The following is a 115,343-nucleotide window of genomic DNA, read 5'->3' on the forward strand; positions in this document are numbered from 1 at the left end:
AAATATCGAAACGAACAACAAGGAGCTGCGGCTAACAAGCAGCTGATTCAGTCGCAAAAGCTGGAGGCTAGAACGGACAACAATCTGCCCGATCCTACGCTTTCCTATGCACACCTCTGGGGCTCGAAAGATAAAAGTGAAACAATCGGTGAGCTGGTGGTTTCGCAGAGCTTCGACTTCCCCAGCTTATACGCCACGCGCAACAAGCTGAACCGTCTGAAAATCGGAGCTTACGACAGCCAGGCGGATGTCTTCCGGCAGGAGAAGTTATTGCAGGCAAAGGAACTTTGCCTGGACATCATTATGCTTCGCCAGCAGAAGCAGATTTTAGAAGAACGCCTGCGCAATGCGGAAGAACTTGCTAAAATGTACGCCAAACGCCTGCAGACAGGAGATGCCAATGCGCTCGAAACGAACAAGATCAATCTGGAGTTGCTGAATGTCAAGACGGAAGTGTCTCTGAACGAAACGGCGCTGCGCAATAAATTGCAGGAATTGAGTACGTTGAACGGAAATCTTCCAGTTGTTTTCGAGGAGAGCCAATACCCGGCCGTGCCTTTCCCGACTGATTATCAGATACTGAAATCGGAGGTGTTATCGACGGACCGCACGTTGATGGCGCTTGGCAACGAGAGCCTCGTCGCCCGCAAACAAATTGCTGTCAACAAGTCGCAATGGTTGCCGAAACTGGAACTGGGCTACCGCCGGAACACGGAATCGGGTACTCCTTTCAACGGCCTAGTGGTGGGATTCTCTTTCCCTCTTTTTGAAAACCGGAACAAGGTGAAGATTGCCAAAGCACAGGCTCTGAACATCGATCTGCAAAGGGATAATGCCGCCTTGCAGGTAGAATCCGAACTGGCACAGCTTTACCGGGAAGCCAAAACGCTTCATGCTTCTATGGAGGAGTACACGAGGACTTTCCGGTCGCAACAAGATCTTGCCTTGCTCAAACAGGCCTTGACCGGAGGACAAATCAGCATGATTGAGTACTTTGTGGAGGTGTCCGTGCTCTATCAGAGCCACCAGAATTATCTGCAACTGGAAAATCAATACCAGAAGGCAATGGCGCGGATCTACAAGAGCAAATTATAAATATAAAAGGTATTTATCTACTTATGAAAGTAAACAGGATAAGATTTATCGAGCTGATCTTATCCTGTTTTTTTTAATTGTGCCGAGAAATTTACAGTATCCGAAGTTCCTCCGGCAGATAGCCGCTACGAATGCGCCATTCCTGCGGATAAAGATTGTTAGCCCGGTTGCCGATATTTTTCACGAAGCCCAACGGGACGCCTCTATAAGTAAGCAACACGAACCCGCGAGCCACCGCAGCAGGAAGTACAATAGCTTCTTTGCGCAAATAAGCTATCGCCTGCTCATAGCTAATGTCCTCAACGGCAAAAGCGCCGTCACGCAACAGCACAGGGCACAGTGCCAGCGCATGAGCGGGAACCAAATCTCGCCCTTTCACTTCACCCACCGACACACCGGACTGGATCACTTTCAAATTCTGTCGAAGTGCTTCCAACTCTTCCAGACGAGCATTGGGAAAGGCGTAAACGGTTTCCGCATCGGTCAGAAGAGAATAGTTGCCGATGTCCCTCACCCAACTCCGGGCTACGTCCATCAATTCTTTAGCGACAGGCGGGACTCCTTTCCCAGCGTGTTTCCCTTTTTTCTTTGCAGCTCGCGCTATCGTAGATTTTGAGATTGCAGACTTCTGTGAATTGATGGTTTCCCATGCCTTCTTCGTTTCGTTGTCATCTGTTTCTATGCACGGTTTCCGAAGAACAGCCAGAAAGAATCCCTCTCCTTTCGTTTTATGGGGGAAGAAGTGATAGACGGGAATGCCCTCCAAATGAACGGTCCCGGTCGATTCATCTTTCAACAGATTTCCTGTTATATTCCATTCTTCCCGAACTTCCAACGGCAGCAGTTCCGCCCCGAACTCTTGCTGAATCCAGCGTACGTTTTCTTCATCTTCTTTTGTATTAAAGGTACAGGTACTATATATAAGAATGCCTCCGGGCTTCAGACAAGGCCAAATATCAGCAATAATCCTCCGCTGTCTCTGCCAGCAAATCTCTACATTCTCCGGGGTCCATTCTTCTATCGCCACAGGGTCTTTGCGGAACATTCCTTCACCGGAACAAGGAACGTCGGTGAGAATTACATCAAAAAAAGACGGTAAAGCCGAGAAATCCGCCGGATCATTATTAGTAACCACCACATCCGGATGTCCCCACTTCGCAAGATTTTCCGCCAAAACCTGTGAACGGTTTCGTATGACTTCATTAGCCACCAGCAGGCTTCCTTCGGGCAGCACGCTACGGGCATGGGTAGACTTTCCACCGGGAGCGGCGCAAAGATCCAACATTATTGCCGGTTCTTTGATGTATTGGCGTAATGCCTGCTCTACAAACATCGAGGAGGCCTCCTGAACATAGAAACAACCGGCATGAAACAACGGATCGAATGTAAAAGTCAGGCGTTCGTCCAGATAAACCCCTTCGGACGACCAAGGAACTCGGTCGAAAGGAGAATGGACAGCAGATAACCCTTCATCCTGCACTTTCCATTTTTCATTGTTAAAGCGGATACTGACAGGTGGTTCTTGCTGCAGGGCAACGGCCAGTTTTTCATATTCTTCTTCACCTAATAAAGAGCGGGTATAGTCTACAAAAGAAGCGGGTAATTCCATTTTTCATTTATTAATTTCCGCAAATATCAAAAATATTTCGTCTCTTTGCAACTTTCTAAGTCATTAACTACGTCTAACAAACAAAGAAACAAATTAAAAAACGATCTATATGAAAAATTTTCTACTTGCTTTGATGGTTGTATTGACCACTTGCACACTGGCTGTCGCTCAAAATCAGAATCCTGTTGCCCACGACTCCATCAGTCAGGCGGAACCGACTCTGGTAGTTGACACAGACACAACCGACTCTATCGCCAAAGAGAATGTTACTGCTACGGACACAAGTAATCATAGCGTTCTGTACAGCCTATCCAATGCGATGGAGGATGTTCTGATTCCTATCATCGCAATCATTGCAGTCTTCGGTTTTCCGGTGTTTATCCTATTCATCATTTTCTTCTTCCGCTACAAGAACCGGAAAGCCCGCTATCGCCTTGTCGAACAGGCTCTTGCTGCCGGACAACCGCTTCCGGAAGATTTCCTCAAGGAGGACAAGCCGAATGATCCGCGTACGCAAGGCATCAAAAACATCTTTACGGGAATCGGACTTTTCATCTTCCTCTGGGCTATTACCGGTGAATTTTCAATCGGCACTATCGGTCTGCTAATCACTTTCATGGGAATCGGAAAGTGGATCATCGGTAGAAAGAAAGATGAAAATCAAGAGAATGACAGTCAAAGATGAATCAACTCAATGATATATCGCTAGTCGCGCAGGTCGTGGTGTTCAGAAACACTAAGGCCTTCGACCAGTTGGTGAAGAAGTACCAATCACCGGTCCGGCGGTTCTTCCTGAATCTGACTTGCGGAGACAGCGAATTGAGTGACGACCTGGCACAAGACACGTTTATCAAAGCGTATACAAATATTGCTTCTTTCAGAAATTTGTCCAGCTTCTCCACGTGGCTGTATCGAATTGCTTACAATATATTTTATGATTATATTCGCAGCCGCAAAGAAACAGCAGACCTTGACGCCAGAGAAATAGACGCCGCCAACAGTGCCGAACAGGAAAACATCGGTCAAAAGATGGATATCTACCGATCGCTCAAGACGCTTAAAGAAATAGAAAGAACCTGCATCACACTTTTTTATATGGAAGATTTAAGTATCGAAAAGATTGCGGGAATTACAGGAATACCGACAGGAACGGTGAAAAGCCATCTGTCGCGTGGAAAAGAAAAGTTAGCAACGTATTTAAAACAAAACGGTTATGACAAAAATTGAAAATGACGAGAAGCTTTTGAAGGATTTCTTCACGGCTAACAAACAGGAAATAGCTGATAATGGCTTCAGCCGCCGTGTCATGCATCGCTTGCCCGATCGTAGCAATTGGTTGGCACGCATCTGGAACGCTGCCGTGGTGGTTGCGGGCGCTGTGCTTTTCATTTGGATGGGCGGCTTGGAAGCTGCTTGGGGAACAATCAGAGAAGTGTTCATAAGCATGATTAATCAAGGCACTGCGGAGCTGGATCCGAAATCGATTATTATCGCCTCTGTCGTCCTGGTATTTATGGCAACACGAAAAGTTGCATCGATGGCATAAAAGTTATCAATAGCATAAGAGTTATAAAAGCACTTCGTCTGTTAAACAATAATAAATATACCCTTTCTCTCAAACAAGCCCAAACATAGATGTCGTATCTTTGTTGAACTGTAAAACTAAAATAGAGAGAAAAGTTTTGAAATTACGTATATTTATTTTATTCCTGTTCCTGTCTTTATTACACGCTCAGGCAGACATCATAGACAGTCTAAAAACACAACCCAGAGACTCGATCGGACTTGCAAGTGACTCACTTGTATTACGTTTTCTGGAAGAGTCCGGCATACCCATTTCCGACAACAATAAAGTAAAGTTACTGAAAAGCGGACGGGAAAAGTTTATCGATTTATTCGAAGCTATCCGAGAAGCCAAACATCATATTCATCTGGAATACTTTAACTTCCGCAACGATTCCATCGCCAATGCCCTATTCGACTTGCTGGCTCAGAAAGTGAAAGAGGGGGTTGAGGTACGTGCTATGTTCGATGCTTTTGGCAACTGGTCTAACAACAAACCTCTGAAAAAGAAACATCTCAAGAAAATACGTGAGCAGGGCATTGAAATTGTAAAGTTCGATCCGTTCACATTCCCTTATATCAACCACGCTGCCCACCGCGACCATCGGAAAATAGCTGTCATTGATGGGAAAATAGCTTATACGGGAGGCATGAATATAGCAGATTACTATATCAACGGTCTGCCTAAAATAGGGACCTGGCGTGATATGCATATGCGCATAGAGGGAGACGCGGTCAATGACTTACAGGAAATCTTCCTGACAATCTGGAACAAAGAGACCAAACAAAATGTAGGAGGAGCTGCCTACTTTCCACTCCACGAGAGCAAGACGGATAGTACCGACATCATTGTCGCAATCGTTGACCGTACTCCGAAAAAGAACAGCCGAATGCTGAGCCACGCGTATGCGATGAGTATTTATTCGGCACAAAAAAACGTTCACATCGTAAATCCTTACTTCGTGCCGACCTCTTCAATCAAAAAGGCGCTTTACCGAACCATTGATCGGGGGGTGGATGTGACAATCATGGTTTCCTCCGCTTCCGATATTCCATTTACCCCAGACGCTGCACTCTACAAACTTCACAAACTGATGAAAAGAGGGGCAACGGTCTATATGTATAACGGCGGGTTCCATCACTCTAAAATCATGATGGTCGATGATCTGTTTTGCACAGTGGGGACTGCCAATCTGAATAGCCGCAGCCTGCGGTATGACTACGAAACCAATGCTTTTATTTTTGATAAACGGATAACGGGCGAACTGAACACGATGTTTCACGAAGACATCCGGGATTGCACCCAACTGACTCCCGAATTCTGGAAAAAGCGTTCGCCCTGGAAGAAGTTCGTAGGATGGTTTGCTAATTTATTCACTCCATTTTTGTAATTTTGCATAAGCGTATATAGTCTTGAGCGAACGTATATATCATTTTGCGCAAGCGTACGTATAGTATTTGAAATTTATTCATTATGAAACAATATTTGGATTTATTAAATCGTGTATTAACCGAAGGCACAGAGAAAAGTGACCGTACCGGAACCGGAACCATCAGCGTCTTCGGTCATCAAATGCGTTTTAACCTTGAGGACGGTTTCCCTTGCCTGACGACCAAGAAATTGCATTTAAAATCAATTATATATGAATTACTCTGGTTCTTGCAAGGAGATACCAATGTGAAGTATCTGCAAGAGCATGGAGTACGCATCTGGAACGAATGGGCGGATGCAAACGGTGATTTAGGGCATATTTATGGGTATCAGTGGCGTTCGTGGCCTGACTACAACGGGGGATTCATCGACCAAATCAGTGAAACGGTGGAAACGATCAAACACAATCCGGACTCACGCCGTATCATTGTTAGCGCCTGGAATGTAGCGGACTTAGACAACATGAACTTGCCGCCTTGCCATGCCTTTTTCCAATTTTATGTGGCGAATGGCCGATTGAGCCTGCAACTTTATCAACGCAGCGCCGATATTTTTCTAGGTGTTCCTTTCAATATCGCGTCGTATGCATTATTGTTGCAGATGATGGCGCAAGTGACGGGACTGAAAGCAGGAGATTTCATCCATACTTTAGGGGACGCTCATATATACCTGAATCATCTGGAACAAGTGAAACTACAACTTACACGCGAGCCTCGTCCGTTACCGCAAATGAACATCAATCCGGATGTAAAAAGCATTTTCGATTTCAAATTCGAGGACTTTGAGTTAGTAAATTATGACCCGCATCCTCACATAGCGGGTGCAGTAGCTGTATGACAATATGAGTAAAATATCAATAATTGCCGCCCTAGACCGCCGTAGAGCAATAGGTTTCCAAAATAAACTCTTGTTCTGGCTGCCCAACGACTTGAAACGTTTTAAGGCATTGACTACCGGAAATACCATAGTTATGGGACGGAAAACCTTTGAGTCACTTCCGAAAGGTGCATTACCGAATCGCAGAAATGTAGTTATCTCTTCCAATCCGGCATTGCAATGTCCCGGTGCGGAAGTGTTCCCTTCGCTCACCGCCGCTTTGCAGAGTTGCAAAGAAGATGAACACGTATATATCATAGGAGGAGCAAGTATCTATCAACAAGCGTTGCCATTCGCCGACGAACTTTGTCTGACGGAAATAGACAGTACAGCTCCCGAAGCGGATGTGTACTTTCCGGAGGTCTCTCCGGCTGTGTGGCAAGAAAAAAGCAGAGAGACTCACCCTGCGGACGAGAAACATCTCTGCTCGTATGCTTTTGTCGATTACACAAGGAAATAACTGACTTCCGCTTAGCGCAATCTTATCATCTCATCTGTCACTATCGGTTGATGAGATGATTTGACTAATCTTCATCATCATCAAAGTCTATATCTATCGGCATCTGTCGCTTGATGGCTTCATGGAAAGATATTAATGTTTCAGTACGAGCCAGACCAAGCGGCTGTAATTTATCATGAATAATGCTCAACAGGTGATGATTGTTTTTAGCGTAAATCTTGATAAACATATCATATTTTCCGGTAGTGAAATGACACTCGACTACTTCGGGTATAGCTTCCAAAGCCTTCGTCACCGAATCAAAAGATTCAGGATCTTTCAGATATATACCGATGTAGGCACAAGTCTCATACCCTACTTTCTCAGGATCAATAATATATTCTGAACCTTTCAGGATTCCAAGATTTGTCAACTTCTGAATACGTTGATGAATGGCAGCACCGGAAACACTACACGCTCTTGCTACTTCAAGAAAAGGAATACGCGCATTTCCTGCAATCAGTTTCAGGATTTGCTCATCCAAAATATCTATTTGATGATGTCCCATTTTCAAATCAAATTGTTTAAAACGATGAATCTTTTGTGCAAAGTTAGCGATTTTTCGGCAACAAATACTATAAACTATTACTTTTATTTATAGGAGGCGGATAAGTCGCCAATAGTTTGTACCTTTGTAAAAACATAAATATACTATTTATATGAAACAAATTTGCTGTACCATCCTACTATTCTTCGCTTTTGCAGGAAGCCATGCGCAAGATTTTGCGGATTACTTTCAGAACAAAACTTTACGAGTAGATTATATCTTTACCGGAAATGCGGAAAGACAAAATATTTACCTGGATGAATTATCGCAACTACCGTCTTGGGCAGGACGGCAACACCACCTTTCGGAACTTCCATTGGAGGGCAACGGACAAATCATCGTTAAAGATCTCGCTACTCAACAAACTATTTATAAGACTTCTTTCTCTTCACTGTTCCATGAATGGCTGAGCACAGACGAAGCAAAAGAGACTGCTAAGGGCTTCGAAAATACATTTCTCCTGCCATTTCCCAAACAGCCTGCTGAAGTGGAGATTTCTTTGTATTCTCCCCGCAAAGAGGTTATGGCACGCTACAAACACCTTGTCCGTCCGGATGATATACTGATTCATCAACGAGGCGTGTCCCACGTCACTCCGCACCGGTATCTGCTCCGGAACGGAAACGAGAAAGACTGCATTGACGTTGCCATACTTGCTGAAGGCTATACGGATAAAGAGATGGATCTGTTTTACCAAGATGCGGAAAATGCCTGCGAAAGCCTGTTTTCGCATGAGCCGTTCCGCTCAATGAAGGACAAATTCAATATTGTTGCCGTAGCCAGCCCGTCCACCGATAGCGGTGTTAGTGTTCCTCGCGAGAATCAATGGAAACAGACGGCTGTCCACTCACACTTCGACACTTTCTATTCAGACCGCTATCTGACTACCAGCCGAATAAAGTCTATCCATAACGCTTTGGCGGGTATCCCCTACGAGCACATTATTATCCTTGCCAACACGGACGTCTACGGCGGAGGAGGAATCTATAACTCCTACACACTGACCACCGCCCATCATCCCATGTTTAAACCAGTGGTAGTCCATGAGTTCGGCCACAGTTTTGCCGGGTTGGCTGATGAATATTTTTACGAAAACGATACCATGACGGATACTTATCCATTGGATGTCGAACCGTGGGAGCAAAATATATCAACACGGGTGGATTTTTCCTCCAAATGGGAAGATTTGCTTCCGGCAGACACTCCGATACCTACTCCTGCCAACAAATGGGAGAAGTTCCCTATCGGGGTATACGAAGGTGGAGGTTACTCTGCCAAAGGTATTTATCGCCCTGCCCATAATTGCCGCATGAAAACAAACGAATACAAGGAATTTTGTCCGGTTTGCCAACGTGCCATCCGGCGTATAATCGAATTCTACGTTCCTTGATGTAAGGATAAGAATGAAATTGTAAAACAGAAATATTATCTAATTTTAAAACCCCGAACCTCATGATCAGACTTCAACCAATCAGTACATCTGACCTGCAACATTACAAATTTATGGAAGAACTGCTGGTAGATTCTTTTCCACCGGAAGAGTACCGGCAATTAGAACAGTTACGTGAATTCACCGACCGGACAGGCAATTTCCATAATAACATTATTTTTGATGACGACTTGCCGATAGGCTTCATCACCTATTGGGACTTCGGTAACTTCTATTACGTAGAGCACTTTGCAACCAATCCTGCTTTGCGCAACGGAGGGTACGGCAAACGTACGCTGGAATATCTATGCGACTACTTAAAACTCCCCATTGTACTCGAAGTGGAGCGTCCGGTAGAAGAAATGGCAAAGAGACGTATCGGCTTCTACCAACGTCAAGGATTTGTCTTATGGAAGAAAGACTACCGCCAGCCTCCTTACAAGCCCGGTGATCACTTCCTCCCAATGTATCTAATGGTACACGGCAACCTTGATCCGGAAAAAGACTACGAAGATATAAAACATAAACTGCACACGGTCGTCTACGGAGCAAAAGAGTGAAGTAGAAATAAAACAGAACAAAGAAAGGGCTTCCAAAATGATTTGGAAGCCTTTTCTTTATATAATAGAATTAACTAATTATTTCTCACCACGTTTAGTAGCAGAATAGTTAATCTTCAAAGCATAAGATTTTCTGAGAGCATTTTTTACGTCAGTAACAATACCCATCTTTGTCTTTTGGTCTACTTTCAGAGACACAGTCATCTTAGCGGCGTCCCCTTCACTCATACTAGCGCGTTCCTGGAAAATGAAGTCCTGCACCTCGCCCACTTCAGCATAGCTGTCGTTGAGCTGAATACGACTTTCAGTACCCATTTTCGCACGGTATTCTTGTGTAGGTTCACCTACATAAATGAATGTCACCAATGATTTCTTCTCCAGTTTTTCGAGCTCAGTACCTTGCGGAAGCGTAAACTGCACCTTTAATGTTACCTCACGCATTGTTGTTACAATCATAAAGAAGAACAACAAGGTAAAGATAAGGTCAGGCAACGAAGAAGTATTCAATGCCGGCATTTCACGTTTACCAGTCTTATTAAATTTTCCCATTACTTACCTCTTTTTTTCTCCGTATTTTTTAGGTTCTGCCTCAGAAATACGTTGCGGATAAATCTCACGGACTGCTTTCTGTTGTAGATCGTTCAGTTCCGAATAAGTAACCCCAAATTTTTCTTTAGCCAACTCATCTCTCAATTCATTGTATGCAGCAACCAATTCATTCTGCACACTGATATATGCCTGATAAGAAGATCCACGGTCATTCTGCAAAGAAATTACGTGCTTGTCGTTAACCATGCATGTGCCGAAGAACTCTACATTCTTCTGTGTTTTTTCAGGCATATTTTCTGCGTTAGCAACGTTAGCGATAAATTCTTTGGCCTTTTGTCTCAACTGATCAACACCGATATAATCATTTCCGCACATCAAAGCATCATCCTTATTCAGATACACCTGCAAGATGTTACGTTCTTTGATTTTATCCGTATTCTCGTTCTTTTCATCTTCGGGAGGTGGAGGCAAAAGTCTTGCCAAACCACGGTCCGTATCCATTGATGTTGTAATCAAGAAGAAGATCAGCAACAAGAAAGCGATATCCGCCGTAGAACTTGAGTTAATATCAGGAACTTTTCTTTTTCCTTTTGCCATTGTAATTACTTTTTAATTGAGTACTCTCAATTGATTATGATAATTTTTTCTTTATACCACTTGCAATGATTGCAACAATTGTTACAAACAACAGGATGTAAATAGAATAAAGGAACATATCAGTCAGCTTCAACCAGAAAGGAACGTTGTCAGTACCATCATAACCCGGAATCTGCATAGGTGTACCGTCACCCATAGCCCAAGCTACAACTAAAACAACAACCAAAAGAACCAGACCAAGCAAAGACTTAATAGCGGCTGCCGGGCTGTCTTTCAAAGCTGCACCAAATTGGAATACTGCGGCAACTAAAGTAGCGGCAATAGCAATACCAAACAAAGCATACATCAAATAGAGTAAGGCATCTGTCTGGGCCGGTTGCCACATTTCGGGATCTACTCCCGGGATCACTGCCGCTCCAGTAGCGTCTCCTCCGAAGAAGAAGAGCCCCATCACGATCAGGATAATAGCAAACATCGCATACAATGCGTAATACGATATTCTATATGTTAACTTACTCATTTCGAATTATTTTTTATATTTCAGGTTATATTTGATCACCATGTCAAGCAAAGAGATAGAAGAATCTTCCATTTCACTTGTAAGAGCTTCAATCTTAGAAAGTACGTAGTTGTAGAATACCTGAAGGATCAATGCTACGATCAAACCGAAGATTGTTGTAATCAAGGCCACTTTCATACCACCTGCAACAACTGTCGGAGAGATATCACCTACCTGCTGGATTTTATCAAATGCCTGCACCATACCGATTACAGTACCCAAGAATCCGAGTGACGGAGCCATTGCGATAAACAGTGTGATCCAAGAACATCCTTTTTCAAGGTAACCAGCCTGTACACCACCGTAAGATACAACTGACTTCTCAACTACGTCAATACCTTGATCGATTCTCATCAAACCTTGGTAGTAGATAGAAGCAACAGGACCTCTAGTGTTACGAGCAATGTCTTTTGCAGCTTCAACGTCACCTTTTTCCAAAGCAGCTTCGATAGATGCCATGAATTTTTTTGTGTTGATTTCAGCCAAGCTCAAATAGATGATACGTTCGATACAGAAAGCCAAACCAATCACCAAAGCGATAGCTACCAAACTCATGAAAGATGCAGTACCTTCAATGAATTTAACTTTGATTTCCTTGTGAATACCACCTTCTTCTGCAGCAGGAGCAGCAGCAGTTGTAGCTTCAGCAGCAGGAGCAACAGCTTGTTGTTCAGTTTGTTCTGCTGCAGGAGCGTCTTGAGCCTGAGCAAGTTGAGTTGAGCCAAATGTCAAGGCCCCAATCACAGCAACAATTGCGAATAACTTTTTCATTGTGTGTCTAATTTTTAAGATTAATTAATTGATTATTATTATTGTTTTCACTTCTCGTTTCACATTCAATTTCTGCGGAGAGACGGGGATTCGAACCCCGGATACACTTTTGGCGTATACACGCTTTCCAGGCGTGCCTCTTCAACCACTCGAGCACCTCTCCCTATGGGTTTTCTGTATTTTCAGCTACAAATGTATCCTTTTTTTTCTTTTCTTGAAGCATTATCCCTTTTTTATCTCGAATAAATACTGTAAATTAATATAATTTAAAACCTTTCGTGCCTTATTTGCGGAATCCGAACACTTTTAGCGCATTTTCAGAAGTGACCTGAGCCACGTATTCAAGGCTCTTCTGATAAATTTCCGCTACTTTGGCAAGGGTATCTTTCACGTTGGCGCTTTCATTTCTCTTCCCGCGATTCGGAACGGGGGGCAAATAAGGAGAGTCGGTTTCGAGCACAATACGCTCCAAAGGAACGGTCAACAGGGTTTCCGGCAACGTCGACTTTTTGAAAGTGACCACTCCGTTAATGCCCAGCATGAAACCATCGAACTCCAGCAGTCTAGCCGCTTCTTCCGGCGTTCCGGTAAAGCTATGGAAAATCCCTCTTAATGCGGTTTTCTTATAGGGTTCCATTACCTTATATATATAATCAAATGCTTCTCTCGTATGAATAACAACCGGCAATTCATATTCAAGCGCCCATTCGATCTGTCTTTCAAAGACCAAAAGCTGTTCTTTCAGAAAAGTCCGGTCCCAATAGAGATCCAGACCGATCTCACCGATAGCCACAAAATAATTGGGAGCCGACAAACGTTCACGTACAATTGCCAATTCCTGCTCATATGTTTCATTCACCGAAGTAGGGTGCAATCCAATCATCGGATAACAAAGATCCGGATATTTCGCACAAACGGATAATAAAGCGTCAATCGTCGTACTGTCAATATTGGGCATAAAAATAGACGAGACACCGGCATTGCGCGCACGCTCCATAACTTGCGGCAAGTCTTCGGCAAATTCTTCTAAGAAAAGGTGTGAATGGGTGTCTATCAACATGATAACTAATTTTCTTCTTTTACTTTCTCGCTGGAACGGTAATAATATATCAGTCCATAATCACGGCACTTATCCAAACGATCCTCGTTTGGAGTAACGTCTTGATATTTCGCTTCTACCTGATTCCAGATATCCAGAATCAGTTCATCGGCACGCTCACGCATAGAGGACAGCTCATCAAGACTACGGTTGGTCAATGCCTGATAATTCTTTTGCCGTTCATAACTGTCCAGAAAAATATCGTAATGCACTTTTACACGTGCAATGGTCGGGTTATAAATAGGTATACCGCCCTGTCCTGTCCGGCGTTGCTCGCCTTCGATGATTTTCTTCCCCCACTCCACCAACGAAGCCTCACTCAACAGATCGGGCACGACATTGGCATCGGGCAAATCGTACAGTTTTTTGTGTACCGCTTTTATCTCGTCACGAAGCACAGCCAAATTGAGCACTTGGATAAAATGAGAAATATACAACCGGGCGGTTTTCACATTTGCCTGGTGCTTGCGACTAGCCCGAGACTGATTTTCGTAACATTGCGTATAGTAAATTTGCGCAGCCTCGAACCTCTGCAGGAAGTTACGTGCCTCGAACAGCGTCTTTAATGAAATAGCCAAATCGCGTACATTATATACATCCCCTTTTTCGACCGCCGCTTTCAGCGCCCGAACTCTCGCTTGATCTGTATTTGGTAATCGTCTATAAGGCATGCTTCAAGAACTTAGCTACATTTCACGGTACATTAACAACTTCACCAGGTTCTTCAGTTCTTTTTTTCTTTCCTCAGCCACTCCCACTGCGGCAAGGCTTTCCATGGCAAGCGTGTAATAGCCGCGCATTTTGTTTTCGCAGACACTGCGAATGTCCAGTTGGTTATACAGTTCAGTCACCGCTTTTATTTTCTCGGCCGGCTGACAAGTTTCCGCATCCAGCCAACGGTTCAGTTCCTCCCTCTGTTTCGCATCCGCACGATCCAATGCCTTGATGAGCATATATGTTTTTTTGTTGCACAGGATGTCTCCGCCTATTTTCTTTCCGAACACTTCCGGATCTCCATAAACGTCCAACAGGTCATCTTGCAACTGGAATGCAACGCCTATCTGCATTCCGAATTTATATAGATTTTCCGCATCTTCGGCAGTCGCCCCCGCCAAGATAGCGCCAATCTTAAGACTGCCCGCAAGCAGCACTGCTGTTTTCAGGCGGATCATTTCAATATACTCATCTTCCGTCACATCACCGCGGGATTCAAATTCCATGTCCAGCTGCTGTCCCTCGCAAATCTCAAGCATAGTCAGGCTGAACAGGTCCATCACCTCTTTCAAGTGTTCCGCCGGGCAAGCCGTCATATAGCGGAATGCCAGAATCAGCATAGCGTCTCCCGACAGCACAGCCGTGTTATCATTCCAGACTTTGTGCACGGTCGGTTTTCCCCTACGCATATCCGAACGGTCCATCAAATCATCATGCAACAACGTGTGGTTGTGGTACACTTCGATAGCAGCAGCCGGTTCATAGATAGAAGCAACATCCTCCCGATACAAATTGTACGCCATCAACATTAATACGGGGCGTATCCGCTTCCCACCCAGAGAAAGAGTATATTCGACCGGTTCATAAAGTCCTTTCGGTGTCCGGGTAAATTGGATATCTGCAATATATTTATTTATTTTATCAAGTAGTTGAGAAGCTGTATACATGAGGATGGAGAAAATATTTAATGAATGAAAAGAGGCTGCCGAAAGCAGCCTCCCCAATTATTGTGTTACAAATTACTGCAATCTGAACATTACAGGAACTGTAAATTTAACACGTACCGGTTTTCCGCGCTGCATACCTGGTTTCCACTTCGGCATGGTGTTAATCACACGGAGGGCTTCCTTGTCCAAGTACGGGTCAACGCTACGTACTACTTTTGCGTCTACAATACTACCGTCCTTGTTGACAACGAACTGTACGATAACACGTCCTTGAGTTCCGTTTTCCTGAGCGATAGTCGGATATTTGATGTTTTTAGCCAAATATTGCATCAAAGCTGCCTGACCGCCGGGGAAATCCGGCATGTTTTCTACAACTTCAAAGATAGTCTGTTCTTCCGGCTCTTCTTCAACAACTTGCACCGGTACGTATTTTACTTCTACCGGAGCCACATTATCTTCGTTGATAATGGTAGTTGATTCATCAATTTCGGCTTTATCGTCAACAATTTCCAACAATTCAGCCACTTTCGGAGCTTCTGGTGGCGGTGGAGTCGCTTGTTCAGGGGTTTCAGTGATAGGAATGATTTCCTCTTCAAACACAACGTCAGCTACTGCCTGGCTTGTATCAATTTTCACGTCACGCTGGGTCCATTCGAACGCCACGAACATGAAAGCCAACACTACCACGTAACCAACGAGCAGCCATGTAGACTTCTTGCCTTCCAAGTCTGCTTTGGGTGATTTTTTAACTTCCATAAAATAATTAATATAATGATTAATAAAAAAAGTGTCTTCCTATGTGTCTCCGGGCAAATATAGTACATTTTCAGATAACCGTCCACCTCTTCCTGTCTTTTTATCCGGCTTTTTAACTTTTTTAATCCTTTCTGACTTATCCGGCTCCTTTTAACGGCAAATGCATGGTTGATTTTCAAAATAAATGTATCTTTGGCGGACAAATCAGAAGAACTGAATATGAAAAAGATAACAATAGCAATCGACGGTTTCTCTTCTTGCGGAAAAAGTACAATGGCCAAAGACCTTGCCCGCGAAGTAGGATACATTTACATTGACAGCGGAGCTATGTATCGCGCGGTCACCTTATATAGTATAGAAAACGGCATTTTCGACGGGAACGACATCGACACGGAAAAGCTGAGAAAAGAAATCAGAAACATCCGTATTTCATTCCGCCTGAATCCGGCGACCGGACGGCCGGACACGTACCTCAACGATGTAAATGTGGAGAACAGAATCCGGACGATGGAGGTGTCGTCTAAAGTCAGTCCCATCAGCGCACTCGATTTCGTACGCACAGAAATGGTAGCGCAGCAACAGGCAATGGGAAAGGAAAAAGGCATTGTGATGGACGGACGTGACATCGGAACGACCGTTTTCCCGGAAGCCGAGTTGAAAATTTTCGTAACCGCCACACCCGAGATCCGTGCCCAACGCCGTTACGACGAGTTGAAGGCGAAAGGCCAGGAAGCCAGCTTCGACGAGATTCTGGAGAACGTGAAACAACGGGATTATATCGACCAGCATCGGGAGGTCAGCCCATTGCGGAAAGCAGAGGACGCTCTGCTGCTGGATAATACGAACCTGACAATCGAGCAGCAGAAAGAATGGCTGTTTGAACAGTTCAACAAAGTAAGTGGCATTCAATAACCGCAGACAACGACCGCAAATTATGATTAAGGTAGAGATTGACGAAGGTTCCGGCTTCTGCTTCGGTGTGGTGACGGCCATCAACAAGGCAGAGGAGGAATTGGCAAAAGGAGAAACACTTTATTGTCTCGGAGACATCGTTCACAACAGCCGAGAGGTGGAAAGACTTAAAACGATGGGATTAATCACCATCAATAGGGAGGAATTCAAGCAGTTGCGGAATGCAAAAGTACTGCTCCGCGCGCACGGAGAACCGCCTGAAACTTATATGATCGCCCGCGAGAATAATATAGAAATCATCGACGCGACTTGCCCGGTGGTGTTACGCTTGCAAAAACGTATCAAACAGGAGTTTCTGCAAGACGCCGCCAACGATGAAAAACAGATTGTGATTTATGGCAAAAACGGTCATGCGGAGGTGCTGGGACTAGTGGGACAGACCGACGGGAAAGCGATTGTCATCGAGAAGGCAGAGGAAGTAAAGAAGCTGGACTTGAATAAAAGTGTCCGTCTCTTCTCGCAGACCACCAAGTCGCTGGATGAGTTTCAGGAAATTGTAGCGTATATCAAACAGAATATTTCACCGGAAGCGACATTCGAATACTACGATACGATTTGTCGCCAAGTGGCAAACCGTATGCCCAAGTTAAGGGAGTTTGCGGCTACACACGATCTGATATTTTTCGTCAGCGGGAAGAAAAGTTCAAACGGAAAGATGTTGTTTGAAGAGTGTCTGAAAGTGAACGCCAATTCACATTTAATTGACAATGAGAAGGAAATAGACCCTTCCCTACTCCAGAATGTACAGTCAATCGGGGTTTGCGGAGCTACCTCCACTCCCAAATGGCTGATGGAAAAAATATATAGCCACATTCAGTCGCTTATAGAAGAAAGCAAATAGCTGCAATTTGAACATTTTTAATGTTTTCTTCATACGAAAAGAAACTTCATAACCATTGCTTTCAACTTTTTATTGTACATTTGCCACGTCAAACTAATTAATGAAAAGATTGTGTTATGGGAACAGTTAAGTGTATCGGAATCTTGACTTCCGGAGGTGACGCCCCCGGAATGAACGCAGCTATACGTGCGGTGACACGTGCGGCTATCTACAACGGATTGCAAGTTAAAGGTATATACAGAGGGTACAAGGGCCTTGTGACAGGCGAAATCAAAGAGTTCAAAAGTCAGAACGTAAGTAATATCATCCAACTGGGCGGTACTATCCTGAAAACAGCGCGCTGCAAGGAGTTTACCACTCCGGAAGGACGTCAACTAGCCTACGATAACATGAAAAAAGAAGGTATTGACGCTTTGGTAGTCATCGGTGGAGACGGCTCGTTGACGGGGGCCCGCATTTTTGCACAGGAGTTTGATATTCCTTGTATCGGACTTCCGGGAACAATCGACAACGACCTTTATGGCACGGATACCACTATCGGATATGACACGGCATTGAATACGATTCTGGACGCTGTGGATAAAATTCGCGACACGGCAACCTCGCACGAACGTTTGTTCTTCGTCGAAGTAATGGGACGAGACGCAGGTTTCCTTGCGCTGAACGGAGCAATCGCTTCGGGAGCCGAAGCCGCCATCATTCCGGAGTTCAGTACGGAAGTCGACCAATTGGAAGAGTTTATCAAGAACGGATTCCGCAAATCGAAGAATAGTAGTATCGTACTAGTGGCGGAAAGCGAACTGACCGGAGGAGCGATGCACTATGCCGAACGTGTAAAGAACGAATACCCGCAATACGACGTACGTGTAACGATTTTGGGACACTTGCAACGCGGAGGTAGCCCGACTGCCCACGACCGTATTTTGGCAAGCCGACTTGGGGCTGCCGCTATCGACGCTATCATGGAAGACCAACGTAACGTAATGATCGGTATCGAACATGACGAAATAGTTTACGTACCGTTCAGCAAAGCGATTAAAAATGACAAGCCGATAAAAAAAGATCTTGTGAATGTATTGAAAGAGCTTTCTATCTAAGGCTCGGAATAATAAATAAAACGCGGATTAACGCGGATAACGCAAATAGAATTTGATCTTTCTTTGCGCAAATCCGCGTTAATCCGCGTTTCCTTTTTTCCTTTTAGGAAGAAATCCATCGTGCCAACGAACGTTCCGTGACTTCCCACAGTAGCTCCCTCTGCACGTGATGAACGTATTTATCCGATAATTCTTTCCGACGATTACTAGCATACAGTTGCCCCGTCACTCCGGCTTCTTTTTCATCCAACAACAAACCGATAGCGGTGGAAGCCCCTTGTGCGGGCTTGCGAATAAAAGGCCGGAAAAAAATGTCCGTCAGCGGGTCAAACCACTTATGCATAGTAATAATATTAGTAGAGACAATGCCCGGATCGGCAGCATTGACGGTAATTCCTTTATCACGGAGTAGCTTGGACAGTTCAATGGTAAACAACAATAAAGCCAGTTTCGTATTGCTGTAAACGGGAATTCTCCAAAATTCTCCGACCTTGCCTCTGTGAAAGAAATCGGGAAGTTCAATACGCCCGATCGCATAAGTGCAAGACACCATGTTTACAATTCGCGCACCGCGCACCATCGCAGGAATCAGTTTCCGGGTAAGCAGATAAGGTCCTACATAATTCACGCTAACCGTTCGCTCAAACCCATCTACGGTAATATGAAGTCCCGTTTCCATCGTTCCCGCATTATTCATCAGCAGAGAAACAGGAAGGTTACGTTCTAATATCCGGTCGGCAAAAGAAGCTACGGATTGCATGGAAGCCAAATCAAGAGCCATAACTTCCAGATTCGGGTTTCCGGTTTCTTCAATCAAACAAGCGCGGACAGTCTCCGCCTTTTGGGGGTTGTAACAAGCCATTATTACCTGATAACCAGCTTTGGCAACGGCACGTGTGATTTCCGTTCCCATCCCTCCGTCCGCACCGGTAATGATAGCCCATTTTATATCATTCATTTCTTTTCCAATTTTTCAATCTCCTTTTGCAGACAAGGAGGTAACGTTTCTTTTAAATGTTGATGGCAGGCCATTTCTATCGAATACATACGGCCTATGCAGTAATTACTGTGTCCACAGTTGCAACGGGCCTGCTCCTCCTGCTTCATCCGGTTCACAAATCCAGGTTCGTTGAGTAAGGCACGTCCCATCTGTACAGCTTCAAAGCCCGCATCGAGCACTTCATCTATCTTCTGACGGGCAACGAGTCCGCCAACATAAATCAAGGGAGCTTCCGGAAGAGCTTCCCGGAACTTTAAGGCGTCTTTCAGGAAATAAGCCTCCTCAAAAGGCACGGACGGAATCATCCATTTTCCGAACATCCGGACACCGTATTTCAGCCACCAACAGTCCATATAGTGCGCCATCGAGCGAATCGGCATCGCTCCCCGCATCACATACATCGGGGCTTTGCTGACAAAGCCTCCACTCAGCACCAGTCCGTGAGCACCCAGCTCCAGAAGCCGTTTCGCCACCTGAATGGATTCGTCTATTTCCATTCCGCCTTTGAAACCGTCGCGCATATTCATTTTGACAATCACCGCCATGTCATTGCCCGCCGCTTTCATCACCTCTTCCATCACCAGATCCATAAAACGCATCCGGTTCTCCAGCGAGCCTCCGAACTCGTCTTTGCGATGGTTGGTGTAAGGTGAAAGGAATTGGCTGATTAAATAACCGTGTCCAGCGTGCACTTCCACCGCATCAAATCCCGCTTCCCGTGCCAAGTTGACAGCGTTTCCGTAAGCCTGTGCCATTTCCGGAAGTTCTTCCCGTTCCATTCCACGCACAAACGTAGGCGAATAGAGGTTAAAACCTGAAGAAGCGGATATGGGCGTGACACCGCAAATCTTTTTGTGGGACATATTTCCGCAATGCCCTATCTGGATACCTACCGCAGCACCCTCGTCGTGCACGGCTTTTGTCAATTCATTCAAACGGGAAATTATGGACGGACGCATCCATAGCTGACGATCGAAAGAGAGCCCGCTTTGCGTCACGGCGGCATAAGCTACAGTCGTCATCCCCACTCCTCCCGCAGCAACCGAGCGGTGGTAATCCAATAGCATCTGCGAGGGAGTATTGCCCGGACACATACTTTCAAACGCTGCCGAACGTATCGTCCTGTTCCGCAACGTCAAAGGGCCGAAAGTGACCGGAGTGAAAAGTTTAGATTTCATAGTAGTTTATATTTATTCAAGTCTTAATTCTAGTCTTAATTCAATTCGTGATAAAAAAATCTCCTAGTAGAGAAAAGGAAACACCCGCTTCCGTGTGCCTACCGCGTCGCCGAATTCCTCGCGATAACGTTTCCAGATGGCGTCGGCTCGCGGAACGAGGTTTGCAATCGTCCACCAAAGGAAAACAAGTCCGGAAAGCGAACAGGTAAGAATTGCCCAGCCTGCCCATTCTACGATTTCACCGAAATAATTGGCGGAAGTCACATAGCGGTACATACCTTTCTGTGGCAGATAATGCCGTGTGTCTCCCGGTTTACGCAAATGGCGGATGATATAATCGGACGACCAGTTCACCAGCATACCCGTAAAAAACAGCAAAGTACCTATTATAAAGTACGGGGAGGTGAACCAATCGGACTGGTACATCGTTGCGGGGGCAAGGTAGAAAATCCATTCTCCTTGCATATATCCATTCAACAGATTGAAAAGGATTCCCATTGACATGATGGCCAACGGCATTTTACTTTTTCCTTTCAATAACAAAGGGAAAATGAAAGCCCGTTGAAAATAATGCAGTTGGAAGAATAAAAAGAAGGTCAATATCACCGGCTCAAAGCGGCGTTCCGAATACATCCACATCACGCACATCACGAGGAAGACCGGAGCTTCCATCAGTATCCAAGCCAGCTTGTTTGAAATAGCCGCTCCCCACGAAGACGTGCGGAAGATTCCGTATCCTGCTTTCACGAAGTAGAGAGCGACAAAAACAATCAGGGCAATCAAGCTCATTACACCCAAAAACAGATTAAAAGCTGCTAAATTCATATTGAAGTTCTTTTGTAATGCACAAAAATAGCAAAAATGAAAGTAATAGCCACACAAAATGTCTTTTAAATATAAAACTTACCCAAATAACAACTACACTTTGGATTCAAGAATTTACCATAGAAGGACTCGCGGGCAACGATTGCACATAATTCACTGATTTACACCAGCATACAAAGGGAAAGTCATCAAATAGAGAAAAGGCGTTTTAACACGATGTTAAAACGCCTTTCTTGGTAGGCAGAAACCGCCTTTCCTTGACACCAAGAACGCTCTTTTCTCCATAAGAGGAGACGAGGGAGCTATTCGAAATGTTAATTATGTTATTATTTCCAGTTCTATAAGACTTTCCCCGAACAGAATCGAGACTCAATATCTATTCGGGGAACATTTTACATTATATAGAAAAAGGATTGATGCGGATCAGCGTTTCTTGATCGGAACATAGGCCAGTTCCTCAAGAACGTTCTTATAAGCAGGACGAATAATACGTTTTCCGTCAAAGGTCAGCTCCTCATTACGGTGTGCACACCAGCCGACAATACGAGCCATTGCGAACAAAGGAGTGAAAATTTCCTGCGGCAGTCCGATCATTTCGTACACAAAACCGGAATAGAAATCAATATTGCTGGATACTGTCTTTCCATTGTTCTTCACACGTCCGAAAGTAGCGATAGCACGTTCTTCCAGCAGTTCGAGGAAAGCAAACTCACTCTCTCTGCCCTTCTCACGGGCAAGGTCACGGGCAAGTTCCTTCAGCAAAAGTGCACGTGGATCGGAAATGGTGTAGACAGCATGACCGATACCATAGATAAGTCCGGTTTTATTGTACACTTCCTTGTTCAACATACGAGTGAAATAAGTATCTATTTCATCCACATTCGTCCAGTCTTTGATATTTTCTTTCAAGTGATGGAACATATCCGCCACCTGGATATTCGCTCCTCCATGAAGCGGACCTTTCAACGAACCGATACCGGCAGCGATGGCCGAGTAGGTATCCGTTCCGGTAGAGGAAGTGACACGGACCGTAAAGGTAGAGTTGTTACCTCCACCGTGCTCTGCCTGAAGAATCAATAACAAGTCGAGTGTGCGAGCATCCAATTCGGTATAGTCCTTCTTCAGCATATATAAGAAATTTTCGGCAATAGAAAGCTTTTCCTGCGGATGGCGGATATGCAGAGAACGCCCGAAAGTAGCATGACGAAGCATATTATAAGCGTATGCAATGATAGTGGGAAACTTCGAAATCAGCTCAATACTTTGGCGCATCAGGTTGTCTCTGGAGGTATCGTCCGCATTCGCATCAAAACGATACATCTCGAGCACGCTGCGCGACAAAATATTCATAATATTGCTTCCCTCCAACTCAATAATATTCATTTTCGTCTTCTGCTCCAACGGCATGTTGTCGTTAATCAGTTCACGGAAAGAAAGCAGTTCTTCCTTGTCCGGCAAGCGTCCCGAAAGCAGCAAGTAGGCCACTTCCTCAAAGCCGAAACGTTTCTCCTTGATAATGGCATGAGAAATATCTTCCACGTCATAACCGCGATAGAACAATTTTCCCGGTATAGGCTTCAATCCGCCTCCCGGAACACGTTCGTAACCAACCACGTTACCGATTTTAGTCAGGCCTACCAGCACTCCTGTGCCGTCTTCGTTACGCAGTCCGCGCTTCACGTCAAATTTGGGGAACAATTCATTGTCAATCCGGGTAGCTTCCTTCATCTCTTCGGAAAGCTTGTAAATCAAGTACTCTTTCTTCATTTTCTTTGTCTTTATTCGTTACTTCTATTTTTCTATTCTTTCCACGATTTCACGGGTGAAAGCGGAAGTGGAGAGGGAGGTTCCATTCGGCATGAAACGAGCGAGGTCATGGGTGGCACGCGCATCCAAGAAACTCTGTTCCAAAGCTTTCTCGATAAGAGTTGCCGCTTCTTTCCAACCCAAATACTCAAGCATCATGACTGCCGAAAGTATGATAGAGCAAGGATTCACCACATCTTTGCCCGCAATGGTAGGCGCTGTTCCATGCGTGGCTTCAAAGATGGCATGCCCCGTTTTATAATTGATGTTGGCTCCGGGAGCAATCCCGATACCACCCACCATTGCCGCCAATTGGTCGGAAACGTAGTCTCCATTAAGGTTCAGAGTGGCTATGACCGAGTAATCTTCAGGGCTCAGAAGCGTATTTTGCAGGAAAGCGTCGGCAATGCAATCCTTAATCACCAATCGTCCGTCTGCCAACGCGTCGGCAAATTCACGCTGCGCCAATTCGTAGCCCCATTTCTTGAAGCCGCCTTCTGTGAACTTCATTATATTTCCCTTGTGAACCAACGTGACGGAGGGCAGATGATGGTCTAACGCGTATTGGCAAGCAGCACGCACGAGACGCTCCGTACCTTCCCGCGAAACCGGTTTCACACCGAAAGAGGAGCTCTCCGGGAAACGTACCTTTGTCACACCCATCTCGTCTTTCAGGAATTTATAGAACTTTTCCGCTTCCGGAGTGCCTGCTTCCCATTCAATACCTGCATAAATGTCTTCTGTATTTTCACGGAACACGCACATATTTACTTTTTCGGGTGCTTTCACCGGCGACTGTACTCCCGGATACCAACGGACGGGACGAAGACAGACGTATAAATCAAGCGTCTGGCGCAACGCCACATTCAACGAACGGATACCGCCTCCGACAGGCGTCGTCAACGGACCTTTAATACCAATCAGATACTCCTGAAATGCCTTCATCGTCTCCTCCGGTAGCCAAGAACCTGTCGCATTAAAGGCACGTTCTCCCGCCAACACTTCTTTCCACTCGATACGGCGTTTGCCACCGTACGCTTTCTGAACAGCCGCATTGACTACGGCTTGCATGGAGGGAGTAACTTCCGCTCCCACTCCATCACCGGTAATATAAGGTACGGTAGGCACATCGGGCACTGACAGCGTACCATCTGCTTGCATAATTATTTTGCTCATGATTTTTATTTTTCTTGTCTTTTTTAAATTATCTGGCATTCAAGGCAGAACCGGCACGAAACCAAGCTATCTGCTGTTCATTATAAGTGTGTTGCACTTCAAAGCTCTCTTTCGTCCCGTCTTCGTGATGGAGAACGACAGTCAGGTTGCGTCCCGGAGCGAAGTCCACCAAACCAAGCACGGACAGAAGGTCGTGTTCACGAATTTTATCATAATCGGCTTTGTCTACAAAAGTGAGGGCAAGCATGCCCTGTTTCTTCAGATTCGTTTCATGAATACGGGCAAAACTCTTGGCGAGAATGACACGTACATTCAGAAAACGCGGTTCCATAGCCGCATGTTCACGACTGGAGCCTTCACCGTAATTTTCTTCGGCCACGACAATAGACGGCACTCCTTCGGACTTATACATTTTTGCCGTACCGGAAACAGTTCCGTAAGTGTTGGTAGAACGGTTCCAAACCTTGTTCGTCTCACCGTTGAAGGCATTGACAGCTCCCATTAACATGTTATCCGAAATATTTTCCAGATGTCCCCGGAAACGGAGCCACGGACCTGCCATCGAAATATGATCAGTAGTACATTTGCCTTGCGCTTTGATCAATAAAGGCATATTCAATAAATCTTGACCATCCCAGGCTGGGAAAGGAGCCAACAGTTGCAAGCGTTGTGAATCCGGCTTCACCCTGATTTCCGTCTCTCCTCCATGAGGAGCAACGTAACCCTCGTTTCCTTGCGCAAAGCCGTTCAAAGGAAGTTCATCTCCCACCGGTTCGGACAGCTTCACTTTCTCGCCCTCATGATTCACCAGTCTGTCTTTCAAAGGATTGAAACAGAGGTCACCCGCAATTGTCAGTGCCATCGTCAGTTCCGGAGAAGCAACAAAAGCGTATGTATTCGGATTGCCGTCGGCACGTTTGGCAAAGTTACGGTTGAAGGAAGTGACAATTGAATTTTTCCGCGTCGGATCATCCGTCTCACGTTTCCACTGCCCAATACAAGGACCACAGGCGTTTGCCATAATTGTAGCTCCTATCTGTTCAAAAGCTTCTATCATTCCATGCCTCTCGGCAGTGGCACGAATCTGCTCGGAACCCGGATTCACAATCAACGGAGCGGCTACACTCAGGTTCTTTTCGGCAACCTGCTTCGCCAGAGAAGCGGCACGGCTCAAATCCTGATAGGACGAATTGGTACACGAACCGATCAATCCCACTTCCATCTTACGCGGGTAACCGTTCAACAACACCTTCTCCGCAAACTTGGAAATAGGAGTGGCAGCGTCCGGTGTAAAAGGACCGTTTATATAAGGCTCGAGTTCAGACAGGTCTATTTCAATGACGCGGTCATAATACTTAGTCGGTTCCTCAGCCACTTCATCGTCAGCACGAAGGTCGGCGCCAACGGTCTCTGCCAGTTCAACCACCCGCTCTCTTCCGGTAGCTTTCAAATAGGTGGCCATACGCTCGTCAAACGGGAACAATGAGGTGGTAGCCCCCACTTCGGCCCCCATGTTACAAATGGTCGCCTTCCCGGTAGCCGAGAGCGATTCGGTTCCTGGACCAAAGTATTCGATAATGGCGTTCGTTCCCCCTTTTACGGTAAGAATTCCGGCAAGTTTCAAAATCACATCTTTCGGAGAAGCCCAGCCGTTCAGTTTTCCGGTCAGGCGGACACCGATGATTTTCGGCATTTTGAGTTCCCACTCCATGCCGGTCATGACATCCACCGCATCCGCACCGCCAACCCCGATAGCAACCATACCCAGTCCACCCGCATTTGGCGTGTGCGAGTCGGTTCCTACCATCATTCCGCCAGGAAAAGCATAGTTCTCAAGAACAACCTGATGGATAATTCCGGCTCCCGGTTTCCAGAAACCGATTCCGTAGCGGGAAGATACGTCACGAAGGAAATCGTACACTTCTTCATTGGTCAGCCTTGCAGTGGCAATATCTTCTTTTGCACCTTTATACGCTTGTATCAAATGGTCACAATGCACCGTAGAAGGCACAGCAACTTGATCTTTGCCCGCATTCATAAATTGAAGCAGAGCCATCTGGGCTGTCGCATCCTGCATCGCAACACGGTCGGGACGAAAATTTACATAATCTTCCCCTCTTTGGTAATCTTTCACATCAGCCACATCATACAAATGGGCATACAGAATCTTCTCGGCCAACGTCAAAGGACGTTTCAATATAGCCCGTACGTGTTCTACCTTTCCTTTATAAGCAGGGTAGAAAGCTTCTAACATAGTTGCATCGTATACCATATCACTTTTTGTTTTTTTAGTCTATCTATTAAAATAACGAATGACGTTCGAGTAATGTTTAACAAAATGAAATAAATTTTCGTCTCGGGAAGAAGAATTGTTACCTTTGCGCCTATTATGAATAATAATCCGAAAAATCCGATAGCCGACCTTCAGCAACAACAACTCCTCTTACGGATGGAGTACGAATATGAGAAAGAGGAATTCAAACGGCAGACTGAAACGATGGGTATTGCCCGAAAAGTGAAACGCGGTCTTTGCTGGTATCCTGCCTCTCTCGGCCGAAGTTACTATAACTCTCTGAATCAATTTGTTGTAGATATTACAAGAAGCGAAAATAAAGAGATAGAACACTCTTTTGAATTCGGCCGTCCCGTTTCCTTTTTCCACCAGTCATTCGACGGAAAAGTGAAATATTTGAATTTCACCGCAACCGTCAGTTATGCAGACGAAGAACGAATGGTAGTCGTGCTCCCCGGAGCAGGGGCATTGATGGAACTGCAAACTGACGGTGTGCTGGGCGTACAGCTTTACTTTGATGAGACTTCTTATCGCGCTATGTTTGAAGCGCTGGAGGACGTGATCCGTGCCAAAGGCAATCGCCTTGCCGAACTGCGCGACACGTTGCTGGGAACGCTAAAGCCCGGATTTCGCGAATTATACCCCGTACGTTTTCCTTGGTTGAACAGTACGCAGGAGACGGCTGTCAATAAAGTGCTTTGCGCACGTGATGTCTCTATTGTGCACGGTCCTCCGGGAACGGGAAAGACAACAACACTTGTCGAAGCGATTTATGAGACACTGCACCGCGAACCACAAGTGATGGTGTGCGCTCAAAGTAATACTGCCGTCGACTGGATTTGCGAGAAACTTGTAGATCGGGGTGTTCCGGTGCTCCGCATTGGAAATCCTACCCGTGTAAATGACAAAATGTTATCCTTTACCTACGAACGCCGGTTTGAGAGCCATCCGGCGTATCCGGAACTTTGGGGAATCCGCAAGTCCATCCGCGAAATGGGAGGACGAATGCGGCGGGGAAGTTACGAGGAACGGGAAGGGATGCGCAGTCGTATGAGCCGTCTACGCGACCGTGCTACCGAACTTGAGATTCAAATTAACGCCGACCTCTTCGACAGTGCCCGCGTGATTGCCTCAACCTTAGTCAGTAGCAACCATCGCCTGCTCAATGGCCGCCGTTTCCCGACTTTATTTATCGACGAAGCTGCGCAAGCACTCGAAGCAGCCTGCTGGATAGCTATCCGAAAAGCAGACCGGGTGGTTCTCGCCGGAGATCATTGCCAGCTTCCGCCTACCATAAAATGTATAGAAGCTGCTCGTGGAGGATTGGAATATACATTAATGGAGAAGGTGGTTCGGCAAAAACCATCCTCTGTCTCGTTGCTGAAAGTGCAATATAGAATGAACGAAGCTATCATGCAGTTCCCTTCCGACTGGTTTTATCAGGGAGAACTGGAGGCTGCTCCGGAGGTACGTTATCGGGGAATCCTTGATTTCGACAGCCCCATGAGTTGGATTGACACTTCTGAAATGGAATTTCACGAGGAATTTGTAGGCGAAAGTTTCGGACGCATCAACAAGCAGGAGGCTAATCTGCTCCTGGAGGAGTTGGAAGCCTATATCAACCGGATCGGAAAGGAACGAATTTTAGAGGAAAGGATTGATTTCGGGCTGATTTCACCCTACAAAGCACAAGTGCAATATTTGAGAAGCAAAATTAAAGGAAGCAGTTTCTTGCGCCCTCTCCGAAGCCTCATCACAGTTAATACAGTGGACGGTTTTCAAGGACAGGAACGGGATGTCGTTTTTATCAGTCTCGTCCGCGCCAACGAGGAAGGGCAAATCGGATTTCTGAATGATTTAAGACGAATGAATGTAGCGATCACACGAGCACGCATGAAACTGGTGATTCTGGGAGAAGCCGCCACACTTACCAAACATCCTTTTTACAAAAGACTTATGGCATTCATAAAAAAGGAGGATTAAAATAATCCTCCTTTTATGGAGTCCCCTTTCTCACGAAACCGAACTCCGTTTTTTTAACACAAACAAAACAAACAATATTTTTATTACTACTTTCACCAAGTAGTAAACTGTGTACCTTAAGACCGGAACGCCAGCTTCAGAAGAATAAATATATATTTCATCCTTTCCATTGATAATTTTTAGAAGATCTGATTAAAACTGCCCCTTAGCACTAATTTAGGAAAGACTTTTCAGCAAAATAAAAGGGGAAAGCTAACCTCTCCCCTTTTTTATCAAACTTGTATAATCCTATCAAATCAATTGTTCTCCGGACGAAGTTTGCGTACAGTAACAGCAGTTTGCCACATTTCGCTTTCACGCAACTGGCGGAGTTCTTCATTCAGTTTCTCACGATAATTCGGCTGTGAGTTACTGTCAATAGAAATTTGCGCTTCGTTACCGGTCTTCACACTGTGATACAGTTTTTCAACTACCGGTTTGATAGCGTCGTGGAACGGGCCCATCCAGTCAAGAGCACCGCGTTGAGCAGTAGTAGAACAGTTTGCATACATCCAGTCCATACCGTTCTTTGCAAACAACGGCATTAACGACTGAGTCAGTTCCTCTACTGTTTCATTGAAAGCTTCGGAAGGTGAATGACCGTTTTCACGCAACACCTCATACTGTGCCAACAACAGACCTTGAATAGCACCCATCAACGAACCGCGTTCACCTGTCAGGTCGGAAGTTGCTTCACGTTGGAAAGTTGTTTCAAACAGATACCCTGAACCGATACCGATACCCAAAGCAATTGTTCTATCGTAAGCTTTACCCGTAGCGTCCTGATAGATAGCGTAAGAAGAGTTCAAACCACGACCTTCGAGGAACATGGTACGCAATGAAGTACCCGAACCCTTAGGAGCAACCATGATAACATCAATATCAGCAGGAGGAACCACCCCAGTACGATCATGCCAAGTGATAGCAAAACCATGAGAGAAATAAAGAGCCTTTCCGGCAGTCAGGTAAGGTTTCATTGTCGGCCATACAGACATAACAGCCGCATCAGACAACAGACACATGATAATTGTGCCTTTTTCGCAAGCTTCTTCGATTCCGAACAAAGTTTCACCCGGAACCCATCCGTCAGCTACTGCTTTATCGTATGTCTTTCCCTGACGCTGACCAACGATTACATTAAAACCATTATCACGCAAATTCAATGCTTGTCCGGGACCCTGAACGCCGTAACCGATTACAGCGATTGTTTCATTTTTCAATACTTCACGAGCTTTCTCCAATGGAAATTCATCACGGATCACTACATTTTCAATAGTACCGCCAAAATTCAACTGTGCCATTTTTCTTTTTGTTTTTAGTTTTGATGGCTTACGCCATCCGTTATTAATTGATTTTATATTCTATTTTATTCAAATATCACTTTCGACCGGCAAACCACTTCGCTGCCGTTCTTCTTCACCTCTACGTGAAACTCATTTTCATTGGCTTCATCGCAGAAGAAAGTCAGTTCGTCTCCAAAATAACTTTCAGCCACATACGCCATCTCAAAACGACGAATACGCTTGGTTTTATACAAATCGATCGGAAACAAGTCGAGTATGTGCTCGATGTAACGGATACTATTCACATGACCGTTAATATCAATATCACTGTATTTCGCAGTCAGCGTGGCCAACGGCTGTGTATTAGTCACTTTGATACGCGAAGGCTTCTCTATCGGACAAGGCTCATCGCATACATAGTCTATAATGCTTCCCCCGTGCAATGCCAACAGGTCAGCCGGTTTACGAGTATTCAAACTGATCATCGCCCACACGGAACGAGCGTAACCGATTTTCTTGCCTTCTTTATTCATAATGGCAAAATTACGATCGGTGAACAGGCGATAAACATTTTCCACCCAAGTCTGAACCGAAAAGTCCTCATACTGATAAGGCATTTCATCCAATTCGATTGCCAGGCGGGAAAGTACCCACGTATAATTGTCCTCATTCAGAGATGCAATGCCAAAACCACGATCGCTGGCATGAAACCCTGCGCAATTCAGCAAATGATTGCCCAATACCCCCATTGTCAGGCGGCCGTTGAAATCAACATGAAACGGTTCTGCAACAAACTTATAAGTTCCTATTTTATTTGATTCGCTCATTCTTCCTGCTGGTTTTTATTTTGGTTATAACGGGCTTCCCGTCCGTCAAGAAACTCATTCACCCGTTCAAAACAACTGGTGGTAATCGCTACCCGCCCCGAACGTACAAATTGCAAAACACAATTCAAAGCCTTCAGTTCACCGTAAAGCGAGGTAATTTCTTCACTCATTCCATTCTTCTCAACAATAGAAAATACCGGATTTACTTCCACTATGCGGGCGTTATATTTACGTATCACCTTAGAGGCCTCCGGTGTCTCTTGAAATTCGGGGGTAGACACCTTATATAAAGCAATCTCATGGAAGTAGATCTCATCTTCCGTAAAGTAGTGCGCCTGAATTACATCAATCTTCTTTTCTATTTGCTTCACCACTTTTTCAATCGTATCTTTATCAGTCCAAGCAGTAATGGTATACTTATGTACCCCCTTGATGGAAGAAGCAGATACATTCAGACTCTCGATATTTATCTGCCGACGGGTAAAAACAGCCGTAACCTGATTCAGCAATCCGGCTATATTTTCCGAATGAACAATGATAGTATATAATGTTTTTTCACTCATAATCCTTAATTTAACTTTCAACTCTCAACTCTCAACTCTCAACTTCTCCTAGCACTCCAGCAACATCTGATTGACAGAGCCTCCCGGAGGAGTCATCGGTAGTACATTACCTTCTTCTACTACACAGGCTTCGAGCAGGAACGGGCCATCTGTTGCCAACATTTCACGGATAGCGTCCGCCAGCTCTTCACGAGAGAAGACACGTTTGGAAGGAATCTCGTACGCCGAAGCAATTTTCATGTAATCCGGATTCAACATCGGAGTGAATGAATAACGGCGATTGAAGAACATAGCCTGCCATTGGCGCACGTTGCCCAAAAAGTTATTGTTCAGGCAGATAATCTTCACCGGAGCCTTTTGCTCCATAACCGTACCCAGTTCCTGAAGATTCATCTGCAATCCACCGTCTCCCATAAATACACATACGGTACGTTCCGGTGCTCCGAAAGTCGCTCCGATAGCGGCGGGAAGGCCGAAGCCCATTGTTCCGAGTCCGCCGGAAGTAATGATACTGCGTTCTTTCGTATATTTAAAGTAACGTGCGGACATCATTTGATTTTGTCCTACATCTGTCACCAGAACTGCTTCGTGGCGGGTAGCGTCACTTACCGCACGTACCACCTCACCCATACTCAACGAGTCGGTGGCAGGATAAAGCTCGGGACGAATCACCTTTTCTTCCTCCACCTTCTCATACTCCGTGAAACTGCCGACCCACTCAGCGTGTTCATTCTTTTTCAAGAGTCGGGTAACAGCCTTCAATGTCTCCTTGCAATCTCCCAAAACTGCAACGTCAACTTTTACATTTTTATTCACCTCCGCCGGATCAATATCAAAGTGAATCACTTTTGCCTGTTTGGCATAAGTAGCCAGATTACCGGTCACACGGTCGTCGAAGCGCATTCCTACAGCGATCAGGACATCACATTTATTGGTATTTATATTCGGTCCCAAATTACCGTGCATCCCCAACATTCCTTTATTCAAAGGATGTTCCGTAGGTAAAGCCGAAAGTCCGAGTAACGTACATCCCGCAGGCATATCCGCCTTTTCAATAAATTCACGCAACTCACTCTGCGCATTCCCTAACTCAACGCCTTGCCCCACCAGTACAAGCGGACGTTCCGCATTATTAATCAGTTCGGCGGCAGCCTTTACGGAGTCTTCATCAGTATCGGGCACAGGTACATAGCTGCGGATGAAATCAACCTTAGTCGGCTCATATTTCGTCTTCTCTACCTGTGCATTCTTGGCAAAATCCAGCACAACCGGACCGGGACGACCGCTACGGGCAATGTAGAATGCACGTGCTACTGCCCACGCTACATCTTCCGCACGGCGGATCTGATAACTCCACTTGGAGATAGGCTGGGTGATACCTACGAGATCGACTTCCTGAAATGCATCCGTTCCGAGAAAACCGGTTCCTACCTGTCCGGCAATAACAACAATAGGAGTACTATCGATCATCGCATCTGCAATACCGGTAATCGTGTTCGTAGCACCGGGACCGCTTGTCACCAGGCAAACACCGACTTTACCTGACACACGGGCATAACCTTGTGCCGCATGGGCAGCTCCCTGTTCGTGACGAACCAAAATGTGGTTCAAGTTATTTCGATGGTCGTACAAGGCGTCGAATACCGGCATGATTGAACCGCCGGGATAACCGAAAATCGTATTTACTCCCTGATGTTCCAATGAGCGCATCAACGCCTCCGCACCTGTTATTAAGTCTTTACTCATCTATTTATTTGCAATTTTAAGATTTACAATTTACGATTGAACTCAACGTCAAAACATCATTTGTCAATCGATTAATCTTACTGCTCCTTTATCGGCAGAGCTTACCATGCTGGCATACGCTTTCAGGCTCTTCGGCACATAACGGTCACGAGTGACAGGTGTCATCGGACGGGCAGCCAGTTCTTCATCCGTCAGTCGCACGTTAATCGTCCGGGCGGGAATGTCGATTTCAATGATATCTCCGTCGACTATTTTTCCGATATTACCTCCTGCTGCCGCTTCGGGAGAGATATGCCCTATACTCAATCCGGAAGTTCCGCCACTGAAACGTCCGTCTGTGATCAAAGCACACTCTTTGCCGAGATGACGGGATTTTATATAAGAGGTAGGATAAAGCATTTCCTGCATACCGGGACCACCCTTCGGACCTTCGTGCGTGATGACGACAACGTCGCCACTGACGACTCGACCTCCCAGAATACCTTCGCAGGCTGCTTCTTGCGAATCAAACACTTTAGCAGGTCCGGTAAACTTCCAGATACTTTCGTCTACCCCTGCCGTTTTTACCACACAACCGTCTTGAGCAATGTTACCTTTCAATACGGCCAGGCCGCCGTCTTTGCTGTAAGCGTGTTCCAAATCACGGATACATCCGGTTGCACGGTCTTTATCCAGTTCCTTATAATACATACCTTGCGAGCCGAGTACGAGGTTAAATCTATTTCCGGCTGCGCTCGAATATTTTTTGATAGCCTCTTCACTTACGTTCGGACTTGTAATGGAATACTTATCAATAGCCTCTGCCAACGTCATTCCGTCTACCCGGCGAACAGACGTGTCCACCAGACCAGCTTTGGACAGTTCGTCCATGATTGCAATAATTCCACCGGCACGGTTCACATCCTGAATGTGGTACTTCTGTGTGTTCGGAGCTACTTTGCAAAGGCACGGAGCCTTGCGGGAAAGCATATCAATGTCGTCCATCTTGAAGTCGACTCCCGCTTCATGGGCAACAGCCAACAGGTGAAGAACCGTATTGGTAGAACCACCCATCGCAATATCCAAAGTCATGGCATTCAGAAAAGCTTGGCGGGTGGCAATGCTACGCGGAAGCACGCTCTCGTCCCCCTCTTCATAATATTTCATCGCATTATCCACAATCAACTTAGCAGCATCTTTGAAAAGCTGCGTACGGTTTTCATGCGTGGCTACAATGGTCCCGTTTCCGGGAAGAGCCAAGCCGATGGCTTCGTTCAAGCAATTCATAGAATTTGCTGTAAACATACCGGAACAACATCCGCAGGTAGGACAAGCGTTCTGCTCGATATTGGCAACTTCCTCGTCACTCACACTTTGGTCGGCCGACTTAATCATCGCGTCGATCAAATCCAAATGCTGACCGTTCCATTCACCCGCCTCCATAGGACCACCCGACACAAATACAGCAGGTATATTCAGACGCATCGCCGCCATCAACATTCCCGGAGTGATCTTGTCACAATTACTGATACATACCATCGCGTCTGCCTTATGAGCATTCACCATATATTCCACACTGTCTGCGATGATATCACGGGAAGGAAGCGAGTAAAGCATTCCATCATGCCCCATAGCTATACCGTCGTCGATAGCGATTGTATTGAATTCCGCAGCGAAGCACCCCAGCTTTTCGATCTCCGCTTTCACCAACTGGCCGATCTCATGCAAGTGCACGTGTCCCGGCACAAACTGTGTGAATGAATTGACTATAGCGATGATAGGCTTACCCATCTGATTCTTCTTCATGCCGTTGGCTACCCACAACGCACGGGCTCCCGCCATCCGACGGCCTTGTGTACTAAACGAACTGCGTAATTGCTTTTTCATTTCAATCTATCTTTTAATTAAAAAGCCTCTCTCACACCAGTGAGAAAGGCTCTAAATTTTATCTTTATGGTACGAATACATACAGCACAAAACCTTTCTCACGCTCTTGATGGGACCACCACGACGCGAATAATATGCAAGACTGCTAGGTTAATAGATGTGTGTAAGTTATTCATATCTTCTTTTCTTTATTTTTGTGCTGCAAAGGTAAGGGCTTTTTTATTATATCCAAACAAATCGAAGAAAAAAATCACATAAAAACGAATAATTGTAAGAAAAGAGAGGCGTTATTTCTCTATTTTATCACTTAGAGGTTAAATTTACAACTATTATATAAGTGGAATCCTATTGTCCCTTTCTAACAAAAGCATTTAATATTTTGAAATATACCTTCCCTATATCACGGCAGAAATAAATAATTCGTATCTTTGTCAGCCCGCATTTGCGGGATTTATTAATTTAGAAATAAAAAGAATTAGATGGAAACAGTAGAAAACAAGTACATTACCGTTGCATACAAATTATATACAATGGAAGATGGTGAAAAGGAATTGTTCGAAGAAGCAAAAGCAGAACATCCCTTTCAGTTCATTTCAGGATTAGGAACAACACTCGAGGACTTCGAGAACCAGATAACTTCTCTTTCTAAAGGTGACAAATTTGACTTCACCATTCCGGCAGACAAGGCATACGGTCAATATGACGAGCAACACGTGATTGATCTCCCGAAAAATATCTTTGAGGTTGACGGCAAGTTCGACAGCGACCATATCAAAGAGGGTAATATCGTACCTTTGATGACCGGTGACGGTCAACGCGTAAATGCCAGCGTAGTAGAAATCAAACCGGATGTAGTAGTCGTTGACCTCAACCATCCGTTGGCAGGCGCCGATCTCATCTTTGAAGGCGAAGTGATTGAAAGCCGTCCTGCTACTAACGAAGAAATTCAGGAACTGGTGAAAATGATGAGTGGCGAAGGCTGCGGTTGCGGATGCGACAGTTGCGGTGATGGTGGCTGCAATGACCACGAATGCAGTGGCGGCTGTTGCCACTAAGTTAATGAAGAGTTAAAAATGAGGAATGAAGAATTGCTATCAACCATTGCGCAGCTAATTCTTCATTCCTCATTTTTCATTCCTCATTCTTCATTTTCTAACTCCTCATTTTCTAGCATCCTTTGTGCGTCATGATATCGAGTACCATTTTATCCGTTTCGTTCATAGCTTGTGAGCCGATTCTTGTCAGATTACGGATACTTTGATCTACATCTTCATCAATAATACCTTCCACAGAAGTTACACAACGGTCTTCCATTGCCATCATAGCAGACAGTACAGCTGTTGAGACTCCGGTAGTCACTTTTAGGGCACAACTCGGTTTTGCACCGTCACAAATCATGCCCGTCAGGTTGGCAATCATGTTTTGAACGGCAAAGGCAACCTGGTCATAGTTTCCTCCCATCAGCCAAGTGATTCCGCAACTAGAACCTGTGGCAGCTACCACACAACCGCAGAGAGCGGAAAGACGTCCCAAACTTTGTTTGATATAAATAACCGTAAGATGACTCAACATCAAGGCACGGATCAGTTCTTCTTCATTCTTATTATTCTCTTCGGCAAAGACCACCACAGGAAGCGTGGCCGATATTCCTTGATTACCACTGCCGGAATTACTCATGACCGGAATCATAGCTCCTGCCATTCGAGCGTCACAAGCGGCAGAAGTATAAGAGAGGATGTGAGAGAATACGCTGTCACCCATCACTTTGTGTTCATAACTTCCCCGAAGCATTCTTCCCAAAGAGTGTCCGTAACTGCCTTTAAAGGCTTGTTCGGCAGCAGCCTTGTTCAAACGTGCCGTATCAAGAATAAAACGAATTTCATCCAAAGGAGCTGTCAAGGCAAAATCATAAACCTTACGCAGGTTCAGTTCGGGAGCGGTCGCTTCCTCTTCTTCATCGGTTGTATGCTGCCTGTCCAGTAATACGTTACCTCCATCGGCTATATATATAAAGGTGGTATGACCACCGGCAATTACAGCTTTCGCCGTTCTATCTCCGGACCTGCAAATCACTTCGATATAGAGCTTTTCCGTGATATTATCTTTCAAGGAAATACAAATCCGTCTTTCCGCAATAAACTGCTTTCCGCACTCTACAGCTTCCGGTGTACAGTCTTTCAATACTTCCAGTTGGTACTCTGATTTGCCTATCAATGCTCCTAAAGCAACGGCAATGGGAAGTCCTACCATTCCTGTGCCCGGTATTCCTACCCCCATCGCATTTTTTAAAATGTTGGCACTGAGCAGTACTTCTATCTTCTCCGGACGCATCCCCAATGTTTCGGCAGCTTTCGCTACACAAAGCGCCACAGCAATAGGTTCTGTACATCCGATAGCCGGAATTACCTCTCTCTTAATCAGTTCTATAATTTGCCTTCTTTCTGACTCAGTCATAAACTCATAAGTTTTAAGTACACACAAAAGTAAGAAAATCTTTTTTATCATACATCTCTTACTGAACAAATAAAATTTCATTTTGTTATAAACGCTTCTGAGAACTAAACTTTAACAGTAAGAAAAAAGAGAAAAATGAAAGCAAAACACGTGATTTTATATTTCCTGGTAAGTATTATCATCTCTTCTTGCATCCGTGACGAAGCTCTTAACGCAGAAGCAGATATACTTAGTTGCACACTGCCGAAAGCAGTAATGACTACAAGTCCTATCATTAATAATAATTCGGTAACTCTTTTTGTGGGACCGGAAACAGACGTTTCGGCCCTTGCACCGGAATTCACCCTGACTCCGGGAGCTACCATCAGCCCTTTGAGCGGAACGGTACACGATTTTAATCTACCGCAAAAATACACTGTCACAGCAGCCGACGGAGTATGGAAAAAAACATATACAGTTTCGGTTATTGATACGGAACTTGCAACTAACTACAACTTCGAGGACACTCTCGGTGGGAAAAAATACTATATATTCGTAGAACGGCAAGAAGACAAAGTGATTATGGAATGGGCCAGCGGAAATGCGGGTTATGCCATGACCGGTGTTCCTAAAACAGCCGATGACTACCCCACTTTCCAAATAGCGGATGGTAAAGAAGGAAAATGTCTTTCATTAGTAACGCGAAGTACCGGTTTCTTCGGGCAGTTAATGGGTATGCCCATTGCCGCAGGAAACTTATTTATCGGCTCTTTTGATGTGAACAATGCCATGAGCTATCCGCTGCAAGCTACCAAATTCGGTCTGCCTTTCCGTTATGTGCCGACCTATCTGGCCGGTTATTATAAATACAAGGCGGGAGACAAGTTCACCGAAGAAGGAAAACCCGTTGACGGAAAACGTGACATTTGCGATATATACGCCATCATGTACGAAACGAGCGAGTCTGTTCCTACTCTTGACGGAAGTAATGCGTTCACCAGTCCGAATCTGGTTTCAATAGCACGCATCGACAATGCCAAAGAAACAGATGAATGGACTTATTTCAAACTTCCGTTTATTACCCGCCCCGGCAAGTTCATCGACAAAGAAAAGCTAAGGGATGGAAAATACAACGTAGCAATCGTCTTTACCTCCAGTCTGGAAGGCGCTTATTTCAATGGAGCCATCGGAAGTACCTTGCTGATTGATGAAGTCGAACTGGTCTATCATACAGAAAACTAAAACCTAAATGATTTTATAATAATTACAGCGATGAAAAAATACCTTTATACATTCGGTCTGCTTATTTGTTTAAGTGTTGCCCTGCCCGGTTATGCACAAGTGGATAGAAATGAAACGCTTATCCGTTCCGCCCTTCGCGGATTGGAATACGAAGTGAAAGCAGGAATCAGTATCGGCGGCACAGCTCCGCTTCCCTTACCGGCGGAAATCCGGTCTATTGACGGTTACAACCCGACTCTCGCCATTACAATCGGGGGTGAAGTGACCAAATGGGTAGCGGTTCAGAACAAACTGGGTGTCATCGTAGGGCTACGGCTTGAAAACAAGGCTATGACCACCGAAGCTACCGTAAAGAATTACAGTATGGAAATTCTGGGACAAGGAGGTGAAAGGATCAGCGGAGTATGGACAGGAGGGGTAAAGACCAAAGTACATACCGCCGGATTAACCATCCCATTGATGGCTACTTATAAGTTGAGTAGCCGTTGGAATGTGAAAGCAGGCCCTTATTTTTCCTATATACTTTCAAGGGAATTTTCAGGACACGTATACGAAGGATATCTGCGTGAGGACGATCCAACAGGACCTAAAGTAGAATTTACCGATGATAAAATTGCAACTTATGACTTCTCCGACGATCTGAGACGTTTTCAGTGGGGACTTCAGGCAGGAGCCGGATGGAGAGCGTTCAAACATCTCAACATATACGCCGACCTTACCTGGGGACTCAACAATATCTTCAAGAATGACTTCCATACGATCACTTTCTCGATGTACCCTATATATCTGAATATCGGCTTCGGGTATGCATTCTAAAATATAACTCACCACAGTTACATCGCAAGCTCCCAAGGCAGCCGCCTCTCCAGCAAATGTAAGTTGCTGTTGTCCTGTAAAGGTCGAAATCCCCTCTCCCTTCTTTACGGTACACTTGTCTATTACAATATCCCCGAACGTCATTATCTTCCCGTTCATGGATTCTTTTTCATACAGTCATTGGTTTAGTTATTATTAATCATCATTTATCAACTGAAAAGAAGAAAAAAGGTTCAATATGCCACCTTTTTTGAAGATATTTTGAGTTCACAACAATCTTATCGAAAACTTTGTTATATTTGCATACAGTAATTTTAAAAAGCCACGACTATGTTTAATTCATTTGGCAACATCTTTCGGCTCACAAGTTTTGGTGAGTCTCATGGAAAAGGAATTGGAGGAGTAATTGACGGATTTCCCGCCGGAATCACTATTGACGAAGAATTCGTACAACAGGAACTGAACCGGCGCCGTCCGGGACAATCCATCCTTACCACCGCACGCAAAGAAGCTGATAAAGTAGAGTTTCTTTCCGGTATTTTTGAAGGTAAGTCAACCGGTTGCCCCATCGGTTTTATCGTTTGGAACGAAAACCAACATTCTAATGACTACAACAATCTGAAAAATGTATATCGCCCTTCACACGCCGACTATACTTACACAGTGAAGTATGGTATCCGCGATCATCGTGGCGGCGGACGTTCGTCTGCACGCGAAACGGTATCACGCGTCGTAGCCGGTGCTTTGGCCAAGCTGGCACTCCGCCAGTTAGGTATCAGTATCACTGCTTACACCTCACAGGTAGGAGCTATCAAACTGGAAGGCACTTACTCGGACTACGATCTCGACTTGATCGAGACAAATGATGTACGCTGCCCGGACCCGGAAAAGGCAAAAGAAATGGCAGACCTTATATATAAGGTAAAAGGAGAAGGCGATACTATCGGCGGTACGCTGACTTGTGTCATCAAAGGCTGCCCCATCGGTTTGGGACAACCCGTTTTCGGTAAGCTCCATGCGGCTTTGGGAAATGCGATGTTAAGTATCAACGCCGCCAAAGCATTTGAGTACGGTGAAGGATTCAAGGGACTGAAGATGAAGGGGTCGGAACAGAATGACGTTTTCTATAACAACAACGGACGGATTGAAACGCATACCAACCATTCAGGAGGTATTCAGGGAGGATTGAGTAACGGACAGGACATTTATTTCCGTGTGGTATTCAAACCGATCGCTACGCTGTTGATGGAGCAGGAGACTGTTAATATCGACGGAGTGGACACCACGCTGAAAGCTCGCGGCCGTCATGACGCCTGTGTACTGCCACGCGCCGTTCCCATTGTAGAGGCAATGGCTGCGATGACTATACTTGACTATTACCTGCTGGATAAAACCACGCAGCTTTAATGTTTAATTCAATTTATGAACGAAATTCAGAAATATATAGCAGAGAACGAGTCCCGAATGATGGAGGATTTGTTCAGTCTCATCCGCATTCCAAGTATCAGTGCACTGCCCGAACACCATGATGATATGCTGGCGTGCGCCGAACGCTGGGCACAGCTATTATTGGAAGCCGGAGCGGACGAAGCATTGGTAATGCCCTCCAAAGGCAATCCGATTGTCTTTGCCCAAAAGATAGTAGACCCGAGCGCAAAAACTATTTTAGTCTACGCCCATTATGACGTGATGCCTGCCGAGCCATTAGAGCTTTGGAAAAGCCAACCGTTCGAGCCGGAAATACGTGACGGTCACATTTGGGCACGTGGTGCGGATGATGACAAAGGACAATCATTTATTCAGGTGAAAGCCCTCCAATATCTCCTCAAGAACGGACTGCTGAAAAATAACGTAAAGTTTATCTTTGAAGGAGAAGAGGAAATCGGTTCTCCCAGTTTGGAGGCTTTTTGCGAAGAGCACAAAGAGTTGTTGAAATCCGATGTGATTCTTGTTTCGGACACTAGCATGCTAGGAGCGGAACTCCCTTCGTTAACCACAGGTCTGCGTGGCCTGGCTTATTGGGAAATAGAAGTTACGGGACCAAACCGTGATTTACATTCCGGACATTTCGGAGGTGCGGTAGCCAATCCGATTAATGTGTTATGCAAGATTATCAGTAAAATAACCGATGCGGATGGAAGAATCACCATTCCCGGATTCTATGACGATGTAGAAGAAGTTCCACAAGCCGAACGGGAGATGATTGCCCGTATTCCTTTTGATGAAAAGAAATACAAAGAAGCGATCGGTGTGAAGGAAGTATTCGGAGAAAAAGGATACAGTACATTGGAGCGTAACAGTTGCCGGCCGTCTTTTGACGTATGCGGTATATGGGGCGGGTATACAGGAGAAGGTTCCAAAACCGTGCTTCCCTCAAAAGCTTACGCCAAAGTCTCCTGCCGGTTGGTTCCACATCAGGACCACCATAAGATTTCTCAAATGTTTGCGGATTATATTCTTAGTATTGCTCCTGACACGGTACAGGTGAAAGTCACTCCGATGCATGGAGGACAGGGTTATGTCTGCCCCATCTCCCTTCCCGCCTATCAAGCGGCGGAGAAAGGTTTTGAGATTGCTTTCGGGAAAAAGCCGTTGGCTGTACGCCGCGGCGGCAGTATTCCTATCATATCCACTTTCGAACAAGTATTAGGAGTCAAGACCGTATTAATGGGATTCGGACTCGAATCGGACGCCATCCATTCGCCGAATGAAAATTTCTCACTGGATTTTTTCCGTAAGGGAATAGAAGCGGTGATTGAGTTTCATAATGCCTTCCGGTAAGTACATCCGTTTTTCCACTCCGAACATCCGTAGGCTGTCTTGCCTTTTATGATTGTTCCTTTGCCGCAAAGCGGACAAGGTTGTCCGACAAGAGAATCAGCATTAACAGTAGCCGCAGGCGTAGCCTTCGGCTTCTTTTCTTTCGGAGCACCCGGTTTCCGTTCGCGCTTCTTCGGTTCTTTCTTCACTTTTTCTCCGGCTTGGGCGGCTGCCGCATCCTGAATGGTAATACGGCGGTTAGTATTATCCGACAACACACTCATTACGATTTCCGAAACCATCTGCTTCAGTTCTTCAAGAAACTGGCGTGCATCATACGTTTTCTTCTCTATTTCGCGGAGTTTCTTTTCCCAGATACCCGTCAGTTCGGCAGATTTTAAAAGCTCTTCATGAATAAGCTGCACCAGTTCCACTCCTGTCGGGGTAGCAATCAGGTTCTTCCTTTCCTTACGGATGTAATTCCGTTTGAACAACGTTTCGATGATAGCGGCACGGGTAGACGGGCGGCCGATACCGTTTTCTTTTAAGGCGTCGCGGAGTTCGTCGTTATCAACCAACTTTCCGGCAGTTTCCATTGCACGAAGCAGAGTTGCTTCCGTGTAAGGTCTGGGCGGCTGTGTCCACTTCTCATTCAAATCGGGAACATGAGGACCACTTTCCCCTTTCACAAAAGCAGGAAGTACATTTTCGTCTTCTTCCTCTTTTTCTTCGGCCGTTTCTTTTACATCTTTTGCAAAGACAACACGCCATCCGGGTTCGAGAATCTGTTTCCCACTTACTTTGAATTCTATTTTATCCACCTCTCCCATCACAGTAGTAGTAGAAATCTTACAATCCGGATAGAACACGGCAATAAAACGACGGGCAATCAGATCGTAGACACGACGCTCCATATCCGTCAGGTTTTGAGCGTACACTCCGGTAGGGATAATGGCATGGTGATCTGTTACCTTTGAATTATCAAATACTTTCTTCGATTTCGGCAATGTGGAACCGTTCAACGGAGCTGTCAGTACTTCATAATCACGGAGTCCTTTCAGAATACCAGGGCACTTCGGATAAATATCGTCACTCAGGAAAGTTGTATCGACACGCGGATAGGTAGCTACTTTCTTTTCGTAAAGGGACTGGATAAGTTTTAATGTCTCATCAGCAGAATAAGCGAATTTCTTGTTACATTCCACCTGAAGCGAAGTCAGGTCGAACAGACGCGGAGCAAACTCCCGTCCGTCTTTCTTACTAACACTGGTGACTACGAACGGAAGGTCTTTGATACGTTCTACCAACGCCTCGCCCTCTTCCCTGTTAGCGATAGGATCAATACCGGGATTCTCTATTATTTTCTTTTTCCCACCGTTTTTCTCTTCTTCCGCAGCGATTTCTTCATCACTTTTGCGGATTAAAGCCGAAAAGGTTGTATCCCGGTAGTTCGTTTTCAATTCCCAATATTGCTTAGGCTGGAAGTTGGCTATCTCCAACTGTCGGTTAACAATCAACGCTAAGGTAGGTGTTTGCACCCGACCGATAGAAAGTACCTGTTTATTCTGACCGTATTTTATTGTATAAAGACGAGTGGCATTCATACCAAGCAACCAGTCTCCGATAGCCCGCGAAAGTCCCGCTTCATACAGTGACTGAAAATCTGCCTGATCCTTTAGCTTTGCAAATCCGTCACGAATAGCTTCTTCCGTCAAAGACGAAATCCACAAACGCTTCACCGGACAACGGGCGCCTGCTTTCTGCATCACCCAACGCTGAATCAATTCTCCTTCCTGTCCGGCATCACCGCAGTTGATAATCTCATCTGCATTTTGCATCAATTGCTCTATGATATGAAATTGTTTCTCAATGCCCGGATCATGCCCAATCAGTTTGATACCGAAACGCGGAGGGATCATCGGTAAGCTACCTAAGCTCCACGACTTCCAATTAGGAGTATATTCATGCGGCTCCTTCAGGGTGCAAAGATGTCCGAACGTCCAGGTCACCTGGTATCCGTTTCCTTCTATATATCCTTCTTTTCTGGTATGAGCGCCGAGTACTTCGGCTATATCACGTGCAACAGATGGCTTTTCAGCTATGCAAACTATCATTCTTTTCCTTCTTGTTTTTATACTATCAGCCTACAAAGTTACACGAATATTTCTCACAGAAGGCATGAAGCCGGGAAAAAGTGATTATACCTCCCAACACTTCCATCCTTTATTGGCACAGATATATACCACATACGAACGGACATTGTAATTGGGAAACTTCTTTTTCGTATCTTCGGCATAGCCCTTCACTTGTTCTACGTGTTCTGCCAACGGTTCGGTGAGCGCAAGCATGCGGTCGGCATCTTTGGAACGATAGTATTTGAATTCTACCACGCGGTCGTCCGTGTAATAATCCGTGCCGGGGATGCCGGTCATTTCAAAATCCGAACGACCGACGGAGTTATTCTGTTCGATGGCAAAAGTGTAACAATGGCTCAAATAGCGGGAGACAAGCTCGTAGAAAGAACAACGGATAAAGTTCTCGTTGATCTTATCGAAAACCTGTGCGGGGAATTGTCCCAGATATTGCTCGAAATAGTTCTGCACAAGGGGTTCAAAACTACGGTTGGAATCATAAAGTTCATAAACCGGGACGTAGCGACTGGCGTTACCTTCGATCTTGTTCAGTTGGTTGTAATAATCCATGTAGATGCTGCGCATGGTCATGTTGGGGAGCACCATGCGGTATGCACTCTTCAGGGTAGTCATACCTAAGTAGAACAGGCTGACGGGATAGAATTCTTTCTCGAAGAACTTCTTCTTGTTGAACTTACTGGATAAATCGCTGACGTTGTAGGACAGTTCGTCGTCTATCACCAGGGCATCGAGCATCTCTTTGGCATTAGTAAGCGAAAGAGTTAAGCGGCGAATCCAGTTGATGTCCGTACGCAGGTTCTCATCGATCAGTTCGGGCGGAATGCTTCCGGCATTAGCGGCAAATTTCTTAAGGAAATAAGTTAGGATAGTGGAGTTAAAAAGACGTTCGCCGACGGGGCTGAAACGATAACCGTCATAGTTGCTCACAATCAGCTGCCAGATTTCCTCGAAACGTTCTTCGCTTGCACCGGGAGTATATTTATCAAGTACATAACGCAGGTATGTCTTCGTTTCTTCATAGGTGAAACCGAGCATATTGAGGAAAGACGGTTCCAAGGTAAGAATTTCCGCAATGTTGTAGCCGCTAGTCAAATCGTCCATGGTGACAGGCAATACACCTGTGCAGAAACAGGTACGGATAGTACCTTCGCCTATGCCTTTTTTAATCACTTTAAAAAAGGTACGAAGGAAACTGTCGCTGGTGGTTACCTTTTCATAAAGCGGATCGTTATAGGAAGTAAGCAGTTGGTTGGTGAAGTTATCGTATTCGTCAATCAATATATATACTTTAGGCAATCCACGTGAACTGGCATAACCCAAAAGTTCCTCCAACATCTGCGCAGCATTTCCCCTAGTTGTAAACTGAAAATCCCCAAACAGGTCACGGTTGTGTTCTAACGTTACCTCTACTGGTATACAGTTGAGTTTATTAAAGTTCTGTGCCAGTCCTTCCATATCATTCGCCATCACCATAGCCGAGAAGTCATAACGAATCACCATATATTGATTATGCTCTTTCGTAGGATGTTCGCCAATCCAGGTGCCACCGAAGAGTTCTTCAAAACGATTCGCCTTTGTACGGTCGTAGTAGTGAGCCAGCATGGAGATAAGCAGACTTTTCCCGAAACGGCGGGGACGGAGAAAAACAGGAGCTTTATAGTCTTCAAGCCCCGGAATGTAATTTGTCTTATCGACATAATAAAAGCCACGTTCACGCATTTCTGCGAAGTCGGCCACTGCGTATGGAATCGTTATTCTTGCCATAATCGTTAATCTTTTCTTTCGGTAGAGACAAAAGTACTAATAAATTAGTACTATAAAAAAGATTATGCGAAAAAGATCAAAGTTATGCACTTATCATGTATAGCCCTATACACGAAGGCTGCACAACTCTATACATGATGCGTGCGTAGAGCTGTGCAGCCTCTCTGCATAAGCCGGGGCAAAGTTTCACCCCCGGCTAAGAACATTTTATTCCGAAGGATCGGGAGCCTCTCCTCCTCCACCGCCTTCACCACCGGAGCCGCCTCCTGTTTCGGGTTTCGTACCGACGTAGAAAGTAGCGATAGCAGTGCGTGGCGTTTTCAGGAGCGTGCTGCCTGCATATTGCGTCGTGATGGTGAGGGTGTATTCGCCATCCGCCAGCCCGGCAGGAACGATGAATGTGAGTTGTGACGGATTGTTGACAGCCAGCATATTGAGATCGACAGGCGTGGTTTGTTCTTTGCTGTCGGTGATGGTGATGCCGACAGAAGAATCCGTACCTGCGATTTTCAGCATACGGCCGTTGACCGTGAACGGACGACCGGCGATGGCGGTGGCAGGCGAGAATCCGGCAACGTACATCACGCTTTGGCGTTCGCCCAGAATGCTGACAGAGGTTTGGGCGATAGCTTCACGCAGTTCTTTATCTTGGGTGAAAGAGACGTAGACGGAGTTCTTTTCGGGATTCCATTTTCCGCCATCGATAACACCGCGGAGTTGCGCTACGGCGTGGTAAAGACCGGTGTTGACACTATATCCGCTAAGGATAAGATCGCCTACCACACGGTTGTAGAGCTTCACGACGTGTTCGATGGTTTCGGGACGGAGCCCGGTATCTTCCTTGTGCATCTCATCGAGTATATCCTGCAACGAGAGATTACCGGACGATTCGAGCTGACCGATCTTATCGTCTTTGTTGTCGACGGTTACAGTGTTGTCGACTAACCAGATTTTCAATACATTCTTCATTATTTTTCTTATTAATTAGTTATCATTCAAATAAATACAATTACTTCTATGAGCAGTTTTTACGATACTGATAATACCCATTCGCTTTGTGTGATATATGTAAATCAGTAAACCAACTATACGAACTATCTCCCACAATCCCGGATTCTTACAAACAGCTATTACATCAATAGAGAGCACTTTTCAATTTACCAATCTTTTCGGAAAGCAAAATAATATGACGCAGCCAACGTCTCCGTTACATTCACATCATATCGAGGATATTCTCCATTGTTAGTATCATGAAAACAGCTTAAAAGGCCCATAATTCCCATAACATTTGCAACTTCCTGTATATAGTCTCTATAAGGAATATTCTCTGCAACAGCTACTTTTCCAAGTCCCTCATTCAGGGCGATTATACGGGATTCATCCTGCAGATTCTCAAAGAACAAACCTTCTTCATTTGTCATTCGTGGCTTTATATAAAAAGAAATGCCCCCATAACGTTCTTTCGTTACTCCCGCTATAGGTTTGCGTTCCGACCCGCTTGCCCAAGGATTAACCGCAGTATCCCACACAACATTCCACGCCAAATCAATGTAATCGCCTACTACAATGCCACCCTGTTCTTTGTCCATCATTGCCGTAGTTCCTCCATCATCTGCAAGAGTCAACATGATGTCCGGCATCGCTTCACGCAGTGCCTTGACTAATTTTGGATAAGAAGTTTCATCTAACTCCGGTGCTCCAGTCTTGTCATATCCGGCACCTTCATCACGCAAATGGATGCCATCCAGTTGATACATCTTCACAGCCACTTGGACTTGTGCTACAAAATCAGCAATTTGCACATCTGTTAAATTGGCAAAACCTATGCCTGTTCCTCCACCTTCGATGGAAAGACAGACTTTTATACCACTCCGCTTCAATGGTTGAATATATTGAGCGTAGTTTTTCAACACATGTTCTATATCAGGCGTAAACTTCAAAACCGCTCTACGGGAAGACTCATCGTATTTCAACAAAGCTTTTCGTAAATTCACTATATCAAATACCGGGACGTTTTCGTAAATAGTTTTTCTATCCCGACGGGATTTCATATACTGCAATTTAGAAGTATATTGGTCAGCAATCAAAGGATTCATCATTTCAGTATCAATATACGCCACCACTGTATACGGTTTATTCGACCTGTCCTGACGTTCCATTTCCACTTGGCAGATATAATAGAAAAGTTCGTACTGATTACCATCCTCATCCGTCGCTAACAATGGCAATAGATAATAAGAACTGATAAGTCCCACGCTTGACACAGTAAAACTTATTCGTGTCGATTTTCGTTCACCTGCCGCTACTGTCACCTTTCCTCCATTAGTTATCGTAAATTTATTCTCCCAATCTTCCACAAAATCTGCTTCCACTTTGTAAAATTGCTCTGCAATCGATGGCATATCCTGATAAGTTAGCAAAGTATTTATACCAATTGTGAATGTCATATCCCGCTCTGCCGGCTCCACCAATTCTATATATAGTTCATCACTTCCCTGTTCTACAAAATCAAGAAAAATAAATTTATTTCCCGATTCTGAAGCACTTTGCAGGAAAGCAGTTTCCCCAACTTCCTCCGGTGATACTGTAGACTTGTCATGTGCTACGTTCGGAGACACCAACGCCGCATCTTCTTCGCAAGCTCCCATCACCAGTGCCAATAACACGCACGAAGAGATATTTCGTATTATTCGTTTCATAATCATATACATTTTTAATAGTTATCTGTAATCCCTTATTCCTGATTCACCTTCGGCACCTCAATGCCACTCGGCCAAAGTTCCGCATCCGTCTTACTATAAGCTTCCACATGATCGACCGTTTTCCAATAAGGAACTACTTTCGCATTGTTCCCATGCCCTGTACGGTCTACTACTTCCAAGCCGGTTCCTTCATTAAACTTCCAATAAGCACACAAAGCAGGCTCGTCAGCCGGATTAGGAATATCATACATATTCTGATAAATCTGTTCTTGCGTACGGGCTACACTCCAAATACGGGCTTCACAGATTTCACCGTCAAATTGGCGGCTCAAATCATGAGACAAGGTATAAGATCGTCCGAAATAGAAATTATGGTCACCACCATTGCCAAATTCATCATCAGGCACTTTATCACCCAAACTGATGCTAGTCAGGTCACTTTTACCATGACTGGTACTAATGCTCTGCAACTGCCCGTTCACATAATAAGCGATAGTAGCAGTAGCCAAATCCCATGTCAACGCAACGTGATACCACTCACCCGCCAACAACAGCTTTTGTTTACTGGCATCGGGAAATTTCCCGTACGTGGTCTGCACCTGCAACTGCTGGTTCGGAAAGTTAGCATCACCGATACGCATCTGGAGATACATCTCAATCCCCATAATAGAGGATATTTCCGGTTGGAAGCTATTCACCCGTATAATCGCTTCCATCGTCACGGCACTCAAGTTATTCACAACATCAGCTGTCGGACTGCCCTTATCAAATCCCGGAACGGTGACGTAGACATTCTTCAAGTTTATTGCCGTGGTTATGGCACTGGAGCGACGCACCAGATAATACATGGTACGTGAGCCGTCCATTATTCCCACTCCTTCGGCCCCACTAATGGAAAGCGGACAGAGGTAAGTAGCGTCAATCTCCAGCTCGTCGAGTTTCAAGAATTTGATACCGACTTCGTCGGATGTTATCTTTCCGGCAGGAATTGTTACGGACTCCTGTGACAACTGATAATGTTCGGCAGGCAGCATTTCATAATGCGTGTCGTTCTTTGCGTTATATGCACCGACCAATGAAGGGTCTACCTTTAAGTTCACCTTCACATCATCCCCTGAAGGATAAGACAATTTCACTGTAAACGTTTTCGTCTGGCTTGTCACTTTCCGGTTAAACGTGAAAGTTTCCGCATTTTTAGTAGCAGCCACATTCAGGTATGCCGAATTGTCAAACGGTGATTTTTCGCTGTAATCCGTATTGTCGCAGGCAACCGGCAAAAACAAGAGGGTTGCGGCTGCGAGGCACTGATAAAGTTTATGTATTCTCATAGCTTACTTAGTTTAATGAACCGAAGCGGGATTCAAAAATTGAATGCCTCCGCGAGTCTGTTTATAAATAATATCAGCATCGTAATAATCGTCCGAGATATTGTAAATGGCAATGCCTCCCAACGGTGTCTCCATGTTGAGAGCACTGTAAGCGGCTCCGGCAATGGCAGAACGTGTCACTCCGTTATAATCGGTCAATGTACCTTCGGGAGTTACAGCCAGCAACAGATGTCCGGCGGCAGTATTACCGTAACCGGTAGCCAGACGGACTTCCGTCTCTATGTCATATTCGTCGGAAGCAGCCGAAATATCCAGTACGAAATAACAGAAAAGACCGCGTTGCGCTTCCGGCAACAGGGAAGGAGTTCCCTCAAAAATAAGTAAGCACGGTGTCTGTCCCAATGCATCAGCCAGCGATTGCAACGTTGCCGCATCTACCGGAACGGAAGAGGCAAGCGTAATGCCGTCAAACGTTCCCGCCCGTACGGCTTCGGCAGCAGAGGCGATAGCAGCATTCTGTTTGTCTCCCGGCGTACAATCCACATAATAAAGCACTCTCGTTCCGTAATCGGCACGTACCATCGCCATGTCTTCCCGGTCAAAATCAGTCAGGCGGTCGGCATTGCGCATGGATACGATATCAATACTGTCCGGCAAGGAACGGAGAAAATACTTTTCACTGGTAGCCTTGTCCGGAGCATTGTCAAGCCGGGCATAAACCACAGCATGCTTCGTTGCTTTATAAGCCCGAATGTTCTGCGTATAAACAGAATATTGTTCCGGGTTCTGCTCCTTTGCTCCGTTGACATCCGTCTCATGAATCTCCATTTCCGTCCAATCGTCACAGGAAGTGGTCGCAGTCAACAGGAAAGCGGTCAGCAGACATACATTGAATATTGATTTATATTTCATAATCTTATGGATTAAAAAAGGTTCTTGTAAAGAGCTATTAGTTATTCTCAACCGAATGGTCTTTCGCGTCCCACCAAAGAGGAGTGCCCGCAGCGTCGGCACCACCCAACATCTGTACGGCTTTGGCTATATTGGCAGCGTTGGAGTTGTATTCGTCTGCCGGATAAGGCAGGCGGCGGGGACCGATAGCGATATCCACACTGTTATTAGGATCTTTGTTCTCTACGGCAGGAAGCAATCTCGGATAACCGGTACGACGATGTTCCGCCCATGCTTCCAGACCTAACGGGAAGATGGCAATCCATTTCTGCGTGATGATGCGTTCCAGATTCCTCTCGAAGATTTCCTTTCCAGCCCCCTGTTCCCAAGCAATCGTAATCTCGCTCACTGCATCCGCACTATAAGCGCCCATCGGGTCTACGTACTTCACCGGCTTCTTTTCTGCATCCTTCACATATTTATCGGCTCCCGTAGCCCCGCGCTCCTCGAACGAGAGAGCGATGGCTTTCTCATACAACGCCTGCGGCTCGCCACCCATGTCCCAGCCACGCAATGCGCCTTCGGCACGGAGGAAGGTCACTTCTGCGGCATTCATCCAAAGGTAAGGATCGGTGCTGCTGATGATTTGTTTGGAATACAAATTAATCATGTCGTCCTTCTTCTCGGTGAAGATACCGATACGCACCCCATAAAAATCATTCACTTCCTTTGGTTCGCCATCCACTTCCACTACATTGGTCCCTTTCACGAACATTGCGTCCAGACGGGGGTCTTCGTATCCTTTCATGACGGAAACCAAATCGGCACTGATGCGGTAATCGTTCCAGTTGTTGAACAACAGTTCGGAACGGTTCTCGGCTACATGGAGCATAGCATTATCTTCATTCGCCTCGATCACTCCTGCCGCTACGGCATTCTGGGCGATACGCTGCGCTTCCGTCGGATTCACATAACTCATGCGCATGGCTATGCGGAGCTGCATGGAATGGAGGAATTTGCGCCATTTGGAGATGTTGCCGTAATACAAGTCCTCCAACTTGCGGAACGCTTCGGAAGAAAGGTCTTTATTCTCTTCCAACACCTTGTCGGCCTCTTCCAGCTCTTTCAGCATCTGTGTATAGACCTGTTCCTGCGAATCGTACGGAACGGACAGGTTCTCTCCCAGATTGTCATTACTCAACATCTGCGAGTAAGGGATAGGCCCGTAAATATCCGTCACACGGTGCATGACGCAGACACGCAGGATTTTCCCCAAAGCCAAAGCTACCGGATCATCCGTCACGCTCAACATCTTGAGGTATTGAGGGTAGAGGTCGGTGATAGGGTCGGCAAACGGGGATTTCAGCCATCCCTGTTCGGGGTTGAATGTAGAGAACTTCATTACCCATGTATCTACGATACCTTCCATATAGCCTCCGTAGGCACCGCCCGCCATAGCATCCATAAACTGGTACAAATGCTCGCGCGTCGGGCTGACAAGCCCTTGCATCACTCTCAACGTCGCACCGACAATATGATTTTCGCGTTGCATTTCGTCATCATCCGCTTCGTACATCTTGCGGTTGATGTCACTGTCGAAACAACCGGACAAGGGTAACAGCAAGAGCACCGAAAGAATGATTCTCTGAAGGTAATATATTCGTTTCATGTTCATCATATATATTTAGAAGTTAATCTTAACGTTGAATCCTATATTCCGGGTACTCGGCATCATGAAGTAGTCGATTCCCTGATAATAGTTGTTGGTAGTAGCCACCGCTTCCGGGTCGAAAGGAGCCTTGCAATAGATCATCCACAGGTTGCGTCCCACAAGTGAAACGTTAATGTCGCACACATTGCCCAGCCAGCGACGGGGAATGGTATAACCGATATGCGCTTCCTGCAGGCGTACATTCGTCGCGCTGTATGTATAATAGGTAGGAAGTCCGCTCTGCGAAGCCACTACGGAATAGAAACTCTGCGGGTTCACCTGACTACGGTCATTTACCCATACGCCGCCCGCATCACGTGCGGCAGCCGATGTCTCGGACACTCCGTACAGATCAAGATAAGCTTGGGTAGCGGAGTAAACAATACCTCCCAAACGGGCAGTAACCAAGAATCCGGCATTGATTCCCTTATAAGTGAAGCTATTGTTCCAGGCAAGATTGGCCTTCGGAAGCACACTTCCCAACTTTATGTCACCTGCGTTATCAACAGCCGTCACATTGCCGTCATCATCAATCAGCACATTGCCGTTAATGTCACGTTTTAAGTCGGCATGTGTATAAAGATCACCCAATGTGCCACCTTCTTTCAGAATAAACTTCGCTTTACCGAAACCACGTCCTTCATTGGTTTTCAGTTCCAGCTTGTCAACGTTGTAGATGACTCCGGTTTCCGGATGCACATAATTGCGCACCAACTCTACAATCTCATTCTTATTGGTAGAATAAGTAAAGCTGGTATCCCAACCAAAATCTCCCCAGCGATGATTATAAGCCAACATGGCTTCAAAACCGTAGTTACGTACATATCCGGTCTGCACATAGAGTTTGTCGTAACGCGCGGATACGGGAAGTTCGGGATCGAACGTCTGGTTGTACGTATTGGCATAATAGAACGAACCGCTCAACTTGAAATCTTTGAAAAGCGCAGCGTCCAGACCGATTTCCCAAGAATCGGTACGTTCGGGGTACAGTTTGCCGATAGGGAAGTTCTTTTGAGATTTCCAGTCCATGTTAGTCGCATCATACGAGTAGGTAGGATAAGTAAGGAAACGGGGATAGGGATTACCTACGGAACTGAACGAACCGCGCACTTTCAGATAATCCACCCATTCCGGCATTTTTACCATCTCCGAAATGACGGCCGACAAGCCGACTGACGGATAGAAGAAGGAAGCCTGCGGAGAATGTGTCAACTGCGAAGCCCAGTCGTTACGTCCCGTCAAAGTGAGGTAAAGCATACTCTTCCAACCAATCTCCGCACTGGCAAAGATAGATTCTGTCGCTTCACGCCAACCGGTCTGTGTGGCACGCTTCTTGGCATTATCCAAATCGTATACATTGAAAAGATTGGGAATTCCCGTTTCACGTATCGGCCCCGCATATCCCAGCTCTTTGCTGGTGATACCACTATAACTGGCTCCGATATTGGCAACAATCGTAAAGTCCTGAATACGTTTGTTGATATTTATCAACACATCGGCGTATGTCTGCGAATTCTGTCCGTTGTTCACCGTATAATGCCCTTGCGTGCTACCATCGGTCAGTGTCGTACTAGTACTTGCATACAGCTTGCCTTCATACTCGCTGTGGGTATTGTCGATGCGGACACGGCCTGCCACATTCAACCAGTCCAGAATCTGATAACTCAAACCTGCCGAAGCCATATAACGCTTCTTATTATTGAGACGAAGATTGCGGTAAGCTATCCAATAAGGGTTCTGCATACGTAAATCCCCCTCACCCTGCGGCCAAAACTGCACACTGATCTTGCGCGCCTCATCCCAACGCTCGAAGTTCTTGATTACAGAGAAATCATCTCCACGAGGAAAAAGATAGGCAGAAACCAACGGATTGGAATACTGTCCCTGATTGGTCATATTCCGGTCGTTCTGAAGGATGTAGCTGGCACTGACATCCAGTTTCATTTTATCATTCAGGAAACTTGTCGTATTGCGGAAAGTGAAGTTATACCGATTATACCTATTGTTGGGTACCATACCTGCTGAATTGACAGTAGCCACCGAAAAGAAAGTCTGATTCTTGTCCGTTCCCGTAGATAAAGTCACAGAATTGGAATACACCGCACCGGTATCGAAGAAATCACTCGGTTCATATCCGGTCTGTGCGGCCGCATTCAACTTCGGTCCCCAGCTATAAATACTTGAATTACCGGCTTTGCCGTTGCTCCCGGTTCCGTAGCGTCCTTGAAAATCCGGCATTTTGAAAGGCTTCAACCATTCAATGCCACTGGAGACACCGACCTGCAATTTCCCTACGTGTCCCTTTTTAGTGGTAATCACAATCGCTCCATTGGCGGCATTACTACCATACATGGCAGCTGCGGCAGCTCCCGTCAGTACGGAGATACTTTCGATGTCTTCGGGGTTGATGTCGGCAATGGCTTCGGTAGCTCCTTTTGAACCAAATTCCGTATCGCCTCCGCCTCCGAAATTGTACATCGGAATACCGTCGATGACATACAAAGCATTGCTGCTCTGCTCGATGGACTTCGTACCACGCATCACTACCCTGCTTGCTCCTCCCACACCGGAAGAACTAGTATTGATAGTAACACCCGCTACTTTACCATTCAGGCTGTTTACAAAGTTGGCGTCTTTAATTTGAGTCAGTTCATCGGATTTCACCTGCTGCACATTGTAACTCAATGCCTTTTGCTCACGCTTGATACCCAATGCTGTCACTACGACTTCATTCAATAGTTTCGTATCCGAAGCGAGTTGCACGCTGTACTTGTTCGCTCCACCCACTTTCAATGTCTTCGGAGTATAGCCCACGTAAGAAATACTCAACGTACTGCCTACCGGAGCTTCCAGCGAGAAGTTTCCGTCCATATCGGTGATAGCTCCTATGCTCGTTCCTTCCACCAGCACATTCACACCGATGAGCGGTTCTCCCTGTTCATCCAGCACTTGCCCTGCGATACGTTTGACAGACGCTTGCTCCGCTTCTTTCTTTTCTTGCGGAACAATGATGACATATTTGCCTTTCAACTGATAAGTATATCCTGTTCCTTTCAGGATTTCGGTGAGAGAGTTCTCCAATGTCGCTTTTTCCAGAGCCAGACTGATGGAAGGTTTGTTTTTCAACTGCGATTCGTTGTAGCCGACAGAAAGTTTCGTCTGCTTTTCCACTTCTTTCAGCGCCTCAATGACCGATATGTTTTTCTTATGGATCGTAATCCGGGCACTGCTATTTTGAGCAAAAGTGGGGATAGAAAGGAGCAGACAGCACAAAAAAAGCATAAATACTCGGCTGATTGTCTGCTTATTGGCTATAAATTCATAAATTTGCTGCATCTTCTTAGTATTAGTTTATACAGATAAAGTTAGATTCTCGAATTTAGTAGCGTTTGTGTAACGCTAATAGTAAGAATTTCGATTTCACATCCGGGGGAAGGTTGCAGCTTCTCCCGGATATTTTTTCCGCATAGGCTTCTTGTATATTTTAAGGTTAATAATCGGTGTTATTCAAATAGTCCGGTAGCGGGAACGTTATTTATGACGCACCGTCAGATAACATTTGTCGCCCACTATCTTATAATCCAGATTACCCGTCACACGGGCAATAATATCCATCACTTCTTCTATGGAAGCGTTCTGCCCGAAAGTCAGGTTAAAACGGTCACTTTTCAGGCTGTGAAAGCTATACACGAATGTATAAGGATATTTGCGTTCGAGACGGGTGAAGATCTCTTCCATCGTCATACTGCGAAAAACAATCTCACCGCGTTGCCAGGCTGTGACATCCTGCATATCCGGATAAGTCACACTACCCAAGCGGGTGTGTTTATTATAAGCCAACTGTTCGTTGGGTTTCAGTATCTCTTGCTCTTTCAACCCGTTGTACTCTACCAGAACTTTTCCCGAAATCAACGTTGCCGTTACCTCTTCCTCTTCGGGATAAGCCGACACATTAAATTCCGTTCCCAATGCCGTGACTTGGAAATCTGCCGACTTTACGATAAACGGATGTGCTTCGTCACGTCTCACCTTGAAGTTGGCTTCTCCCACCAGATAGACACAACGACTGTCTCCCGTAAACTGTTGAGGATATAGCAAGGTACTTTCTGAATTGATCATCACTTGCGTGCCGTCCGGTAAAGTAATATTCTGCATCTCGGTGGTAGGTATATAAGCCTGCAACAAGTCCGGTGCCTGTCTGTTCTGTAAAGCCAGATAAATAGAGCCAGCGGATACGGCAATCAGCAAAGCCGCTGCAATCTTCCAGATAACCAGCCGCGTATGTAAGGTATGTACTTTTTGTCTCGTCTTTATTCCGGTGAGTTCTCTCATCCTCTCCAACGAATGTTGATAATTGGGAGTAGTTGCGGATTCGGTAGCTTTCCAAAGCTGACTCAATTCGGAATCCTTTTCATCGGCACGTTCGTCATCTATAAGCCATACACGAAAATCCCGGTCGACTTCCGCCGGATAGTCATGCTTGATATAACGGTCTATAACGTCACGAATATAATTCTTCATAAGGTGATATTTATTGTTTCTAAGAAACGTTTACATAATTACCACCATTCAGAAAGAGAAACTACGGAAAGAACCGGAAGAGAATAACAAACATTAACACTTTACGAAGTTCGGTCAATGTTTTGTAGATGTGGTCTTCCACTGTGCGCAGAGGGATTTGCAGTTTCTCCGCTATTTCTTTGTGAGACAAACCTTCAAACCGGCTCATCTCAAATATTTGCCTGCGTTTGGGAGGCAATTGGTCGAGTGTCATCTTGACGAGGAGGAGCACTTCTTTATAATAGAGATTTTCGAGCAATGAAGTATCTTCATCACACAAATCGCCTATCAACTGCGCTTTCATTATCTTATCTTCATATTCCTGTTCCACCTTCTGATGTTTGAAAAGGTTGAAGATTTCATTTCGGGTAACGGTATAAAGATAGCTCGTCATGGTTTCTTGCTCCTGCCAAAGTTCAGGACGTGTCCATAACTTAAGAAATATATTCTGAGCGATGTCTTCCGCATCTTCCTCCGATTTGGTCAACAACTTCGCAAAGTTCTTGACACGAGGGTAGTTAGCCGCGTAAAACCGTTCAAAACGAACATCCAAGTCTTCTACTTTTTCACTCATCTATTCTGCTTTTTATAATGAAAGCCGGACAAATATAGCCAATTTTAATTTCAGACAAACAAATGTCAGTAAAAAACATCCCGCCTTTCAGTTCATTTGAACTAAAAAGGCGGGATAAAATCAAAAACAGGAAAGTCCTGTCTTATTCTTCATCCATCAGGATTTCCAAAATCTGGCAAGCAGCTTTCGCCACCGGAGTACCCGGACCGAAGATAGCAGCCACCCCTGCTTTATACAAGAAATCATAATCCTGTGCAGGAATAACGCCACCGGCAATCACTACGATATCTTCGCGACCCAGCTTCTTTAATTCCTCAATAATCTGCGGAACCAATGTCTTATGTCCGGCAGCCAACGAAGAAACACCGACTACATGAACATCGTTTTCAACAGCTTCACGTGCAGCTTCCGCAGGTGTCTGGAACAACGGTCCCATATCCACGTCAAAACCGCAGTCGGCATAACCGGTCGCTACCACTTTGGCACCACGGTCGTGACCGTCCTGTCCCATCTTCGCAATCATGATACGGGGTTGACGCCCCTCTTTCTTCGCAAACTTCTCAGCCAGTTCACAAGCACGCTTGAAGTCGCTATCGTTTTTACTTTCTGATGAATACACGCCTGATATAGTTCTAATTATTGCTTTATAACGTCCTACGACCTGTTCGCAAGCAGATGAAATCTCGCCCAATGTGGCACGGACGCGCGCTGCCTCCACTGCCAGTTCCAGCAAGTTACCCTTACCGGTCTTCACACATTCGGTAATAGCCGCCAACGCTTTATCTACCTCAGCCTGGTTACGTCCCTCTTTCAGACGTTTCAGGTTTTCGATCTGTTCAAGACGAACCGCCGTATTATCAATTTCAAGAATATCAATCGGAGCTTCTTTGTCCAGACGATACTTGTTCACACCGACAATCGTCTGCTGACCACTGTCGATACGAGCTTGTGTACGTGCAGCGGCCTCTTCGATACGCATCTTAGGAATACCTGTTTCGATAGCTTTTGCCATGCCACCCAGTTTTTCAATCTCCTGAATATGCTCCCAAGCCTTATGCGCCAACTCATTCGTCAGAGTCTCTACATAATAAGAACCGCCCCACGGGTCAACATTCTTGCAAATGTATGTTTCTTCCTGAATATAGATCTGAGTGTTACGGGCAATACGTGCGGAGAAGTCCGTCGGAAGTGCGATAGCCTCATCCAACGCATTGGTATGCAAAGACTGTGTATGTCCCAAAGCGGCAGCCATAGCTTCGATACAAGTACGTCCTACGTTATTGAACGGATCCTGTTCGGTCAATGACCAACCGGAAGTCTGTGAGTGGGTACGCAGTGCCAATGATTTCGGATTCTTCGGGTTAAACTGTTTCACAATCTTCGCCCACAACATACGCGCGGCACGCATCTTGGCAATTTCCATGAAATGGTTCGTCCCAATCGCCCAGAAGAAAGACAGACGCGGAGCAAATGCATCGATATCAATACCGGCGGCAGTTCCGGCACGAAGATATTCGAGACCGTCGGCAAGCGTATAAGCCAACTCAATATCTGCGGTAGCACCTGCTTCCTGCATATGGTAACCGGAAATGGAGATGGAGTTGAACTTAGGCATCTTCTGCGAAGTATACTCAAAGATGTCGGAAATAATTTTCATTGAGAATGCAGGCGGATAAATATAGGTATTACGCACCATGAATTCTTTCAGGATATCATTTTGGATAGTACCAGCCATTTCTTCCAATTTCGCACCTTGCTCCAGACCCGCATTGATGTAGAATGCCATAACCGGAAGCACCGCCCCGTTCATTGTCATGGATACGGACATCTTGTTCAAAGGAATACCATCGAACAGGACCTTCATGTTTTCCAAAGAACAGATAGATACACCCGCTTTACCTACGTCACCTACCACACGTTCGTGATCGGGGTCGTAGCCGCGATGCGTAGCCAAGTCGAATGCAACCGACAACCCCTTCTGACCGGAAGCCAGGTTACGGCGATAGAAAGCATTTGATTCTTCGGCAGTGGAAAATCCGGCGTATTGACGGATCGTCCAAGGACGCAGAGTGTACATTACCGAGTACGGACCACGCAGGTACGGAGGAAGTCCGGCAGCATAGCCGAGATGTTCCATTCCTTCAAGGTCTTCTTTTGTATAAACAGGCTTCACTTCGATGTGTTCCGGTGTTTTCCAATCAGCGGAGATACCGTTAGCCTTTTGCCATTCAGCACCGTTAGCAGGCTGAAATGCGGCATATATATCAATGTTTTTAAAATCTTTTCTCATCTTACTTCAATAGTTTGGCGTTAAACTCTTTCAAGGTATCCAGCACATTGACACGGACATGGATAAAGTACTCAATACCTGCGGCTTTCAATGTATCGGCACATTCCGGATTACCGGCGATGATAAACATAGCACGGCCATTCAAAGCTTTGAAAGCGGGAATTGCATATTCCGCATATTCATCATCACTGGAACAAAGCACCACGATATCCGCCTTAGCAGCCATAGCCGCCTCTATTCCTGCCTCAACCGTTTCGAAGCCCAGATTATCAATCACTTCATAACCGGCACAAGCCAGGAAGTTGCAAGAGTATTGTGCACGTGCCTGACGCATTGCCAGATTACCGATAGTCAACATGAACGCTTTCGGACGTTTGCCGGACGCTTCCGTCTCAAGACGCAAAGCCTCGAATTCGCTGGCAGCACGGTCGGATACCAAAGTAGCCACATCTTTCTCGCAAGTATGTTCCTTGCCACCGCCACAACAACATTTTGCCTCAACCGGTTTCTTGTCACCCGCTTTTTCATTAAAGTTGGGGAATTGGTTGGTGCCCAACAATACTTCACGACGCTGTGCCACCGCTTTATGACGCGCTTTATTGCTTTCGTTCACAGCAGCCTGAACTGTCCCCGCTTTCAAGGCAGCATAGAAACCACCGGCTTCTTCGACAGACAGGAAGAGCTCCCAGGCCTGTTTAGCGATAGAGACAGTCAGGTTTTCAATATAATAAGAACCTGCAGCCGGGTCAATCACTTTATCAAAATGAGATTCTTCCTTCAGCAGCAATTGCTGGTTGCGTGCCAGACGCTCGGAGAATTCATCAGGGGTCTCGTATGTCTTGTCAAATGGAGTAACTGTCATTGAATCCACACCTCCCAAAGCAGCACTCATCGCTTCGGTTTGCGTACGAAGCAGATTCACATGTGCATCAAACAAAGTAAGATTGAATGTGGAAGTTTCGGCGTGAACCGCCATTTTTGCAGCGCAACGGCATTCACCGTTAGGACCTTTATTGTCGCAATCACGTACACATTCGGGCTTATAAGAAGCTACGATATTCGCCCAAAGCAGACGTGCGGCACGGAATTTTGCAATTTCGAGGAAGTAATTGGAGCTGATACCGAAGTTGAACTTGATTTTCTTGGCAACAATAGCAGCGGGAATACCGGCCTCTGTCAGTTGATTCATGTATTCATTACCCCAAGCCAGCGCATAACCCAACTCCTGAGAAATATAAGCTCCGGCATTGTTCAGAGATAAAGCATTTACATTCAGTACACGATAGAAAGGAAGCGGTTGGATGGCCTCAATCAAAGCTTTGCCCGTTTGCACCATATCGCCTTTTTCCTTACCGCGAGTCAACATCTTATTGAAGAAATCATAGTTTATAGAACCTCTCAGTTTCTTCACATCATAATCTTTCTTCTGGAAATAAGCTACCAGCAGATTAGCCAACTCAACGACGTGTCCCTGGCAAGTAGAGAAGTTCAGTTCAACGCACTCAGCTTGAATATCATTCAACAGTGTTTCAAGATATTCCGCATTGAGTTCCTTTGCTTTCACATGGAAAGAAAGTGAATCGACACCCTTATTCAAGATATCCAACGCCTTTGCATTAGCTTCTTTCGGGCATTCCACTCTGATTTCCTGACGAACCAGCCACTCATTGTTGTCTTTCTTGGTTCCCCTCAGATAAGGGAATTCTCCTGGAAGCGCATCGGTAGTCTTCAAACCCTCCAGATCTTCCATCCGGTAGAAAGGTTTCACTTTGAACCCTTCGTTCGTTTTCCAAACGAGCTTCTTCTCAAAATCAGCACCTTTCAAATCGGCTGTAACCTTCTCCATCCATTGTTCGGTGGAGACTGGAGAAAAGTCTGAGAAGAGTTTTTCTTTTTTGTCTGCCATAGTTTATTTAAAATTAAAACAAGATTAATATTGTCTTTATTTTTATCTATCTCTCTAAATGTCCGTTGTTCGACTTGCAAATATAACCAAATAGTTAAAACAATACTCTTTTTTAGGGAAAATTCGCACAGCCCGGAAAATGAAGAATAGGAAATGGGAAATGAAAAATTACCATTATTCATCCCATATATACAATAGGTATAGAAATTCTTCATTTTTCATTTTTAGTTCTTCATTTATTTGATTTGCTCCAATGTTATGAGTAATTTTGCACCCGTTTTATAAAAGACATTATAAAAACTACTATAAATTATGGATTGGTTACAAAGTTTATTGTGGGACCCTAGTTCTGTGGCACATATCGTGCTCCTCTACGCATTTGTAGTGGCAGCCGGTGTGTATCTCGGTAAGATAAAGATATTCGGAGTATCTTTAGGTGTCACGTTTGTTTTGTTTGCCGGCATCCTAATGGGACATTTCGGCTTCACGGCCGATACACACATCCTACATTTCATCCGTGAATTCGGATTGATTTTGTTCGTATTCTGTATCGGTCTTCAGGTGGGGCCGTCTTTCTTCTCTTCTTTCAAGAAAGGGGGAATGACACTAAACCTGTTGGCTGTAGGCATCGTAGTGTTAAATATTGCTGTTGCGCTGGGGCTTTATTACCTGTGGAACGGCCGGGTGGAATTGCCGATGATGGTTGGTATACTCTATGGAGCTGTGACAAACACTCCGGGACTTGGTGCCGCCAATGAAGCATTGAACCAGTTGAACTATACCGGTCCGCAGATCGCGTTGGGTTATGCGTGTGCATATCCGCTCGGTGTGGTAGGTATTATCGGTTCTATCATTGCTATCCGCTACATCTTCCGCGTTAATATGGCTAAGGAAGAAGAGAATCTGAAGATTCAAAGCGGGGACGCACACCACAAGCCACACATGATGAGCCTTGAGGTACGCAACGAATCAATCAGCGGAAAGACACTGATCGAGATTAAAGAGTTCTTGGGACGCAACTTCGTTTGTTCGCGTATCCGCCATGAAGGGCACGTCAGTATTCCCGACCACGAGACCATATTCAATATGGGCGATCAGTTGTTTATCGTCTGCTCGGAAGAGGATGCTCCGGCTATCACCGTATTTATAGGAAAAGAGGTGGAACTCGATTGGGAGAAACAAGACCTGCCGATGGTTTCACGCCGTATCTTGGTCACCAAACCGGAAATTAACGGAAAAACGCTCGGTTCTATGCACTTTCGCAGTATGTATGGGGTAAATGTAACCCGTATCAACCGTTCCGGTATGGACCTGTTTGCCGATCCGAATCTGGTACTTCAAGTAGGTGACCGTGTGATGGTAGTAGGCCAGCAAGATGCAGTAGAACGTGTAGCAGGTGTGTTGGGTAATCAGTTGAAACGTCTGGACACTCCGAATATCGTAACTATCTTCGTCGGTATCTTCTTAGGTATTCTTCTAGGCAGCCTTCCGATTGCATTCCCGGGTATGCCGACTCCTTTGAAACTAGGTTTGGCAGGTGGTCCGCTGGTAGTAGCGATCCTTATCGGACGCTTCGGTCACAAACTCCATCTGGTAACTTACACAACAATGAGCGCTAACCTAATGCTTCGCGAAATAGGTATCGTGCTTTTCCTTGCCAGTGTCGGTATTGATGCAGGTGCCAATTTTGTGCAAACGGTAGTCGAAGGTGACGGATTGTTATACGTAGGTTGCGGTTTCCTTATCACCGTCATTCCATTGCTTATTATCGGCGCTATTGCCCGACTGTATTATAAGGTAAACTACTTCACTCTGATGGGATTGATAGCCGGTAGTAATACCGATCCTCCCGCACTGGCTTATGCCAACCAGACAACTGCCGGTGACGCTCCGGCCGTAGGGTATTCGACGGTTTATCCGCTATCTATGTTCCTCCGTATCCTAACGGGACAGATGATATTATTAACAATGATGTAAATCAAGCTTAGCTTATAAATAGTAAAGCCGGCTCTATTCTTTTAAGTAGAATATGTCGGCTTTACTGTTTTATCTTCCTTTATTCATTATACCATATATTACAACTTCAGTTTCTTCACTACAAACTCCTCCACAAAGCGTACCGTTTCTTCTATTCCTAAAGAGGAGGAGTCCACACACAGATGATAAGTAGCTGCCGCTCCCCATGTTTTATAACTATAATAATTATAGTATTCCGAACGTTTCTTATCTGCTTTCTCCATCATTTCCTCCGCAGCCTCCTCATCAATATGATGGATCTGACACAACCGTGCAATGCGGTCTTCTTTGGAAGCCGAAATAAAAACGTTTACACAACGCGGATGTTCGCGCAATATATAATCTGCACAGCGCCCCACAAACACACAGGATTTTTCAGCCGCCAAATGACGAATAACATCACTCTGTACCTTAAATAAAGCATCATTGCTCAAACAGTTGGTACACGGCATAGCCCCCTCACTAATAAAAGGGAACCGCATTCCGAACAACCCACCGATAATACCTTGTGAAGCCTTTTCATCCGCTTTTTCAAAAAATTCTCTACACAATCCGCTCTCTTCAGAAGCTAGATTGATCAACTCTTTATCATAGAAGTCGATGCCCAAACGGGCTGCCAACTTCTCTCCTATTTCTTTTCCGCCACTACCTAACTGGCGACCGATATTAATGACATAGCTACCGCTCATAGTACATTTTGTTTTATGGTTTGGTAGCAAACATACGAATTATTTCTAAAACTCACATCATCAGACGAAAGTTATATTTGAAAGTTACAATAAAATATCCTTTTATTTCCTGCGTCCGAGACTCATAAAACCCGTCGGAAGTAGCCATACGAGCATAACTTTTCCGTTTGCCAAGAATATCCGCCCAATAAGCAGACAATTCGGCTTTTCTCTGTTTCAGGAATCGCCAGGTTGCCCTCGCATTCCACACAATCTCATCATCCTCTCCTTTCTGGATATTTGTCCCGCTACGCAAGATATAGCCTGCATCCGTACGCAACTGTAACCCGAAAGGAAAATCCACATAGCCGTCAAAACGGAAATTATAATAGCGGGTATAGGTATTATTATCATTCAGAGAATTAAGTGAATACTGATAATCCCATGAAGTAGAAAAATCAAACCCTCCCCAAGTGGGCTGATAAGAAGCTGCCATCTCGCAATTCAACCCGGTATCACGTGTTGTGCTTTTCTCCGGCTGTTGACTTCTATCCTCATTAATCATACTGACACGATTACTATGTCTTCCGGAGGTACTCAGTTTTAAAGAAAAATGCCCGAAACGCTTCCACCAGTCAGCACTGCCATATGTATTCCAATTTCCATTGATATTTATAGGGTATATCTCCCGTCCACCGGTCTGCACATCATAGAGAACAACTTGTGTGACACTGTTCTTCTCCATCTGCCATCCCAGATTGGCGGATATTCCCTTTGAAGGATGTTGAAAACTCACATGCATAGTATGCATAAACATCTGTTTCAAATCCGGATTTCCACGAGTAATATACAACGGATCGCTATTATCCGTCAACGGCATTAAGTCCGATAAAGAAGGTTGCCGGGTTCTTCCGTTATAATTAAGACTGACACGCATTTTCTTTTTCCGCCAACTCAGCCATATCATAGGCTGATAATCAATCGTACGCATTGTGGTGTCCGCATAAAGTTTTCCGACTTTCCGATCAATAGTACGCTTCTGCGGAGTGACACCCAACGAAGCATTAAACATCCAAGTATCATCCGAATAATTGAAGCCTACATTCAAGTCGTGCCCATTACTGCGGCTATGACTCCTATTACTTAAACTATCCACATACCCCGCCTCATAACCTGCAGGCAAATCACCGAAAGAATCCCGGTTTGTCATGGAAGACAATTCATACGTATCACGGTTGTCCCGTTCATACTGTGTATTCCAATTATATGCTGCCCGGAAATGCACCTTCTTGCCAATCGGTTGAGTAAAGCTGACTCCTACCCTCCACTGATTATTTGTCTGAGGAGACTTTATATATTGGTTTCGATAAAGTACCGAATCATTCCCATTCTTGTCTTCCAGCTTGAAATAAGTAGTCTGAGACAGCGAAAAGCTCTCATTATCTCCCCATGAATCAGAATTTGTTACATTCAGTCCTAATGTAGTTCCTTTCTCATTCAAACGCCTCATAATCCCAATCATCCAATTATAACGATTGGATTTATTTTCCGAAGCCGAACGGTTCTCACTACGATTGACTTTCATATCCTTAGGTATAGATTCAAAATCAGCAAACAGACTCTCATGATTCACATTAGGAGGAGCATCAAAAGAAGCACCCTGATTACTGCTCTCATTCTCGTTGGGAGAAAGCCCGAAACTCCCGTTGAAATGTATGCGTGTACGCTTATCGACTTTCCATTCCCCCATCAGACTCGAATTCATAGACCGGCTTTTCGAAGTACCCTCATTGGCAGAAGCCGAATACTGATTGCCACTCGTCAAATATTGTTCCCGATACATGGAAGTGATATTTCCATTCCGGTTCAAGTCATAGTTCACATTTCCGGTCAAAGAAAACTTCTTGCCGAACTTGCGCGTCATATTCAGCCCGACAGAGTTATTGATATTGTCCTTATAAGTGCTATTCTGATAGCGATTGGTAGAACGGGCCATAAAAGAAAGATTCTCTCCGTTCTTATTAAAATAGTTCACCTGTCCTTCCAGGTCCTTCTTTTTATTATTTCCATATCCTACCGTCGCATTCGTCAGCCAAGTCTTGTTCAGTTCATCTTTAGTCTGAAGATCAAGCACATACTTTTTCTCTCCAGAACTGATTCCGGTAAACTCTTCTTCTTTTGATTTCTTATCATATACTTTCAGCTTGCTAATCAAATTTGCCGGCAGATTTTCGAGTGCCGTTTTCTTATCCCCCGAGAAAAAGGATTCTCCATTGACATTGATCTCACTGATAGCCTGACCGTTGTAAGTTAACGAATGATCTTTCTTATTATACACCAATCCCGGAACACGTTTCACCAGATCCTCCAGATAAGAACCTTCGGGAGTTTTATAGGCAGCAGCATTGATAACGGTAGTATCTCCCTTCATCTCTACCTCTTTCAATTTTCCCGTGATTGTCACTTCACCGATTTGTATATCATCATCCTTCAGTGTGACCACACCAACATTCACAGACAGCGAATCACTCAATATACGGTATACGGACTCCATTCCCATGAAGGAGACTTTCAATAAATATTGCCTTCTGTTCTGCGGCTGATATTTAAGAACAAAACGACCGTTCTTATCACTTGTCGTACCCTTTACAAAAGTGGAATCCTCCTTTTGCAAGACAACAATACTAGCTGAAGGTAAAGACTGTAGCTTATCACTTCCTGCTTCCAACGTCTGTACTCTGCCTTTGACAGTTCTCGTCTGTTGAGCATATAAAATTGTATGCATACAACATAACAACAAAAGCAATACAATCGTCCTATTAATTTCCATGTCGATAAGCTAGTCTCTTTTAGTAGTTTTACGAGGGTAAAAGTACACAATCCAACTATGATTCAAGAGAAAGTTCTGTGAAAAATCCCAAAAGCTCCCCACATTCTTGTTTACCTCCAAATTTTCATTTGGACATTATTCTAATAAAGAATTCAAAGTCAATATCGACATCAAACGAGATAAGACCGAAATTTCGCTATATGCGATATATAAATAAGTAGCAATTTTGTAGAAACGGAATAATAACATATTAGAAAACAATTCATATATTTGCACGATATGTTTACAAGATTGTTACAACCAAATGTAAATAAAATGATAAAACAATCCATTTACACTTTCATTCTATTCTCCTTGCTATTTTTGGCAAGTTGTATTTCTAACAAAAAGACTTCTCTCGAAGCATTCAATCAGGATATATATACTCCTGAATATGCGGCAGGATTTAAGATATTAGGCGCAACCAATGTCCAAAGTACTCTGATACAGGTATTCAACCCATGGCAGGGAGCCAAAGAGGTAGAAATGTCCTACTTCATATCACGAAATGGAGAGCAGGCACCCACCGGATTCATCGGTTCTACCATTCCTGCCGGAGCAAAGCGCATTGTATGTATGTCTTCTTCCTACATCGCCATGCTCGATGCACTAGGACAGGTAAACCGAATCGTGGCGGTATCGGGCATCGACTATGTATCGAACCCGTATATCCTTGCGCATAAGGATTCTATCAAGGACATGGGACCTGAGATGAATTATGAACTGTTGCTGGGATTGAAGCCGGACATCGTTCTGCTATACGGTATCGGAGACGCACAGACCGCCATTACAGACAAGCTGAAAGAACTATCCATTCCCTATATTTATATGGGCGAATACTTGGAGGAATCACCGCTAGGCAAAGCCGAATGGATGGTTGTTTTGTCCGAACTGACGGATAGCCGAGAGAAGGGTATCGAAATATTCAGTGAGATTCCGAAGCGTTATCTGTCATTGAAAGCGCTCACGGAATCGGTCGGACAATGCCCAACAGTTATGTTCAACACACCGTGGAACGACAGTTGGGTGATGCCTTCTACAAAAAGCTATATGGCGCAACTAGTAGCGGATGCGGGTGCAGAGTATATCTACAAAGAAAACAGTTCCAACAGTTCAACCTCGATTGGACTGGAAACGGCTTACGGGCTGATACAAAAAGCGGATTATTGGATTAATGTAGGTTCGGCAACGAGTCTGGATGAGTTGAAAACCGTCAATCCGAAATTCGCGGATGCGAAAGCTGTACGTGAACGGACGGTTTATAATAATAATTTGCGGCTGACCCCGACGGGCGGTAATGATTACTGGGAATCGGCAGTGATACGCCCTGACGTGGTTCTACGCGACCTGATTCATATCTTCCATCCAGAACTAGTGCCGGATTCACTCTATTATTACAGGCATCTGGAATGAAACGAACCTATGCCTAGAAGAATGATCGAATCTTTATTCACCAAACGTACTCGCAATTCCAGATGAAGCAACCTCATAAACATACCGCCCTTTTATTTATTGCATTAGGTATCGTTGCCGTACTATTATTATTGATAGACATGGCAACAGGAGATACGTACATCCCTGTCTTGAAAGTATGGGCGGTGCTCACCGGCGGCGAATATGACGAAACAACGCGCAATATCCTACTTTCCATCCGGTTCATACGGGTAGTAGTGGCGGGGCTGATAGGCGTAGCGCTTTCCGTCAGCGGCCTGCAGATGCAGACAGTTTTTCAGAATCCGCTGGCAGACCCTTATCTGCTGGGAGTCAGTTCGGGCGCAGGACTGGGAGTGGCTCTGTTTATACTAGGCGCTCCGTTGCTCGGATGGACGAACTTCTCGCTTCTCCAATCATTGGGTATCGTCGGTTCGGGATGGATAGGAACGGCTGTCATCCTATTGGGAGTAGCCGTCATCAGCCGGAAAGTGAAAAATATTCTCGGCGTGCTGATTATGGGGGTTATGATAGGATACGTGGCAGGTGCCATTATCCAGATTCTGCAATATTTGAGTTCTGCCGAACAACTGAAAATGTTCACGCTTTGGTCGATGGGCTCGCTCAGCCATATCACTGCCACCCAACTGGGAGTCATGATTCCGATGCTGTGCATAGGTCTGCTGTTCTCCGTAGCTTGCATCAAGTCACTGAACCTATTGCTGCTCGGTGAGAACTACGCGCGGACAATGGGAATGAACATCAAGCGTTCACGCACCTTCATTTTCGCTTCTACCGCATTGCTGACAGGAACGGTCACTGCTTTCTGCGGTCCGGTAGGTTTCATCGGGCTGGCTGTGCCACACGTCACCCGGTTGCTGTTCAACAATGCCGACCACCGGATACTTGTCCCCGGCACCATGTTGACGGGACTTATCAGTATGCTTCTCTGTGACATTATCGCCAAGAGCTTCCTGCTCCCAGTGAACTGCATCACTGCCCTGCTGGGTGTTCCGGTTATTTTATGGGTAATCGCTAAAAACTTGCGCAGATTCAAATGATAGAGCTTAAAGAACTGACATTAGGATATGGACAGCGTACGCTGTTAGAGATGGTAAATGCCCGGATGACTAGCGGACAACTCATCGCCCTGCTGGGACGCAACGGGGCAGGAAAGAGTACATTGCTCCGTGCCATGATGGGACTGGAAAAGCCACAGTCGGGAGAAATCATCCTACAAGGCAAAAAAATAGCCTCGTTGAAACCGGAAAAACTAGCCCGTAGCATCAGCTTTGTAACGACAGACAAAGTACGCATCGCCAATCTTCGCTGTAAAGATGTAGTGTCTATGGGACGCGCCCCTTATACAAACTGGATCGGACAACTACGACCGGAAGACGAAATGCGGGTAGATACTGCCATACAGCTGGTCGGCATGTCCGCTTATGCGGAAACGACCATGGATAAGATGTCCGACGGCGAATGTCAACGAATCATGATTGCCCGCGCGCTAGCCCAGGACACCCCTGTCATCCTGCTCGACGAACCCACCGCCTTTCTCGACTTGCCTAACCGTTACGAACTCTGCCTGCTCTTGAAGAGACTGGCACAGGAAGAGGACAAATGTATCCTATTTTCCACACACGACCTCGACATAGCGCTGTCACTCTGCGACTCTATCATGCTGATAGATAACCCGCATATGTATACACTGCCTACCCCAGAAATGGTAGCGAGCGGACATATCGAAAGACTGTTCCGAAACGAGTCGGTGACATTCGACGCACCAAATATGAGGGTACGTATAAAATAAACATTTTATCACTAGGATAAAAATATAAATAATAAAATATGATTCTCGTAAGCTGATTTTTTAGCCAAACAAGATAAAGTTATTAATAAATTCTCTAACTTTGTGGCGTTAAGGTTTCTTGTTACAGTATATACACTGTTAAGGAATGAAAAGGGAATGCCGTGTAAACCGGCAACAGAACCTGCTGCTGTAAATCTCCGCTCCTTGTAATCAGAGAGCAAAATTGCAACACGAAAGTCACTGGATAGTTTATCTGGGAAGGCGTTGCAAAATGGGATGAGTCAGAAGACCTGCCTTGATGCTCTGATTTACACCTGCGGGATTTCGGGTAGTAGTCAAATAGAAAATAAGCAATTATCTTTTATTTGGTATAATAGCTATATGTCCGTTTGTGTAGATTGAATTCAGATCTGAACAAACGGATTTTTTATACCTATAAAATAAAAGACATGCTTTCTATTCAAGTCCATTCATACAATAAGCATTGTATCCATTTACGGTGGATATTATGTTTGATTCTATCTTTATTTACCACATTACCGGCCATTTCCCAATCCAAGGTTCGGCATCAGACTTCTCTGTCTGATACACTTCTCAAACTCAAAGAAGTTACTATCTACAGTAATCGGATGCAAAAAAAGATGTCTCCTGTGCAGATACTGTCCGGCAAAGAACTTGAGAAGCTAAATGTTTACTCCGTTGCCGATGCTTTACGCTACTTTTCCGGAGTACAGATAAAAGATTATGGAGGTATTGGCGGACTAAAAACCGTCAATATACGAAGTATGGGCAGTCATCATGTCGGAGTATTTTATGATGGTATTGAATTAGGAAATGCGCAAAATGGAGTCGTCGATCTAGGCCGTTTTTCATTAGATAATATGGAAGTCATTTCACTATATAATGGTCAAAAAAGTGCCATCTTCCAACCTGCCAAAGATTATAGTTCCGCAAGTGCCATATATATGCAGACACGAAAACCCCTATTCAAAGGGGAAAAGAAAAACAATCTGAACATCGGGGTGAAAGGCGGTTCATTCTCTACCATCAATCCGTCACTACTTTGGGAACATCGTTTCAACGAACGAATAAGCAGTTCCATCAGTACGGAGTATATGTATACATCAGGACGATATAAATTCACATACGCCAAGAAAGATGGTTACGACACAACAGCTGTTCGTCAAAATGGAGACGTAAGAATGTTACGTTTGGAGAATGCATTCTTCGGAAAAGTCCCCAAAGGAGAATGGAAAGCCAAAGCATACCTATACAATTCGGAACGGGGATACCCCGGAGCTGCGGTAAGAGAAGAACCGGGTAAGTTTCGCCATCAGGACCGGCAGTGGGATACCAATCTGTTTGTGCAAGGCTCTTTTCAAAACTATTTTAAGCCTTGGTACAGTCTGCTAGCCAACGGAAAATATGCTTATGACTATCTCCACTATTTATCCGATCCCAGACTGGATGTCACCACCATGTACGTAGACAATCACTACCGACAGCAAGAAATCTATGCTTCGGCCGCCCATTTATTCACCATCTATCCCTGGTGGAGTATGTCATTATCCAACGATTTTCAATGGAATGCATTACGGGCCGATCTCATAGATTTTGTCTATCCAACCCGTAATACAATCCTGACTTCTGCTGCCACGTCCTTTGACTTCAACCGCCTCATGTTGCAGGCGAGCCTGTTATATACTCATGTCGATGACAATACACGTACCAAAGGAGCCAATGCAGGCACCAAAAACAAATACACTCCGTCTGTCATAGCCACCTGGCAACCATTGACCAAGCTCCCTCTGAATGTACGGGCCTTTTATAAGAAAGTCTTTCGCATGCCAACTCTCAATGATTTGTATTATACTTTTATAGGCAATAAGGACTTAAAACCAGAATATACCACCCAATACGATGTGGGTATCACTTTCTCTCACACCTGGAATAACCATTGGCTGAAAAGCCTGGACTTACAAATAGATGGTTACTATAATGAAGTAGATGATAAAATCATTGCCATGCCTACCTCCAACCAGTTCCGTTGGACTATGATTAATCTCGGACATGTGGAAATTCGGGGATTAGACGCAGCCATACGAGGAAAATGGGGCTTCGGAAAGGTGGAACTTAGCACTCTCTTCAATTACACCTATCAAAAGGCACAGGATTTTACCGATCCTACCAGTGAATGGTATGGAGGCCAGATTCCTTATATACCTTGGCATGGAGGTTCCATCATCCTCAATGGAAGTTACCAAACATGGTCCTGTAACTATAGTTTCATTTATACAGGTGAACGTTATGAAGCAGTCGCCAATATCCCGGAGAACTACGCACAGCCCTGGTATACCCACGATTTTTCCCTATCCAAAACTTTTCAATGGGGGAAAACGGGAATACGTGTAACGGCAGAAATTAATAATATCTTCAATCAGCAATATGAAGTAGTGCAATGCTATCCTATGCCCGGTACAAGTTTTAAAATCAAATTAAACGTCATGTTATGAGAATATCTGTTCTATCCATCATTATCTGTTTTGTTCTTCTATCGACTTCTTGTCGCGAAGATGAACGCATTATTCCGTCAACTCCCAACCAAGTTACTCCCGGAGTAAGCGGTACCTCTGTCAAAGGTTTCTTTCTACTCAATGAAGGAAATATGGGAAGCAACAAGGCTACCCTTGATTACTTTGATTACGAAACCGGTATCTATCATAAGAATATCTATGCGGAACGGAACCCGGGAGTCGTACAAGAATTGGGGGATGTGGGAAATGATATCCAAATCTATGGAAATAAGTTATATGCCATCATCAACTGTTCTCATTTCGTAGAAGTGATGAATGTAGAAACAGCAAAACACATCACGCAAATTTCCATACCTAATTGCCGTTATATAGTTTTTAAAGATAAATATGCATACGTCAGTTCGTATGCAGGCCCTGTCAAAATAGATCCCAACGCCAGACTGGGGTATGTAGCACGTGTTGACACTACCACACTGACTGTCAAAGATACCTGTGTGGTCGGCTACCAGCCGGAAGAAATGGTGATTGTGGGCAACAAACTCTATGTAGCCAACTCCGGCGGGTATCGCGTACCTAATTATGACCGCACGGTATCCGTCATCGACTTGAACACATTCAAAGTTATCAAAACCATTGATGTGGGAATCAATTTGCATAGAATGGAATTAGACCAATACGGAAATATTTATGTCTCATCCCGGGGAGATTATTATGACACTTACTCCGAAACATTTGTAATAGATTCCAATACCGATAAAGTAATCGAAGAATTACCGCTTCTTCCCAATACAGAAATGGCTATTTGCAGAGATTCACTGTATATATACAGTACAGAATGGAGTTATTACACCAACAGTTGGACAGTCTCTTACGCTATTTATAATACAAAAACAAAGAAAACTGATACCCGCAATTTTATTACAGATGGTACGGAAAAATCTATCAAGATACCTTATGGAATAGCAATCAATCCGGAAACAGGTGAATTCTTCGTCACCGATGCCAAAGACTATGTGACTCCTGGCACATTATACTGTTTCTCCCGGGATGGAAAAAAGAAATGGTCAGTCATCACGGGGGACATTCCGGCACATATTGCCTTTACAGATAAGAAACTAAAAGCGATTCAATAATTCATATCACTATTACTAATTAAAAACAAAAGCAATGAAGAAAATTCTATTTTTACTGCTCACTATCATTACGGTATGCAGTTGCTACAATGACGATGATCTCTGGGATAAAGTCAATGATCTTGACGGACGAGTAGAAACACTAGAAACAACAGTCAAGAAAATGAACTCAGAAATTACAACTTTACAGAGTTTGGTAGACGCATTAAATCAAGGGAAAATAATTACGAATACAGAACAGACCTCCGAAGGCTACACGCTGACCTTCAATGACGGAAGCAAAGTATCTATCAAAAATGGAACAAATGGTACAGATGCTCCTGTGATTGGAGTGAAAGCTGATGAAAACGGAATATATTACTGGACAGTCACCACTAATGGCACTACAGAATGGCTACCGGATGCCGAACACAAATTGAGAGTAACAGGTGTAACTCCTGTCATGGGAGTTGACAGTGAAGGCTATTGGACGGTTGATACAGGTGAAGGAGCTAAACGCATGAATGGAACAGATGGCAAACCGGTAAAAGCAACGGGAAAGGACGGGGATTCTTTCTTCAAGTCGGTAGTAGATGACACGGAGAATGATGTTGTTATCATTACTTTGGCAGATGAAAAAAACACTTCGTTCATGCTGCCAAAAACAACTAATTCGGTTATGAAAGTCACTGATATGGGAAGCGTTGAATATTTCACTTTTAACCAAACCAAATCATTTGAATTACAACTCACTAACGTGGCAGACTTCATCGTCCATGCACCGGAAGGATGGACAATAAAAATGAGCTATACCAAACTTTCCATTACCGCCCCTGCTTCCGTATCAGAAAATGAAGCTGTCATTAAAATCCAGTTATTTAATAAACAAGGACTAACAAAAATTCAGCGATTATTCGTTTATGCTTCTGCATATACTTTAAAAGGGTTATCTTTTGAAGACTCCGATTATAAAGGTACAGGCAATTATATAGGTAAAAGCGACTGGTCTTCATTAATTGACAATCCTCAATATGGCGGTCCGTTACTTTATGGACAATCAGGAATGGGCCCTTCAGACTATAATTGGTATGATGAAAACAATACATTACTCCAACATGAGTTCCCAACGAATTGGGGCACTACCTGTTATTGGGGAGGTGGACACGCTATATCCAACTATGTAGATATGGATTTGACTCATGGAGGTTTTCAATACCAGTTGGCGGTTTATTACAAAGATCCGGCAACAGGAAATGGAGGGCATAACGGCTCTAAGAATTTCTGTGTACATTATGGCTATACAGATAACTCCGGTTATGCTTCCGAAAACTTACCCTACATTTACTTTGGAGATGGAGTAGCTCGTGTAGTAGATCATATGTATGTGACAATGACAACTTATCTCGCCAATTGTGTAGCCAATGGCAACGGACTGACTGCACCTGCCGGGGAAGATGATTGGGTAAAACTGGTCGCTATCGGTTATGATGAAGACGGTAACGAAGTTAAAACTAAACCTGAATTTTATCTGGTAGGAAAAACTGGTAACATTCTGGAATGGAGCAAATGGGATTTATCAGCTCTGGGCAAGGTAGTAAAGATTGATTTTAATGTCACAGGGAGCAATGATAATGGTTACGGTTTTAGCCAACCGGCTTATTTCTGTTATGATGACGTAGCAGTGAGATTCTAATGAAACATATTATACTTCTTTTATTTGTTCTGTTCGCATTAGTATCATGCGTGAAAGAAGAGGAGGACTCTCCTCTTCTTTCCGCTCCTGTCATTACCCTGAAAGAAGAATCCCCCATCTATAAAACAAAAATTGGTCGGGAGATAACCATCGCTCCTGTTTATGAAAATACCGATTCGGAAACGACCTTTAACTGGACAATAGATGGAAAGAGTATCTGTACCGCTTCCACCCTGACATTTTCAGCCGATGAAGCAGGCAGGTATTTCATTCTGATTTCTGCCACCAATGCTGGAGGGACAACAGAAAAAGAGATACGTATCGATGTCTTTCAGCTTGATGTACCGACTATCTCTATTGCGGATGCCGACAAAGGTTTCAAAGTGCTTCAAGGCTCTGAACTAACCATTACACCCATAGTAGATTCTTTTCTGGAAACCAGTTACTCCTGGCAAATAAACGGTGAAGATATTTCGAACGAATTAACCTGTACTCTCCCCACAATCGAGCTTGGCGAATATCAGGTTCGTTTTGCTACTCACAATGAAGATGGCGATGACGAAGTAACTTTCAAAGTAGAAGTTTGTTCACCGGATCAAGTAGATTTCAACTGGACATTCCTGCAAACGGAATATAACATGTCAGCCGGCAGAACTATCCGTATCAAACCGGTTGACGTGAATAATGCACTGGATGCAGTCTATACATGGACCGTGGACAATGAACAAGTGCAATCCGGAGAAAATGATACTTATCTGTTTACATCCGGGCAGCAGGGGGAACACACGGTAAAGGTCGAAATGAAGAACTCATATATACTCGCTACGCAAACATTAAAAGTCAATGTTTGCCCTCCCGCAGGAACATACCAGCGGAAGATTAGCGCCACAAGTTCTGCGTCAATGAACAGAGTATATGAATATTTACCGGCTCCCGGTCAATTCATCAATGAGAATCATACCACAACAACTATGGCAGAAGCCTGCACCTATGCAGAAGAACGAATCAATCAGACGGCTTATGTTTCCCTAGGCGGATTCGGTGGATACATCATCGTTGGATTCGATCATAGTATCGTGAATGATGGAGATTACAACATTGCTATTACAGGAAACGCTTTTGATGGTTCGTCAGAACCGGGAATTGTATGGGTAATGCAGGACGAAAATGGTGATGGGTTACCTAATGACACTTGGTATGAATTGCGCGGATCCGAATATGGGAAAGCCGAAACCTGGCAGGACTATGCCGTCACCTATCATAAACCAACTGGTATTCAGCTTCCCACCCCATGGACAGACAATCATGGTCAAAGTGGGTCTATTGATTATCTGGGTGCTTTTCACCGGCAAGATTATTATTATCCCGCCTGGGTAAAGGAAAAACAATATACTTTGCGAGGTACTCGCCTGAAAGAGCGTAATTACGATCAATCCGGTAATGGTACTTATTGGGTAAATGATAGTTATGAATGGGGATATGCTGATAATTTCAGTGCCATTGATCGTCTGACAGATGATGACAACTATAATGCCGGACCGTCTGACAATCATTTCAAGATATCCCATGCTGTAACTTTCGACGGTAAGGATGCAAACCTGAAGTACGTTGATTTTATCAAAGTACAAGTGGGTGTTAATAGTAAAAGCGGTTGGTTGGGTGAAATATCCACTGAAGTTTTTGGAATAAAGGATTTCAACATGCTCAAATAATTGATAGAATATACATAAGAGATTCTTTTCCCTATTAAATATAGAGATAAAAATTACCAAATGGTAATTTTTATCTCCTCCCATAACCCTACCTTTGTCGCCATTTTCAACGACAAAGGTAGAAAGTTATGAAAGATAGTATTGATTTCGGCAGTATGAACATCTCCACGTTGTTCCGTAAGTTACTAATTCCTACGGTACTTGGGATGGTATTCTCGGCTCTGTTCGTTATTACGGACGGGATATTTGTAGGAAAAGGAATTGGCAGTGACGCGCTGGCGGCAGTAAATATCACTGCACCGCTTTTTATGATCGCAGTGGGTATCGGACTGATGTTCGGAGTGGGAGCTTCGGTGGTGGCTTCCATTCATTTATCTCAGGGAAAACGCAAAGTAGCAAGTATTAATATCACTCAGGCAATTGCTTTTTCCGCATTGCTCATACTTATCCTGTCTGCTCTGTGCCTTTATTTTATAGAGCCATTAGCCAGATTATTAGGTAGTTCGGACCGATTGTTGCCGTTAGCTGTAGAATATATGGCATGGTACATTCCTTTTCTCGTATTCTACGAAGTCTTAAATATAGGTATGTTCTGCATCCGTCTGGACGGTTCACCCACCTATGCCATGATGTGTAATGCGGTTGCAGCCATACTCAATATCATACTGGATTATATATTCATCTTCGAACTTGGTTGGGGAATAATGGGAGCAGCTTTTGCCACCAGTCTGGGAACTGTCGTGGGAGGGTTGATGACACTGATTTACTTACTCCGTTTCTCTCGTACCCTCCATCTATGCCGGATAAAGTTAAGTATCAAAAGTCTGTTACTGACTCTTCGCAACATCGGTTATATAATTAAACTGGGAAGCTCTGCTTTTATCAGTGAAGCCTCCATTGCCTGTATGATGTTTCTGGGGAACTACGTTTTCATCCGCCATCTCGGTGAAGACGGAGTGGCAGCATTCAGTATTGCCTGTTACTTCTTCCCTATCATCTTCATGGTCTATAATGCCATTGCACAATCCGCACAGCCGATTATCAGCTATAACTTCGGAGCCGGACAACCCGAGCGTGTACGAAAGACACTGCATCTCGCCATTCGGACCGCTTTAATCTGCGGTATCAGCTTTTTCATTCTTACCGTACTATGCTGCCAAGACATCGTTTCGTTATTCATTGACCGCAGCTACGCTGCATTTGATATAGCAGTAAACGGGCTTCCTTATTTCGGAGTAGGATTCATTTTCTTTGCCGTCAACATGATTGGCATTGGTTATTATCAGAGTGTCGAAAGAGGTCAGCGGGCAACAATTATCACTCTTCTCCGGGGAGTCGTATTTATGTTGATCGGATTCTTTGCGCTCCCTCCGGTATTGGGTATACCGGGTATCTGGCTAGCCGTACCATTGACAGAGTTATTAACCACTTTCTATATTTTCGGAATTTATTTGAAAGATCGTTTCATTGTCTGCCGACGATAAATCAAAGAGACTCCGGAATTATTGCAATATGTACCTTTAAAACATATAGCGTCTTACTTGTGGATAACTCCGCAGTCGCTAAGTAGGATTCGGGCGAAGATAGCATCTTCTCGCAATAATACTACGCTTTCGAGGTCTTCACCCCAAAAGCACAATAAGTCAAATAACACACACAAGCTAAAGTAACAAAAACACCTCCGATCACACCTACTATTCCAATCGCAAATCCAATAACTGGAGTAACGACTCCGCCACCGGCAACAGCAGTAATCATCAATCCTGAAATTTGGTTTGCTTTTTCCGGCCTTGCCTGTAAAGCCATCGAATAAATGATAGAAAATACGGATGAGGCAAAGAAGCCGACAGCACCGATACAAATCAGATTCACCATATCATTTTTTACAAAGGCCAGAATAAGCAAAGAGAAAATACAGGCAACAATATTCACACGGAAATATTTCATTTCAGCAATACGGGCTAACAAGAAAGCACCCAACAAAGCACCTACCGTACGGCTTAAAAAATAAACCTGTGGGGCAAACTTCACTTGTTCTGCCGTCCAGTCAAATCGTTCCGCCATCAGTTTGGAGCTAATAAAGTTGGTAGCAACATCTACTCCCACAATAAAAAAGATACCCAGAAACAACAACAGAATCGTTTTATCCTTCAACAAAGAAAAAGTATCACTGATAGAAAGTTGTTGGGTTGCGGCACTGGAAGCTTCCCGTTTAACAGGTGTAGCCATCAGCCAAATGGCAGACAATAACGTGATAAAGCCTAATATAGGAAAACAATAATACCATTTGTCATCTCCAAAATGTGCTACAGCCAGCAACACAATCTCCGGCCCGACGAGAGAAGACACAGCTTTAATCACTTGTCCTGCTGTCAAACTACTTGTCAGCAAACGTTGGCTGGTTACCACATTACTCAATAACGGATTCAATGAAACCTGTAAAATGGCATTGCCAATTCCCAAAAGAGCATAAGCTATCATACAAGTCGCACTGTTATAAACGACTAATGGCAGCAGCATACCCACTACCGTTATTCCCATACTAAGTAAAACCGTATTTTTACGTCCCCATTTGTTCATCTGATTTCCAACAGGAATACCTAAAAACAGGAACCAGATAAAAACCAATGAAGGAACAAATCCCGTCATCACGGGAGACCAGTCGAAAGTACGTTGAACATAATCGGACGAAATACCGACTATGTCACAGAAGCCCATTACAAAGAACCCGAAAAGAACGGGAAGGGCGGCATAAATAGAATTTTGTGTTTTCATGTTTAACCCACTATATTATAAAATGTAAAATCCCCGGTGTCCTGTCAAGCAACATCGACACCGAGGAAAATAAGCTGTTTATTCAGAACAATGAGGCGGATTTTCCACTCCCCATTTCTCATTCGGTTGATTTCCCATTGTGAGTTTCAATGTCCCACCTTTATAGAGTTCATCCCGGTACAACCAGCACTGTTCCAATGGTTTGCCATTCAGCGTAGCCGACTGTACATAATATGCATCCGGGGTATTACCTGTCGTTTCAATCACAAACGTTTTTCCAGTTGCATTCACCGGACTAAGTTTAATTTCAATCTTATCAAACAATGGACTGCCCATCTGGAAAGTCGGCCGTTCACAAGCTCCTCCCTGTACATCGAACAATCCCATTGCTGCCATCACATACCAGGCTCCTAACTGTCCCTGGTCTTCATCCTGACCATAACCATAACCATGTTCTCCGTTTGTTCCATAAAACTCATCACAGATCAAACGCGTCCATTTCTGTGTCAGGTAAGGCTTACCGGAGAAATTAAACAACCAGGAAATATGAAGACTGGGCTGGTTTCCGTGATTATAAGGGCTCTGTAAACCAGAGAAAGCATTTACTACTTTTCCACCACCAAAAATCGACTTACGGGCTTCTGTGAAGATAGAATCCAACCGATTGTTAAACTCATCTTTGCCGACTTTTTCAATCAAACGAGCCGGATTCTGCGGTACAAAGAAAGTATATTGCATTGCATTCCCTTCCTGAAAACCTCTCCATGATTCCAATGGATTAAAGTTATCAATAAACTCACCATTGGGTACTCTCGGACGAATCATCTTCAGCGAATCATCAAACAACTTTTCCCAACCTGCAGAAAGCTCCATCAAACGCTTATAATCTTCCGTACGTCCCAAAGCTTTTGCCCATTGAGCCACTGCATAAGCACTAAAACTATATTCTAATGTGTGAGATACGGAGAAGCTCGAACCTTCCGGATGTGTGCCGAAATGAACACTGTTCTCATAAGGCACATACCCTCTCTCTACAAACTGTTTCACATCCATCTTGCCTGCCCCTTCAATGCGGCCTTCCCAGCCTAATTCATTCTTCAAGGCTGCCTGATAAGCAGTTTCCACATCAAAGTTACGAATTCCGCTATTATAAGCACCTGCTAAAGTGATGCTCACCATATTGGTTCCCACTCCGGAAACATACTTGCTGGTAGCAATACCATCCCCTAGCCAACCGGCATCCTTATACACCAGCAACTGACTGTTTACAAAGTCATTATAGTACTCCGGATATGCCAATGCCCAAAGAGAAGTCAGATTCCAGTAAGCTCCCCAAACCGCATCCGTATTATAGTGATTATATTCCGGTTTACCATCCTTAGTCAAAGGTATCTGACCAATGGTACCGTCATTTTTAGGATAAGCTCCGTTGACATCGCTGGCAAGCCCTCTACCCAATAATGCATGATACAACCCGGTATAGAATTTGATTTTGCTATCTTCCGTACCTCCAGAAACCAAGATGCGGCTCAAAGACTCATTCCATTTATCCGTAGTCGCTTTCATAGCCTCATCAAAAGCCAAGTCTTTCGCCTCCGATTCCAAATTCACTTTCGCATTTTCTATGGAAGTATACGATAAACCTATTTTTACATTGACTATCTCGTCTTTCTTTGTTTTATAATTCAGACACATGATAGCACCCGGCCCTTTTATTTCATTACGAGCCATCAAAGCACTATCTTGATAGAAAACTTCGACAGATTCCGGCGCACGGTCCAATTTTGCATAAAAATACATGGCAACCGAGGCACCTGCCTGATATTTCTTCACATATTCCGGCTCTGTAATCACATAACCTTCAATAGTATTTCCATCTACCTGTCTGATGTACGCATCACGCACAGCTCCACTTTCGCCCTGGCGATTGCCGATATTAAACAATATATGGGCATTCTCCGATTCCGGGAATGTATAACGCTGGAATCCGACACGAGCCGTAGCAGTAAGTTCAGCCTTTACCTGATAATCCTTTAATAACACAGAATAATATCCCGGACGTGCAGTTTCATCTTTTTTATCAAAGCGGGAACGGAAACCTTTATCCGGTTCTTCCAGCTTTCCGGGGTTTGTTTTCACTTCTCCCGTAACAGGCATCAGTGAAATTCCTCCTATCTGAAACTCGTGCAAGCAGGGAAAACCATCAATAGAAGCATGACCGTCCTCATAACCTACAGCCTCCCAACCTTGATTATTTCCGTACGTGCCGTTTGTAGATGCACCCAGCTTAGCTAAACCGAAAGGCTCGGCAGCCGGAGTATAGAAAAACCACCGACTATGAACCGTACCAATATTCGGATTCACATACTCTACCAGATTGGGACGATCAGGTGTTTTGCACCCTACAACACCTGCCAGAATCAACAGGCTACCTATCCATTTTAATTTCATCATTTATTTCATTTTTCTGTTTGTAACTTCTCCTTTAATTATTGCCACACGTGCATAATATTCCGGTACACACGAAGCGTCCAATAACCATTTCGGCTTACGTTTTTCATCAGTCCGCCCTGTCCAGTCATGATACATCAGTCCCGCCTGATCACGTGCATGATCCCAAGCATAATCCAGTCCTTTTATCATCGTATCCACATATTTTGAATCCCCCGTAACATTGTACAGATCGTGATAACCTCTAAACAAAACCAAATTAAACCAAGGCAAATCTGCAATATAAGGAATACCGTCTTCCGTGTATTTAAAGAACACTTTGTAACTTCCTTCTGCCAGAAATTTAGCATTATTCAGATACGCCTGCTCACCCGTATAATTATATAAAGCTACAGCTGCTTGTAACAAAGTACCTGTATTGTAAGTATACAAATCCGGGCATACTGCTGAAGTCGTTGTTAACCATGAGTTCCAAACGACTCCTCTTTCCGGATCTTTCAGATATTTATCAATCCAATGATAGAACTTCTTTCCCACCTCCAGATAATACTCATCTTTAGTTGCTTCATAAAGTTTTAAAGCCAACACCATCGCTTTTCCGTTAGAACAGGCAGGTTTCTGATCTTTCACTCCTTCCAGCCAGGAAACAGCTCCTTCAAAGTTCTCATCCCAACCACTTAAAATAAAGGTCAATACCTGTTTCGCTTTCTCCAGATAATGAGGATTTTTAGTTACCAAGTAAGAATCAATATAATCAATACCCACTAAACCATTGTCATCATAATAGCGGTCTACCTTTCCAAATTGAACAGGGTAAGCCTGATAACCGAAAGGAACGCATGTTGTATCATAATAATGTTCCATCGCCATCACCATCGAATCGACATAAACTGTATATTTCTCCGGTTCGATGGCAGCCATCAATACTGCTGAAGAAAAGACACCACTCATAGGCCATAGGTAAGAAACCTCTTGTGCCTGTCGGGTAGAATCATTAAAATAAGTCAGATCAGGACGATGACTACCGGGATAATATTCAGAGAAGAGACCGTATTTGGGAACCCGATAGAGTTCCCAGACACGTTGAAACATTTCTTCCGCCTTATCTTTGTTCGGAGTCGCTTTGGGCTCTCCTGCACAAGAGAAAAGCATGGATACCGCTGATACAAATAAAACTATATTTCTAATTTTACCATTCATACACTATTCTTCCGTCACAGTTTCCCCTTTATACAAAGCTATAATTCCCAGAGATTCTAGTGCAGCATCCTGCATCAACAACTGTTCAGCCCGTTTCGGGTCTGTTCCAGTCCAATCTTCATAAAACAGTCCGCTTGACAAACGAGCATTCTCGTATGCATAATCCAAGAAGTTAATGAATGTTTTGATATAATTACCTGCATTTTTGTAATAAGGTTCAATATCAATAAAGGCACGGATCAGTTTTGTTGTAAACCAAGGATCATGATCAGGATAAGCTAACGCCAACCCATTAAGCGGACGTACAAAATAATTATACGCACCTTCAGAAGAAGCAATGGCATTGTCCAGATAAGTTTGTTCACCTGTTATTTTATACAGACGGACTCCGTTAGAAATCATTACACCAGTATTGTAAGTCCATTTTGTTTTATTAATAGATCCGTCCGCTTGTTTATCATTCCAGTAGCAAGCATCTTCCGGATCACGCAGATTATTCAACGTCCAAGCATATAAACGTTTTGCCAAAGCTAAAACATCTGCTTTTTCCTCTTGAGGACATACTGAATAATATTCAAGTAAGAATAGTGTTGCATATCCATTGGCACACGTAGGCTTATTGGAATCACCAACTCCCTGCTGTCCCTTCTGATCCTCATTCCACCAAAGACCTCCTCCAAATGTATCATCTTCACCTTCTTGCAAAAATGCCACGATTCTTTTGGCCTTTGTCAAATAGTCTTGATTATTTAGCAAATTAAAAGCCTCTACCAATTCAATCCCTACAATAGAGTTATCATCATAAAAACGCGTTCCACTACCAGTAGTACCATTAGTTTGAGAACCATAACCACCCACAGCTCCATCAGGGGTTGAATAATAAACTTCAAAGCGGTCAACCATAGTTGCATAATTCACATCATAGCCCAAAGAATGTAAAGCTGCGACCCCTGATACCAGTCCGTCATACGGCCATAAGAAAGAAGCCGAGTTATCACCATCTTTCTTGGGATAATTTTCATTATACAATCCTTCTGTCGCCCCACTATTGATCCGGTAACACTGATTAATCAAATCAAACTGCTCTTTAGCGCGTTTATGATAAACGACTTCCTCTCCGGGTTCTGACGGAGTAATCGGTGTAGGCGGAATATATTTCTCTACGTCATCTCCGGCACAGGAGAATAATAGTGCCGGAAGAATAGCTAAAATAGTCTTTATCTTTTTCATAACTTAGTTTTATTAATTAATCGGAGTCACATTAGTAAATGTATGTATCATCAATCCATCCGCGTTCGTATCGATAGTGATAGTCGCATGCGTATAATCCAGACTACCTTTCATTTTCCAAAGGTGTTCCCATTGACTCCATTGGAACTCATACAAAGCATAGAAAGAAGCAGGTTCTCCACCCACCGGGCGTTCGGCACTCACATCATCGCCTCTACCCCAACACATATCACCACCATTTACTTGAGCTATAAAGTAATAACGCTCTTCTATATAAGTCAACCAACTAGGAGGATTTGTTTCCGGTTTAGAAGGATCAAGGAAGCGAATATCGCCCTCTCCTACAAATTTACCATTACCAACATATTGCAATACAGCTATATCAGCAAATGTCGCTCCCCAAATACAACGAACAGAAGAACCTATTTTTTCTGTCGTCATAGCCATTGTATTAAAGTTTACAGTCAGACGGGTTACCTCTTCGGAGGCAGTTACTGCCGTTTCACCATCACCCTCTCTCAACTTCGAACTATCATCAATATAATAACTGAATGTTTCACCTGTCGTAGCAGACTTAAATGAGATATTTCCAGCAGACAATTTTGTATAAATCTGGAAAACTCCCTCTTCTACACAACGGAACGGAATTCCGCCTTGTCCACCGTTCTCCGTAGCCGAACCATATAAATACAATTCTGCCGGAATATTATCAATTCCCTCCCCACGAGTCACAGTGATATTAGCCACCTTATCGGACTTCTTCACCACTCCTCCTTTCGAAGCAGTCACTGTCCATTTAATATCCCCTGTTCCCAAAGGATAAATACCAGCATTTCTGGCAATCGTATTAATAGCCGCATGAGTAATCGACAAACTGGGATTGGCTCCCAAATCACTTTTCATTGTAGCCAGTGGCTTTGAAAAGTCTCCGTCTGCTTTGTCAAACAAAACCTCGTACAATACAATTCCGCCATCTGCCGCACCGCCTCCGGACCATGATAGCACAACAGGTACTGAAGATGACACATCCAACTGGATAGAGGCAGGGGAATTCAATTCCGTAGGGACTGTAAAATCCGCATTCAATTCATAATCTTCCTGACAGGATACCATTGCCAGAAATACTGAACATATTAATAATATCTTTTTCATAATTGTTCCTTTTTGAGTCGTTAAACCAATTACCAATTCGGATTCTGCACCAAATTACCATTCAAGTCACGTTCAGCCTGTGGTATAGGCCACAAATAATGTTTATTTGCATTAAAAGCTCTATTTTCAACCCGAACGTATCCGTTATCCGTACCTACCACTTCATTCGTCTTCAATCCGTGACACCATCCGTTCAATACATCATCCGCAATTCTCCAACGGATAATATCCTTATGACGATGACCCTCCAATGCCAGTTCCGAACGACGTTCATTCCGTACAATCTCAATCAGTTTATCTTTAGAAGCTCCTTCCGGGAATTCCACTGCCGAAGCAAGTGTAAATCCGGCTCTATCACGAATTGGTTTAATAGTTGCATCCCAAGCCGTCTTATCCAGTTCACCTAACTCTGCCAATGCTTCCGCATTCATCAATAGAATATCAGCATAACGAATCAAAATCGGATTCAAACCGGAATAAAGAGTAGCACGATACGTATTATCCCAGTATTTCTTGATATAATAACCGGTAGCCGAACAATCCGATCCTACACCGTATCCATCTTTACCTTCTCCTTTCTCACAGTTGATAACGACTTCTGTTCCGTCAGCCAACGTATATGAGTTCCCAGTATACATCACTGTTGCTTTCAAACGTGGATCACGATTAGCATACGGATTACTTTCGTCAAACGATGTTCCTGTCTCTCTTATTGTTTTTCCATCTAGCATAATATAACTGTCTACCAACTCCTGCAAAGGAGAAAGCTGGGAATATCCCCCCAATGAAGGTGGCAGGAAAGCATACATCATCTGATGTTCACGGCTGGTCGGACGATACTGTGCATCCAAAATTACTTCAGAGTTGTATTCATTAGCAATCTCAAACAATCCTGCATAACTTCCAAAGAGCCTAAAACCTCCCTCCGTCATAATGGTGGACGTGATATTTTTCACTTGCGTCCAGTTACCTTCGAACAGATAAATTTTAGCTTTGATAGCCATTGCCGCCCAACGGGTAATCCGTCCTTTATTATCCGCATCATAAGAAGTCGGCAGGTAATTACCGTTAATCACTTCATCCAAATCCGCCAACATATTAGCAATGACAGTAGCTCTATCTGTACGTGCGATAGACATACTTTCCTTAATAGAAAGCACTTTCGTTGTATAAGGCACATCTCCGAACTTCGTATACAATTCATAATAATTATAAGCACGAAGCACTTTAGCCTCACCGATATAACGTTTCTTCAATTCCGGATCTAAATCAGGAACCCGGTCAATATTTTCGAGCAACTGGTTGCACATACGGATACCCGTATAACGTCCGTCCCAAACCTGTTTCACGTAAGAGTCGGCTGTAGAATATGAACCATTACCAATATTTTGTGTAAAATCATTAGGTTGTTTGGTATATGCATTGTCCGTCATAGCTTCACTATAAAGCTGTTCGTCCATATTTCCCAAATACGTATAGCAATTATTCAACGCCTTGACAGCTGCTTCAGGATCTTCTTCCCAATAAGTCAGGTCCGTTTCTCTGTCATACGGTGCCGTATCCAAGTCAACACAAGAGGCACCGCCCACTACCAAAACAGCAGATAAAATCAAATTCTTTATAGTTGTTTTCATCACGGTACAGTTTAAAATTTAACATTAAGTCCAAATGAATATACTCTTGCCACAGGATAAGCACGACCACTGCCGTCTCCGGTATATTCCGGGTCCCATCCACCTTTCATATTCGTGAAAGTCAACGGATTTTGCACGCTGGCAAAAATTCTCAAATTCTTGACATAGAGTTTTTTCATCCATTGCTGTGGGAAAGTATATCCGATCTGCGCATTTTTCAGACGCAAATATTTAGCGTCCTGAATCCAGAAATCTGATTTTGCAGCATTATTAGCCGATTCTGCTCCCATTGTCAGACGGGGATAAGTAGCATCCGGATTATTCGGAGTCCAGCGATCCTGATGGAAATCCATTACCGGACCTTCATTATTATTATGGAAAGCCTCAACAGATTCACCACGCATCCATTTGTTACGTCTTCCCACTCCTTGCCACATCATCGAGAAATCAAAGCCTTTATATTCCAGCCCATAAGTAAAGCCGAAAGTATATCTCGGAAAATCATTACCTACGATAAAGCGGTCATCATCCGGTTTAATCACACCATCGCCATTTTTATCCAGATAGCGGATATCTCCCGGTTTCGGTGTAATACCTTCCAGGTGCGGTCCTTTCTGACATTCTTCCTCATTCTGGAAAAATCCGTCTGAACGATATGCATAATAAGAATACAAAGGATAACCTTCCTTAATAATAGTCTGTACATCCGAACCACCGATAATTTCCGTACCGCGTGTATCTATTACTTCATTAAAGCTATCCGAAATATTTCCGGAGAAGTTATGCACTACTGGGCCAGTCTTCAAGCGATAGCTCACTGACAACTCCCATCCCCTCGTTTCTACTTTACCAGCATTCTGAATAGGCGCACCATTACCAAACAATCCGGGAACCGGTAAATTCACCAAAATATCTTTTGTACGATTATTGAAGCAATCAAAAGTAATATTCAAATCATTATTCAACAATCCCAATTCGAAGCCGATATTAGCCATACGGGTAGTTTCCCATTTGAGATCAGGATTTGTAGAAGCAAATGTAGCCGTCTGCGCCAATTTATCTCCGAAGCTGATGCCGTTAGTCACAGACACCGTCTGCATGTATTGATAGGCACCAATACGGTTATTACCTACCAATCCCCAGGAACCTCTAATTTTTAGAGAAGGAACATACGGTTTCAATACAGACCAGAATTTTTCCTCCGAAATACGCCATCCTGCAGAGAAAGAAGGGAAGACTCCCGAACGGTTTCCTTTAGCAAAATAAGAAGAGTAGTCATTACGGATATTAAATTCCAGTAAATATTTCTCATCATAATTATAAGTGGCTCTTGCAAAACCGGAATAGATAGCCCAGTCACTTCCCGAACCTGTATTACTTACCTTATCACCACTCAAATCACCTACAAAAATGTCGTATTTAGAATCTTCCGTCAAACGACTGGTAGAGAATTGTTTTTCAGAGAAACCTTCATAAGCATACCCCAGTAATCCACCGATAGAGTGCTTTCCTATCTTCGTATTATAAGTCACCATCAGATTGGTAGTGATATTCTTGGAACGGTAGAATTGCTCGGTCAACTTGTTTTCAGTATCTCCCGTACCTTCAAAAGCTTTCCGGTTTTCATGCAATTTATTATTCCACACGCGTCCACCAGCACTTCCAATCAGTTTCAGTCCTTTATATACTTCCCATTCGGCTTGTATGGTTCCCAATAATTCATCATTCACATTCTGGCGATAACCGCCTTCTTCCAAACGTTGTAAACCGTTTGAGTTACTTCCGGCTGGATAATTATAACTACCATCCTCATTCTTGATCGGATAAATCGGTGGCATGCGGTTTGCCTGCTCGATAATCCATTCCGTCCAGTAAGCATGTTCTTTAATGTCATTACGGGCAAATTGAGAAGTCAAATTCAATGTAAAGTTATTCGTCACCTTATGGCTTACATTCAGACGTGCATTGTAGCGCTTATAACCATAATCAGGTCCCTTGAACATACTACTCTGATCCAGATAACCCAGAGAAGCCATATAAGACAACTGATCGTTACCGCCTGTCATCGAAACATTGTGTGAACTTTGAGGAGAATTACGATTATAAAGTTCTTTCACCCAATTTACATTCGGACCACCATTTCTATATTGCGCAATCTGCTCGGGAGTGAATTTTGCAGCTCTTCCCGAATTAACAGCCGCTTCATTATACAGTTCAGCGTATACCCACGAGTCTGCTATCTTAGGCAATGAAGTAGGTTGCTGAACACCATACATAAAATCATAAGAGATTTCCACCTTACCAGCTTTTCCTTTCTTGGTAGTGACAAGTACCACACCATTGGAAGCACGTGAACCATAAATAGCAGTAGAAGAAGCATCTTTCAAAATAGAAATCTGCTCAATATCAGCCGGATTCAGATTGGCGAGCGATCCTTCAATTCCGTCAATAATCACCAACGGATCATTGTTGTTCATCGTATTCAAACCACGGATATTAATAGAAGGTACACTACCCGGAGTAGAACTTCCCTGCTGAATTACCAAACCGGGAGTCGTTCCCTGCATCGCTTCCAATACATTGGAAATCGGCTTTCCTTCCAATTCATCCGTAGAAACAGAAGACACAGCTCCTGTCAGGTTGACTTTCTTCTGCACACCGTAGCCTACCACTACCACATCTTTCAAAGCAACCACATCCGACTTCAACACCACATTGATAAACTGGCGGCCGTTCACCGGAACTTCCTGTGTTTCATATCCAATTGAGGAAACTACCAATACCGCTTTTGAAGCAACATTCAGTGAAAAATTTCCATCCATATCCGTAGCCGTACCCGTAGATACACCTTTCACCAGCACGGTAGCCCCAATCACGGGTTCCCCGTCTGCCATTACCTTACCTTTCACTGCGATTGTATTAGATTGTGCATACAGTTTGGAACCAACAGCCACATTCATACAAACAATCAACATAACAGCCAATAATTGCCAACTCGAAAATGCCGTTCTGAAAAGTCGGCGGGCAAATTGCGCGTTCAATAGATTAGATTGTTTCATAACATTTTATATTTGAATTAATAGAAGAGTTATCATATATTATAAGATATTAAGTTGGGACAAAGCAAAGGAATAAGCCCCTAAAGCAACGGCTCTGCTTGCTCCTAATGTAGAAACAGCAATGCCTATTTTCTTGTGACAGGCATAATGCACCTCTCTCTCCGAAAATGGTATTTTCACCATCTTGTCTTTTTCCTCCAGAAATTTATCAAATGCCTCTTTTTCGGACAGATTGAACACCTCCATCTGCAAACAAGGGAAAGAAGCTCCTGCAAATGTGCCGATCTGCCGATTCATCTCATTCATGATTCCCGGAAGTATGTATTTAGCCGCTCCGGCCACTCCTCCGCCAATCACCACCAAGCCATCAACAATATTCAATGCACGGATGATAGCATCACCAGCCATTTCTCCCAGTTCGTTAAAACTCCGGACAGCAGCCTGCTGATCTCCCTCTGCGATCCCTTCGGCAATATCATATATATCTTTGGGAGTTAAAGAAGAAGCATCCTTTCCGGTCAATTCCTGATATACTCGCCTGACAGCCCTGATGCTGACACTTTCTTCCGCGATCATTTCGGGATATTTCTTATTCCGCATAATCCAGACGTCGCCGCCGCAACCGTTGTCTCCGGTCAGTAACCGACTGTCAATCACCACTCCGGCACCAAACCCTGTACCCAGCGTAATTCCGAGCAGGTTCTTATATACCTTACTGCTGCCTGCTTCTTTCAGGCGCTTATTTACTTCAGGTAAAGTGCCCGCCAAAGCTTCACCATAGGCGAACAAATTACCATCATTATTAATAAAAACCGGAATACCAAATTGCTCTTTCAAATAAGGTCCGAGTGCCACTCCTCCCCTGAAAGCCGGGAAGTTAGGCAAGTCACCAATAATTCCATGCTCATAGTCAGCAGGCCCGGGAAAAGCAAAACTGATAGCTACCGGAAGTTTAGGCAATCGTTTTTCAACTTCCAGGAAGCCTTCTACAAGAACAGACAAGCAACGCTCTAAGTCGTCGGACGCTGCCGGAAGGCAAATAGGTTCCACTATTTCGCGACAGCCCTGTATGGCTGAAAACACGAAATTAGTGCCTCCCGCATCAAGCGTCATCACGACTCGTTCATCATGTTCGTACATAGGTTTCAAGATATTAGATGATTGAATTATTTCATTATTAAAAGCGTACGTAGGCTTTTATCGTTACACATTCTTTTCCTGCCGATTTACCATACGGAGCAATGGTATATTCTTTCACTCCGGCAGGAATGATAAATGTTTCCGCATAATGCACCACAAAAGGTTCAAAGGCGTGAGTAGGACTCTCAACGACGGCCTCTTCTCCCTCCAGCAGATTCAGCACATTTACACTATCGTTTGTGTGATGCAGCACCGGTGACGAGAAACGGTGACGACGGGTTTCGATAAATTCATTCGGATGCAATCCGGTACGTTCCTCAATCCACCCATCCCCGGAAGCCACTTCCTTAAACTGGTTGCGAAGATGTTCATTTACATATTCCGTATCCCGGTTCCAGTTGATTACGCATTTACCACGTTCCACATTGATTGGGCGTGGTTTTCCATCCAGTCCCAAGCGTTGCCAGTCCCATAGTTTGAAAGTAAAGAGGTTCGGAGTCGAACTGATTTCAAGTACCATACTATTCGCACCGGAACAATGAATCGTTCCTCCCGGAATCAGGAAGTGATCGTGTTTCTTTGTCGGAATCTTGTTGACATACTTTTCTGCGTCGAACACCAATTCGCCTTTTTGCGCCTTACGCAAATCATCGATCATCGCTTCTTTATCAACGCCCGTTTTCACTCCCAGATAAACTACGGCATCTTCTTCCGCATCTACCATGTAGTAACTTTCATCCTGTGTATAGTACATACCGAAACTATCACGGATAAATTGAGTGGTAGGATGCACCTGCAAACTCAAATTACCTCCACCTATCGTATCCAAAAAATCGAAACGGATGGGGAAGTCTTTTCCAAAGCGTGCTTCCACCGGTTCACCAAGCAACTCTTTACTTTTCAGCAAAACCAAATCAACCGAAGGCAATTCAAAGCGCACTCCGTTCACCTCAAAATAAAGGCTGTTTTCTTCGGGCACACAGTCAAAGCACCAGCCGAAATTTTCGCGTTCACGATCCAAGTCGCAAACTTCTTTCATCCATTGACCACCCCAGGGAGCCGGATCGAAGAAAGGAACTACCCGGAACGGCGTGTTCACCGTTGCCTCTACCCCTTTAAAGAAAGTATCCTTATCAATCATCTTCGGTGTTCCGGCCACATGGGTGTCAATCCAGAATTCTACCCTGTCAAACAATCTTTCCTTATACCTATCACATACTCTCCAATCGTTGAAATACCCTCTCTTGTATTGCAAAGAAACAGCATCGTTCCGATTGTCTATCCCTAACGCTTTTACCTCATGCCGACGGAAACGTTGTTGAATTTCCCAACGTGCCATATCCGCATATACAATCATCGCATCCTGCGGAGCCACCATGGCAGCTCCTGTACCTATTATTACAATAGTATCCTCCGCTTCACTAATTTGCTTTTGAGCAGCAGCCAATTTATCCGCATCAAAATAATCTTCCAGCTTCAAATTGGTCACATAGCCAAACAACACATCTTCCGTCATGAAGCGTTCCGTCAAAGTTTGGATCTCTTGTTCCGGTTTCATCAAATCACGTACATTCATCACTCTTCCGGAGAATTCTTTAGAAAAAGCACCCAGCACTTCTTCTTCATATACTCCAGTATATAAATCCACTGCCAGCACTTTTCTTGCATCCATTTTCTCTTTTAACATAGAAATGATAATATCCCAACCCTGAACAAGCACCCCCGTCAGCTTCGTAGAAGGAAATTTATCATAATTAGCTTTTCTCATACCTATAGTCGTTTTTTAATTTTATATGTTCATACATACTTTCAATTGTGCAAATATATAGATTTTATTTTTATTTCAAACAAAACTTGGATTATTTTTTGATAAATCTTATATTTGCTGAAAATAAACCAATCCGAATAGATATGAAAATAGACCATAATAGTGATAAGCCTCTTCATATTCAGGCAGAAGAGATATTAAGAAGACTCATAGAATCTGAAGAGTACAAAAACGGAAAGCTATTTCCCAACGAAGTCGAATTGTCTGAACAATTACACATTTCAAGGAACACATTAAGGCAAGCTATCAACAAACTCGTGTTCGAGGGACTTCTGGTACGAAAGAAAGGATACGGAACGAAGGTGGTAAAGAAAGGTATCGTAGGCGGAGTAAAGAACTGGCTTAGTTTCTCACAGGAAATGAAGATGTTAGGTATCGAAATCCGTAATTTCGAACTACATATCAGTTTGAAACGTCCGACTGAAGAAATCGGCACATTCTTTAATTTAGGTTCTAACCCTGATGCTCGCTGCGTAGTAATGGAGCGCGTCAGAGGAAAAAAGGAATACCCGTTTGTCTACTTTATCTCTTATTTCAATCCTAACATTCCATTGACTGGAGAAGAAGACTACACACGCCCATTATACGAAATGCTGGAAACTCAATATAATATAGTGGTAAAGACCAGCAAGGAAGAGATTTCGGCCAGACTTGCAGGGGAATTTATTGCAGAAAAACTAGAGATAAAATCAAGTGATCCTATATTAATAAGGAAAAGATTTGTTTATGATGTGAACGGAGTGCCGATTGAATACAACATCGGATACTACCGGGCAGACAGTTTTACTTATACAATAGAGGCGGAAAGATAAAGAGTATGTTCATACATACATGACATAAAAAAGACTATTTTAAAGGCCGAAACTCTCATCTTCCTTTAAAATAGTCTTTTTACATTCCATTTTTTTGCATTATGCTTTATCCATCATCTATCATTTCTTCTCAAACCGACCAATAGAGTGTCCGGCAAGAATCCGATCCAGACTTTCATCCAAAACACCTATCATCTGAAGTTTGGATAATAAATGATAGCCTCTCCCCGATACTATCTCCAACAAATCTTTCACCATTCGAACATCTTGATTATACAAGACATTAGCCAACCGGGTATCAGCTACTTTACAAACAGGCAATTGAAGTATCCACTCCTCCTGCCCAACATTTATATTCTTATTATTGTCTGCCAAAGATAAAAAACGAGCATTGATAGCACGCTTTCGATAAGTAGCCAATATATCTTTCTTCAAATTCAACCCTTTAAGTATAGAATTATACATTTGTAATATCTTCCCATAGGTAATTCGATGCCGATCAGCCACTTTCGCTACTGATTCTCCTGTAGAAATTGAATAGAAGATATCGCGGGTAACAGGGTGAAGAATCAATGTTGCCAGTTCACGAATGATTATTTCATATAGCGGTTTACAAGTGTTCTGTGTTCTCAACACATATAGCAAATCATCGTATTTGGAAATGACAAACTCTCATCACCCAAAAACAACTGATCGTTGATTCAGGAACTCGCAATGTATCCAAGATTTGCCCGTATGTATATAAATAGACAGGCTTCAATAAGTTATCTTATTCATATAAGAAACCACTCTACAATTAAAGCACCTCTCTCTTACATAAACTAGCTACTTTTGTAGCACACATCAATTCGTTCCACAAATATGGAACGAAACAATAACAGATGTGGAACTAAAGGGAAACAACTGTGGAACTAAAAGTCAACAGTTGTAGAACGAATTAACAGTAACTATAAAACCACTAAACATTAGTATATGAGTGCAATATATGACTTATTTGAGACTCCTAGTCCAAACAAAGAAGAGAAACAACCGCTACATGCCCGTATTGTCTCCAAAGGAACCGTAGATAAAGAAGAGTTTCTGGATCGTGTCCACAAATTTACCGGTATCAGCAGAAGTTTATTGGCAGGAGCCATGGAAGCCTTTGCCAATGAAGCACGGGATTTACTAGCCGACGGCTGGAATGTAGAAATGGGAAACTTCGGATTCTTCTCTACATCGTTACAATGTCCGCCGGTTAAAGATAAAAAAGAAATTCGGGCAGCGTCTGTCCAAATGAAAAATATTAATTTCCGCGCAAGTCGTCCATTCAAGAAAGAAGTAGGCGACAAAATGAGGCTGCAACGAGGAGAATCTATCACACGCCCTAAGAAAAATAGTATCTCCCGTGAGACGTGTCGCGAGCGCCTCAACACATACTTGGAAAATCACCTATTCATCAGCCGGACAGATTATAGCCATCTGACAGGACGAAATAAAAAAGTAGCTATTGAAGAATTAAATTCCTTTATCACTGACGGAATAATCCAAAAGGAAGGGGTTGGAAAGTTGACTGTATATATAAAGGTATATTAAAGTATAAGATATAAGAGTCTATAAATCAGAGGTATACAAACAAAATAAATAAAAGTGAATCAAAGTACGTACATCTAGGACCGTTAAAGCACCTCCCCGGAAAGTGCCCATAGTATCTTTGCATCGTGATCACAAAGAGAATTGATAAGTAAAGTAACTAATTAAAAAAAACAAAAAACTATGGCACTTAGATACGTCATTAAAAAAAGAACATTCGGCTTTGATAAAACTAAAGCTGAAAAGTATGTAGCACAAAATGTAATCACCAATACGGTGGATTTCAGAGATTTGTGCGAGGAAATCACCAAAGTAGGAATGGTCCCCAGTGGAGCGGTAAAATTTGTACTTGATGCTTTGATCGATACATTAAATCTCAACCTTAGAAAAGGCATCTCTGTTCAATTAGGAGATTTCGGATGCTTCCGTCCTGGTATGAATTGCGAAAGTCAGGATACTGAAAAAGAGGTAGATAGCGATACGATACGCAGAGTGAAAATCATTTTCACTCCGGGCTACAAATTCAAAGAGATGCTAAGTAAAGTCAGTGTTCAAAAAGCGGTGGCTTCCGATGATGGTTCCATCAGCCCGGAGCAACCGGATCCCAACCCGAATCCAAACCCGGATGACGGCAAAGGAGAAGCACCGGACCCGGCAGCATAAGACTAATCATCAGCCTTTAAAAGCAGGAAAACAGTACCCGCCTACGGGCGGATACTGTTTCCCAAAGTATTCCTGTAAAAGACTTGACAACGCCTTTTTTATTTTGTATCTTTACAACATCTTAAAACATTAAAATATCAACATGAAAGAATTGCCATCAGAAGAGGAAGAAATTCCGTTTCGCATTAAAACTTATAAGAAAAAGGAATTGGCTTGTATGTACAATCCGAACATTACACCCCGTTGCGCCATACGCATATTCACCAAATGGATTAAAATAAATAAAGAACTGCTCCGGTTATTGACTGCCACAGGTTATCATCCGCGTACACGAACTTTTACTCCCCGACAGGTACAAATCATCACCAGTATTCTGGACATTCCATAAGGATGTCCAGAATACTGGTTTTATCATTGCAGTTGTCCCGCCGCTTTCAAATAAGCCACATAATTCACATACAATTGGAAATGGGCATCCACTTTCGTCTGATAAGCCTGCTGCCAAAGCACTTGTGCTTCCAGATAATCCGAAAGAGTTTCCAGTCCCACTTCATATTGCTTACCACTGACTTTCATATTCTCCTCTGCCTGTTCCAGCGAACGTTCGGAAAGCTCCGTTTCCAACCGGGCCTCATCCAGATTATTGGCAGCTTGCATCAACTCCAGCAACATCTTTTCATTGACATTTTCCTGTTCAAGACGAGCTTGTTCCAACTTCACTTTGGCAGACTTTACTTTATTGGTACGTTCGCCAAAATGAAACAGAGGGACAGAGACATTCAGGAATACGGAAAAAGCACCCTTTTTCATCAAAGTTTCATCATTGACTTCCAATCCGTGAAGATAATCATAACTACCTCTGACACCGATACGCGGCAATAGTTCACTACGATTCAGCTTTACCTCCTGCTCGGCAATGGCTATTTGTTTGTTCAAGATTCCATATTCGGGACGGGCGGTAATATCAGAAACCTGCACTTTCCATTCCTGCTCCACTTCCGGAAAATCATCAGATATATCAATCTGTGCTGTCAAAGGGCGTCCGATGTAATGACAGAGATTCATACCCGCAAGACGGAGGGCGTTATCAGCCTTTCGCAAAGAAAGTTCACTCTCATTGAGCTTCACCTGCACTTTCAGTACATCATTTTGCGGTTTTATGCCATGTCGGTGAGCACTCTTCACATTTTTGAAAAGTTCCGTTAGTAAGTTATGATATTTTTCCGCCACTTTTCTCATTTCCTTGGCTTTCACTAACTGCACGTATGCTTTATCTGTATTCAGAATAACTTCCGAAGTAGTTAAGGCTTCGTTCAAGTGTGCCATTTCTTTTCCCAATAGTGACATTTTATAGGCGGCACGGATTTTTCCTCCCATATAAAGAGGTTGCTCCACTTGTATACCGCCCGAGTAAACAGTTCCGACCTTATAATCCAAATTCAATCCGGGAAAATAAGCGAAACCGCTCGATACCAGTTCTCCGGTAGCAGGATTGGGCAGGAAAACCGGAAGGTTTCCTCCCGGAACTCCGAGACTTCCATCCGCTGTGCTATAAATACCCGTTCCGTTGGCTGTAAAATTAGGGAAGAAATTGGCTTTATAACTAAGAGACATCAATCGGGCTGCTTCCGTCTGCTTATTAGCGGCAGCCATATCCTTATTATATTTCAGTGCCATTTCACGGCATTGTGCCAGACTTAGTTTTTCTTGCGCGGCAAGCGAAACCGACAGGCCGAACAATACACCCGCTACACTAATGGCTACAAGAATTTCTTTTTTCATTTGTCTGTCTTTTTTATATGAAAGAATAATGCATACAAAATCGGGATAAAAAGCAACGTTATCAACGTGCCGAACAGCAACCCACCCATGATAGAAGCCGCCAACGAACCGAACATGGCATCCGGCAACAATGGAATCATTCCCAAAATCGTAGTCAGCGAAGCCATCATCACGGGACGGAGACGACTTTGCGAACTGTCTATCAATGCCGTCACAGGTTCTACTCCCTGATTAATCTGCAAAGTGATCTCATCCATCAATACAATACCGTTCTTAATAATCATACCGATCAACCCCAATGTACCGACGATAGCCACAAAGTTGAATGTCTTCCCGGTAAGCAACATTACGGCAACCACACCAACAAATACCAGCGGAATAGTACAGAAGATGATAATCGGTTTCCGGTAATCTTTGAACAGCATAATCAGAATAGAAATCATCAGAATGATAGCAAACGGAAAGTTCTTGAACAGATATTGCATAGACTTTGTACTGGCGTTCCTCTCGCCTTGCCATTGAAGCCGATATCCGTCAGGCAGCGGAATCTGTTCAATCTGCGTGGCAATGGATTGCCGCGCCTTCTCCGTTTCTACCCCCGGAACAGGGGAACATTGCACCCGTTGGCTACGCTGCCCGTTATAACGGGGAACCACCGGATCTTCCCACTTCACATCAATCCGCTTACTAATTTGTTTCAACGGAGTTGTTCCCATCAACGTTTCCACCAGTTCTTCTTTCGATAGTGTTCCTGTCTTCAGCTTCATCATCATTTCCTGTGTCAGCAAACCGTTCAGAGAAGGAAGAGACGAGAATATCTGCGTATTGTCCAGGTTTTCAATCGGATTTCCGTGTTCGTCCAGGCAACGCAAGTAGATATTATCTTTGTGAATACCTTCGTAGAAAGACCCGATAGGGATGCCGCTGGTAGCGGTCAGTAGAGATAGGCTTACATCATTACGGCTCAATCCGATAGCACGTGCCGCAGGCTGGTCATATTCAATAGTCAGTACCGGAATTTGCGGTTCCCAGTCCGTGGTAATCAGGTAAACATCCGGGCAATTCTCCATAATCTTGCGGGCACTGTCTGCCAACTGATGCAAAACAGCAGGATCAGGACCGGTAAATTGCGCTTCAATAGGATATTTTTTGAACATCAGATTGTAGCGGTTCATCTTTACGTAAGCATCCGGATAATGTTGTGAAAGATATTGTTGAATTTCCGCCATGTTATCCACCAAATCGTCCGGAGAGGTGAAGTCGATAATCAGTTCACCGTAAGATAAGGAAGGATTGGCTACGTTACGCACCAAGTTATAACGAGCAGGTGTACCACCGATAGAAGTAGTGACGTGTGTAACTTCCGGACGCTTTTTCAGGTAAACTTCGATTTCTTCCAAGTCACGTGCTACACGAGTGGAGTTAGTCCCTTCCGGCAATTTATATTCCATGTAAAGCTGATCGTAGACCATATCCGGGAAAAAGCCCTGCTTCATAAACCGATAACTGAAAGCCGAAAGCAATACCAAAGCAATCATTGTAAACACAAAACTCCAACGATGTGCCAGACTGAATTTCAATAATGAACGGAGCACAGCATAAATCTTTCCTTCATACACACGTTTTCCGGCAGCAGTAGTTGCCGCAGAGATTTCCGGATGCAAAATCCGGTCAGCCATCAACGGGACGTGCACCAAAGCCAGCACCCAACTAAGCAATAAGGAAACAGCGAGTACGATAAACAAATCGCGCGTATAAACGCCTGCCGTATCAGGAGACATAAAGATAGGAAGAAAAGCGATGATGGCAATCAGAGTAGCTCCCAGCAAAGGCATCGCTGTCTGCCGTCCGATGGCAGTCATTGCCTCCATCCGACTCTTTCCGGCTTTCAAATCTACCAAAATACCGTCGATGATAACAATCGCATTATCCACCAGCATCCCCATCGCAAGCACGAACGAGGCCAATGAAACACGCTGCATCGTACCATCCATAAAATAAAGGAACAGGAAGGAACCGAATACCGTCACTACCAAACTGATACCGATAATCACCCCGCTCTTAAATCCCATAGCAATCATCAGAATAACAACTACGATAATCACAGATTCTATCAGATTAAGAATGAACGTCCCCAACGAACTGCCTACGCGTTCCGGCTGATAGAAAACTTTATGACACTCTACTCCTGCTGGAAGGCGTTCGACTTTCAGTTGCTCCAATTTCTTTTCCACTTGATGCCCCACTTTGATAATGTCGGCATCCGAAGAAGCGGCCACCATTATTCCTATCGCACGCTGACGGTCATAAAACAATTCGTTGCGGGTAGGATCTTCATAATCTTTCTCAATACGGGCTATATCACTCAACCGCAACTGATCGGCATCATGTCCCTGAATCAGCATACGACCGATATCCTCCACCGTCTTAAACTTGTCACTGACTGTCACCCGGATACGATTATCGCCATTATCATAGTAACCAGTATAAGTCGTTTGGTTCTGTCCGTTCAATGTGGCTAGCACTTCGGCGGGTTTCACACCCAAGTTAGCCATCCGGTCTTGCAAAAGAGAGATATTAATACATTCGGGACGTTTACCGTATAAGTCGACGCGTTCCACCCCATCCAGTTCGCTGACTTCACGTTTCACCAGTTCTGAATAATCAGACAGTTCCCTGTCGGAAAGTCCGTCACCCGTCAAAGCGAAAAACATTCCGTAAACATTTCCAAAATCATCTTTTACAATAGAAGGACTGGCACCTTCGGGAAGTTCTGCCTGTGCGTTCGCCACTTTACGACGCAACAGATCCCAGCATTGTTCTACGTCCGTCTCTTTGACAGTCGTTTTCAGTTCTACCTGAATCAGGGAGAGATCGTTGTAGGAATAACTTTCCACATTATCTATATTCCCCATGGAGCGAATATTCTTCTCCAGTACATCCGTCACCTCTAATTCTACCTGATGCGCAGACGCACCGGGATAGGTGGTGACTACCATGGCAAGCTTTACCGTTATTTCTGGGTCTTCCAGTTTACTCATTTCATAACTGGAATAAGCTCCTCCTACAATCAGTACGGCAATCAGGAAGTAGATTAACTTCTTGTTCTCAAATGCCCATTTACTAATATCAATCATAGCAGTCCTCCCACATTGGTTTCAGCAGCCGGAAGAAGCGGTTCCACCTGTTCTCCCTCTTTTACATGATGCACCCCCGAAGCGACAACCAAATCACCGGGATTCGCTCCGTCTGAAGTAATCAGGCATCTGCCGTCGCTAAGCAGACGGGTGACGGTCACATCACAACGGCGAATAGCGTGACTGGAAGCATCATAAAGAAAGATACTCGTACGCCCGTTCTCACGAAGAATCGCTCCACCGGGAACCGACAGGTTACGCACATCTCCTTCACTACATTCGATAGTTACCATTGTATTCATGCCGGGCGATGGAACTGCCTGTTTATCTTCTTTTTTCAGTTGAAGCCGCATGGTGTACAACTGATTGGCATTTGCCTTAGGGGTGACACTAATCAGTTCCAAAGCATATCTTTGATGAGGATAAATATCGAATGTACAATAGTAGCGGGTAAACTGCTGTCGACGAATATATTCCACTGCCGGAAGATTAATCTCCACCTCCGGGCTTCCCTCACTGATGATGGAAACGACGGGCATACCGGCAGCTACCGTCTCATGGGAATCAAAAAGACGTTTCTGCACATATCCGCTAAAAGGAGCATACAAACGGGTGTATGCCAACTGGTCTTTAGCATGGTTATATTTGGCGGTAATCTGTCTCAATCCGTACACGGCCTTATCGTTAGCATCCGGTGTTGTCACATTTTCCTTATAAAGTGCCATCACCCGTTCCGCCTCCGCTTTCACACTTTGATATTCTGCTTCTGCCGCATCCAGCTGAATCTGATAGTCTGTCGGATCTAATTCTGCCAGTAATTGCCCTTTACGCACATAGGCACCGTCATTTACATGCATATACTGAATAGTACCACTCACCCGGAAAGACAGACTTATGTCCTGTGCCGCTTTCACCCGTCCCGGAAACTGCAAAGCTATTTGTCTGTCGGCAGAAAGTACAGTATCAATCTTCACTGCCGGCTTACTGTCTGTGTTTTGTACACGTTGCCCACACGAAGTCAATAGAACTGCTAAAAATCCTGTTAATAAGAAGTCTAATCGTCTCATATTTTCACTTATTAGTTAGTTGTCACAAAAGTATCCCAAGCAAACATGAGGAGAAAGGTTGATTTAGACGAAACATTGTTCTATTTGTACGTTAGCTAAGATAAAAAGCCGAAATAGTTTGCTATTTGTATTTATTTGTTTGTTACTTTGTAAGGAAATTCATTTCAACAAAAAGGAATATGGAACCACTGATGCCATTCAAGTATGTTATAATATCTCCGGAAGATACTTCCATGAAAGAAGGATGCATTATTTCCGAATTCAACCAATGCGGACTTTTCCTCTGCCAGAAAGGACAGGCGGAAATCCTGCTGGGAGGTAGACCATATCAGATTAACAAAAGGAATCTTTTCATATATACTGCAGCCAACCTTCTACAGATACGCCAAAGAAGCGCAGACCTGGAAGGAATCATGATAGAGGTCGACCTGGATTATGTCATACCAATAGTAAACAAAGTAGCTAACTCGGAAAATTTGCTTTATTTGCGGGAAAATCCCAGCCTGTCGCTCTCTGAAGAGCAATATACATTTGTAGAGAACTTGCTCAAATCTGTAGAAAAACGAATTAACAGGGAGAATATCTGTAACAGTTCCCGTCAGAAACAACATTTAATTTCTGAATTAATCAAATCCTGGGGACAGGTGATATGCTATGAGTTATTAAACATTTATTTCAGTAACGAACCCCAAACACCACTGCCACAGGATAAAAAGGATAAGATCTTCCAAAATTTCATGATTACCCTTTATCGATATTATCGTCAGGAACGTGATGTTACTTTTTATGCAGACAAGCAATGCTTGTCCGCCCGATATTTTTCTTCTGTCATCAAGGAGAAATCAGGGAGCAGTGCTTTGCAGTGGATTATACAGAATGTCATTACAGAAGCCAAATATCTGCTCGATAATACCGATTTAAGTATTAAGGAAATAGCGACCAAGCTCAACTTCCCCACACAATCATTCTTCGGGAAATATTTCAAGCAGTATGTCGGCATATCTCCTAAAGAATATCGGAACAAACTTATCAAACAGTAACTTTCTTAAACTGCCGGAACTGCCACCACAACATACCTCCGGATATAAGACTAGCCGCCAAATCTGCCACAGGCATACTGGCCCAAACGCCCATTTGTCCATAATAGTGAGGTAGAATCAATAAACAGGGAACGAGAAATAACATCTGCCGCGTCAGCGACAAGAAAATGGCTTTACTTGCCATTCCAATACTCTGGAAGAAGTTGGAAGCTACCATCTGAAACCCAACAATCGGGTAGAAAAATACCACAATACGAAAACCTTTAGAAGCAATGCTGATTAACTCTTCGTCCGAAGTAAAGATGGAAGATACGATTTCTGGAATAAACATACCTATCAGGAAACCAATCGTTGTCACTACAGTTGCACAACAAATGGTTACTTTCAGTACTTCCGTCACACGAGGATAGAGCTTCGCACCAAAATTATATCCCGCAATGGGCTGCATCCCTTGGTTTAGTCCCAATACAATCATAATAAAGACAAAAACAATACGATTAACAATACCGAATGCACCGATCGCCAAATCACCTCCATGCTCTTTTAATCCCTGATTAATCAGAATCACAATAAAGCAAGACGCCATATTCATCAGAAAGGGAGACATACCAATAGCCAGCGAATCCAACACGATTTTCCGTTTCAAACGAAAAATCCCCTTTTTCAACCGTATCAGTTCATCTTTGCGGCAGAACAGATGAAGCTGCCAGACCAATGCAATCAACTGCGCACAAACCGTAGCCGTAGCCGCCCCACGGATTCCCCAGTCGAATACAAAAATAAACAATGGAGCAAGCAATACATTGATTATCACTGTCGTTATTGTTGCCATCATCGCTTTCTGCGGATGGCCCGAAGCACGGAGCACTGCATTCAGCCCCAGATATAAATGGGTAACCACATTTCCGAGCAAGATAACCTGCATAAATTCACGGGCATACTTCACCGTTTCATCGCTTCCTCCGAAAAAGTAAAGTATCGGATCGAGAAAAGGAAGAACGACCAGCGTAAAAGAGATACCTATAATAAGGTTTAATACAAACACATTTCCCAAAACCCGCTGTGCGGTATCATAATCTTTCTGTCCCAGCTTCACCGAAATCAATGTAGCCGCACCGACACCGACCAACGAGCCGAAAGCCGCGGCAAGATTCATTAGCGGGAAAGTTAATGCCAACCCGGAAATAGCCATCGCACCTACCCCGTGACCGATAAAAATACTATCTACCATATTGTAAAGAGAAGACGCCGTCATGGCGATAATTGCCGGAATGGCATACTGCATTAAAAGCTTCCCAATCTTTTCCGTACCCAACGCAGTGGGTGTCTTTTGTCCTGTCATACCTATTAGTTTGAGGCGGCAAAGATACAAAAAAGAGGTGGATTACAGGATATATGAGAAAAGTTTCGTATTTTTGCCTCCAAAATTGAGTTAATACGTAACGAAATGAATATATTAGAACTAAGTGAACAGGAAATCATTCGACGCAACAGCCTGAATGAGCTTCGTGCGATGGGTATTGATCCATACCCTGCAGCAGAGTATGTAACCAATGCTTTCTCTACAGATATTAAAGCTGAATTTAAAGACGACGAAGAGCCACGCCAGGTTTCCGTAGCCGGCCGTATCATGAGCCGCCGCGTGATGGGTAAAGCATCTTTCATCGAATTGCAGGACTCTAAAGGTCGCATCCAGGTGTACATCACCCGCGATGATATCTGTCCGGGAGAAGACAAGGAACTGTACAACGCTGTATTCAAACGCCTGCTCGACTTAGGTGACTTTATCGGTATCGAAGGTTTCGTGTTCCGCACACAAATGGGTGAAATCAGCATCCATGCAAAGAAACTGACTGTACTTGCAAAGTCTATCAAACCGTTGCCAATCGTTAAATACAAAGACGGAGTAGCTTACGACTCTTTTGAAGATCCCGAACTCCGTTATCGCCAACGCTATGTGGACCTGGTAGTAAATGACGGTATCAAAGAAACATTCCTGAAACGCGCCACTGTAGTGAAAACTTTGCGCAACGTTTTGGATGAGGCTGGTTACACGGAAGTGGAAACTCCTATCCTGCAATCTATTGCCGGTGGAGCCAGTGCACGCCCGTTCATCACTCACCATAACTCACTGGATATAGACCTTTACCTGCGCATCGCAACGGAGCTTTATCTGAAGCGACTGATCGTAGGTGGTTTTGAAGGTGTATATGAAATAGGTAAGAACTTCCGTAACGAGGGCATGGATAAAACTCACAATCCGGAATTTACCTGTATGGAACTTTATGTTCAGTACAAGGATTACAACTGGATGATGAATTTCACCGAAAAACTGCTGGAACGTATCTGTATCGCTGTAAACGGCTGTACGGAAAGCGTTGTTGACGGAAAAACGATCAGTTTCAAAGCTCCTTACCGCCGCCTGCCTATCCTGGATGCTATCAAAGAAAAAACAGGATACGACCTGAACGGCAAGAGCGAAGAAGAAATCCGCCAAGTTTGCAAGGAACTGAAAATGGAGGAAATCGACGAGACAATGGGTAAAGGCAAGCTGATTGATGAAATCTTCGGAGAATTCTGCGAAGGTACGTATATCCAACCGACTTTCATCACCGATTATCCGGTTGAAATGTCTCCGCTGACCAAGATGCATCGTTCTAAACCGGGACTGACCGAACGTTTCGAGTTAATGGTGAACGGTAAAGAGCTGGCTAATGCTTACTCGGAATTGAATGACCCGTTGGATCAGGAAGAACGTTTCAAAGAGCAGATGCGTTTGGCCGACAAGGGAGACGACGAAGCGATGATTATCGATCAGGACTTCTTGCGTGCTTTACAATATGGTATGCCTCCTACATCGGGTATCGGTATCGGTATCGACCGCTTGGTAATGTTAATGACCGGACAGACCACTATTCAGGAAGTATTATTCTTCCCGCAAATGCGCCCGGAAAAAGTAGTGAAAAAAGACGCTGCCGCTAAATACATGGAATTGGGAATCGCAGAAGACTGGGTTCCAGTGATCCAGAAAGCCGGTTACAACACTGTAGCTGACATGAAAGATGTCAATCCGCAGAAGTTGCACCAGGACATCTGTGGTATCAACAAAAAATATAAATTAGAGCTTACCAATCCGTCGGTAAACGACGTAACTGAGTGGATTAACAAACTTAAATAAGTTGAGAGTTGAAAGTTAAGAGTTGAAAGTTGTTATCTGAATAACATTTTCAAGTCTTAACTTTCAACTTTCAACTTTCAACTTTCAATTAGAAATGAAATTACCCGGCAAGATAGCGATAATGGGCGGAGGAAGTTGGGCTACAGCCATCGCAAAGATGTGTCTGGCCCAAGAAGACTCTATCAATTGGTATATGCGACGCGATGACCGCATCGCAGATTTCAAGAGATTAGGGCATAATCCGGCCTATCTAACAGGAGTGAAATTCGATACCAAACGTATCTCTTTCAGTTCCAATATCAACGATATTGTGAAAGAATCGGATACACTAATCTTCGTCACTCCCTCCCCTTATCTGAAGGCACACTTGAAAAAGCTGAAAACCAAGATTAAAGATAAATTTATCATTACCGCTATCAAAGGAATCGTACCCGACGACAATGTTATCGTGTCCGAATACTTCACTAAGGAATATGGCGTACCACCTGAAAACATCGCTGTGCTGGCAGGTCCCTGCCATGCGGAAGAAGTGGCTTTGGAACGTCTTTCTTATCTAACCATCGCTTGTCCCGACAAGGATAAGGCACGTATTTTTGCGCGCAGATTGGGAAGCAGTTTTATCAAAACTTCGGTCAGCGACGACGTTTCGGGTATCGAATACAGTTCGGTGCTGAAAAATGTATATGCCATTGCTGCCGGTATTTGTAGCGGGTTGAAATATGGTGACAACTTTCAAGCTGTGTTGATTTCCAACGCCATACAGGAAATGAACCGTTTTCTAAACACGGTACACCCGTTGAACAGAAACGTAGATGAATCTGTTTATCTGGGGGACTTGCTGGTGACCGGTTATTCCAATTTCAGCCGTAACCGTACATTCGGCACGATGATAGGCAAAGGATATTCCGTGAAGAGTGCACAGATTGAAATGGAAATGATTGCGGAAGGTTACTATGGTACGAAGTGTATCAAGGAAATCAACAAACATCATCATGTCAATATGCCCATATTGGACGCTGTTTACAACATCCTGTACGAGCGTATCTCGCCCACGATCGAGATTAAATTATTAACTGATTCTTTTAGATAACCTTATAAACAAAAACGATATGATAAACTTGAACATTGAAAAGACATTTGGATTTATCTCCAAAGAAAAAGTTTCTGCTTACGAAGCTGAGGTTAAAGCCGCACAGGAAATGCTTGAAAAAGGAACAGGCAAAGGTAATGACTTTTTAGGATGGTTGCACTTGCCTTCTTCTATCACTAAAGAACACCTGGCTGACTTGAATGCTACTGCAAAGGTTTTGAGAGATAACTGCGAGGTAGTAATCGTTGCCGGTATCGGTGGTAGCTACTTGGGAGCACGTGCCGTCATCGAGGCTCTGTCCAACAGCTTTACCTGGCTGCAGAATAAGAAGGCTGATCCGATCATGATTTATGCCGGACATAATATCAGTGAAGATTATTTGTATGAACTCACTGAATATCTGAAAGACAAGAAGTTCGGTGTCATCAATATCTCCAAATCAGGAACTACAACTGAAACAGCACTCGCTTTCCGTTTGCTGAAAAAACAATGTGAAGACCAACGCGGTAAAGAAACTGCCAAGAAAGTAATCGTTGCCGTTACGGACGCCAAAAAGGGTGCTGCCCGTGTCACAGCCGACAAGGAAGGATATAAAACGTTCATCATCCCCGATAACGTGGGCGGACGTTTTTCTGTACTGACTCCAGTAGGTTTACTGCCGATTGCAGTTGCCGGATTCGACATTGAGAAACTGGTTGCCGGTGCTGCCGATATGGAAAAAGCATGTGGCTCTGACGTTGCTTTTGCTGAAAATCCTGCCGCTATCTATGCCGCGACCCGTAACGAGTTATACAGAAATGGCAAGAAGATTGAAATTCTCGTTAACTTCTGCCCGAAACTACACTATGTGAGCGAATGGTGGAAACAACTTTACGGGGAATCTGAAGGAAAAGATAACAAAGGTATTTTCCCTGCATCGGTGGATTTTTCAACTGACCTTCACTCTATGGGTCAATGGATTCAGGAAGGTGAACGTTCTATCTTCGAAACTGTAATCTCAGTAGAGAAGGTAAATCATAAACTGGAAGTTCCTTCTGACGAAGCAAATCTGGATGGCTTGAACTTCTTAGCTGGCAAGCGCGTGGATGAAGTAAACAAAATGGCGGAATTGGGTACTCAATTGGCTCATGTTGATGGCGGTGTACCTAATATGCGTATCGTTCTTCCGGAACTGACCGAGTACAATATCGGCGGTCTGCTTTATTTCTTTGAAAAGGCTTGTGGTATCAGTGGCTATCTGCTAGGCGTCAACCCTTTCAACCAGCCAGGTGTGGAAGCATACAAAAAGAATATGTTTGCTTTACTGAACAAGCCGGGTTATGAAGAAGAATCTAAAGCGATTCAGGCAAGACTGTAAGTAATATTATTAAATGCAAAATTAACGCAGATTTTCGCAAAGAAACCTTCTTATAAAGAAGTCTGATCTGCGAGAATCTGCGTTAATTCTGCGTTTAAACCAATAAACTGCAATCAGCTATCAATTTTCTTTTTCATTCGTTGTTTTCAGTCCGATGACTTCTTCAGCTCCTTCACACTCAGCTTTGGAGGAAAGATAAAATTCCAATTTCACGTCACCGTTCTCATCAACATGTTCGATGGTGGCTCGAACTATAACCTGACTTTGTGTCACGCCGTCTTTGAAACGCAGTTGCCCTTTATCTTCATCCGTCAGATTTCCCTCAGTCGAAACTTCCTCCTCTTTATAAATAAGCTTAGTAGCCAATTCTTCATCATTCTGAAGTTTGAATGTTTTTAATTCAGCTCCGTTACCGTCCAAAAGTAAAAGAGCTTCCACCTCATCCCCCACTTTCAGAGTCGGCAAATTATCCATCTTATTGGCATAGTCTTCTCCTTCAACGCTATTATTGTCAGAATCAACCTTAACAGATAGCTTCTCTATTTTAATGATAGGACTCTCCCCACCATCGGAGCAGGCGCCTAGAAACAATGGTAGCAGTAATAATACTCTCTTTTTCATGCTATCGTCTAATTTTATAATGCTACAAAAATACATATTATCTTCTAAATAGCAAAAAATGTGTAACTTTGTGCTTCAAAACTAATTAATAGATATTTAGATATGTCTCAGAAAAAGATAAAAGCTGTCCTATTCGATATGGACGGTGTGCTCTTTAACTCTATGCCTTACCACTCTGAAGCTTGGCATAATGTAATGAAATCGCATGGACTTACTCTTAGTCGCGAAGAAGCTTATATGCACGAAGGACGAACGGGAGCCGCTACTATCAATATTGTATTCCAACGCGAATTGGGTAGGGAGGCAACACAGGAAGAAATAGAAAGTATCTATCAAGAGAAGAGTGTTTTATTCAATTCTTACACAGAAGCCGAGCGGATGCCCGGCGCATGGGAGTTGCTGCAAAAAAATAAAAAATGAAGGACTGGTTCCTATGGTAGTGACAGGCTCCGGACAGTTGTCTTTGCTCGAACGGCTGGAACACAACTTTCCCGGAATGTTTCATAAAGAACTGATGGTAACAGCTTTTGATGTGAAATATGGGAAACCAAATCCGGAACCTTATTTGATGGCTCTTAAAAAAGGCAGACTGAAAGCCGATGAAGCCGTAGTTATAGAAAACGCTCCTTTAGGAGTGGAAGCCGGACATAAAGCTGGTATATTCACTATCGCTGTTAATACAGGTCCGTTAGATGGTCAGGTTCTGCTGGATTCCGGAGCTGATTTATTGTTTCCTTCCATGCAAGCCTTATGCAATGAATGGGACAACTGCTTAATTCACCTAGATTCTATCTAAGTTAACACCAATTCCACTATGCAAAAGTTATTGTCTGTACCCCCAAATTTAATTCATTGCTTTCATGAACTGGAAGAAGTAAATCGTACCGATTGGTTTTGCACGTCTGATCCTGTTGGAAGCAAACTAGGCTCCGGTGGTGGAACCACATGGCTACTGCAAGCCTGTCATCAGGAATTTGCTCCACAAGTTCCTTTCAGTGATTGGATAGGACGAGAGAAAAGAATATTACTCCATGCGGGCGGACAAAGCCGTCGTCTGCCAAGTTATGGTCCTTCCGGCAAGATACTGACTCCGATCCCAATCTTCAGTTGGGAACGGGGACAAAAGCTAGGACAGAACCTGCTGTCGCTGCAACTGCCGCTATATGAAAGAATCATGAAACAAGCTCCCAACGGGCTGAATACTTTGATAGCGAGCGGCGATGTATATATCCGTTCGGAAAAGCCACTGCAAGACATTCCGAATGTAGATGTGGTATGTTACGGTTTATGGGTAAATCCTTCATTAGCAACCCATCACGGCGTGTTTGTTTCTAATCGGGAAAGTCCGGAGATTCTCGATTTCATGTTACAGAAACCTTCTCTTGAAGACTTGGAAAGGCTGTCGAAAACACATCTCTTCTTGATGGATATCGGTATCTGGATTTTAAGTGACCGTGCCATTGAAGTATTAATGAAACGGTCATTAAAAAGTGGAACGAGCGATATTAACTATTATGACTTATATTCGGACTACGGACTGGCTTTGGGAAAACACCCTAAAACGAAAGATGAAGAAATCAACCGCTTATCGGTAGCAATCCTGCCACTGCCCGGTGGAGAATTTTATCATTACGGCACAAGCCACGAATTGATATCTTCTACTTTGACCATACAGGATAAGGTACGCGACCAACGGAAAATCATGCATCGTAAAGTAAAACCGAATCCGGCTATTTTCATTCAGAATTCCATCACACAGATATCTCTTTCCGCCAACAATGCTAATTTGTGGATCGAAAACAGCTATGTGGGAAAAGAATGGAAACTGGGATCTCGCCAAATCATAACGGGAGTTCCGGAAAACCATTGGAATATAACTATTCCTGACAATGTCTGCATCGATATCATCCCTATCGGAGAACATGATTTCATAGCACGCCCGTACGGGTTGGATGACATATTCAAGGGGGCCCTGAACAATGAAACGACTATGTATCTCAATATCCCTTTTTCACAGTGGATGCAAGAAAGAGGACTTGACTGGGAAGCAATCGAAGGCCGGACGGATGATTTACAATCGGCCGCTATCTTCCCAAGAACCAATTCCATTCAGGAATTGGGAATAGTACTCCGGTGGATGACATCGGAACCACAATTAGAAAAAGGGAAAGAACTTTGGAAGAAATCCGTGAAAGTTTCTGCTGATGAAATCTCGGCAAATGCCAATCTCAAACGTCTTTACACCCAACGTCGCAATTATCGATGTGAGAATTGGAAAGGCTTGGCAGCCAATTATGAGAAGAGTGTTTTCTATCAGCTCGATTTACAGGATGCTGCCAACGAGTTTGTACATTTAGACTTGGAAACTCCCGACATTCTGAAAGAAGATGCGGCTCCGATGGTACGGATACATAACCGAATGCTCCGTGCACGGATTATGAAATTACGTGGAAACGGCGAATGGCAGAAAGAAGAACAAGCAGCTTTCCAACTTCTCCGCGATGGTTTACTAGGAGCAATGTCCACACGAAAAAATCATCCGGCACTCAGCGTTTATTCCGATCAAATCGTATGGGGACGTAGCCCTGTCCGAATTGACATGGCAGGAGGATGGACGGATACACCTCCTTATTCTCTTTATTCGGGAGGAAGTGTTGTCAATCTCGCCATTGAATTAAACGGTCAGCCACCCTTGCAGGTATATGTAAAACCGTGCAAGGAATTCCACATTGTTCTTCGTTCTATAGATATGGGAGCTATGGAGGTCATAAGTAATTATGATGAACTGCAAGACTACAAGAAAGTAGGTTCTCCGTTTTCTATCCCCAAAGCCGCTCTTACTTTGGCAGGTTTCGCTCCTGCATTCTCTGCCGAACGTTACACCTCACTGAAAGAGCAATTGAAAGCTTTTGGTTCGGGCCTCGAAATAACATTATTAGCAGCTATTCCTGCCGGTTCAGGTTTGGGAACAAGTTCTATTTTGGCTTCTACCGTACTCGGAGCAATCAATGACTTCTGCGGACTGGCTTGGGATAAAAACGAAATTTGCAGTTATACACTTGTATTGGAACAGTTATTGACCACAGGAGGCGGATGGCAGGATCAATACGGCGGTGTCTTCTCTGGCGTCAAGCTGCTTCAATCCGAAGCAGGTTTCGAACAAAATCCATTGGTACGATGGCTGCCCGACCAGCTATTTGTTCATCCCGACTATCGTGACTGCCACTTATTATATTACACAGGAATCACCCGCACAGCCAAAGGTATTCTGGCAGAAATAGTCAGTTCCATGTTCCTTAATTCAGGCACACATCTGAGTCTATTGGCGGAAATGAAAGCACACACTATGGATATGAGCGAAGCTATCCTCCGTAGTAATTTCACTAATTTCGGCAATCTGGTGGGCAAAACTTGGATACAGAACCAAGCATTGGATTGTGGAACAAATCCACCGGCAGTAGCTGCCATTATCGAAAAGATCAAAGATTATACGTTAGGATATAAACTGCCGGGTGCAGGTGGTGGTGGCTATCTGTATATGGTAGCCAAAGATCCACAAGCCGCAGGACTGATTCGTCGGATTCTGACTGAAGAGGCTCCAAATCCACGTGCCCGCTTTGTAGAAATGTCTCTTTCCAATAAAGGACTTCAGATTTCAAGAAGTTAAAATCTCAAATTAAAGCCTGGACATAGGAATCATCCGTCATGTCCAGGCTCTAAATTTCAATTCTCATAATTGGTTCGTTTACAGATTAATACTTGAAATTACTGTAAAATAAATTAAAAGAACGATAAAGACGATAGCTCCAACAATCAACACAATACTAGACCATTTCTTTTTTCCAGCTTCTTCCATAATAAGCAAAATCTAGGGTTAATACAAATTATCATCATTGCAAAAATGATATTTTATACGGAAATATCGATTGCATTAAACAACTTATTTGTATAATTCGGATTAAATTATGCTAGTATAAAGTAAAAGATTAAAGTAAAAGATTAAAGTAAAAGATGGTATCGATTCATGAAAGAAGAGGTATGAAATCAATATGAAAGAGAAGTAAATTCAGTCTTCGGAGTTTACAATTAAACATGAATTTAAGGTCAACAATAGATCAACAATAAGACATATTAGACAAGATTTAGTCCAATTTTGACTTTAAAATAATAGTCACCAAAAAAGAAACCCCTCAACAATCAACTGATTATCAAAGGATTTCTTCGTGACCCCGGTGCGATTCAAACGCACGACCTTCAGAACCGGAATCTGACGCTCTATTCACTAAGCTACGGGGCCATTTTTTTAAATGCGAAGCAAAAGTATAAAAAATTTTCTCATCTTCCTAATGTTTCTCCTTTTTTTATAGTTCTTAAGGCAATCCATCTTATTAAGAGTTTGTTATTTTGAAATGATTTAGAGCATATACTTTATCATTTTGACAATCTTTTAGAGATTTACCATTACATATATCAATTTTAT

At 44.0% G+C, this 115,343-nt stretch carries 85 protein-coding genes, 2 tRNA genes, 5 pseudogenes and 1 riboswitch; of the genes and pseudogenes, 38 read left to right on the forward strand and 54 right to left on the reverse strand.

Going from position 1 to position 115,343, the window contains the following annotated elements; genetic code table 11:
* Nucleotides 1-1,095, forward strand: a pseudogene (locus BACFIN_RS20685) (TolC family protein); the annotation flags it as partial.
* Nucleotides 1,096-1,186: 91 nt separating this feature from the next.
* Here BACFIN_RS20685 and BACFIN_RS12535 read toward each other — a convergent pair.
* Complete coding sequence (locus BACFIN_RS12535; protein ID WP_007751609.1) at nt 1,187-2,704, reverse strand: methyltransferase RsmF C-terminal domain-like protein; 1,518 nt, start codon at nt 2,702-2,704, stop codon at nt 1,187-1,189.
* Between the two features lie 109 nt (nt 2,705-2,813).
* Between BACFIN_RS12535 and BACFIN_RS12530 the strand changes: the two genes are divergently transcribed.
* The 6 genes from BACFIN_RS12530 (at nt 2,814) to BACFIN_RS12505 (ending at nt 7,035) form a co-directional block, all read left to right on the forward strand.
* Nucleotides 2,814-3,389, forward strand: coding sequence for a DUF6249 domain-containing protein (locus BACFIN_RS12530; protein WP_007751610.1), 576 nt, complete (start codon nt 2,814-2,816; stop codon nt 3,387-3,389).
* Entirely contained in the window at nt 3,386-3,931 is a 546-nt protein-coding gene (locus BACFIN_RS12525) for an RNA polymerase sigma factor (RefSeq protein ID WP_007751611.1), read from the forward strand. Before BACFIN_RS12530 ends, BACFIN_RS12525 begins: the two co-directional genes overlap by 4 nt.
* Nucleotides 3,918-4,250, forward strand: a complete 333-nt coding sequence (locus BACFIN_RS12520) for a DUF5056 domain-containing protein (RefSeq protein WP_007751613.1) — start codon at nt 3,918-3,920, stop codon at nt 4,248-4,250. The genes BACFIN_RS12525 and BACFIN_RS12520 overlap by 14 nt, the downstream gene beginning before the upstream one ends.
* Nucleotides 4,251-4,386: 136 nt before the next feature.
* The gene (gene cls, locus BACFIN_RS12515) at nt 4,387-5,658 is read left to right on the forward strand and encodes a cardiolipin synthase (RefSeq protein WP_032839457.1); all 1,272 of its coding nucleotides are present in this window, start codon (nt 4,387-4,389) and stop codon (nt 5,656-5,658) included.
* 83 nt (nt 5,659-5,741) lie between these two features.
* The gene (locus tag BACFIN_RS12510; RefSeq protein ID WP_007751620.1) at nt 5,742-6,536 is read left to right on the forward strand and encodes a thymidylate synthase; all 795 of its coding nucleotides are present in this window, start codon (nt 5,742-5,744) and stop codon (nt 6,534-6,536) included.
* Nucleotides 6,537-6,540: 4 nt separating this feature from the next.
* Nucleotides 6,541-7,035 (forward strand): dihydrofolate reductase, encoded by a 495-nt coding sequence (locus BACFIN_RS12505; protein WP_007751622.1) that lies wholly within the window; start codon nt 6,541-6,543, stop codon nt 7,033-7,035.
* A 64-nt stretch (nt 7,036-7,099) separates the two neighbouring features.
* Here the strand turns inward: BACFIN_RS12505 and BACFIN_RS12500 are convergent, their stop codons facing one another.
* Entirely contained in the window at nt 7,100-7,582 is a 483-nt protein-coding gene (locus tag BACFIN_RS12500; RefSeq protein ID WP_007751623.1) for an Lrp/AsnC family transcriptional regulator, read from the reverse strand.
* A gap of 151 nt (nt 7,583-7,733) precedes the next feature.
* Here BACFIN_RS12500 and BACFIN_RS12495 point away from each other — a divergent pair, with 151 nt between their 5' ends.
* Nucleotides 7,734-9,011: an IgA Peptidase M64 gene (locus tag BACFIN_RS12495; protein ID WP_007751624.1), complete on the forward strand. Its 1,278-nt coding sequence runs from the start codon at nt 7,734-7,736 to the stop codon at nt 9,009-9,011.
* 62 nt (nt 9,012-9,073) lie between these two features.
* Complete coding sequence (locus BACFIN_RS12490; protein WP_007751628.1) at nt 9,074-9,610, forward strand: GNAT family N-acetyltransferase; 537 nt, start codon at nt 9,074-9,076, stop codon at nt 9,608-9,610.
* Between the two features lie 78 nt (nt 9,611-9,688).
* On the opposite strand, the gene BACFIN_RS12485 is transcribed toward BACFIN_RS12490, so the two are convergent.
* The 9 genes from BACFIN_RS12485 to BACFIN_RS12445 form a co-directional block, all read right to left on the reverse strand.
* Nucleotides 9,689-10,159, reverse strand: a complete 471-nt coding sequence (locus BACFIN_RS12485; RefSeq protein ID WP_005678886.1) for an ExbD/TolR family protein — start codon at nt 10,157-10,159, stop codon at nt 9,689-9,691.
* 3 nt (nt 10,160-10,162) lie between these two features.
* The gene (locus BACFIN_RS12480; RefSeq protein ID WP_007751631.1) at nt 10,163-10,756 is read right to left on the reverse strand and encodes an ExbD/TolR family protein; all 594 of its coding nucleotides are present in this window, start codon (nt 10,754-10,756) and stop codon (nt 10,163-10,165) included.
* A 34-nt stretch (nt 10,757-10,790) separates the two neighbouring features.
* Complete coding sequence (locus tag BACFIN_RS12475) at nt 10,791-11,276, reverse strand: hypothetical protein (protein WP_007766780.1); 486 nt, start codon at nt 11,274-11,276, stop codon at nt 10,791-10,793.
* Nucleotides 11,277-11,282: 6 nt separating this feature from the next.
* Nucleotides 11,283-12,086, reverse strand: a complete 804-nt coding sequence (locus BACFIN_RS12470; protein WP_007751637.1) for a MotA/TolQ/ExbB proton channel family protein — start codon at nt 12,084-12,086, stop codon at nt 11,283-11,285.
* A 75-nt stretch (nt 12,087-12,161) separates the two neighbouring features.
* Nucleotides 12,162-12,249: transfer RNA gene (locus tag BACFIN_RS12465), tRNA-Ser, on the reverse strand.
* A gap of 120 nt (nt 12,250-12,369) precedes the next feature.
* Entirely contained in the window at nt 12,370-13,146 is a 777-nt protein-coding gene (locus tag BACFIN_RS12460) for a TatD family hydrolase (RefSeq protein WP_007751638.1), read from the reverse strand.
* Between the two features lie 5 nt (nt 13,147-13,151).
* A complete protein-coding gene (locus BACFIN_RS12455) occupies nt 13,152-13,856 on the reverse strand; it encodes a hypothetical protein (protein ID WP_007751639.1) in 705 nt (234 codons plus the stop codon).
* A 15-nt stretch (nt 13,857-13,871) separates the two neighbouring features.
* Nucleotides 13,872-14,846 (reverse strand): polyprenyl synthetase family protein, encoded by a 975-nt coding sequence (locus BACFIN_RS12450; RefSeq protein WP_007751640.1) that lies wholly within the window; start codon nt 14,844-14,846, stop codon nt 13,872-13,874.
* A gap of 72 nt (nt 14,847-14,918) precedes the next feature.
* The gene (locus BACFIN_RS12445; RefSeq protein ID WP_007751643.1) at nt 14,919-15,602 is read right to left on the reverse strand and encodes an energy transducer TonB; all 684 of its coding nucleotides are present in this window, start codon (nt 15,600-15,602) and stop codon (nt 14,919-14,921) included.
* A gap of 219 nt (nt 15,603-15,821) precedes the next feature.
* On the opposite strand from BACFIN_RS12445, the gene cmk reads away from it, so the two are divergent.
* The 3 genes from cmk (at nt 15,822) to pfkA (ending at nt 18,512) form a co-directional block, all read left to right on the forward strand.
* Nucleotides 15,822-16,514, forward strand: a complete 693-nt coding sequence (gene cmk, locus BACFIN_RS12440; RefSeq protein ID WP_032839483.1) for a (d)CMP kinase — start codon at nt 15,822-15,824, stop codon at nt 16,512-16,514.
* Nucleotides 16,515-16,536: 22 nt separating this feature from the next.
* A complete protein-coding gene (locus tag BACFIN_RS12435) occupies nt 16,537-17,415 on the forward strand; it encodes a 4-hydroxy-3-methylbut-2-enyl diphosphate reductase (RefSeq protein WP_007751648.1) in 879 nt (292 codons plus the stop codon).
* A 116-nt stretch (nt 17,416-17,531) separates the two neighbouring features.
* Nucleotides 17,532-18,512: a 6-phosphofructokinase gene (pfkA, locus tag BACFIN_RS12430; RefSeq protein WP_007751652.1), complete on the forward strand. Its 981-nt coding sequence runs from the start codon at nt 17,532-17,534 to the stop codon at nt 18,510-18,512.
* 103 nt (nt 18,513-18,615) lie between these two features.
* On the opposite strand, the gene BACFIN_RS12425 is transcribed toward pfkA, so the two are convergent.
* The 6 genes from BACFIN_RS12425 to BACFIN_RS12400 form a co-directional block, all read right to left on the reverse strand.
* On the reverse strand, nt 18,616-19,470 hold the full coding sequence (locus BACFIN_RS12425) for an SDR family oxidoreductase (RefSeq protein WP_007751655.1): 855 nt from the start codon (nt 19,468-19,470) through the stop codon (nt 18,616-18,618).
* A complete protein-coding gene (locus BACFIN_RS12420; RefSeq protein ID WP_007751659.1) occupies nt 19,467-20,690 on the reverse strand; it encodes an NADH:flavin oxidoreductase in 1,224 nt (407 codons plus the stop codon). Before BACFIN_RS12420 ends, BACFIN_RS12425 begins: the two co-directional genes overlap by 4 nt.
* 63 nt (nt 20,691-20,753) lie before the next feature.
* A complete protein-coding gene (locus tag BACFIN_RS12415) occupies nt 20,754-21,515 on the reverse strand; it encodes a DUF1295 domain-containing protein (protein ID WP_007751660.1) in 762 nt (253 codons plus the stop codon).
* 423 nt (nt 21,516-21,938) lie between these two features.
* Nucleotides 21,939-23,282: a citrate/2-methylcitrate synthase gene (locus BACFIN_RS12410; RefSeq protein WP_007751677.1), complete on the reverse strand. Its 1,344-nt coding sequence runs from the start codon at nt 23,280-23,282 to the stop codon at nt 21,939-21,941.
* A gap of 24 nt (nt 23,283-23,306) precedes the next feature.
* The gene (gene icd, locus BACFIN_RS12405; protein WP_032839465.1) at nt 23,307-24,497 is read right to left on the reverse strand and encodes an NADP-dependent isocitrate dehydrogenase; all 1,191 of its coding nucleotides are present in this window, start codon (nt 24,495-24,497) and stop codon (nt 23,307-23,309) included.
* 28 nt (nt 24,498-24,525) lie between these two features.
* On the reverse strand, nt 24,526-26,769 hold the full coding sequence (locus tag BACFIN_RS12400) for an aconitate hydratase (protein ID WP_007751685.1): 2,244 nt from the start codon (nt 26,767-26,769) through the stop codon (nt 24,526-24,528).
* Nucleotides 26,770-26,886: 117 nt separating this feature from the next.
* On the opposite strand from BACFIN_RS12400, the gene BACFIN_RS12395 reads away from it, so the two are divergent.
* Nucleotides 26,887-28,773: an AAA domain-containing protein gene (locus BACFIN_RS12395; protein WP_007751686.1), complete on the forward strand. Its 1,887-nt coding sequence runs from the start codon at nt 26,887-26,889 to the stop codon at nt 28,771-28,773.
* Nucleotides 28,774-29,069: 296 nt separating this feature from the next.
* Here the strand turns inward: BACFIN_RS12395 and ilvC are convergent, their stop codons facing one another.
* From ilvC to ilvD, 5 genes are all read right to left on the reverse strand, one after another.
* On the reverse strand, nt 29,070-30,113 hold the full coding sequence (gene ilvC, locus BACFIN_RS12390; RefSeq protein WP_007751689.1) for a ketol-acid reductoisomerase: 1,044 nt from the start codon (nt 30,111-30,113) through the stop codon (nt 29,070-29,072).
* Between the two features lie 65 nt (nt 30,114-30,178).
* Nucleotides 30,179-30,922: an acyl-[acyl-carrier-protein] thioesterase gene (locus BACFIN_RS12385; protein ID WP_007751691.1), complete on the reverse strand. Its 744-nt coding sequence runs from the start codon at nt 30,920-30,922 to the stop codon at nt 30,179-30,181.
* Nucleotides 30,919-31,485 (reverse strand): acetolactate synthase small subunit, encoded by a 567-nt coding sequence (gene ilvN / locus BACFIN_RS12380; protein ID WP_007751693.1) that lies wholly within the window; start codon nt 31,483-31,485, stop codon nt 30,919-30,921. Before ilvN ends, BACFIN_RS12385 begins: the two co-directional genes overlap by 4 nt.
* 48 nt (nt 31,486-31,533) lie before the next feature.
* Nucleotides 31,534-33,231 carry a biosynthetic-type acetolactate synthase large subunit gene (gene ilvB / locus BACFIN_RS12375; protein WP_007751696.1) on the reverse strand — a complete coding sequence of 566 codons (1,698 nt, stop codon included), beginning with the start codon at nt 33,229-33,231 and terminating at the stop codon, nt 31,534-31,536.
* A 63-nt stretch (nt 33,232-33,294) separates the two neighbouring features.
* Nucleotides 33,295-35,097 carry a dihydroxy-acid dehydratase gene (gene ilvD / locus BACFIN_RS12370; protein ID WP_022275751.1) on the reverse strand — a complete coding sequence of 601 codons (1,803 nt, stop codon included), beginning with the start codon at nt 35,095-35,097 and terminating at the stop codon, nt 33,295-33,297.
* Between the two features lie 479 nt (nt 35,098-35,576).
* Between ilvD and BACFIN_RS12365 the strand changes: the two genes are divergently transcribed.
* Nucleotides 35,577-36,152 (forward strand): FKBP-type peptidyl-prolyl cis-trans isomerase, encoded by a 576-nt coding sequence (locus tag BACFIN_RS12365; protein WP_007751701.1) that lies wholly within the window; start codon nt 35,577-35,579, stop codon nt 36,150-36,152.
* A gap of 112 nt (nt 36,153-36,264) precedes the next feature.
* On the opposite strand, the gene BACFIN_RS12360 is transcribed toward BACFIN_RS12365, so the two are convergent.
* Nucleotides 36,265-37,551: an L-cysteine desulfidase family protein gene (locus tag BACFIN_RS12360; RefSeq protein WP_022275753.1), complete on the reverse strand. Its 1,287-nt coding sequence runs from the start codon at nt 37,549-37,551 to the stop codon at nt 36,265-36,267.
* 135 nt (nt 37,552-37,686) lie between these two features.
* On the opposite strand from BACFIN_RS12360, the gene BACFIN_RS12355 reads away from it, so the two are divergent.
* On the forward strand, nt 37,687-38,772 hold the full coding sequence (locus BACFIN_RS12355; protein WP_007751705.1) for a PCMD domain-containing protein: 1,086 nt from the start codon (nt 37,687-37,689) through the stop codon (nt 38,770-38,772).
* Nucleotides 38,773-38,802: 30 nt separating this feature from the next.
* A complete protein-coding gene (locus BACFIN_RS12350) occupies nt 38,803-39,588 on the forward strand; it encodes a porin family protein (RefSeq protein ID WP_007751707.1) in 786 nt (261 codons plus the stop codon).
* On the opposite strand, the pseudogene BACFIN_RS23960 reads toward BACFIN_RS12350, so the two are convergent.
* A pseudogene (locus BACFIN_RS23960) lies at nt 39,589-39,735 on the reverse strand (calycin-like domain-containing protein); the annotation flags it as partial.
* A gap of 183 nt (nt 39,736-39,918) precedes the next feature.
* Here BACFIN_RS23960 and aroC point away from each other — a divergent pair.
* Both aroC and BACFIN_RS12340 read left to right on the forward strand, forming a co-directional pair.
* Nucleotides 39,919-40,995, forward strand: coding sequence for a chorismate synthase (gene aroC / locus BACFIN_RS12345; protein WP_007751711.1), 1,077 nt, complete (start codon nt 39,919-39,921; stop codon nt 40,993-40,995).
* A 15-nt stretch (nt 40,996-41,010) separates the two neighbouring features.
* The gene (locus BACFIN_RS12340) at nt 41,011-42,369 is read left to right on the forward strand and encodes a dipeptidase (protein WP_007751713.1); all 1,359 of its coding nucleotides are present in this window, start codon (nt 41,011-41,013) and stop codon (nt 42,367-42,369) included.
* Here BACFIN_RS12340 and BACFIN_RS12335 read toward each other — a convergent pair.
* The 12 genes from BACFIN_RS12335 to mutA all read right to left on the reverse strand — a co-directional run bounded on the left by BACFIN_RS12335 (nt 42,351) and on the right by mutA (nt 62,227).
* Nucleotides 42,351-44,462 carry a DNA topoisomerase 3 gene (locus BACFIN_RS12335; RefSeq protein ID WP_007751728.1) on the reverse strand — a complete coding sequence of 704 codons (2,112 nt, stop codon included), beginning with the start codon at nt 44,460-44,462 and terminating at the stop codon, nt 42,351-42,353. The two genes, BACFIN_RS12340 and BACFIN_RS12335, sit on opposite strands and share 19 nt — an antisense overlap.
* 84 nt (nt 44,463-44,546) lie before the next feature.
* Entirely contained in the window at nt 44,547-46,265 is a 1,719-nt protein-coding gene (locus BACFIN_RS12330; protein ID WP_007751729.1) for an ATP-binding protein, read from the reverse strand.
* Nucleotides 46,266-46,472: 207 nt separating this feature from the next.
* Nucleotides 46,473-47,234, reverse strand: coding sequence for a DNA-binding domain-containing protein (locus tag BACFIN_RS12325; protein ID WP_007751731.1), 762 nt, complete (start codon nt 47,232-47,234; stop codon nt 46,473-46,475).
* 188 nt (nt 47,235-47,422) lie between these two features.
* A complete protein-coding gene (locus BACFIN_RS12320) occupies nt 47,423-48,976 on the reverse strand; it encodes a glycoside hydrolase family 18 protein (RefSeq protein WP_007751735.1) in 1,554 nt (517 codons plus the stop codon).
* 23 nt (nt 48,977-48,999) lie between these two features.
* Nucleotides 49,000-50,295, reverse strand: a complete 1,296-nt coding sequence (locus BACFIN_RS12315; protein ID WP_007751739.1) for a DUF1735 and LamG domain-containing protein — start codon at nt 50,293-50,295, stop codon at nt 49,000-49,002.
* 12 nt (nt 50,296-50,307) lie between these two features.
* A complete protein-coding gene (locus BACFIN_RS12310; protein WP_007751742.1) occupies nt 50,308-51,207 on the reverse strand; it encodes a glycoside hydrolase family 18 in 900 nt (299 codons plus the stop codon).
* Nucleotides 51,208-51,244: 37 nt separating this feature from the next.
* Nucleotides 51,245-52,864, reverse strand: coding sequence for a SusD/RagB family nutrient-binding outer membrane lipoprotein (locus tag BACFIN_RS12305; RefSeq protein ID WP_007751745.1), 1,620 nt, complete (start codon nt 52,862-52,864; stop codon nt 51,245-51,247).
* Between the two features lie 6 nt (nt 52,865-52,870).
* Nucleotides 52,871-56,233 (reverse strand): TonB-dependent receptor, encoded by a 3,363-nt coding sequence (locus tag BACFIN_RS12300; RefSeq protein ID WP_007751747.1) that lies wholly within the window; start codon nt 56,231-56,233, stop codon nt 52,871-52,873.
* A gap of 195 nt (nt 56,234-56,428) precedes the next feature.
* Nucleotides 56,429-57,418, reverse strand: coding sequence for a FecR family protein (locus BACFIN_RS12295; RefSeq protein ID WP_007751749.1), 990 nt, complete (start codon nt 57,416-57,418; stop codon nt 56,429-56,431).
* A gap of 61 nt (nt 57,419-57,479) precedes the next feature.
* Nucleotides 57,480-58,031 carry an RNA polymerase sigma-70 factor gene (locus BACFIN_RS12290; RefSeq protein ID WP_007751751.1) on the reverse strand — a complete coding sequence of 184 codons (552 nt, stop codon included), beginning with the start codon at nt 58,029-58,031 and terminating at the stop codon, nt 57,480-57,482.
* A 142-nt stretch (nt 58,032-58,173) separates the two neighbouring features.
* Nucleotides 58,174-60,321, reverse strand: coding sequence for a methylmalonyl-CoA mutase (scpA, locus tag BACFIN_RS12285; protein WP_007751753.1), 2,148 nt, complete (start codon nt 60,319-60,321; stop codon nt 58,174-58,176).
* Between the two features lies 1 nt (nt 60,322).
* Nucleotides 60,323-62,227: a methylmalonyl-CoA mutase small subunit gene (gene mutA, locus BACFIN_RS12280; protein WP_007751757.1), complete on the reverse strand. Its 1,905-nt coding sequence runs from the start codon at nt 62,225-62,227 to the stop codon at nt 60,323-60,325.
* 312 nt (nt 62,228-62,539) lie between these two features.
* On the opposite strand from mutA, the gene BACFIN_RS12275 reads away from it, so the two are divergent.
* Nucleotides 62,540-64,204: a putative transporter gene (locus BACFIN_RS12275; RefSeq protein ID WP_007751760.1), complete on the forward strand. Its 1,665-nt coding sequence runs from the start codon at nt 62,540-62,542 to the stop codon at nt 64,202-64,204.
* A gap of 98 nt (nt 64,205-64,302) precedes the next feature.
* On the opposite strand, the gene BACFIN_RS12270 is transcribed toward BACFIN_RS12275, so the two are convergent.
* Both BACFIN_RS12270 and BACFIN_RS12265 read right to left on the reverse strand, forming a co-directional pair.
* Nucleotides 64,303-64,932 carry a cytidylate kinase-like family protein gene (locus BACFIN_RS12270; RefSeq protein ID WP_007751763.1) on the reverse strand — a complete coding sequence of 210 codons (630 nt, stop codon included), beginning with the start codon at nt 64,930-64,932 and terminating at the stop codon, nt 64,303-64,305.
* Between the two features lie 52 nt (nt 64,933-64,984).
* On the reverse strand, nt 64,985-67,696 hold the full coding sequence (locus tag BACFIN_RS12265; protein ID WP_007751767.1) for an outer membrane beta-barrel protein: 2,712 nt from the start codon (nt 67,694-67,696) through the stop codon (nt 64,985-64,987).
* Between the two features lie 360 nt (nt 67,697-68,056).
* Here BACFIN_RS12265 and BACFIN_RS12260 point away from each other — a divergent pair, with 360 nt between their 5' ends.
* The 9 genes and pseudogenes from BACFIN_RS12260 to BACFIN_RS23860 form a co-directional block, all read left to right on the forward strand.
* Entirely contained in the window at nt 68,057-69,193 is a 1,137-nt protein-coding gene (locus BACFIN_RS12260; RefSeq protein WP_032839470.1) for an ABC transporter substrate-binding protein, read from the forward strand.
* Between the two features lie 62 nt (nt 69,194-69,255).
* Complete coding sequence (locus BACFIN_RS12255) at nt 69,256-70,272, forward strand: FecCD family ABC transporter permease (protein WP_007751772.1); 1,017 nt, start codon at nt 69,256-69,258, stop codon at nt 70,270-70,272.
* Nucleotides 70,269-71,024 (forward strand): ABC transporter ATP-binding protein, encoded by a 756-nt coding sequence (locus BACFIN_RS12250; protein ID WP_007751774.1) that lies wholly within the window; start codon nt 70,269-70,271, stop codon nt 71,022-71,024. The genes BACFIN_RS12255 and BACFIN_RS12250 overlap by 4 nt, the downstream gene beginning before the upstream one ends.
* A gap of 94 nt (nt 71,025-71,118) precedes the next feature.
* A riboswitch (cobalamin riboswitch) is annotated at nt 71,119-71,336 on the forward strand.
* A 137-nt stretch (nt 71,337-71,473) separates the two neighbouring features.
* Entirely contained in the window at nt 71,474-73,537 is a 2,064-nt protein-coding gene (locus BACFIN_RS12245) for a TonB-dependent receptor (protein ID WP_050761260.1), read from the forward strand.
* Nucleotides 73,534-74,691 (forward strand): DUF5074 domain-containing protein, encoded by a 1,158-nt coding sequence (locus BACFIN_RS12240; RefSeq protein ID WP_007751779.1) that lies wholly within the window; start codon nt 73,534-73,536, stop codon nt 74,689-74,691. Before BACFIN_RS12245 ends, BACFIN_RS12240 begins: the two co-directional genes overlap by 4 nt.
* A gap of 34 nt (nt 74,692-74,725) precedes the next feature.
* Nucleotides 74,726-76,363: a PL29 family lyase N-terminal domain-containing protein gene (locus BACFIN_RS12235; protein WP_007751781.1), complete on the forward strand. Its 1,638-nt coding sequence runs from the start codon at nt 74,726-74,728 to the stop codon at nt 76,361-76,363.
* Nucleotides 76,363-78,075 carry a PKD-like domain-containing protein gene (locus BACFIN_RS12230; RefSeq protein ID WP_007751784.1) on the forward strand — a complete coding sequence of 571 codons (1,713 nt, stop codon included), beginning with the start codon at nt 76,363-76,365 and terminating at the stop codon, nt 78,073-78,075. The genes BACFIN_RS12235 and BACFIN_RS12230 overlap by 1 nt, the downstream gene beginning before the upstream one ends.
* 128 nt (nt 78,076-78,203) lie before the next feature.
* On the forward strand, nt 78,204-79,559 hold the full coding sequence (locus tag BACFIN_RS12225; RefSeq protein ID WP_007751786.1) for an MATE family efflux transporter: 1,356 nt from the start codon (nt 78,204-78,206) through the stop codon (nt 79,557-79,559).
* Nucleotides 79,560-79,745 (forward strand): annotated as a pseudogene (locus tag BACFIN_RS23860) (hypothetical protein); the annotation flags it as partial.
* Here the strand turns inward: BACFIN_RS23860 and BACFIN_RS12220 are convergent.
* The 9 genes from BACFIN_RS12220 to BACFIN_RS12180 form a co-directional block, all read right to left on the reverse strand.
* Nucleotides 79,681-80,850, reverse strand: coding sequence for an MFS transporter (locus tag BACFIN_RS12220; protein WP_007751787.1), 1,170 nt, complete (start codon nt 80,848-80,850; stop codon nt 79,681-79,683). The pseudogene BACFIN_RS23860 and the gene BACFIN_RS12220 sit on opposite strands and share 65 nt — an antisense overlap.
* A gap of 78 nt (nt 80,851-80,928) precedes the next feature.
* Nucleotides 80,929-83,304 carry a GH92 family glycosyl hydrolase gene (locus BACFIN_RS12215; protein WP_007751789.1) on the reverse strand — a complete coding sequence of 792 codons (2,376 nt, stop codon included), beginning with the start codon at nt 83,302-83,304 and terminating at the stop codon, nt 80,929-80,931.
* Nucleotides 83,305-84,501, reverse strand: a complete 1,197-nt coding sequence (locus BACFIN_RS12210) for a glycoside hydrolase family 76 protein (protein ID WP_007751791.1) — start codon at nt 84,499-84,501, stop codon at nt 83,305-83,307.
* 3 nt (nt 84,502-84,504) lie between these two features.
* Nucleotides 84,505-85,731 carry a glycoside hydrolase family 76 protein gene (locus tag BACFIN_RS12205; protein WP_007751793.1) on the reverse strand — a complete coding sequence of 409 codons (1,227 nt, stop codon included), beginning with the start codon at nt 85,729-85,731 and terminating at the stop codon, nt 84,505-84,507.
* Between the two features lie 12 nt (nt 85,732-85,743).
* On the reverse strand, nt 85,744-86,883 hold the full coding sequence (locus BACFIN_RS12200; RefSeq protein WP_032839487.1) for a SusE domain-containing protein: 1,140 nt from the start codon (nt 86,881-86,883) through the stop codon (nt 85,744-85,746).
* A gap of 29 nt (nt 86,884-86,912) precedes the next feature.
* Nucleotides 86,913-88,517, reverse strand: a complete 1,605-nt coding sequence (locus tag BACFIN_RS12195; RefSeq protein ID WP_007751797.1) for a RagB/SusD family nutrient uptake outer membrane protein — start codon at nt 88,515-88,517, stop codon at nt 86,913-86,915.
* 11 nt (nt 88,518-88,528) lie between these two features.
* The gene (locus tag BACFIN_RS12190; RefSeq protein WP_007751800.1) at nt 88,529-91,576 is read right to left on the reverse strand and encodes a SusC/RagA family TonB-linked outer membrane protein; all 3,048 of its coding nucleotides are present in this window, start codon (nt 91,574-91,576) and stop codon (nt 88,529-88,531) included.
* A gap of 39 nt (nt 91,577-91,615) precedes the next feature.
* Complete coding sequence (locus tag BACFIN_RS12185; protein ID WP_007751804.1) at nt 91,616-92,716, reverse strand: ROK family protein; 1,101 nt, start codon at nt 92,714-92,716, stop codon at nt 91,616-91,618.
* A gap of 37 nt (nt 92,717-92,753) precedes the next feature.
* A complete protein-coding gene (locus tag BACFIN_RS12180; RefSeq protein WP_007751806.1) occupies nt 92,754-94,484 on the reverse strand; it encodes a class I mannose-6-phosphate isomerase in 1,731 nt (576 codons plus the stop codon).
* 143 nt (nt 94,485-94,627) lie between these two features.
* Between BACFIN_RS12180 and BACFIN_RS12175 the strand changes: the two genes are divergently transcribed.
* Nucleotides 94,628-95,356, forward strand: coding sequence for a GntR family transcriptional regulator (locus BACFIN_RS12175; protein WP_004312375.1), 729 nt, complete (start codon nt 94,628-94,630; stop codon nt 95,354-95,356).
* Nucleotides 95,357-95,476: 120 nt separating this feature from the next.
* Here BACFIN_RS12175 and BACFIN_RS20690 read toward each other — a convergent pair.
* Nucleotides 95,477-96,028 (reverse strand): annotated as a pseudogene (locus tag BACFIN_RS20690) (hypothetical protein); the annotation flags it as partial.
* 300 nt (nt 96,029-96,328) lie between these two features.
* Between BACFIN_RS20690 and BACFIN_RS12165 the strand changes: the two are divergent.
* The 3 genes from BACFIN_RS12165 (at nt 96,329) to BACFIN_RS12155 (ending at nt 97,979) form a co-directional block, all read left to right on the forward strand.
* Nucleotides 96,329-96,931: an HU family DNA-binding protein gene (locus tag BACFIN_RS12165; protein ID WP_007751819.1), complete on the forward strand. Its 603-nt coding sequence runs from the start codon at nt 96,329-96,331 to the stop codon at nt 96,929-96,931.
* A 180-nt stretch (nt 96,932-97,111) separates the two neighbouring features.
* A complete protein-coding gene (locus BACFIN_RS12160; protein ID WP_004313515.1) occupies nt 97,112-97,591 on the forward strand; it encodes an HU family DNA-binding protein in 480 nt (159 codons plus the stop codon).
* Nucleotides 97,592-97,733: 142 nt separating this feature from the next.
* On the forward strand, nt 97,734-97,979 hold the full coding sequence (locus tag BACFIN_RS12155; RefSeq protein WP_004299385.1) for a DUF4248 domain-containing protein: 246 nt from the start codon (nt 97,734-97,736) through the stop codon (nt 97,977-97,979).
* 23 nt (nt 97,980-98,002) lie between these two features.
* Here BACFIN_RS12155 and BACFIN_RS12150 read toward each other — a convergent pair whose 3' ends face one another.
* Genes BACFIN_RS12150 through BACFIN_RS12140 form a run of 3 tightly spaced genes read right to left on the reverse strand, consistent with a single transcriptional unit; the run spans nt 98,003 to nt 103,577 of the window.
* Nucleotides 98,003-99,373: a TolC family protein gene (locus BACFIN_RS12150; RefSeq protein WP_007751828.1), complete on the reverse strand. Its 1,371-nt coding sequence runs from the start codon at nt 99,371-99,373 to the stop codon at nt 98,003-98,005.
* Nucleotides 99,370-102,510 (reverse strand): efflux RND transporter permease subunit, encoded by a 3,141-nt coding sequence (locus BACFIN_RS12145; protein WP_007751829.1) that lies wholly within the window; start codon nt 102,508-102,510, stop codon nt 99,370-99,372. Before BACFIN_RS12145 ends, BACFIN_RS12150 begins: the two co-directional genes overlap by 4 nt.
* The gene (locus BACFIN_RS12140; RefSeq protein ID WP_007751831.1) at nt 102,507-103,577 is read right to left on the reverse strand and encodes an efflux RND transporter periplasmic adaptor subunit; all 1,071 of its coding nucleotides are present in this window, start codon (nt 103,575-103,577) and stop codon (nt 102,507-102,509) included. Before BACFIN_RS12140 ends, BACFIN_RS12145 begins: the two co-directional genes overlap by 4 nt.
* A gap of 179 nt (nt 103,578-103,756) precedes the next feature.
* Between BACFIN_RS12140 and BACFIN_RS12135 the strand changes: the two genes are divergently transcribed.
* Nucleotides 103,757-104,617: an AraC family transcriptional regulator gene (locus BACFIN_RS12135; protein WP_007751834.1), complete on the forward strand. Its 861-nt coding sequence runs from the start codon at nt 103,757-103,759 to the stop codon at nt 104,615-104,617.
* Here BACFIN_RS12135 and BACFIN_RS12130 read toward each other — a convergent pair.
* Entirely contained in the window at nt 104,607-105,959 is a 1,353-nt protein-coding gene (locus BACFIN_RS12130) for an MATE family efflux transporter (RefSeq protein WP_007751837.1), read from the reverse strand. The two genes, BACFIN_RS12135 and BACFIN_RS12130, sit on opposite strands and share 11 nt — an antisense overlap.
* Before the next feature lie 105 nt (nt 105,960-106,064).
* Here BACFIN_RS12130 and lysS point away from each other — a divergent pair, with 105 nt between their 5' ends.
* From lysS to BACFIN_RS12115, 3 genes are all read left to right on the forward strand, one after another.
* Nucleotides 106,065-107,795, forward strand: coding sequence for a lysine--tRNA ligase (gene lysS, locus BACFIN_RS12125; RefSeq protein ID WP_007751840.1), 1,731 nt, complete (start codon nt 106,065-106,067; stop codon nt 107,793-107,795).
* Nucleotides 107,796-107,889: 94 nt separating this feature from the next.
* Entirely contained in the window at nt 107,890-108,885 is a 996-nt protein-coding gene (locus tag BACFIN_RS12120) for an NAD(P)H-dependent glycerol-3-phosphate dehydrogenase (RefSeq protein ID WP_007751851.1), read from the forward strand.
* 19 nt (nt 108,886-108,904) lie between these two features.
* Nucleotides 108,905-110,242, forward strand: a complete 1,338-nt coding sequence (locus BACFIN_RS12115; RefSeq protein WP_007751853.1) for a glucose-6-phosphate isomerase — start codon at nt 108,905-108,907, stop codon at nt 110,240-110,242.
* Between the two features lie 120 nt (nt 110,243-110,362).
* Here the strand turns inward: BACFIN_RS12115 and BACFIN_RS12110 are convergent, their stop codons facing one another.
* Nucleotides 110,363-110,863, reverse strand: coding sequence for a DUF5035 domain-containing protein (locus BACFIN_RS12110; RefSeq protein WP_032839490.1), 501 nt, complete (start codon nt 110,861-110,863; stop codon nt 110,363-110,365).
* A 102-nt stretch (nt 110,864-110,965) separates the two neighbouring features.
* Between BACFIN_RS12110 and BACFIN_RS20695 the strand changes: the two are divergent.
* Both BACFIN_RS20695 and BACFIN_RS12105 read left to right on the forward strand, forming a co-directional pair.
* Nucleotides 110,966-111,659 (forward strand): annotated as a pseudogene (locus BACFIN_RS20695) (HAD family hydrolase).
* Between the two features lie 18 nt (nt 111,660-111,677).
* Entirely contained in the window at nt 111,678-114,530 is a 2,853-nt protein-coding gene (locus BACFIN_RS12105; RefSeq protein WP_007751863.1) for a bifunctional fucokinase/fucose-1-phosphate guanylyltransferase, read from the forward strand.
* A 557-nt stretch (nt 114,531-115,087) separates the two neighbouring features.
* Here BACFIN_RS12105 and BACFIN_RS12100 read toward each other — a convergent pair.
* Nucleotides 115,088-115,160 (reverse strand) — tRNA-Arg (locus tag BACFIN_RS12100).
* Nucleotides 115,161-115,343: the final 183 nt, after the last annotated feature.

Source organism: Bacteroides finegoldii DSM 17565 (assembly GCF_000156195.1).
In the GTDB taxonomy this organism is placed as follows: Bacteria; Bacteroidota; Bacteroidia; order Bacteroidales; family Bacteroidaceae; genus Bacteroides; species Bacteroides finegoldii.

What these genes read in the sequence shown, in the direction of transcription:
- BACFIN_RS12415 (WP_007751660.1), bottom strand. Translation starts at nt 21,515, where the DNA reads ATGAATTTAGCAGCTTTTAATCTGTTTTTGGGTGTAATGAGCTTGATT.
- BACFIN_RS12155 (WP_004299385.1), top strand. Translation starts at nt 97,734, where the DNA reads ATGAAAGAATTGCCATCAGAAGAGGAAGAAATTCCGTTTCGCATTAAA.
- BACFIN_RS12325 (WP_007751731.1), bottom strand. Translation starts at nt 47,234, where the DNA reads ATGAAGAATGTATTGAAAATCTGGTTAGTCGACAACACTGTAACCGTC.
- BACFIN_RS12110 (WP_032839490.1), bottom strand. Translation starts at nt 110,863, where the DNA reads ATGAAAAAGAGAGTATTATTACTGCTACCATTGTTTCTAGGCGCCTGC.
- BACFIN_RS12475 (WP_007766780.1), bottom strand. Translation starts at nt 11,276, where the DNA reads ATGAGTAAGTTAACATATAGAATATCGTATTACGCATTGTATGCGATG.
- BACFIN_RS12190 (WP_007751800.1), bottom strand. Translation starts at nt 91,576, where the DNA reads ATGAAACAATCTAATCTATTGAACGCGCAATTTGCCCGCCGACTTTTC.
- BACFIN_RS12495 (WP_007751624.1), top strand. Translation starts at nt 7,734, where the DNA reads ATGAAACAAATTTGCTGTACCATCCTACTATTCTTCGCTTTTGCAGGA.
- BACFIN_RS12215 (WP_007751789.1), bottom strand. Translation starts at nt 83,304, where the DNA reads ATGATGAAATTAAAATGGATAGGTAGCCTGTTGATTCTGGCAGGTGTT.
- BACFIN_RS12135 (WP_007751834.1), top strand. Translation starts at nt 103,757, where the DNA reads ATGGAACCACTGATGCCATTCAAGTATGTTATAATATCTCCGGAAGAT.
- BACFIN_RS12535 (WP_007751609.1), bottom strand. Translation starts at nt 2,704, where the DNA reads ATGGAATTACCCGCTTCTTTTGTAGACTATACCCGCTCTTTATTAGGT.
- BACFIN_RS12315 (WP_007751739.1), bottom strand. Translation starts at nt 50,295, where the DNA reads ATGAGAATACATAAACTTTATCAGTGCCTCGCAGCCGCAACCCTCTTG.
- BACFIN_RS12295 (WP_007751749.1), bottom strand. Translation starts at nt 57,418, where the DNA reads ATGAAGAATTATATTCGTGACGTTATAGACCGTTATATCAAGCATGAC.
- BACFIN_RS12120 (WP_007751851.1), top strand. Translation starts at nt 107,890, where the DNA reads ATGAAATTACCCGGCAAGATAGCGATAATGGGCGGAGGAAGTTGGGCT.
- scpA (WP_007751753.1), bottom strand. Translation starts at nt 60,321, where the DNA reads ATGAGAAAAGATTTTAAAAACATTGATATATATGCCGCATTTCAGCCT.
- BACFIN_RS12240 (WP_007751779.1), top strand. Translation starts at nt 73,534, where the DNA reads ATGAGAATATCTGTTCTATCCATCATTATCTGTTTTGTTCTTCTATCG.
- BACFIN_RS12425 (WP_007751655.1), bottom strand. Translation starts at nt 19,470, where the DNA reads ATGAATGATATAAAATGGGCTATCATTACCGGTGCGGACGGAGGGATG.
- BACFIN_RS12210 (WP_007751791.1), bottom strand. Translation starts at nt 84,501, where the DNA reads ATGAATGGTAAAATTAGAAATATAGTTTTATTTGTATCAGCGGTATCC.
- BACFIN_RS12270 (WP_007751763.1), bottom strand. Translation starts at nt 64,932, where the DNA reads ATGAGCGGTAGCTATGTCATTAATATCGGTCGCCAGTTAGGTAGTGGC.
- BACFIN_RS12455 (WP_007751639.1), bottom strand. Translation starts at nt 13,856, where the DNA reads ATGCCTTATAGACGATTACCAAATACAGATCAAGCGAGAGTTCGGGCG.
- BACFIN_RS12480 (WP_007751631.1), bottom strand. Translation starts at nt 10,756, where the DNA reads ATGGCAAAAGGAAAAAGAAAAGTTCCTGATATTAACTCAAGTTCTACG.
- BACFIN_RS12335 (WP_007751728.1), bottom strand. Translation starts at nt 44,462, where the DNA reads ATGATAGTTTGCATAGCTGAAAAGCCATCTGTTGCACGTGATATAGCC.
- ilvD (WP_022275751.1), bottom strand. Translation starts at nt 35,097, where the DNA reads ATGAAAAAGCAATTACGCAGTTCGTTTAGTACACAAGGCCGTCGGATG.
- BACFIN_RS12200 (WP_032839487.1), bottom strand. Translation starts at nt 86,883, where the DNA reads ATGAAAAAGATATTATTAATATGTTCAGTATTTCTGGCAATGGTATCC.
- ilvB (WP_007751696.1), bottom strand. Translation starts at nt 33,231, where the DNA reads ATGAGTAAAGACTTAATAACAGGTGCGGAGGCGTTGATGCGCTCATTG.
- BACFIN_RS12105 (WP_007751863.1), top strand. Translation starts at nt 111,678, where the DNA reads ATGCAAAAGTTATTGTCTGTACCCCCAAATTTAATTCATTGCTTTCAT.
- BACFIN_RS12330 (WP_007751729.1), bottom strand. Translation starts at nt 46,265, where the DNA reads ATGGCAAGAATAACGATTCCATACGCAGTGGCCGACTTCGCAGAAATG.
- BACFIN_RS12470 (WP_007751637.1), bottom strand. Translation starts at nt 12,086, where the DNA reads ATGAAAAAGTTATTCGCAATTGTTGCTGTGATTGGGGCCTTGACATTT.
- cmk (WP_032839483.1), top strand. Translation starts at nt 15,822, where the DNA reads ATGAAAAAGATAACAATAGCAATCGACGGTTTCTCTTCTTGCGGAAAA.
- BACFIN_RS12340 (WP_007751713.1), top strand. Translation starts at nt 41,011, where the DNA reads ATGAACGAAATTCAGAAATATATAGCAGAGAACGAGTCCCGAATGATG.
- BACFIN_RS12500 (WP_007751623.1), bottom strand. Translation starts at nt 7,582, where the DNA reads ATGGGACATCATCAAATAGATATTTTGGATGAGCAAATCCTGAAACTG.
- BACFIN_RS12520 (WP_007751613.1), top strand. Translation starts at nt 3,918, where the DNA reads ATGACAAAAATTGAAAATGACGAGAAGCTTTTGAAGGATTTCTTCACG.
- ilvC (WP_007751689.1), bottom strand. Translation starts at nt 30,113, where the DNA reads ATGGCACAGTTGAATTTTGGCGGTACTATTGAAAATGTAGTGATCCGT.
- ilvN (WP_007751693.1), bottom strand. Translation starts at nt 31,485, where the DNA reads ATGAGTGAAAAAACATTATATACTATCATTGTTCATTCGGAAAATATA.
- BACFIN_RS12185 (WP_007751804.1), bottom strand. Translation starts at nt 92,716, where the DNA reads ATGTACGAACATGATGAACGAGTCGTGATGACGCTTGATGCGGGAGGC.
- BACFIN_RS12460 (WP_007751638.1), bottom strand. Translation starts at nt 13,146, where the DNA reads ATGTTGATAGACACCCATTCACACCTTTTCTTAGAAGAATTTGCCGAA.
- BACFIN_RS12195 (WP_007751797.1), bottom strand. Translation starts at nt 88,517, where the DNA reads ATGAAAACAACTATAAAGAATTTGATTTTATCTGCTGTTTTGGTAGTG.
- aroC (WP_007751711.1), top strand. Translation starts at nt 39,919, where the DNA reads ATGTTTAATTCATTTGGCAACATCTTTCGGCTCACAAGTTTTGGTGAG.
- lysS (WP_007751840.1), top strand. Translation starts at nt 106,065, where the DNA reads ATGAATATATTAGAACTAAGTGAACAGGAAATCATTCGACGCAACAGC.
- BACFIN_RS12490 (WP_007751628.1), top strand. Translation starts at nt 9,074, where the DNA reads ATGATCAGACTTCAACCAATCAGTACATCTGACCTGCAACATTACAAA.
- BACFIN_RS12250 (WP_007751774.1), top strand. Translation starts at nt 70,269, where the DNA reads ATGATAGAGCTTAAAGAACTGACATTAGGATATGGACAGCGTACGCTG.
- BACFIN_RS12235 (WP_007751781.1), top strand. Translation starts at nt 74,726, where the DNA reads ATGAAGAAAATTCTATTTTTACTGCTCACTATCATTACGGTATGCAGT.
- BACFIN_RS12150 (WP_007751828.1), bottom strand. Translation starts at nt 99,373, where the DNA reads ATGAAAAAAGAAATTCTTGTAGCCATTAGTGTAGCGGGTGTATTGTTC.
- BACFIN_RS12525 (WP_007751611.1), top strand. Translation starts at nt 3,386, where the DNA reads ATGAATCAACTCAATGATATATCGCTAGTCGCGCAGGTCGTGGTGTTC.
- BACFIN_RS12300 (WP_007751747.1), bottom strand. Translation starts at nt 56,233, where the DNA reads ATGCAGCAAATTTATGAATTTATAGCCAATAAGCAGACAATCAGCCGA.
- BACFIN_RS12145 (WP_007751829.1), bottom strand. Translation starts at nt 102,510, where the DNA reads ATGATTGATATTAGTAAATGGGCATTTGAGAACAAGAAGTTAATCTAC.
- BACFIN_RS12355 (WP_007751705.1), top strand. Translation starts at nt 37,687, where the DNA reads ATGAAAGCAAAACACGTGATTTTATATTTCCTGGTAAGTATTATCATC.
- BACFIN_RS12305 (WP_007751745.1), bottom strand. Translation starts at nt 52,864, where the DNA reads ATGATGAACATGAAACGAATATATTACCTTCAGAGAATCATTCTTTCG.
- BACFIN_RS12290 (WP_007751751.1), bottom strand. Translation starts at nt 58,031, where the DNA reads ATGAGTGAAAAAGTAGAAGACTTGGATGTTCGTTTTGAACGGTTTTAC.
- BACFIN_RS12130 (WP_007751837.1), bottom strand. Translation starts at nt 105,959, where the DNA reads ATGACAGGACAAAAGACACCCACTGCGTTGGGTACGGAAAAGATTGGG.
- BACFIN_RS12395 (WP_007751686.1), top strand. Translation starts at nt 26,887, where the DNA reads ATGAATAATAATCCGAAAAATCCGATAGCCGACCTTCAGCAACAACAA.
- BACFIN_RS12260 (WP_032839470.1), top strand. Translation starts at nt 68,057, where the DNA reads ATGATAAAACAATCCATTTACACTTTCATTCTATTCTCCTTGCTATTT.
- BACFIN_RS12365 (WP_007751701.1), top strand. Translation starts at nt 35,577, where the DNA reads ATGGAAACAGTAGAAAACAAGTACATTACCGTTGCATACAAATTATAT.
- BACFIN_RS12505 (WP_007751622.1), top strand. Translation starts at nt 6,541, where the DNA reads ATGAGTAAAATATCAATAATTGCCGCCCTAGACCGCCGTAGAGCAATA.
- BACFIN_RS12445 (WP_007751643.1), bottom strand. Translation starts at nt 15,602, where the DNA reads ATGGAAGTTAAAAAATCACCCAAAGCAGACTTGGAAGGCAAGAAGTCT.
- BACFIN_RS12420 (WP_007751659.1), bottom strand. Translation starts at nt 20,690, where the DNA reads ATGAAATCTAAACTTTTCACTCCGGTCACTTTCGGCCCTTTGACGTTG.
- BACFIN_RS12320 (WP_007751735.1), bottom strand. Translation starts at nt 48,976, where the DNA reads ATGTATATGATTATGAAACGAATAATACGAAATATCTCTTCGTGCGTG.
- BACFIN_RS12360 (WP_022275753.1), bottom strand. Translation starts at nt 37,551, where the DNA reads ATGACTGAGTCAGAAAGAAGGCAAATTATAGAACTGATTAAGAGAGAG.
- BACFIN_RS12255 (WP_007751772.1), top strand. Translation starts at nt 69,256, where the DNA reads ATGAAGCAACCTCATAAACATACCGCCCTTTTATTTATTGCATTAGGT.
- BACFIN_RS12265 (WP_007751767.1), bottom strand. Translation starts at nt 67,696, where the DNA reads ATGCATACAATTTTATATGCTCAACAGACGAGAACTGTCAAAGGCAGA.
- BACFIN_RS12165 (WP_007751819.1), top strand. Translation starts at nt 96,329, where the DNA reads ATGAGTGCAATATATGACTTATTTGAGACTCCTAGTCCAAACAAAGAA.
- BACFIN_RS12310 (WP_007751742.1), bottom strand. Translation starts at nt 51,207, where the DNA reads ATGAAATATAAATCAATATTCAATGTATGTCTGCTGACCGCTTTCCTG.
- BACFIN_RS12510 (WP_007751620.1), top strand. Translation starts at nt 5,742, where the DNA reads ATGAAACAATATTTGGATTTATTAAATCGTGTATTAACCGAAGGCACA.
- mutA (WP_007751757.1), bottom strand. Translation starts at nt 62,227, where the DNA reads ATGGCAGACAAAAAAGAAAAACTCTTCTCAGACTTTTCTCCAGTCTCC.
- BACFIN_RS12485 (WP_005678886.1), bottom strand. Translation starts at nt 10,159, where the DNA reads ATGGGAAAATTTAATAAGACTGGTAAACGTGAAATGCCGGCATTGAAT.
- BACFIN_RS12410 (WP_007751677.1), bottom strand. Translation starts at nt 23,282, where the DNA reads ATGAAGAAAGAGTACTTGATTTACAAGCTTTCCGAAGAGATGAAGGAA.
- pfkA (WP_007751652.1), top strand. Translation starts at nt 17,532, where the DNA reads ATGGGAACAGTTAAGTGTATCGGAATCTTGACTTCCGGAGGTGACGCC.
- BACFIN_RS12225 (WP_007751786.1), top strand. Translation starts at nt 78,204, where the DNA reads ATGAAAGATAGTATTGATTTCGGCAGTATGAACATCTCCACGTTGTTC.
- BACFIN_RS12530 (WP_007751610.1), top strand. Translation starts at nt 2,814, where the DNA reads ATGAAAAATTTTCTACTTGCTTTGATGGTTGTATTGACCACTTGCACA.
- BACFIN_RS12140 (WP_007751831.1), bottom strand. Translation starts at nt 103,577, where the DNA reads ATGAGACGATTAGACTTCTTATTAACAGGATTTTTAGCAGTTCTATTG.
- BACFIN_RS12245 (WP_050761260.1), top strand. Translation starts at nt 71,474, where the DNA reads ATGCTTTCTATTCAAGTCCATTCATACAATAAGCATTGTATCCATTTA.
- BACFIN_RS12160 (WP_004313515.1), top strand. Translation starts at nt 97,112, where the DNA reads ATGGCACTTAGATACGTCATTAAAAAAAGAACATTCGGCTTTGATAAA.
- icd (WP_032839465.1), bottom strand. Translation starts at nt 24,497, where the DNA reads ATGAGCAAAATAATTATGCAAGCAGATGGTACGCTGTCAGTGCCCGAT.
- BACFIN_RS12400 (WP_007751685.1), bottom strand. Translation starts at nt 26,769, where the DNA reads ATGGTATACGATGCAACTATGTTAGAAGCTTTCTACCCTGCTTATAAA.
- BACFIN_RS12220 (WP_007751787.1), bottom strand. Translation starts at nt 80,850, where the DNA reads ATGAAAACACAAAATTCTATTTATGCCGCCCTTCCCGTTCTTTTCGGG.
- BACFIN_RS12205 (WP_007751793.1), bottom strand. Translation starts at nt 85,731, where the DNA reads ATGAAAAAGATAAAGACTATTTTAGCTATTCTTCCGGCACTATTATTC.
- BACFIN_RS12230 (WP_007751784.1), top strand. Translation starts at nt 76,363, where the DNA reads ATGAAACATATTATACTTCTTTTATTTGTTCTGTTCGCATTAGTATCA.
- BACFIN_RS12435 (WP_007751648.1), top strand. Translation starts at nt 16,537, where the DNA reads ATGATTAAGGTAGAGATTGACGAAGGTTCCGGCTTCTGCTTCGGTGTG.
- BACFIN_RS12275 (WP_007751760.1), top strand. Translation starts at nt 62,540, where the DNA reads ATGGATTGGTTACAAAGTTTATTGTGGGACCCTAGTTCTGTGGCACAT.
- BACFIN_RS12175 (WP_004312375.1), top strand. Translation starts at nt 94,628, where the DNA reads ATGAAAATAGACCATAATAGTGATAAGCCTCTTCATATTCAGGCAGAA.
- BACFIN_RS12350 (WP_007751707.1), top strand. Translation starts at nt 38,803, where the DNA reads ATGAAAAAATACCTTTATACATTCGGTCTGCTTATTTGTTTAAGTGTT.
- BACFIN_RS12450 (WP_007751640.1), bottom strand. Translation starts at nt 14,846, where the DNA reads ATGTATACAGCTTCTCAACTACTTGATAAAATAAATAAATATATTGCA.
- BACFIN_RS12115 (WP_007751853.1), top strand. Translation starts at nt 108,905, where the DNA reads ATGATAAACTTGAACATTGAAAAGACATTTGGATTTATCTCCAAAGAA.
- BACFIN_RS12385 (WP_007751691.1), bottom strand. Translation starts at nt 30,922, where the DNA reads ATGAGCGAATCAAATAAAATAGGAACTTATAAGTTTGTTGCAGAACCG.
- BACFIN_RS12180 (WP_007751806.1), bottom strand. Translation starts at nt 94,484, where the DNA reads ATGAGAAAAGCTAATTATGATAAATTTCCTTCTACGAAGCTGACGGGG.